At 43.4% G+C, this 82980-nt stretch carries 66 protein-coding genes and 1 tRNA gene (1 of these 67 only partly in view); 33 read left to right on the top strand and 34 right to left on the bottom strand.

The features are described 5' to 3' along the window. Positions 1–1035 precede the first annotated feature (1035 nt). The 4 genes from thrS (at position 1036) to rnr (ending at position 7507) form a co-directional block, all read left to right on the top strand. On the top strand, positions 1036–2970 hold the full coding sequence (thrS, locus tag NJD71_RS05165) for a threonine--tRNA ligase (protein WP_319050868.1): 1935 nt from the start codon (positions 1036–1038) through the stop codon (positions 2968–2970). Between the two features lie 23 nt (positions 2971–2993). Beyond that, entirely contained in the window at positions 2994–3497 is a 504-nt protein-coding gene (gene infC, locus NJD71_RS05160; protein WP_057762155.1) for a translation initiation factor IF-3, read from the top strand. Positions 3498–3847: 350 nt separating this feature from the next. Then, positions 3848–5092, top strand: coding sequence for a toxic anion resistance protein (locus tag NJD71_RS05155; protein WP_319050867.1), 1245 nt, complete (start codon positions 3848–3850; stop codon positions 5090–5092). A 138-nt stretch (positions 5093–5230) separates the two neighbouring features. Continuing rightward, positions 5231–7507, top strand: coding sequence for a ribonuclease R (gene rnr, locus NJD71_RS05150; RefSeq protein ID WP_319050866.1), 2277 nt, complete (start codon positions 5231–5233; stop codon positions 7505–7507). A gap of 97 nt (positions 7508–7604) precedes the next feature. Here rnr and NJD71_RS05145 read toward each other — a convergent pair whose 3' ends face one another. From NJD71_RS05145 to hisA, 3 genes are all read right to left on the bottom strand, one after another. Then, positions 7605–7892: a hypothetical protein gene (locus NJD71_RS05145; protein WP_319050865.1), complete on the bottom strand. Its 288-nt coding sequence runs from the start codon at positions 7890–7892 to the stop codon at positions 7605–7607. A gap of 81 nt (positions 7893–7973) precedes the next feature. Beyond that, positions 7974–9584 (bottom strand): mechanosensitive ion channel family protein, encoded by a 1611-nt coding sequence (locus NJD71_RS05140; RefSeq protein ID WP_319050864.1) that lies wholly within the window; start codon positions 9582–9584, stop codon positions 7974–7976. A gap of 56 nt (positions 9585–9640) precedes the next feature. Continuing rightward, entirely contained in the window at positions 9641–10378 is a 738-nt protein-coding gene (gene hisA / locus NJD71_RS05135) for a 1-(5-phosphoribosyl)-5-[(5-phosphoribosylamino)methylideneamino]imidazole-4-carboxamide isomerase (RefSeq protein WP_319050863.1), read from the bottom strand. Between the two features lie 1080 nt (positions 10379–11458). Between hisA and NJD71_RS05130 the strand changes: the two genes are divergently transcribed. From NJD71_RS05130 to NJD71_RS05070, 13 genes are all read left to right on the top strand, one after another. Then, complete coding sequence (locus NJD71_RS05130; RefSeq protein ID WP_319050862.1) at positions 11459–12811, top strand: Na(+)-translocating NADH-quinone reductase subunit A; 1353 nt, start codon at positions 11459–11461, stop codon at positions 12809–12811. Between the two features lie 5 nt (positions 12812–12816). Further along, positions 12817–14052 (top strand): NADH:ubiquinone reductase (Na(+)-transporting) subunit B, encoded by a 1236-nt coding sequence (locus tag NJD71_RS05125; RefSeq protein ID WP_319050861.1) that lies wholly within the window; start codon positions 12817–12819, stop codon positions 14050–14052. Continuing rightward, positions 14033–14935 (top strand): Na(+)-translocating NADH-quinone reductase subunit C, encoded by a 903-nt coding sequence (locus NJD71_RS05120; protein ID WP_319050860.1) that lies wholly within the window; start codon positions 14033–14035, stop codon positions 14933–14935. The genes NJD71_RS05125 and NJD71_RS05120 overlap by 20 nt, the downstream gene beginning before the upstream one ends. Position 14936: 1 nt before the next feature. After that, the gene (locus tag NJD71_RS05115; protein ID WP_201602231.1) at positions 14937–15608 is read left to right on the top strand and encodes an NADH:ubiquinone reductase (Na(+)-transporting) subunit D; all 672 of its coding nucleotides are present in this window, start codon (positions 14937–14939) and stop codon (positions 15606–15608) included. Next, positions 15608–16216, top strand: coding sequence for an NADH:ubiquinone reductase (Na(+)-transporting) subunit E (gene nqrE / locus NJD71_RS05110; RefSeq protein ID WP_075107228.1), 609 nt, complete (start codon positions 15608–15610; stop codon positions 16214–16216). The genes NJD71_RS05115 and nqrE overlap by 1 nt, the downstream gene beginning before the upstream one ends. A 122-nt stretch (positions 16217–16338) precedes the next feature. Further along, positions 16339–17574 carry an NADH:ubiquinone reductase (Na(+)-transporting) subunit F gene (gene nqrF, locus NJD71_RS05105; RefSeq protein ID WP_319050859.1) on the top strand — a complete coding sequence of 412 codons (1236 nt, stop codon included), beginning with the start codon at positions 16339–16341 and terminating at the stop codon, positions 17572–17574. A 158-nt stretch (positions 17575–17732) separates the two neighbouring features. Then, a complete protein-coding gene (locus NJD71_RS05100; RefSeq protein ID WP_319050858.1) occupies positions 17733–18533 on the top strand; it encodes an SDR family oxidoreductase in 801 nt (266 codons plus the stop codon). Between the two features lie 122 nt (positions 18534–18655). Further along, positions 18656–19822: an FAD:protein FMN transferase gene (locus NJD71_RS05095; protein ID WP_319050875.1), complete on the top strand. Its 1167-nt coding sequence runs from the start codon at positions 18656–18658 to the stop codon at positions 19820–19822. A gap of 182 nt (positions 19823–20004) precedes the next feature. Beyond that, positions 20005–20250 (top strand): (Na+)-NQR maturation NqrM, encoded by a 246-nt coding sequence (nqrM, locus tag NJD71_RS05090; protein WP_319050857.1) that lies wholly within the window; start codon positions 20005–20007, stop codon positions 20248–20250. 391 nt (positions 20251–20641) lie between these two features. Continuing rightward, positions 20642–21856, top strand: coding sequence for an MFS transporter (locus NJD71_RS05085; RefSeq protein ID WP_319050856.1), 1215 nt, complete (start codon positions 20642–20644; stop codon positions 21854–21856). A 150-nt stretch (positions 21857–22006) separates the two neighbouring features. Further along, positions 22007–22852 (top strand): arylesterase, encoded by an 846-nt coding sequence (locus NJD71_RS05080; protein WP_319050854.1) that lies wholly within the window; start codon positions 22007–22009, stop codon positions 22850–22852. Between the two features lie 12 nt (positions 22853–22864). Next, entirely contained in the window at positions 22865–23578 is a 714-nt protein-coding gene (locus tag NJD71_RS05075) for an ABC transporter ATP-binding protein (protein ID WP_319050853.1), read from the top strand. Beyond that, complete coding sequence (locus NJD71_RS05070) at positions 23578–26172, top strand: ABC transporter permease (RefSeq protein WP_319050852.1); 2595 nt, start codon at positions 23578–23580, stop codon at positions 26170–26172. Before NJD71_RS05075 ends, NJD71_RS05070 begins: the two co-directional genes overlap by 1 nt. Before the next feature lie 75 nt (positions 26173–26247). Here the strand turns inward: NJD71_RS05070 and NJD71_RS05065 are convergent, their stop codons facing one another. The 3 genes from NJD71_RS05065 to NJD71_RS05055 are packed head-to-tail and all read right to left on the bottom strand — an operon-like array spanning position 26248 to position 27756. Beyond that, positions 26248–26667, bottom strand: coding sequence for a protein-export chaperone SecB (locus NJD71_RS05065; protein WP_319050851.1), 420 nt, complete (start codon positions 26665–26667; stop codon positions 26248–26250). Between the two features lie 11 nt (positions 26668–26678). After that, positions 26679–27137, bottom strand: coding sequence for a hypothetical protein (locus NJD71_RS05060; protein WP_319050850.1), 459 nt, complete (start codon positions 27135–27137; stop codon positions 26679–26681). A gap of 16 nt (positions 27138–27153) precedes the next feature. Continuing rightward, positions 27154–27756: a hypothetical protein gene (locus NJD71_RS05055; protein WP_319050849.1), complete on the bottom strand. Its 603-nt coding sequence runs from the start codon at positions 27754–27756 to the stop codon at positions 27154–27156. A gap of 491 nt (positions 27757–28247) precedes the next feature. Here NJD71_RS05055 and NJD71_RS05050 point away from each other — a divergent pair, with 491 nt between their 5' ends. Further along, positions 28248–29573, top strand: coding sequence for a valine--pyruvate transaminase (locus NJD71_RS05050; RefSeq protein ID WP_319050848.1), 1326 nt, complete (start codon positions 28248–28250; stop codon positions 29571–29573). A gap of 100 nt (positions 29574–29673) precedes the next feature. Here NJD71_RS05050 and NJD71_RS05045 read toward each other — a convergent pair whose 3' ends face one another. The 4 genes from NJD71_RS05045 to hisB all read right to left on the bottom strand — a co-directional run bounded on the left by NJD71_RS05045 (position 29674) and on the right by hisB (position 32864). Next, a complete protein-coding gene (locus tag NJD71_RS05045; protein ID WP_319050847.1) occupies positions 29674–30579 on the bottom strand; it encodes a DJ-1/PfpI family protein in 906 nt (301 codons plus the stop codon). Between the two features lie 432 nt (positions 30580–31011). After that, positions 31012–31380, bottom strand: a complete 369-nt coding sequence (locus NJD71_RS05040) for a hypothetical protein (RefSeq protein WP_319050846.1) — start codon at positions 31378–31380, stop codon at positions 31012–31014. A 192-nt stretch (positions 31381–31572) separates the two neighbouring features. Further along, positions 31573–32217 (bottom strand): imidazole glycerol phosphate synthase subunit HisH, encoded by a 645-nt coding sequence (gene hisH, locus NJD71_RS05035; RefSeq protein ID WP_319050845.1) that lies wholly within the window; start codon positions 32215–32217, stop codon positions 31573–31575. Beyond that, positions 32217–32864 carry an imidazoleglycerol-phosphate dehydratase HisB gene (hisB, locus tag NJD71_RS05030; protein WP_319050844.1) on the bottom strand — a complete coding sequence of 216 codons (648 nt, stop codon included), beginning with the start codon at positions 32862–32864 and terminating at the stop codon, positions 32217–32219. The genes hisH and hisB overlap by 1 nt, the downstream gene beginning before the upstream one ends. A gap of 415 nt (positions 32865–33279) precedes the next feature. Between hisB and NJD71_RS05025 the strand changes: the two genes are divergently transcribed. The 4 genes from NJD71_RS05025 to NJD71_RS05010 all read left to right on the top strand — a co-directional run bounded on the left by NJD71_RS05025 (position 33280) and on the right by NJD71_RS05010 (position 35344). After that, positions 33280–33702, top strand: a complete 423-nt coding sequence (locus NJD71_RS05025; RefSeq protein ID WP_319050843.1) for a hypothetical protein — start codon at positions 33280–33282, stop codon at positions 33700–33702. A 123-nt stretch (positions 33703–33825) separates the two neighbouring features. After that, positions 33826–33901 (top strand) — tRNA-Phe (locus NJD71_RS05020). A 192-nt stretch (positions 33902–34093) separates the two neighbouring features. Further along, on the top strand, positions 34094–34594 hold the full coding sequence (locus NJD71_RS05015; protein WP_319050842.1) for a DUF4385 domain-containing protein: 501 nt from the start codon (positions 34094–34096) through the stop codon (positions 34592–34594). A 42-nt stretch (positions 34595–34636) separates the two neighbouring features. Beyond that, positions 34637–35344, top strand: a complete 708-nt coding sequence (locus tag NJD71_RS05010; RefSeq protein WP_319050841.1) for a phosphoglycolate phosphatase — start codon at positions 34637–34639, stop codon at positions 35342–35344. Positions 35345–35405: 61 nt separating this feature from the next. On the opposite strand, the gene NJD71_RS05005 is transcribed toward NJD71_RS05010, so the two are convergent. Then, complete coding sequence (locus NJD71_RS05005; RefSeq protein ID WP_319050840.1) at positions 35406–36935, bottom strand: YifB family Mg chelatase-like AAA ATPase; 1530 nt, start codon at positions 36933–36935, stop codon at positions 35406–35408. Positions 36936–37250: 315 nt separating this feature from the next. Between NJD71_RS05005 and NJD71_RS05000 the strand changes: the two genes are divergently transcribed. Together NJD71_RS05000 and hemN are read left to right on the top strand one after the other, a co-directional pair. Next, a complete protein-coding gene (locus NJD71_RS05000) occupies positions 37251–39701 on the top strand; it encodes a penicillin acylase family protein (protein WP_319050839.1) in 2451 nt (816 codons plus the stop codon). 396 nt (positions 39702–40097) lie between these two features. Then, positions 40098–41576, top strand: a complete 1479-nt coding sequence (gene hemN, locus NJD71_RS04995) for an oxygen-independent coproporphyrinogen III oxidase (protein WP_442967651.1) — start codon at positions 40098–40100, stop codon at positions 41574–41576. A gap of 82 nt (positions 41577–41658) precedes the next feature. Here hemN and NJD71_RS04990 read toward each other — a convergent pair whose 3' ends face one another. The 4 genes from NJD71_RS04990 to NJD71_RS04975 all read right to left on the bottom strand — a co-directional run bounded on the left by NJD71_RS04990 (position 41659) and on the right by NJD71_RS04975 (position 44731). Next, positions 41659–42540: an SPFH domain-containing protein gene (locus tag NJD71_RS04990; protein ID WP_319050837.1), complete on the bottom strand. Its 882-nt coding sequence runs from the start codon at positions 42538–42540 to the stop codon at positions 41659–41661. Between the two features lie 90 nt (positions 42541–42630). Then, positions 42631–43227, bottom strand: a complete 597-nt coding sequence (locus NJD71_RS04985; protein WP_319050836.1) for an NfeD family protein — start codon at positions 43225–43227, stop codon at positions 42631–42633. 196 nt (positions 43228–43423) lie between these two features. Further along, positions 43424–43975 (bottom strand): outer membrane protein, encoded by a 552-nt coding sequence (locus NJD71_RS04980; RefSeq protein WP_319050835.1) that lies wholly within the window; start codon positions 43973–43975, stop codon positions 43424–43426. A 219-nt stretch (positions 43976–44194) separates the two neighbouring features. Further along, complete coding sequence (locus tag NJD71_RS04975) at positions 44195–44731, bottom strand: porin family protein (protein ID WP_319050834.1); 537 nt, start codon at positions 44729–44731, stop codon at positions 44195–44197. A gap of 304 nt (positions 44732–45035) precedes the next feature. Between NJD71_RS04975 and NJD71_RS04970 the strand changes: the two genes are divergently transcribed. Both NJD71_RS04970 and NJD71_RS04965 read left to right on the top strand, forming a co-directional pair. Beyond that, positions 45036–46283, top strand: a complete 1248-nt coding sequence (locus NJD71_RS04970; RefSeq protein WP_319050833.1) for an 8-amino-7-oxononanoate synthase — start codon at positions 45036–45038, stop codon at positions 46281–46283. 72 nt (positions 46284–46355) lie between these two features. Beyond that, the gene (locus NJD71_RS04965) at positions 46356–47165 is read left to right on the top strand and encodes a methyltransferase domain-containing protein (RefSeq protein WP_319050832.1); all 810 of its coding nucleotides are present in this window, start codon (positions 46356–46358) and stop codon (positions 47163–47165) included. 227 nt (positions 47166–47392) lie between these two features. Here the strand turns inward: NJD71_RS04965 and dnaK are convergent, their stop codons facing one another. Both dnaK and grpE read right to left on the bottom strand, forming a co-directional pair. Beyond that, a complete protein-coding gene (dnaK, locus tag NJD71_RS04960; RefSeq protein WP_319050831.1) occupies positions 47393–49336 on the bottom strand; it encodes a molecular chaperone DnaK in 1944 nt (647 codons plus the stop codon). 184 nt (positions 49337–49520) lie between these two features. Further along, a complete protein-coding gene (gene grpE / locus NJD71_RS04955) occupies positions 49521–50120 on the bottom strand; it encodes a nucleotide exchange factor GrpE (protein ID WP_319050830.1) in 600 nt (199 codons plus the stop codon). Positions 50121–50585: 465 nt separating this feature from the next. Here grpE and NJD71_RS04950 point away from each other — a divergent pair, with 465 nt between their 5' ends. Next, the gene (locus NJD71_RS04950) at positions 50586–51980 is read left to right on the top strand and encodes an alpha/beta hydrolase (RefSeq protein WP_319050829.1); all 1395 of its coding nucleotides are present in this window, start codon (positions 50586–50588) and stop codon (positions 51978–51980) included. Between the two features lie 176 nt (positions 51981–52156). Here NJD71_RS04950 and NJD71_RS04945 read toward each other — a convergent pair whose 3' ends face one another. Then, positions 52157–53290 (bottom strand): metallophosphoesterase, encoded by a 1134-nt coding sequence (locus NJD71_RS04945; RefSeq protein WP_319050828.1) that lies wholly within the window; start codon positions 53288–53290, stop codon positions 52157–52159. A gap of 98 nt (positions 53291–53388) precedes the next feature. Next, positions 53389–54444: a TIGR01777 family oxidoreductase gene (locus NJD71_RS04940; RefSeq protein WP_319050827.1), complete on the bottom strand. Its 1056-nt coding sequence runs from the start codon at positions 54442–54444 to the stop codon at positions 53389–53391. 848 nt (positions 54445–55292) lie between these two features. On the opposite strand from NJD71_RS04940, the gene NJD71_RS04935 reads away from it, so the two are divergent. Continuing rightward, positions 55293–56458, top strand: a protein-coding gene (locus tag NJD71_RS04935) for an IS3 family transposase (protein ID WP_201608321.1) whose coding sequence is annotated in 2 segments (ribosomal slippage) — positions 55293–55551 and positions 55551–56458 — 1167 coding nt in all. Because the reading frame shifts where the segments join, the coding sequence is not laid out codon by codon here. Positions 56459–56525: 67 nt separating this feature from the next. On the opposite strand, the gene NJD71_RS04930 is transcribed toward NJD71_RS04935, so the two are convergent. The 7 genes from NJD71_RS04930 to fmt all read right to left on the bottom strand — a co-directional run bounded on the left by NJD71_RS04930 (position 56526) and on the right by fmt (position 64883). Continuing rightward, complete coding sequence (locus tag NJD71_RS04930) at positions 56526–56987, bottom strand: hypothetical protein (protein WP_319050826.1); 462 nt, start codon at positions 56985–56987, stop codon at positions 56526–56528. 150 nt (positions 56988–57137) lie between these two features. Continuing rightward, positions 57138–57767 (bottom strand): L-threonylcarbamoyladenylate synthase, encoded by a 630-nt coding sequence (locus NJD71_RS04925; protein ID WP_319050825.1) that lies wholly within the window; start codon positions 57765–57767, stop codon positions 57138–57140. A 124-nt stretch (positions 57768–57891) separates the two neighbouring features. Further along, the gene (gene dprA, locus NJD71_RS04920; RefSeq protein WP_319050824.1) at positions 57892–59169 is read right to left on the bottom strand and encodes a DNA-processing protein DprA; all 1278 of its coding nucleotides are present in this window, start codon (positions 59167–59169) and stop codon (positions 57892–57894) included. A 51-nt stretch (positions 59170–59220) separates the two neighbouring features. Beyond that, positions 59221–60330, bottom strand: a complete 1110-nt coding sequence (locus tag NJD71_RS04915) for a LysM peptidoglycan-binding domain-containing protein (protein ID WP_319050823.1) — start codon at positions 60328–60330, stop codon at positions 59221–59223. A 335-nt stretch (positions 60331–60665) separates the two neighbouring features. Then, positions 60666–62087 carry a threonine synthase gene (gene thrC / locus NJD71_RS04910; protein ID WP_319050822.1) on the bottom strand — a complete coding sequence of 474 codons (1422 nt, stop codon included), beginning with the start codon at positions 62085–62087 and terminating at the stop codon, positions 60666–60668. 46 nt (positions 62088–62133) lie between these two features. Then, on the bottom strand, positions 62134–63723 hold the full coding sequence (locus NJD71_RS04905) for a transcription antitermination factor NusB (protein ID WP_319050821.1): 1590 nt from the start codon (positions 63721–63723) through the stop codon (positions 62134–62136). A gap of 65 nt (positions 63724–63788) precedes the next feature. Beyond that, positions 63789–64883, bottom strand: coding sequence for a methionyl-tRNA formyltransferase (gene fmt, locus NJD71_RS04900; RefSeq protein WP_319050820.1), 1095 nt, complete (start codon positions 64881–64883; stop codon positions 63789–63791). A 343-nt stretch (positions 64884–65226) separates the two neighbouring features. On the opposite strand from fmt, the gene NJD71_RS04895 reads away from it, so the two are divergent. After that, the gene (locus NJD71_RS04895) at positions 65227–68091 is read left to right on the top strand and encodes a response regulator (protein ID WP_319050819.1); all 2865 of its coding nucleotides are present in this window, start codon (positions 65227–65229) and stop codon (positions 68089–68091) included. A 107-nt stretch (positions 68092–68198) separates the two neighbouring features. On the opposite strand, the gene NJD71_RS04890 is transcribed toward NJD71_RS04895, so the two are convergent. The 8 genes from NJD71_RS04890 to rpmH form a co-directional block, all read right to left on the bottom strand. After that, positions 68199–68873: a riboflavin synthase gene (locus NJD71_RS04890; RefSeq protein WP_319050818.1), complete on the bottom strand. Its 675-nt coding sequence runs from the start codon at positions 68871–68873 to the stop codon at positions 68199–68201. A 424-nt stretch (positions 68874–69297) separates the two neighbouring features. Beyond that, complete coding sequence (ribD, locus tag NJD71_RS04885; RefSeq protein ID WP_319050817.1) at positions 69298–70353, bottom strand: bifunctional diaminohydroxyphosphoribosylaminopyrimidine deaminase/5-amino-6-(5-phosphoribosylamino)uracil reductase RibD; 1056 nt, start codon at positions 70351–70353, stop codon at positions 69298–69300. A gap of 80 nt (positions 70354–70433) precedes the next feature. Then, positions 70434–70892 (bottom strand): transcriptional regulator NrdR, encoded by a 459-nt coding sequence (gene nrdR / locus NJD71_RS04880; RefSeq protein WP_319050816.1) that lies wholly within the window; start codon positions 70890–70892, stop codon positions 70434–70436. Between the two features lie 87 nt (positions 70893–70979). Beyond that, positions 70980–72416, bottom strand: coding sequence for a tRNA uridine-5-carboxymethylaminomethyl(34) synthesis GTPase MnmE (gene mnmE, locus NJD71_RS04875; RefSeq protein WP_319050815.1), 1437 nt, complete (start codon positions 72414–72416; stop codon positions 70980–70982). 196 nt (positions 72417–72612) lie between these two features. Then, positions 72613–74295, bottom strand: coding sequence for a membrane protein insertase YidC (gene yidC / locus NJD71_RS04870; protein WP_319050814.1), 1683 nt, complete (start codon positions 74293–74295; stop codon positions 72613–72615). A 217-nt stretch (positions 74296–74512) separates the two neighbouring features. Continuing rightward, a complete protein-coding gene (yidD, locus tag NJD71_RS04865) occupies positions 74513–74887 on the bottom strand; it encodes a membrane protein insertion efficiency factor YidD (RefSeq protein WP_319050813.1) in 375 nt (124 codons plus the stop codon). Position 74888: 1 nt separating this feature from the next. After that, positions 74889–75260 (bottom strand): ribonuclease P protein component, encoded by a 372-nt coding sequence (rnpA, locus tag NJD71_RS04860; RefSeq protein ID WP_319050812.1) that lies wholly within the window; start codon positions 75258–75260, stop codon positions 74889–74891. A gap of 185 nt (positions 75261–75445) precedes the next feature. Next, positions 75446–75580, bottom strand: coding sequence for a 50S ribosomal protein L34 (gene rpmH / locus NJD71_RS04855; protein ID WP_007394757.1), 135 nt, complete (start codon positions 75578–75580; stop codon positions 75446–75448). A 589-nt stretch (positions 75581–76169) separates the two neighbouring features. On the opposite strand from rpmH, the gene dnaA reads away from it, so the two are divergent. From dnaA to gyrB, 4 genes are all read left to right on the top strand, one after another. Continuing rightward, positions 76170–77615: a chromosomal replication initiator protein DnaA gene (dnaA, locus tag NJD71_RS04850; RefSeq protein ID WP_319050811.1), complete on the top strand. Its 1446-nt coding sequence runs from the start codon at positions 76170–76172 to the stop codon at positions 77613–77615. Positions 77616–77775: 160 nt separating this feature from the next. Next, a complete protein-coding gene (gene dnaN / locus NJD71_RS04845; RefSeq protein WP_319050810.1) occupies positions 77776–78951 on the top strand; it encodes a DNA polymerase III subunit beta in 1176 nt (391 codons plus the stop codon). 128 nt (positions 78952–79079) lie between these two features. Next, positions 79080–80291, top strand: coding sequence for a DNA replication/repair protein RecF (gene recF, locus NJD71_RS04840; RefSeq protein WP_319050809.1), 1212 nt, complete (start codon positions 79080–79082; stop codon positions 80289–80291). A 574-nt stretch (positions 80292–80865) separates the two neighbouring features. Continuing rightward, a protein-coding gene (gene gyrB / locus NJD71_RS04835; RefSeq protein ID WP_319050874.1) for a DNA topoisomerase (ATP-hydrolyzing) subunit B crosses the window boundary here: on the top strand, positions 80866–82980 show its 5' portion. Its footprint extends 438 nt past the window's final position; 2115 of the gene's 2553 nt are visible here — the first part of the coding sequence; it begins with the start codon at positions 80866–80868; its stop codon lies off the right edge, out of view.

Below are 82980 nucleotides of genomic sequence, written 5' to 3'. Positions count from 1 at the left end.
ATAGTTAATAATCTTTCCGAAAAGAAAAGACAGTCAACTTTATTTTTTAGCATTCTGAATCAGCAAAAATCCACACAAGTTGTTCTTTAGTTATGCTTTTAAATAGTCTCAATCACTGTCGTCCAGTAACTGATATATAGGGTATTTCTCTTTGCTAGTTCGTTTAAGTTAAGAACTTATCCTATCTAGCGAGCCGACTATCATATCATAATGATTTGGTTTGTCAAGACTTTTTATAATTTGTTTCAATGGGTTAGCCAGGTTTGTTATATGTAATTGACATATAAGTTATTCCGGTTCTCCCTAATGAGGTGCGTATTATAGAGGGTTTAACTTTTGTGTCAACCAATTTTATACATGTTTTTAAACTTATTTTACAGCTATCGAAAATAATAAATAGTTTCAATAGGTTATGAATTGGTCGATTGGTTGATGTAGCAGAGGAATAGGTACGTTCCCCAATAAGCGAGCTTTTATGGCTACTTTTGGCTTTTATTAGTATAGATAATATTTGGGTTTTCTACCTTTCTAATATTCGCTCTACTTAAGCACTTTATCGATTCTACCTTTTATCTTGATATTTTCACAAATGATACTATATAGGAGAACCACGATAATCATTCATAGAGTACTAGCGATACTTTGACCTACAAAACTGGATTTATAGAATTGCGTGTTCAAAACCGTTTTTTCTTATCTATTAGCTTTCATACCTCTTTCCAACTGCCTCTCTATCCTTTGATATCTAGTGTTGTTAGAGGGTTTTTGCTATAATCGTCGGTCTATTGCATTATTTGTTTTTGCGCTGCACTAGCATTGCTCTGACAACGAAGTATTACTTACTGTATTAATAATCGTGAATCTCCTTGAAGAATAATTGAGCTTCGCAATATGCAGTATTGGACAGCTTATAGAATAATGTATACCTCCCACTACATATCACAATGATTGGATATAATTGATGCGGTCTCACGGTTAAATGATTGATGGTTGCAGTCATCACTGCCAACGGACCCAATAACAGGCGAATAGATTATGGTAGCGATTACTTTACCCGATGGTAGCGTAAAAGATTTCGAGGGTAATACAACAGTCATGGAAGTGGCACAGAGTATTGGGACGGGACTCGCTAAAGCGACGGTTGCTGGACGTGTAAATGGTCAATTAGTCGATGCGCACGACCCTATAATCGCTGACGCCAATGTCGAAATCGTAACGCCAAAAGACGATGATGGTGTCGATATTATTCGTCATTCATGTGCTCATCTATTAGGGCATGCGGTTAAGCAGCTTTATCCTGACGTCAAAATGGTCATTGGTCCTGTTATTGACGACGGCTTTTATTACGACATCTTTAGTGAGACACCGTTCACACCTGAGCATATGGAAGCAATTGAAAAGCGCATGATGGCGCTGATCAAGCAGGACTATGACGTTATCAAAAAGATGACGCCACGTGCTGAAGCGATTGAGATATTCGAGTCACGCAATGAAGACTATAAGTTAAAGCTGATCAATGATATGCCAGGTGAAGAAGCGTTTGGCTTGTATCATCACCAAGAATACGTCGATATGTGCCGTGGTCCGCATGTGCCAAACACGCGCTTTTTGAAAGTATTTAAACTGACCAAAATGTCAGGTGCTTATTGGCGCGGTGATGCCAAAAACGAGCAGTTGCAGCGTATCTATGGTACTGCGTGGGCTGATAAGAAACAGTTGAAAGCTTATATCCAGCGTATTGAAGAAGCAGAAAAACGTGACCATCGCAAAATTGGTAAAGCGCTGAACCTATTTCATATGCAAGAGCAAGCGCCAGGTATGGTGTTCTGGCATGCTAATGGTTGGACGATTTATCAAGTACTTGAGCAGTATATGCGCAAAGTACAATATGATAACGGCTACGAAGAGATTAAAACACCTCAAATCGTTGATCGCAGTTTGTGGGAGCGCTCAGGACATTGGGGCAACTACGCAACCAATATGTTCACGACTGCTAGTGAAAACCGTGATTATGCAGTAAAACCGATGAACTGTCCTTGTCATGTGCAAGTATTCAATCAAGGCCTAAAGTCTTACCGTGACTTGCCACTGCGTATGGCTGAGTTTGGTTCTTGTCATCGTAACGAGCCATCAGGGTCATTACATGGTTTGATGCGCGTACGCGGTTTTACGCAAGATGATGCACATATTTTCTGTACTCAGGCACAGATTCAGCAAGAAGTGGCTGACTTTATTAAGCTAACGCTCGCTGTTTATGAAGATTTCGGCTTTGATAATATCATTATGAAGCTCTCTACCCGTCCTGAAAAACGTGTTGGTAGCGATGAGTCATGGGACTTTGCAGAAAAAGCGCTAGCAGATGCGCTTGATAGCTCAGGGCTAGACTGGGATTACTTACCTGGCGAAGGTGCATTCTATGGTCCAAAGATTGAGTTCAGTCTAAAGGATTCTTTAGGACGTATTTGGCAGTGCGGCACCATTCAGGTTGATCCAAACATGCCTGAGCGTCTCGATGCAGAGTTCGTCAATGAGCAAAACGATCGTGAAGTACCTATTATGTTGCACCGTGCAATCTTAGGTTCATTTGAGCGTTTCATTGGTATTTTGATCGAAAACTATGCAGGTTGGATGCCAGTATGGCTAGCACCGCAGCAAGTTGTGGTCATGAATATCACTGATAAACAAGCTGATGCTTGTGAAAACGTGGTTAGCGAGCTCAAAAACGCAGGTTTGCGTGCTATTAGCGACTTGCGTAACGAAAAGATTGGATTTAAGATACGAGAGAAAACATTAGAACGTATTCCCTATATGCTAGTATTAGGGGATAAAGAAGTCGAATCGGGCAGCGTCAACGTCCGAACTCGCGAAGGTGAGAACCTTGGCGTCATGAGTATTTCTGAATTTATTACATTAGTACAGACCGCTGTCAGTAAAAAAGGCCGACAGACCCCAAAAACAGATGAGGAGTAATACCTATTAAACAGTCAAACCGTTTGAACATCAACGAAGATATCAACGTCAAAGAAGTCCGTCTCGTCAAAGAAGATGGCGAGCAAATGGGCGTGGTTGATATCGCAACCGCGATGAAAGCGGCACGTGATGAAAACCTAGATTTGGTTGAGTTAGTTCCTGAAGCTAAGCCACCAGTATGTAAGATCATGGATTATAAACATTTCCTCTATGATCAGAAGCAAAAGGCTAAAGAAGCTAAGAAAAACCAAAAGCAGACTCAGCTCAAAGAGATGAAGCTACGTCCTAGTACCGAAGAAGCCGATTATCAGGTTAAACTGAGAAAAATCGTGAGCTTCTTGGAAGATCAAGACAAAGTCAAAATTAGCATCCGTTTCCGCGGACGTGAAATGGCGCACCAAGATATTGGTCGCAAACAACTTGATCGTATCATTGAAGATACTGCTGATATCTCAAACGTCGAACAATACCCTAAGATGGAAGGTCGTCAAATGGGTATGCTGCTCGGACCTACTAAGAAAAAGTAACCTGTTAATGAGATTACTTTGAGTAGTGGCTGTTAGTCGATATAGCTATTTATAACTCTGACCATCAATATGCTGCGGGATATTGATGGTTTTTTATTACCTATGCTGATGCAGACCTCCTTGAAATGATGGCAGGGAAATGTGTGTAGCCAGATATAATTGGCTGACGCTATTTTACAAAACCCACCTTCTCAACTATTTGATTACGCGGTAATCTAAAGGTCTGTTTTATATTTGCTAATCAGCATTTATTCGAACGTTTTAGGTAAGTGTATAAAAATAACGTACATCATGACCATCAGAGTCATTGACAACAAACACTACTTTTATCAGACATCAAAGGAAATTTCATGCAAGAATTGACCCCACCAGAAAACGCCGCAACTCCTACTATATCTCTCACAGCGCCTGAGCCTGTCAAAGAAATACAGAAAAGTGAAGCCGATCAGATGGTCAAGTTGGATGAAAGCCAAATTCCAGAACTCGATGCCAAAGTTGATGCATTTGTCGATCATGTGATTACCAATTCAGTGCATAGTCCAGAGTTTCAGCAAAACGTTCAATCTATCCATAATCTAGGGACAAAAGAGATTCGTGAATCGGCACAAGTCTCTAATCGCATGCTGGATCTACCAGCAAAAAGTCTTAATGACAGTTTGTTTGATAACTCCCCTATTGCAAAGTCTTTAACTGAGCTACGCGGTATTGTGGAAGATTTAGACCCAAGTAAAAAAGAGTTGACTAACTCACGTAAGCTATTCGGTCTGATTCCATTCGGTAATAAAGTACAGGACTATTTCCGTCAGTATGAGTCCGCCCAGTCGCACATTAATGCTGTTGTGACCAGTCTATACAATGGCAAAGATGAGCTGCTCAAAGATAATGCGATGATTGAGCAAGAAAAAGTCAATATGTGGGAGCTGATGCAATCTATTCGCCAGTATGTCTATGTTGGCAAAAAAATTGATGAACAGTTGGAGCAAAAGGTCTACGCGATAGAAGCAACAGATCCAGAAAAAGCGCGCATCATCAAAGAAGAAATGCTGTTTTATGTCCGTCAAAAAAACACCGACTTTTTGACCCAGTTAGCAGTGAATGTACAAGGCTATCTGGCACTGGATACCATTCGCCGTAATAATCTAGAACTAATTAAAGGCGTTGATCGTGCAACCACGACCACCGTTTCAGCGCTGCGTACGGCTGTTGTCGTTGCCCAAGCAATGACCAATCAAAAACTGGTACTAGATCAAATCACAGCATTGAACAAGACCACCAGTAGCTTGATTGAGTCAACCTCGGCAATGCTCAAGCGTCAGTCAGGCGAGATCCATGAGCAAGCGACCAGCAGTAGTATTGAACTTGATAAACTGCAAAACGCCTTCAACAATGTCTATGACACTATGGATATGATCAGTAATTACAAAGTTGAAGCGCTAGAAAATATGAAGCAAACGGTCAATACCTTGACCACTGAAGTAGATAAAGCACAAAAATATTTGGATAAATCAAATCAAACTACGGTGCTCGAAGTTTCAAAAGAGCTGGATAGCAAAAAAATCACTAACCAATCAAGCAGTGTCGATATTGATATTTGATTTATCTATATAGCAGTAACTAAAAGTTGGCTGCTTCCTGCTATCGAATACACATAAGAAAATTGACGCAAGATATTGCGCCGTTGTTCGTGTTAAGATAGCCCCTATTAATAGTCTTAAAAATAGATACGGTAATTTATGAGTTGGAATGATCCAAACGCCTCGAGTGAGGCAAAAAAATATGACAACCCGATTCCTAGTCGCGAACTGATACTCAGTACGATTAATGAACATGGGGAAGTCACACATCAACAATTGGCAAAAGCCTTTAATATTGATGATCCTGACCAATTTGATGCTCTAGGCAATCGCCTGAAAGCAATGGTACGTGATGGACAAGTAAACCGTGAAGGCCATCCTTATCGCTATCGCACAGTCACTAAGCAAGATATCGTCACAGGTATGGTGTCTGCACATCCAAAGGGTTTTGGGTTTGTGGTATTGAGTGATATGCCAGATTTGTTTTTGCATGAAAAGCAAATGCGCTGGGTATTCAATGGCGATACGGTAGAAGCTGTCGGTACATCAACAGACAACCGTGGTCGCACTGAAGGTCGCATCGTCGATGTGGTTGAACGTCGCCAAAACAACTTCATTGGGACGCTTGCACGTGATGAAGACGGCTACTGCGTGGAGCTTGGTAGTCCAAACAACCATCAGCCAATTACCGTTACTGATGAAAACGTACAAGCGCTAAATGCTAAGCAAGGCGCACCTGTCAAAGTCGATATCATTGACTGGCCAAACCAGCATGAGTTTGGTACAGGTAAGATCACTGAAGTCCTATCTGACGATAATGATCGTGAACTGATCATCGAAACAACCCTTCTTAACTATGATATTCCATCAGAGTTTAGTGAGGCGGCTCTCAAGCAAGCTAGTGACTATCAAGAACCAACTGAAAATGATATCAAAGGTCGTAAAGATTTGCGCCATCTACCGCTTGTCACTATCGATGGCGAAGATGCTCGTGATTTCGATGATGCTGTATTTGCCGAGAAACGCTCAGGTGGTAACTACCGTGTGGTGGTTGCAATTGCTGATGTTAGCTACTATGTCACGCCAAATTCACCACTAGACCAAGATGCTTATGAGCGCGGTACGTCCGTATACTTCCCGCATCGCGTGATTCCGATGCTACCTGAAGTGCTCTCTAATGGTCTGTGCTCACTGAATCCTAATCTAGACCGTCTATGTATGGTCGCTGATATCAAGATATCACGCGCTGGTAAAGTGACTGGATATGAGTTCTATCCGTCAGTGATGCACTCACAAGCACGTCTCACTTATAATCAAGTAAATGATTATCTGGTGAACCCGAATGACAAGCGACTACCTAAATCGTTAACGGGTAATAAAGACGTTAAAAAGTCTGTTGATACCCTACATCAGTTGTATGAACTACTGCTCAAAAAGCGTGAAGAACGTCATGCAATGGAATTTGAAACGGTTGAAACGTACATCAAGTTCAACGAAAAAGGTGGCATCGAAGCGATTTTGCCACGCACTCGTGGTGACTCTCAAAAGCTAATCGAAGAGTGTATGCTCCTTGCTAACACCTGTGCGGCTAACTTTGCGCTTAAACACGAGTTACCAGTCTTATATCGTAACCATGATAAGCCTGATAACGAGAAGTCGATGCGTATCCATGAATATGCAAAAAACTTTGGCTTGCCGTTCCCAGAAGAGAACCCAACGCAAGCGGATTATCAGCGGATTATTGAAGCGACCAAAGACAGACCAGATGCAATCAGTATTCATAGCATGCTACTACGTTCGATGATGCAAGCAAACTATGCACCTGACAATATTGGTCACTTTGGCTTAGCTTATGACGAATATAGCCACTTTACCTCGCCTATTCGCCGTTACCCAGATCTGATGCTGCATCGTAGTATCAAGGCGCAAGTAACGAACAGCAAGCAGCCTGCTATGGACTTCTCGCTTGAGGGTGCTGGTACGCAGACCTCAGACACAGAACGCCGTGCAGAAAAAGCATCGCGCTTTGTAGAGTCATGGCTCAAGTGTCATTACATGACTAACCATGTTGGTGAAGAGTTTGAAGGTGTGGTGACTACGGTAACGAGCTTTGGTCTGTTTGTCACATTGACTGACTTATACATCGATGGTTTGGTACATATCTCAAATGTCGGTGATGACTTCTTTGTCTATGATGAGCAGCAACAACAGCTGATCGGTAAAGACAAAGGTACATTATTTGGGCTTGGTGACTCAGTCAAAGTACAAGTTGCTGGCGTAAATATGGACCTACTGCAAATTGATTTTGATTTAAAAGAAAAATTGCAGTCGAGTGCCATGAACCAGACAAAGAAACAGCCTGCTAAAAAAGATCAGCCTAAAAAGAGTCCTGCGAAAAGAAGTAATAATCGCAGAGGGTCTAGCAAAAAAAGCTAATCCGTAACTGAGACTGCAATACTATAAATAAAAAGGGCTAACGTTATCGTTGGCCCTTTTTATTTATATGCACTTCAACTATAAGATAAGTCGATGATTACTGTGTATTATTCATTTGATCAAAGCGATCTTGCTCAGATTGCTGCGCTTGATTGATTTTATTAGTGGCATCGTCTAGCATAGCTTTTGGCTGTTCGCCAAGTGGCTTACTAGTAATAGCTGCCGCGTTGTCCTGAGTACTATCTGCATCAGTAGCTGAATCAGTAGCGACCGTACTAACGGCAACCCCCCTATTCTGCTCGCGGCTGTTACCGTTTATGATATTAAAGCCCAACAGTGCGACTATGCCAATCACTGCAAATATAATGACATGTTTCATTTCCATAAAAAACCCCGTGTTTGACTCACCATCAAATACGGGTTTTGCTGCACTTTTTATGCCCAGTTTAATATTTACTGTTTAGCACTACTCTTGCGGACTATTATTGTTCAGTAGATCCGTCTCATCTGAGCTTTCGGCAATCTCCTGCTCAACTTTTTCCATTAGCTTGTCATCAGGGCGAGCATCGAGAACATCATCAGCATTTTGACCTTGTAAGATAACTTTGGCTCTAGCTTTTGCCTGCTTCTTATCTGTGTCATCAACATGACGCTCATCATTTTCTGGTTCATCAGGCATGGTTGGCGTAACTGTCATATCAGATTTGTCACTACTCGCACCACTCTGCATATGTTCAAAGGCTTTTTCTAATTTGTTGTTAAACCTCAGACGATAAATAGGTTCAGGCAAGCTAAAACCTTGATTTTCTAACGCATGTTTGGTTTCGCGAATGGCAATACTACGTGCTTTTAAAAAGTCCGTTTCGGATTGATCAACCCATACTTGGAATTCAAGCACAATATTAGAGTCACCTACATTGGTAATAATCGCAATTGCTTTTGGTTCCTCTAACACAAATGCTAATGTATGTATTGCATCCAGTCCTACTTTAATCGCTGCTAATGGATCATCATTGGCATCTACGCCCAGCTCAAAGGTGAAGCGACGCTCAGGATTTTTGGTATAGTTTAGAATCGTACCTTTAAAAACTTCAGCATTCGGAATACGTAGTTGATTGCCATCTAGCGTCATTAATATCGTCGCACGTGAAGTCAGACGAACCACAATACCCTCTTGACCATTAATCACCACTTGATCACGTGCACGAAAAGGTTGACGGATACTGAGCATTAAGGAAGCAATATAATTTTCAATAGTGTCTTTGACCGCAAAACCGACCGCGATACCAATGACACCAGCACCGCCAAGCAACGTGCCCAATACCGTTTCTGCACCGATCAAGCTCAATGCTAGAATCAGACCAAAAATAATAAAAATAACCTTGATGGTCTGCGACAATAGCTCAGCGACAAAAGGATTGGGCGTGAGGCGCTGCCACATTTTTTTGCGTCTAGATAACCAACTACCAAACCATGTCACGAGTGCAAATATGACGATACCAACCAGCAATAAAGGCAGCGCCTTCACTAGGTTTTCTAATTGCGCTTTTAGACCCTGATAAACTGTCGAGACGTTTTCTTGGACGTCTAATGTGCGGTTGATATTGTCATCAACCGTCACGACGTCTGTCAAACGGTTGGTCAAATTGATAGCTTGTTGTGCCTTTTTTTCGTTGGCAGTTTCTCCCGCTAAGGTGACGACACCTTGAGTAACATTAACAGTGACGGCTTGTAATCCTTCTATTTCAGAAAAGATTCCATTGATTCGCTGACGGATGTCGTTGTCTTTTTGGAGGGTGGGTGTGGTTTCAATTTGACCATTGTTGGTACTTTCGCCATTGATTGCGGGTGGCGGGGCAGGAGTCGGTGTGGAAATATTGGTTTCTAACGTGTCGTCATCTGCTGTCGTTGTACTGTCAGGTGTTGCACCCTCTACACCCAATGCCGCTGCGATACCAGAAACCTCTTCACCAGCAGCATAGGCTGGCAACGTACAAAAGATGCTTAGTAGCAACACCATTTGACCCCACGCTCTTAGAAGATGACGTATCCTTGGGCGGTCAAGATAAGTGTCCATAAGCATCCTTTGCTGTTATAGAGTTTGTACCATTACGTTTTTACTAACTTTGAGCTTTAGCTGTCTAGATAGCGCTGCGCCTCACTCAAGTTCAATGTGCCTTCGTAGATAGCACGGCCAGTGATAATACCTTCGATACAGTCGCCATAAGGCTTCAATAGCTCAATGTCTTTCATATCAGTAACGCCACCTGAGGCAATCACTGGTAATCCGCCTTCACGTGCCAAATTGACGGTTTGCTCTACGTTGACGCCTTGCATCATGCCATCACGGGCAATATCAGTATATACAATAGAGGAGACACCTACATCAGCAAAACGCTTAGCAAGCTCAGTTGCCTTGGTATCGGTAACATTGGCCCAGCCATGTGTAGCCACCATACCGTCTTTGGCATCGATACCAACGATAATATGTCCTGCAAACTCACGGCAAGCTTCTGCGACAAAATTGGGATCTTCGACAGCTTTTGTCCCAATGATAATATAAGTCAAACCTGCAGTGATGTACTGCTCAATAGTATTCATATTACGCACACCGCCGCCCAACTGAATAGGCAGGTTCGGATATGCTTTGGTGATATCATTGACCACTTGTCTATGCACGGGTACGCCATCAAAAGCACCATTCAAATCGACCAAATGCAGACGGCGTGCGCCCTCATCTACCCAACGTGCAGCCATAGCGACTGGGTCATCAGAAAACACCGTATCATCTTCCATACGGCCTTGTTTTAAACGTACACATTTACCATCTTTTAAATCAATAGCCGGGATAATGACAGGCACAGCACACATATAGCATTCCTTATAAAGCACAGTATTGGTAATAAATTTAGACAATCATATTTTTGGGAATCAAACGATATCGGAGCATTAAACAACGATAGAAAACACCACTTAACAGCGATATAAATTACAGACAAATTATAAACCAAATAAAAAAGGTCAAAATCTGCTCAGATAGAAATAGGAAATGATTGAAAACAAACAATCATAACCATAAGTTTTCGTATTTGGAATCACCACCAACATTCGTTAAATTCCATTACTGACTGGCAATTTTAGGTCAATTTAGCGTATAATCCTAGGTAAATTTTTATTTGTTTCTATGTGATGGTAACCAGGTGTTACGCTTTTTGTTGAGTCATTATTATTTAGTCGTAATTCAAGAAGACTCAGACGCAAAGAGCAATAGCTGAATGTATCCGTATGATATTGACTGATATATTGTCCAAAAAGGTTATAATAGAAATCTAATCTGGTAGTCTGTATACCACCGATTCTGCAGTATTAAGCCCCATTGGATACCTTTTAAATTCCTGTCACTAGCCAACAATATCAGAACCGTTAAACCTAGCGTTGTAGCAGCTCATCACAACGATGTGATCCTGCTGAGCTAGGTTGTCTTTTAGCCAGTTTATCATCTACCTCAATAGATCGTTATGTGGTCACACTTCTAACAAATCAGGTATGTTTGACTGATACTGATTGGATAAAGGTGGTCCCCTATACTGGTGTTACAAGTTTTAAATTTCAATGAAACGTGTGATAGGGCTTTTATTTTTAAAATAGTTTCTTTTAGCAATGTGCTTTAGGTGATTAATTTAACTTAATAGTTTTAGCATACACCTTGGTAGCCAGTCGCCACTTTGGTAATTCGAATAAGACATTAACGTGTTGTTAAGGAGTCTAAGGTCAGCGTTAATACTCTTAATAGTAGTTATGATTATGTATTGTCCCAACAGAGCTTTCATCCCTATTTCGATATAGAAATAGACGATTGAAGGCTCTATTGAGTGATACAGGTTTTCATACTACCGATGTGCCAAACAGGATGTCTGGTATCGTTTTAGACTATGGACTAAGTTTTCGCTTATGATTACCATCAAAAAAGGTTTGGATTTGCCCATTACCGGTGAACCCTCCCGCGAGATATCTGAGCACCAACCGACACATGTAGCACTTGTCGGCTATGACTATGTGGGTATGAAACCTACAATGAATGTCAAAGAAGGTGACATTGTAGCCAAAGGTCAGCCCGTTTTTGAAGATAAAAAACGTGTCGGCGTCATCTACACTGCCCCTGCTGCCGGTAAGGTCGTCGCTGTTAAACGTGGCGAGCGTCGAGTGTTTGAGAGTCTTGTGATTGCGGTCGACCCAAATGGTGAAGAAGTAGACTTTGAGCGCTATGACTCACAGCAGCTTGCTGACCTAGACTCTGAAGTCGTTGAAACCCAACTGATTGCCTCTGGCGAATGGACAGCGTTTCGCACGCGTCCCTATAGCCGCGCACCAGAAATCGGTGCTCGTCCACACGCTATCTTTGTCACAGCGACAGATACCAACCCATTAGCGCTTGACCCAATGCTGGTGATCAATGAACAGTTACAAGCGTTCAATGATGGCCTTGCTGTACTGTCTACGCTCACGCCAAAGACCTTTGTCTGTCATCATGGTGATGCCAAACTGACGCCAGTTGCAAAAACTGCTGCGGATAATGTCACTGAGTATCATGGTTTTGCTGGAAAACATCCAGCTGGTCTTGCTGGTACGCACATTCACTTTTTGCATCCGATTATGCGCGGTGTGACCGTGTGGACAGTTGGCTATCAAGACGTGATCGCGATTGGTAAGCTGTTTACGACAGGTCGTCTATATACTCGCCGTATGCTGAGCCTAGCTGGTCCTGCGGTTACCAACCCGCATTTGGTTGCAACCGAGCGCGGTGCTGATATTACGGCATTAACCAAAGGCAAGCTTGCTGCTGGTGAGAACCGAATTATTTCAGGTTCAGTGTTGTCCGGTCGCAAAGTGTTTGACAATGTGGCTTATCTGGGTCGTTTTCACAACCAGATCAGTGTACTGACTGAAGGTCATGAGCGCCCAGCGTTTCATTTCTTTAGCCCAGGTAAAAACCGCTTTTCAAAGCTGCCTATCTATATCTCGCAGTTCTTTGGTGGCAAAAAATACAACTTCACCACGACCAGCAATGGCTCACCACGAGCGATGGTACCAATCGGTGTCTATGAAGAAGTCATGCCACAAGATTACCTACCCACTCAGTTACTACGTGCATTGATTGTCGAAGACATTATTAGTGCTGTAGATTTGGGCGTTCTTGAATTGGATGAAGAAGACTTGGCACTATGCACCTTTGTATCTCCTGGCAAATATGAGTTTGGTGATATTTTGCGTGATAATTTAACGCGCATTGAGCTGGAGGGCTAACCACGATGAAATTTTTACACAATATGTTCGATCGTATGGAGCCATCTTTCACCAAAGGCGGCAAACACGAAAAGTACTATGCCATTTTTGAGATGTTTGATACGTTTCTACGTCAACCAGGTACAACGACATTTGCCTCATCACATGTACGCGACGGGATCGACCTAAAGCGTATTATGATTACGGTATGGCTATGTACGTTCCCAGCGATGTTTTGGGGTATGTACAACATCGGTCATCAAGCACTGACGGCTATCGCCCAGCTTGGTCTGCAGCCTGAAGGCTGGCGTACTGTCATCACTAGCATGGCAGGCTATAACCCAGACAGTATCTGGGCAAGCTTCGTTTACGGGGCCATGCAGTTTTTGCCTATTTATATCGTCACTTTTGCTGTTGGTATTCTCTGTGAGATTATCTTCGCGGTCGTACGCGGGCATGAGGTTAACGAAGGTTTCTTTGTGACCTCAGTTCTGTTTGCGCTATGCCTACCACCAGATATTCCTTTATGGCAAGTTGCCTTGGGTATTATCTTTGGTGTAGTCGTCGCAAAAGAAGTGTTCGGTGGTACCGGTAAAAACTTCTTAAACCCTGCCCTATCAGGCCGTGCCTTCCTATACTTTGCTTATCCAGCCTATATGTCTGGTGACTCAGTATGGACAGCTGTAGATGGATTCTCAGGTGCGACCCCTCTCGGTCTTGCCGCGCTTGGTGTGGTTCCTCAAGACTTCGTTGATGTCTATGGCAATGCGATCACGTGGAGTGATGCATTCTTAGGCAACATGCAAGGCAGTATCGGTGAAGTATCGACATTGGCTATCTTGTTGGGTGCTGCCGTACTGCTATGGACACGTATTGCCTCTTGGCGCATCATGGCAGGTTGTGTGGTTGGTCTGATTGCGACCTCTCTTGTATTCAACATGATCGGCTCTGATGACAATATGATGATGAGCTTGCCATTCTACTGGCATCTGGTCATTGGTGGCTTTGCATTCGGTGCGGTCTTTATGGCGACCGACCCTGTTTCAGCTGCACATACCAATAAAGGCCGCTGGGCTTATGGTATTTTGATTGGTTTTATGACCGTATTGATTCGTGTCATCAACCCAGCTTTCCCAGAAGGCATCATGCTGGCCATCTTATTTGCCAACTTATTTGCCCCATTGTTTGATTATTTTGTGACTCAAGCAAACATCAAACGCCAAACTGCTCGGAGGGTTCGTTATGTCCAAGCCCAAAAGTAATAACGCAAAAACCATCAGCGTGGCGTTGACGCTATGCTTGGTGTGCTCAGTATTGGTTTCAGCAGTCGCTGTTGGTCTAAAGCCTGCACAAGTCGAAAACGCGCGCTTAGACCGCAACAAAAACATATTGGTTGCTGCTGATCTATATGATGCTGAATCTGATACCGCCGATGATGTTGCTGAACGTTTTAAAGACTTTGATGTCAAAATCATTGATCTAAACGAAGGCACTTATCTCGATGACGATGCGCTAAAAACTGCTGGTATTCCTGATCGTAATGCCTATGACGCCAGTCAAGCGACAAAGAATCAAGCCTTGAGCGAAGACTTGGGTGACAACGATCCTGCTGGTATCGGCCGTAAGCCAAAGTATGCCAAAGTCTATGTCAAAGAAGACGATTCCGGTCAGCCAGAGGCGATTGTACTACCTATTCAAGGCTACGGTCTGTGGGGTACGATTTATGGTTTCTTAACGCTTGAGAGCGACATGAATACCATCAAAGGTATCAGCTTTTATGAGCATAAAGAAACCCCAGGTCTGGGCGCTCGTATCGAAGAGCCAGCATGGCGTGCAAAGTGGAGCGGTATCGAGTCTTATGACGAAAATGGTGACGTCGCTACTGGTGTAACCAAAGCGGGTAATCCAAAAGAAAACTGGGTTGATGGCATCAGCGGTGCAACACTGACTAGCCGCGGCGTGAGTAACATGATTCAGTTTTGGTTAGGCGAGCAAGGCTATAAGCCTTATCTAGATATGCTACGTGAAGAGAGCGGTCAAACGATTGATGATGCAGAAGCGCAAGCCAATCAATCAAAACCGGTCGCTCAACCTAAAACCGAATTGGCAGCCAAGCTACCAGTAGCAAACGGCAAGGAGGCATAACATGGCTGATACTAAAAGTATTTTAACCACGCCTATTTTTGACAATAACCCCATTGGCCTACAGATCCTCGGTATCTGTTCGGCGCTGGCGGTCACCACAAGTATGGCAAACGCCATGGTTATGTGTGTGGCATTGACATTGGTGACGGCGTTCTCAAGCTTTTTTATCTCCGTGATTCGTAAAAAGATTCCATCAAGTATACGTATTATTGTACAGATGACGATTATTGCATCATTGGTTATCTTAGTTGATCAGGTGCTAAAAGCTGTCGCCTATGATGTGAGTAAAGGTCTGTCGGTTTTCGTTGGTCTGATCATCACCAACTGTATCGTTATGGGCCGTGCTGAAGCGTTTGCCATGAGCAACCCACCAATTCCAAGCTTTTTAGATGGTATTGGTAACGGTCTTGGTTACTCTGCGGTACTGCTGTTCGTTGCCACTATCCGTGAGCTATTAGGCGCGGGCACTTGGTTTGGTATCACGATCCTACAGCCAGTTACTGATGGCGGTTGGTATATACCGAATGGGCTGTTGCTGTTGCCACCATCAGCGTTCTTTATTATTGCTTTGTTTATCGCGATTGTGCGTATCTGGAAACCAGAACAAGTGGAAGAAGCTGAGTTTGTAATGAAGCCGCAGTCTAAAGGCATGGCACATGGAGGCGGTCACTAATGGGACATTATATTAGTTTATTTATAACCTCAGTCTTTATTGAGAATATGGCACTTGCCTACTTCTTAGGCATGTGTACTTTTTTGGCCGTATCCAAAAAAGTCTCAACTGCTATCGGACTTGGTGTTGCCGTTATCGTCGTTATGGCCATCACGGTTCCGCTAAACAACTTGCTATTCCAGTTCATCCTAAAAGACGGTGCACTGGCATGGGCAGGCTTCCCTGATATCGATTTGAGCTTCCTAGGATTGCTCAGTTATATCGGTTTGATTGCGGCCACCGTACAGATTCTAGAGATGTTCTTGGACAAGTTTGTACCCAGTCTTTACAACGCGCTTGGGGTATTCTTACCATTAATCACTGTAAACTGTGCCATCTTAGGTGGTGTACTATTTATGGTAGAGCGTGATTATAACTTTGGTGAGTCTGTTGTCTATGGTGTGGGTGCAGGCTTCGGTTGGGCACTTGCTATTACTGCATTGGCAGGTATTCGTGAAAAGCTTAAATACTCAGACATTCCAGCGCCATTGCGCGGTCTTGGTATTACCTTTCTCACAGTTGGTCTGATGTCGCTCGGCTTTATGTCGTTCGGTGGTATGTCCATCTAAACTGCTAAGCTCAAAGCTCTCATTAGCTGTTTGACTTATTTAATTCATTTATTCGGTAAGGGTTCGGATACAGCATAAAACATGCCTCCGCTCCCCTACCCCATAGATTAAGGATACCTACCATGGATTACGCTACGGCGATTGGTGGCGTTGCTATGTTTACCTTGATCATCATGGGCCTTGTCGCTATTATTTTGGCGGCACGCTCAAGACTGGTCAGTTCAGGCGATGTTACTATCCATATCAATGATAATCCCGATAATGACGTGGTGACACCAGCAGGCGGTAAACTACTGCAAACCCTAGCAGGCGAAGGTATATTTCTGTCTTCAGCATGTGGTGGTGGTGGTACTTGTGCGCAGTGCCGTTGCCGCGTTATTGAAGGTGGTGGTTCTATTTTGCCCACCGAAGAAGGCTATTTTACTCAAGGCGAAATCCGCAATCACATGCGCTTGGCCTGTCAGGTAGCTGTTAAGCAAGACATGAAGATTGAGATCGATCCTGAGTTCTTTGATGTACAAAAGTGGGAATGTGAAGTTATCTCTAATGATAACGTGGCTACTTTCATCAAAGAGTTGGTACTAAAAATCCCAGAAGGCGAAGAAGTAAACTTCCGCGCTGGTGGTTATGTACAGCTTGAAGCGCCACCGCATGAAGTACATTACAAAGACTTTGCGATTGATGAAGAATATAGAGAAGATTGGGAAAAATTTGGTATCTTCGACTATGTGTCAAAAGTTGATGAGCCTGTTATCCGTGCTTACTCGATGGCCAACTATCCTGAAGAGAAAGGCCTGATCAAGTTCAACATTCGTATCGCAAGTCCACCGCCACGTGGCGGTGAAGGTATCCCACCAGGCAAAATGTCTTCATGGGTATTTAGTCTCGTCCCTGGTGACAAAGTGACGGTTTCAGGTCCTTATGGTGAATTCTTTGCCAAAAAGACTGAAGCTGAAATGATCTTTGTTGGTGGTGGTGCTGGTATGGCTCCGATGCGCTCGCATATTTTTGATCAGTTGAAACGCTTAGACACTGATCGTAAAATTAGTTTCTGGTATGGTGCTCGCTCTATTCGTGAAATGTTCTATGTTGAAGATTATGATCAACTAGAAGAAGAGTTTGATAACTTTGAGTGGCACGTTGCACTGTCTGACCCATTACCAGAAGATAACTGGGAAGGTCCAACAGGGTTTATCCATAATGTGTTGCTCGAAAACTATCTGAAAGATCATCCAAACCCAGAAGATTGTGAGTACTACATGTGTGGGCCACCTATGATGAACGCTGCCGTAATCGACATGCTACATAGCATGGGCGTAGAAGACGAAAACATCATGCTTGATGACTTCGGTGGTTAAACCAGCCAAAAAAATCTAAAACGCATATAAAAAGAGCCTCAATTGAGGCTCTTTTTTTGTTTGTAAAATCATCACGATATTTTAACTACAAATCTAATTGGTAGAATAGCTTTGCTATCCTATATCATGGATGCTCTACAGACTAAGAAAGGACTCTTATGAAAACAAAGTACAAGGATCTGACCATCTGGATCACGGGTGCCTCTAGTGGCATAGGTGAAGCCCTCGCTATTGCCTTTGCCAAACGTGGCGCTCGAATCGTTCTAAGTGGACGCGATAGTGAAAAACTAGAAACCGTCAAAAAAAGCTGCAAACGTGCTGGCAAACATATCGTTGTGCCATTTGACATCAGTGATGCCAATCAAACAAAAGCTGCTTATGATACTGCCAAAGCTCAAGCAGGAAAGATCGACTGGCTCATCAACAATGCTGGTATTAGCCAACGCTCGCTCATCATGGAAACAGATGAGGACGTCGAGCGTCAAATTATGGAGATAGACTACTTTGCCCAAACGCGTCTAACGAGACTGATATTGCCTGACATGATTGCACAAGGCGACGGTAAGATCGTCATGGTATCAAGTGTGGCAGGGTTACTAGGCACGCAATATCGCGGTGCGTACGGGGCAGCCAAAGCGGCACTCCATATGTGGGCAAACAGCTTACGTGCCGAGCTGTATGACCAAGGCATAGAAGTGGCAACGATATTCCCAGGGTTTATTCAGACCAACATCTCTATCAATGCCTTAACTGGTGATGGTAGTGCTCAAGGCACTATGGATGAGGCAACCAGTAACGGTCTGACTGCAACTGAGTTTGCCAAACAAGTTGTGAAGGCGCTCACAAAGGGCGAAGAATATATCATTGTCGCTGGCAGTAAAGAAAAGCTGGCAACCAGAGTCAATCGAGTATCGCCGCCAAAGCTGTATAAGCTGATACGTGAGTCACAAGTAAAATAATCGAGCAGCCAAACAAACGATCATTGAGTATTACCATCGTTAGTATTTTGGGGCTTAAGGGGTGTAAAATGAGCATGACTTGTTTTACACCCTATTTATTTGTGCATCATACCGAAGATATTATGAAAAATAACACGTACCGCCCAGCTTCCAGAAACCTTTTGAACAACACGCTACTTAGCATCGTCGGTCTTGGTAGTATTATAAGCCTCAGCGCCTGCCAGCAGACACCAGATTATAACTATCTGACTGGTGAAACTATGGGGACAAGCTATCATATCAGTTATCAGCTGCCTGACAATGTAGACAGTGCAGACGAAGCTGCCATACAAGCATCGATTGATGAGCGATTAAAACAAATCAATGACAGCATGTCGACCTACCAGAGTGACTCGACCATATCTAAGTTCAATCAGTTGGGTGCAGATACCCCTATTGTCATTGACGCTGATTTTAGTCGGGTGCTAGATATCTCACAAGTTGTTTACGGACAATCTGGCGGCGCGTTTGATCCTACTGTGATGCCATTAGTAGAAATTTGGGGCTTTGGCAGTACCATGACCGTTGAGCGTTTGCAGAGTCCTCCAACAGCGCTTGAGATTGCTCAAGCAAAAGCGCTGGTAGACTTTGAAAGCATTATAAAAAAAGACCAAACCCTCTATAAGACGAAAGACGGTGTCGAGCTTGATTTTTCTGCGGTTGCTAAAGGATATGGCGTTGATGTGATTGCTGACGTACTCAGAGATGAGTATCAGATTCGTAATTATATGGTTGAGATTGGTGGTGAGATTGCCACTTCTGGTGTGAATAGCCAACAGCAGCCATGGCAGATTGCGATTGACGCGCCTATCGAAGGCAGTACTGTCAGCGAACGCCAAACCATATCTGCCATTCGCCAACCAACTACTACGGCCACCCAAATGCACTTGGCAACCTCGGGCAACTATCGCAATTCTGTCATATTCGATGGTAAACGCTATAGTCATACCATTGATCCAACAACAGGCGAACCCATTGCAGGTGGCGCGCCTTCAGTGACGGTCGCCGCTGACTCTGTTGCACTAGCTGATGCATGGGCGACTGCTCTTACGGCAATGCCTTATCAAAAAGCACTAGATGTGGCTACCACGCAAGACTTAGCCGCCATGTTTGTAATATTGGCTGATGATGTAGAGGTAGGTGGCGCTGATAGTAATACTTTGGATGACGCTACCAACGACAGTATCGACAACTGGCAAGTGGTGCAGACTCCGGCGATGCAAGCATTACGTACAGACAAAAAACGCTAAACCTATGCTGAGCTCAGGGTCATGCAGTAGATGTATAGATGTGAAACAAGAGAATACGTTAATGCAAAACGAGCAGCGCCAAAATTTGCTATAATATAGCTATAGTTGCGAGCAAAGTTATTTATGAAAATCATTCATTAATATTTAATGCGACTGCCCTATTTTAAAACGAGGTTACCTCTATGCTTAGCCAATTGCTTCCGATGCTTGCCATTACCTTTACTGTCTTTGTCCTATTCTTTATTTTTATGGGTATTGGCTATATGGTCAAGAAAAAACCGCTCAAAGGATCTTGTGGTGGTGTTGCTAAGCTCATGGGTGATGAGCAGTGCTCATTCTGTGGTGATGATCCCAATAAATGTGACTCATTAATGGCTGAACAACAAGAGAATGCATTAAGAGCAGCTCAACTGGGTAAGTCGGTATAAGATTCTTCTATTACCACATGCAGGTAGCATTTACCTGACATCTGTTCGTATAATAGCGTCAAGTCTTCTATAGGAGGCTTGACGCTATTTTTATTGCGCAATGCTATCTTCTGGCTACTGCCATTATTTATTGCCTTTATTTAGACGCTCTCTATCTAGATACTGTTTATATAGATGCCTTTATACTTTCTATATAGAAATATTGGTTAGCAAATTTTTCTATCTTGCTTCCTGCAAAATTTTCGAACGCTGATCGATACTACCAATGATCGTCTCGGTCTGTTTCTAGGTATCAGTTTCTAGATAAATGCTCTCTGGTGTTGTTTTGCGGATGACGATATGTCGTCTCTGTCTTACAACAGTTCTTTTCTATTATCATCGTTGTATTGCTATGTCCACCTCCTCCCATCTACCGTCACCGCGTTTCACATTTTGGCTAGTCCTATGTGCCATGGTCTTGCTGGCGACCAATATGCGCGCGCCTATCGTTGCACTCGGCGCTATCGCTCCTGTGGTACAAGAGGCATTAGATATCTCCGAGTTTCAGATTGGTTGGCTAGGCGCTGTCCCTATGCTGAGTTTCGCCGTTGGGGCGCTGATCTCGCCAGCAATTGCTAAGCGCTTCGGGCTTGAGAATACGCTGATTGCGATGATTGGGCTACTGACCACAGGTATGATGATTCGTACCGTTATCCCAACGTGGACAGGATTTTTGGTAGGTACGTTGTTGCTAACACTAGCTATTGGCTTTGCCAACACGCTGGCCGCGCCTGTCATTAAGCAACGTACGCCTAAGCATATCCCGCTGATTACAGGTTTGTTCAGTTTAATCATGACCGTGACCGCGGGGATAGTCTCAGGAGTAGTTCTGCCTTTATCTGAGCGAGTAGGCTGGCAATGGGCGCTAGGCGGTTGGACGATTTTAGGGGTTTTTGCCTTATTGATTTGGCTACTTTTGCGTGTGCGTCTTGGCTCATCAAACCATCAACCCATAGTCTCAACAGACCCAGACGCCTCTGATATTTCGATGTGGCGCACGGCCTTTGCGTGGCAGATTGCTATTTTTATGGGGCTACAATCATTATTGTTTTACACTGTTGCCAGTTTTTTACCGTCCATTTGGGTCAGTAAAGGATTATCTGCTGTGAGCGCTGGACAAATGGGTTCTGTGTTTCAGTTTATGGCGCCCATCTCTATTTTGAGTCTCACCTGGCTAATCAATCGTGGTCGTCCTATTCAGGCGCTCGCTGTGTTTGCCGCGGTGCTCAATGTCATTGGGGTGCTGGGCGTCAGCTATCTATCCACGGAGTTGGCGTGGCTCTGGTCAGCCCTGATGGGGATTGGGTGCTCAGCGATTTTTACCTTGAGTATGATGCTGTTCTCCCTACGAACCTATACCACCAATCAATCAAGTGAGCTGTCTGGTATGGCGCAAGCCGTCGGTTATTTGATTGCATTTTTTGGTCCGCTAGGTACAGGTTGGCTCCATGAAGCGACTGGTAGCTGGAGTGTACCGCTTTTTATTATGCTGATATTGATGATTACAAACGTGGTGATTGCATGGCTCGTGAGTCGTCCAGTGATGGTCGATGGCAAATATATTTGATTATAAAATTTTAAATACTCTAAATAGCACTCTCTACAAGTCTTTGATTTCTAAAGCGCAATAAACCTGTCTCTAAATTAACCTTAGGGCAATATTGGTTGCTGTCTTATTTTGCTACACTGGTTCGATTGCTTATAGGACACAACTCCCATGATGAACTCTCCCCTACGTTTCTTGCCTGCTATCGTCACGCTCGCGGCTGTCATGGCTATCAGTGGCTGTCAAAAAGAGACGGAAACTACTGAATCTACCAACACCACTGAGACACAGAGCACAAGTACTGAGACGACTAATAGTCAAGCCAATACGACATCTGTAGACACTAATGCCGATGTATCCACCGATATCCAAGTCAACGACGCGCCCCTGACTATTTTGGCGCTTGGTGATTCGTTGACAGAGGGTCTTGGGGTGGATAAAGATGATAACTACCCTGCGCAGTTAGAAGATCGTTTGCAAGCCATGGGGTATAAGAATACCGAGGTCATCAACTCAGGGCTGAGTGGTGAAACCAGTACTGGACTGGTCAATCGTCTTGACTGGGTGCTACAAACCAAACCTGATGTGACGATTTTGACCATTGGTGCGAACGATGCCATACGTGGTATCGATGTAGCAACGATTGAAGCCAATATCCGCACGGCGGTTAAACGTCTACAAGACAACGGCAGTGTGGTCATCTTGGGCGGGATGTCAATCTATGACAACTTAGGCGATGACTATGTTGCCGCGTTCTCAGATATCTATCCTCGCGTAGCAAAAGACATGAACGTCACCCTTATTCCGTTTTTCTTAGAAGGTGTGGGCGGTGAACGCGCGCTCAATCAAGCGGATGCGATTCATCCAACTAAAGAGGGCTACACCATCATCGTCAATGACAATATCTTGCCTGTCTTAGAGCCCACGCTAAAAGGGCTAACAACAACTGATAGTATCAACGCAACTGAAGCCGCTCAGAACGACATGACCGACAAAAAGACAAACGAGACCACTTAACGAGACACTGTAATGACATCACCTTCGACTTCCACATCAACACCGCCAGTAGATACTAAAAAAGCCGCCCTACTCACCGCCTCCCAGTTAAACAAAACCGTGCAAGTCGGCGAGCAAAGCCTGTCTATCATCAAAGACGTCGATATCCACGTCAACGCTGGCGAGTTTGTGGTCATCATGGGCAAATCAGGCTCAGGCAAATCGACCTTGCTAGGACTACTTGCCGCATTGGACTACCCCGATAGCGGTACGGTGTCGCTGGCAGGTCAAACGCTCAGCAGTTTGGACGAAGACGCGCTTGCCGTTATCCGCCAACAGGATATGGGCTTTGTCTTTCAGTCATTTCATCTACTGCCCACCCTAACCGTCGCCGAAAACATTGCCTTCCCATTGGATATTGCACGGCGCTCAAACCCAGCGCGAGTGGACGAGCTGATTGACGCCGTCGATTTAGGTCATCGCCGTCACAGCCTACCCAATCAGTTATCAGGTGGTGAGCAGCAGCGTACGGCGGTGGCAAGGGCACTCGTCTCACACCCAAAGATTGTCTTCGCCGATGAGCCAACGGGTAACCTAGATGAGCAAAATGCCGATCAGGTCATGCAGTTGTTATTGGACTTACGCCAGCAAGTTGGCTCGGCACTGGTGGTGGTGACTCACGATCCTGCGCTTGCCGAGATGGCAGATCGTGTCATTACCATGCATGATGGGCGGATTGTAACCTAATGAATCAACGCACAGACAACCAATCAACTGATGTTAAAAATACTGATACCAGCATGCTCAATCAGCTGTTTACCAAGACGCTAGGCTCGCAAGCACTCAGCCGTAGCTGGTGGCAGCGCTGGGTCTATCCTGTCTTATTTCTGCTGACACTGACCCTATCGCTTGCCACCTATCTGACCCTCGACTCGGTGCAGCAATCTGTTGATCGCTATATCAATGACAATCAGCGTGCACTCGTTGGTGGTGATTTGATTTTGAACGGCAAGCAGGACTGGTCAAGCGATGTATTGACACAAGTAGACACCATCCCTGACACGCAGGTCGTATACGATTATCAGTTTAGCGCTATGCTGGTCACTGATGAGCAAACCTTGCTTGCCCGCGTCAAAGCGGTGTCACCGTCCTATCCTTTATACGGCGAGGTTGAGCTGGCCTCAGGGCAGCCGCTATGGGATCAGCTGACCGCTGATAATGTCGTCGTCGCACCAGAAGTACTGAGCAGCCTGAATGCCAGTGTCGGCGATCGTATTGCTATTGGTGATGCGCAGTTTACCATCAGTGATGTGCTGACCAAAGAACCTGATCGACCTTTGACCGCATTTGGTTTTGGTGGGCGGGTGTTAATGAAACAAGACGCCTTGGCAGCCACCAACCTACTCGGTCAGCGTAGCCGGGTCAATTACCGTATTGAGATAGCAGGTGATCCTGAGCTGATAACGACGCAGCGTGATGCGTTTACAGATATTCTGAACAATTATCCTGATATCGAGCTCTCTGAAGCCGAGTCCGAAGACACCTCTGTGTCCCGTATCTCTGACAATGTATTGATGTTCTTAAAACTACTGGTCATCGCCGTATTGCTACTCTCGGCCGTCGCCATGTATGGCGTCATTAGCGCCTTTGTCACCAAGCAGCAATCCAACAATGCGATTCGTTTGGCATTAGGTGAACCGCTTAGCTCACTCAAGCGCAGCTACTATCAACTGCTTATCGTTACCACCGCCATTGCTTGTGTCGCCGCGATTGTCCTGAGTTTAGGTTTGCTTAAAATCGGTCAGCCGTATCTCGTGGCTATCTTGCCTGCTGACGTGGGTCTCGCCATCAATCCAATCAGTGCGATCAAGACCATATTCATTGCATTAGCTCTGACCCTACTGATAGCGCAGCGTGGATTAAGTACGTTAAATACCACCAAACCCGCCACCCTACTCAATCAAGGGGCGAGTACGCAGGCGCAAAACCTACCGTGGTATCGACGCACGCCGTTACTATGGTATGGCATCGTGCTGGCAGGACTCTATGCCTTCTTCGCTTATGAAGTTGGCTCGCTGTCATTAGGCGCGCAGTTATTGGGCGGATTGATCGGCTTTGTAGCGATATTTTGGCTACTGGCGCGTGGGTGGCTATGGCTGCTTAATAAGTTAGCGAGTAATACCAAAGTCAGCTGGATGCAGCGTATCGCCATTCATAATCTGGCGCGTAAGGGCAATCAATCCGCATTGTTCTTTGTCACCTTATCGCTATCGGTCGCAGTGCTGACGCTCATTACCACCCTCAATCACAGTATCAATGCGCAGTTTATCAATGCCTATCCTGAAGACGCGCCCAATCTGTTTTTGCTCGATGTGCAAAGCGATCAACACGATGAGATTGATACCATCATTGACGCACCTGTCACTTATTATCCCGTCATTCGCGCGCGTGTGGAGACGGCGAACGATGTACCGGCAAAAGATATCGAGCCTGAGGATGGCTTTGATGACCCTACCCGTGTCTTTAACTTAAGCTACGCAGATACGGTGATGGATACTGAGTATATCGTTGACTCGCTCACAGACGATGCGCTGTATACGCCTATCGATGATGCCGATCAGCAAGTCAAACCCTTATCTATCTTGGACACTGCTGCCAGTATGCTCAATGTCGGCATGGGTGATCAGGTGCGCTTTAACATTCAAGGTATCGAAATCGTCGGGCAGATTACCAGTATTCGCACGCGCTATGAGCGTGGCCCAAGCCCGTATTTCTACTTCTTGTTTGAGCCGTCGGTGCTGTCCGCTGCCCCGCAGATTCAATTTGCTACCGCGCACGTATCAGAGAGTGACATTCCAGATCTACAAGGCAAACTGGTACGCCAGTTCCCTGCGGTCACCACTATTGATGGCACGGCTATCGCGAAGCAAATCCAAGAGCTGGTGGTACAAATGAGCCGCTTGGTCTATGTGTTTACCTTGCTTGCCCTACTCACTGGCGTCATGGTGCTGATCAGCTCGCTACTGTCTACCTCGCAAGATCGTATGAAAGACAGCGCATCATTTAGACTGCTCGGTATGCAAAAGCGTGACCTATATATGCTCAATATCTTAGAGCTGGGCGTGCTTGGTATTAGTGCGGCGACCTTTGCCGTGGTTATCGCCAGCGTTGGCGCATGGGCGGCCATCACGCAGTGGTTTAATCTACAGTTTAGTGTGCCGTGGACGAGCTTGGCAATTGGCGGTGCGGCGTTAGTTGTATTGTTGTTTGCTATTGCCATTATTTATGTGAGACTGGTAATTGGGCGCGGGATTATGGCAAGAGTACGGGCGATGATTTAGAGCAAGGCAAGATATAGGTACTGATGTAAGAAGAAGATTTAAGTGAATTCAACTCTCTTTCTTACATCACCTTAACTACTTTCTTTCGTTTTTTACCTTAGTAAAATTATAGGTTGGTAATAAAACTGAGCTATAACCTGAACTAGTAAAAAAGTTATTAACTGAAGCTCTTAGGAATGGATAAGCAATTGCAGGTGCGTTTACTTTAGGAAAATGTGATGATTTAAATTTCTCAGTAATTCCCTCATCATTAGAAAAACGTGCAGCAAATTCAACTTCAAACTCTCCTAAATCTTGTTCATTATCAATTTTACTAACTTTCAATGCAAAATGAACAAAAAAGATGTTTTCTTCATCTTCTAGGAAAATAGGACTGAAACTTAAAGGTAGGTCTATATCTCCGTTATCTCCTATTTCATATAAATAGTCGATAAGACAGTTACTTGGGGTAAATGCTAATTTCAGTATTCTATAGTCAAGAAATTTTATACCCATCGAATATTACCTCAGGCTGCTTTAGAATATTTGTTGTTGTTGGGGTTGCAGTTTGTATAAGAATGGCTAGTAGCTGGACGAGACTTCTTATTATTAAGAACTCCTTGAAAAATTCCTCTATATTGATTTCTATCATTTTCTTTTTTTAAATAGCCATTGAACACTACTTTTGAGATATCAGAAATCTCGTCTCTGGTAGTATTATTGGCTAAATGACTTTCGTCTATAGCTGTAACACACTTAGCGATAAGTCGATGATAAAACTCACCACTATTATCAGCTTTTCTAGGTTTAGAGACTAATGTAAAATCAGTTGAGAAACTATAAAATTCTTCAATTTTAAAATCTTCGAGTAAAATACTATCTGAATTATGGCTCAAGGATTCATACTGAAACTTAAATGTCTCACTATCAATATTTTTAGATAATTCTGCTAAATGTTGTTTAGCCCTTTCAATATAACTTGACATTTTAATATCCTTTGATTTAACTAGCTATATATTCACAATAATCATCAGGGAAGATAGGGAACTTATCTTTTATACACGCTACATTCTCATGAAACACGCATAACTGTATTCTTGGAATTCCTTCAAAAAACTCTTTTGAATCACTTGTCATATATATACTTTTGAAACTCTTGTCATAAAAGTTATGGTGAATTTTAATAGCATTAAATTCGAACATTTCACTTTTATAGAATTTCCGAAAATATTCAACTAGTCCAGAAATAGTAGGCTCAGGAACCTCCTGATTTGGGTAATTTTTATTATAATTATCTAAAAAAAATGCTTTTAATTGATACAAATACTCCATATGTTCAGCATTTCCACTTAGATCCAATAAAAGTTCACTATTTATTTTGATAAAATATTCGGTAATGCAGTAAGGAGCCTTTAATCTCCTCTTTCCCCACCATTCCGCATTTCTAATGGAGTCAGTCCAGAAGTAGTAGCCTTCTCCTAACCACTGTTTTTTTTCACTTGAATATTCACTTGCAAAATGTGGGAAGTTGCTAAATATTGTATTCCAGTCGGAAGCGTCAATTTTACAAGTTTGGTAACATTTAAGTTTCATCTCGTACAACACACATACCCCTATTCTTACTATAAGAAGAATATTCTAGAGTAAATTAGCATCGTAATAATTAGTGTGATTTTTAGAATTACGATAAGCTATACTGTATATAGACTATTCTAGATAACAGAATCATAACATTTGTAGGTTATATTATCTATAGCATACTTTTTTTACCTTACCTAAACTATACCTACCCGAAATATAAGTAATTCTAATCTCATTAGTTTTTTTATATGAGCGCGCTGTGCACTACTGGCTACAAGTTCCTGATAAAACTTTTTTAAAGAGCTTGTACTTGCAAGTGCTTAGTCTCTAAGACCTCAAACCAAAATGCCTTCTACTCATGTATAGGGCATTTTTTACTTCACAAACTGTATAGACATATAAGTCAATATCCACTCCGCACTTTGCTTATTTTATAGCCCTCATTTGCTATACTAGCCCCACTTTATCGGTTAAATACCCACTTATAACATCCTTCCAAACAGCATGGTAGCCTTATGAAATTCTCAAAGTTCGGTCAAAAATTTACCCAACCTACTGGCATCTCACAATTGATGGATGATCTTGGCGATGCGCTAAAAAGCGATCAGCCCGTCAATATGCTGGGCGGTGGTAACCCTGCCAAAATTGATGCCGTCAATGAGCTGTTTTTGGAGACCTATAAGGCACTAGGCGTTGATAACGATGCAGGCGTGCCCAATAGTAGCGCGATTATCAGCATGGCGAACTACTCCAATCCGCAAGGGGATGCAGGCTTTATCGATGCCTTGGTTGGCTTCTTTAACCGTCACTATGATTGGAATCTCACGGCGGACAACATCGCCCTGACCAATGGTTCGCAGAATGCGTTTTTCTATTTGTTTAATCTGTTTGGCGGGGCGTTCACTGATGAGCAGAGCGAATCTGTCGACAAGTCCATTCTACTGCCATTGACCCCTGAGTATATCGGCTATAGCGATGTGCATGTCGAAGGTCAGCATTTCGCAGCCGTATTACCACACATCGATGAAGTAACGCATGATGGCGAGGAAGGCTTCTTTAAATATCGTGTCGATTTTGAGGCGTTAGAAAACTTGCCAGCGCTCAAGGAAGGTCGTATCGGGGCGATTTGCTGCTCACGCCCAACCAACCCGACAGGCAACGTGCTGACTGATGACGAAATGGCGCATCTATCCGAGATTGCGGGGCGCTATGGCATACCACTGATCATCGATAACGCTTACGGTATGCCCTTCCCGAATATCATCTATTCTGATGTCACTTTAAATTGGGATAATAATACAATCCTTTGCTTTAGCCTATCGAAGATTGGCTTGCCCGGTATGCGTACGGGTATTATCGTCGCCGATGCCGAAGTGATCAAGGCGGTCAGCGCGATGAATGCCGTGGTCAATCTAGCACCGACACGCTTTGGTGCAGCGATAGCCACGCCATTGGTCGAAAACGACCGTATCAAGCAGTTATCTGACAATGAGATTAAGCCGTTTTATCAAAAGCAGGCAAAACTCGCGGTGAGGCTGTTAAAAGAATCCTTGGGCGATTATCCGCTCATGATTCATAAGCCTGAAGGAGCGATATTCTTTTGGTTATGGTTTAAGGATTTGCCGATTAGCACGCTTGATCTATACGAGCGTCTAAAAGAAAAAGGCACGCTTATTGTGCCAAGCGAATACTTCTTCCCCGGTGTCGATGTCAGCGATTATCAGCATGCCCATGAGTGTATTCGTATGAGTATCGCCGCCGATGAGCAGACGCTGACGGATGGTATTAGAGCGATTGGTGAAGTGATAAGAGAGCTTTACGATGAGGCACAGAACAAGTAACCCTATCTGCAACTCGCAAAATAAAAAAAACGGACTGATTAATAGTCCGTTTTTTTATGCTATAAAATGATTTATTTTAAGTGAATGGTTTGTCACCCTTTTAGCTAAGCGCTTTTAGTAATTCATTAGCGCTTAGTTTACCAAACTCATTGGCAGCTAATGGTCCATCTCCTGAGATCAGTTTTCTATCTTGATGAGTGCTACCGGTGGCCAGTTTATTGCTAATAGTGACGCCTAGGTCTTCAAGCTTATCCCCAAAGTACCATGGCATCGTACCAGGCAGATAGCCAATTTTTGGCATTTGCTTATCCATACCAGTGGGGAACGCTACCATCTCATAGCCTTTAAAGATAAAGTCGCGCTCGGACTTATCATCTGCCTTATCAGAACCGTTTAGATTGGCGGACAATAAAGTGGCAGGTCCATGGCAAATCGCTAAGGTAAATAAGTCATTTTCATGGCCCCAGCGTAGTAATTCGCCAAGGTTCTTGTCCTCAGGCAAGTCTAGCATCGCGCCATGGCCACCTGGAATAAAAATCGCTGCATAGTCGTCGCTATCGGCCATGTCATTTTTAACAAAGTCAGCAATACTGTTCGGACTCTCAAGCTTTGACCGATACTCAGCGTATAATTGTTTAACGTCGTCATCATCTTCTGGCATCGCCCATTGCTCAACTTTGACAGACGCTCCTGTTGGCGTAAAAACGTCCACGTCAAAACCCGCTTTTTTAAAATGCAATAAGGGCACCATCATCTCAACAGGGTGATTGCCAGTATCAAATTTTTTACCATTTTCCATAGTCATGTATTGCTGCTCGGTACAGACCATGAGGATTTTTTTATTGCCCGTATACGGCGTGTCATACTCTGTATTGTCATAATTAGTTTTACTTGGGGCCGCCAATTTCAAAGACGACTTGGAAGGAATATATACCCCCGCTTCGGTTTCTTGTGCTTGCAACCCTAACGTTTCTTTTGTATTGTCTAGTATTTTTTGGATATTCATAGTGCTTCCTAGTTATTATTAATTATGGAGGGTCGATACCGAGTCAGGCGATATCTAAAGGCAGTATCTAAAGACAGTATCTAAAGACAGTATCTAAAGACAATGTGCTTAGGATATACGCCGATACCGCTACCCTTTTATCTTAAGATAACAAACTGAGAAAGGGTTAAATAGACAAGACTTTTTATATTTCGTAAGCTTTGTAAAGAGAGCGTGTTTGATCTGTCAAATCACAACCACTGCAATAGCGACCGATTTAGGTAAAAGCTATTTTAGAAGTCATTTGTGTGATGTTCTTATAGGAGTGCTGCTCTTGACGAACAAATGCAAAAGCATGCTGTTAAAGCGATTGGCGGAAGTGTTTCGTGAGCTTTATAATTAAGCGCAAAGCAAATAGTCGTAAGTTCAAACGAACAAATAAAAACGGACTGATTAATAGTCCGTTTTTTTATGGCGTTTGGTGATTGAAGTAGATCTATTGGTCGGGTGAAAGACCGTCGTCCATTTATTGAGCGCAAAGAGCACATAAGATAGCAGACAGGTATTAATCAAATCACGGATACTCGCGATAATTTGAACACGGCTTAGACCTGCCATACCTAGCGTTTCAAGAGTCTTTTGATTGTCTAAATACTCGCCCAACAGCGCAATGCCAGTCACAACAATCAAAGCGATAAATGCTCTGATATTTTGGCTTTTGATGATAGGACGCAGCACAAATAAGCAAAGTAGATAGACCCCGATACCGACATAGATGTGCAAGGCATCTTTGGCAAGGTCAGTTGTTTCCACAACATTCATTTTAAAGGCATTAAAATCCACTGAGGTATTCCAAATATAAGCGAGCAAGAAGTAATTGAGCGTATCATCAAACAATAATAACTGAGAATCGACAACTAAGAATGACAACAGCAGAAAATAAAAAAGGTAGATTATACAATTGATAATCTACCCTTTGCTAAATTAAATATTCACTTTATATTTATCGTTTATCTATATATTCCACTCTACAAAATTCTTGAGCAGTTGCAAGCCTGCAGTATGGCTTTTTTCTGGATGGAACTGGGTGGCGAATAGATTGTCTTTGATGACACTGGCACAGAACGGTTGACCATAGTCACATACCGCTGCGACTTGCGCACTATCAGCAGGCTCGCAGTAATAGCTATGTACAAAATAAAAATGCGCGTTGTCCTCAATGCCGTGCCACAGCGGATGATCGGTATCCATCTCATTGATGGTATTCCAGCCCATATGCGGTACCTTTATCGTAGCGCCTTGCTGGTCAGTCCACGTCGGATCGAATGCTTCTACCGTGCCGTTTAAGATACCAAGGCAATCTGTGCCGCCATTCTCAGCGGATTGCTCAAACAGCGCCTGCATACCCACACAGATAGCCATGACGGGCTTGTTGAACACTGCTTGGCGTATGACATCATCGATACCTGCATCGTGCATACCAGCGATACAGTCACGCATCGCGCCGACACCAGGGAAGACGATCTTATCTGCTGCCGCCACGATTTTTGGGTCATTGGTGATAGAGACGTCTGCGCCAACGACTGACAACGCTTTGCCAGCCGAGTGCAAATTGCCCATGCCATAATCTAGTAATGCTACTTTGGTCACTTTAGCCATTAAAACGCCTCTTTGGTCGATGGCAAGGTGTTCAATGCACGCTCATCATATTCACAGGCCATACGTAATGCACGCGCAAAGGCTTTGAAGGTTGATTCGATCTGATGATGGCTGTTTTTACCTTTGAGATTATCCAAATGTACGGTCATCCATGAGTGATTGACGAATCCATAGAAGAACTCACTGAACAGATCAACATCGAAGCGGCCAACGTGCGAGCGAGTGAATGGAATATCCATGTGCAACCCCGGACGCCCTGATAGATCAACCACTGCGCGGGTCAATGCTTCGTCTAGCGGCGCATAGAAATGCCCGTAGCGACGGATGCCTTTTTTGTCGCCCAATGCTTTGTTGAATGCTTGACCCAGCGTAATACCCGTATCTTCGACACTATGGTGGTCATCGATAAAGGTGTCGCCAACACATTTGATGTCTAGGTCAAACAAACCGTGACGTTTGATTTGATCAATCATATGATCCAAAAATGGTACACCCGTGTCTACCACACCTTTACCAGTCCCATCGAGGTTGACGGTACAGGTGATTTGCGTTTCGGCGGTAATGCGCTCGACAGTCGCAATACGCTCAGGGCGACCATGTAGATTTAGGTTTGTTGTTCGATTTTGCTCAGTTGCATTGGCTGTCATGGCTACTCTCTATCGGTTCTTTATCAGTGAAAAGCGGTCAATAAGTAGGGCAAAAAACACCCGTTACTTTATATTATGTTTTCTGCTAGCACTCTAATCAGCACTAGCATTACAGGTATTAAAAAATGATATATACAAAAGATATCAATATATTAGGGTTTATACGTACTTAATATTATGTAGCCTCATCATAGCAAACCCTAACATTTACTGCCACGCTCAAGGGCCAAACCACGCACAAAATCACCTCATTCTGCTAAAATAGTGTGTTGAGTATTATCAATCATGACTTGCACCAATTTTTAGATACTCTATTCTGTAGCCTACTCTTTATAACGTTGTACCATGTTATGACTTTGTGCTGTGCCGTACTATACCCTTATACTATAAAAACCCTCTATTTATAGGAACCACTATGCCTTTAGAAGCGATTGCCATCAATAGTTTGGATGCACCACTCATCAAAAAACCATCTCGTGACAATGAGCTAGCAGAGCGTTTGCAGGCATTGTACGATAGCGATGACACGCAGCCTAATGGTACTGAGGTGTTAAATATCGTTGAGCAAGGGTTTAAACGTGGACAGACCCTATATGTTGGTATGTTCAATGACAAACCTATCGCTGCGGTTGGGTGTTTTGATGATGGACAGACCGATGCCAAACGTTTGCAGTATCTCACCGTGCATCCGGAGAATCGCAAACGCGCCATCGATGCCAAATTTATTAAATTGGTCTATGATGCGGAGGTCAAAAAAGGCGTCCGTGAGTTTGTCCCTGCTGATACTGATATTCACCGTATTATGAGCGAGTATGAACTGCTGCGCGTAAAAGACTAAACCGAGCGCTAAAACGGTTAATTTTGCCCATATCTGATTATTTATCGTCTTTTATTAGATATAATTCAAAAACAGCTTGACAGCGACGCGTATATTTAGTTTAATAGCGACCTCAACGAAGACGGCTCGATAGCTCAGTCGGTAGAGCAACGGATTGAAAATCCGTGTGTCGGCAGTTCGAACCTGCCTCGAGCCACCATTCGTTAATAGAATTCTAAAAAGCCCCGAACAGTGATGTTCGGGGCTTTTTTTATGCCTGTTATTTATGCTTGTCGCACACCGTCACTATTGCATAACATTTCTATCCTGTTTTCTAAACAGCTTGGCTCAGTATACTCAATAACCATATGTGAGTAGATACCAATTATAATAAAGAGCAAGGGTAGCCATTATGAGAGAATTTGATTACGACTTAGATTACAAAAACTTAGATTTGCGTGCGCAGCCTGAGTTGTATCGTGTGGGCCGCGGTGAGCAAGGAGTATTACTCGTAGAACCTTATAAGTCTGAAATACTACCGCACTGGCGCTTTGCCACGCCTGATATCGCCACCGAGAGTAGTGAGGCCATTTATCAGATGTTTTTGGACTACTTGGCCGACGATGATTTTGTTGGTGCGGATATGGCGCGTAAGTTTATACAAATGGGCTATACCCGCGCTCGTCGCTATGCCAATCACAAAGGCGGCAAAAAGTACAAAGGCGCGGTCCCTGATGATAAAAAAGGTCAAAGCGGTGCTCATGGTCGCGAAGAATTGCCAAGGCAAATCGAGGATCCTATCAAAGCAGAGTCTGCGCGAATCTTTAAGGTCAAATGGGACGAGTGCCGAGAGAATGAAGATTATCTAAGAATGAAAAAAGAGCATCGCGAACGCTATAAAGATGTCGAGTAACCATAAGAGAAAACGCAAACCCATTAACCAATAGGCAAAGCAATGAGTAAAAAAGAAATGAACAATAACGACAAGCAGCTTTTGATCTTTGATTTTGATGGCACACTCATTGATAGCGTGCCAGACTTGGCCGATGCGACCAACGCTATGCTGACCACCCTTGGTAAGGAAACCTACCCTATCGAAACCATACGCAATTGGATAGGCAATGGTTCACGGTTGCTGGTAGAGCGCGCGCTGGTGGGTAAAGTAGAAGTGGCAGACAGCGAGTTAACGGTTGAGGAAGCCGATCACGCAGAACGCGTATTTCTTGATGCGTATAACAAGCTAAGCGGTAGCAAAACTGTCGCCTATCCAGATGTGGACGAAGGACTCAAAAAACTCCATGGCGCTGGCTATACGCTTGCTCTGGTGACTAACAAACCCATTCGTTTTGTCCCAAAAATACTACAGTCATTTGGCTGGCAGGATTTATTTAGTGAGGTGATGGGCGGTGATAGTTTACCTGTCAAAAAACCAGACCCAGCGCCCCTACTACACGTCTGTAAAAGTCTTGATATTAGTGCTGAGCAAGCAATAATGATTGGGGATTCTAGAAACGATATGTTAGCGGGTCAAAACGCCAATATGGATACGCTTGGACTGTCTTATGGCTATAACTACGGACAAGATATTCGTGAGCTAAACCCGACCGCAGCATTTGATAATTTTGCCGACTTGGTTGCTTGGATTATGGCAGATAGCATTTAATCTATAATAATATCTGTCCAGTGCTCAGAAGGAATTGCCAAAAAATCTGCTAAAACCAAGGTTACGCTTTGCTGCGATAGCTCAGCGCCTCAGACACATGAGCACTATTAATATCAGTACTATTGGCCAAGTCAGCGATGGTACGAGCAACTCGCAGTACCCGATGGTAACCACGAGCAGAGAGGTTCAAGCGCTGCTGGGCAAGCTGCAATAGTTGCTTTTCACTATCACCCAGCTCAATGTACTGATCAATCTCACTAGGGCTCAGCTCGTTATTGACTTTTTGTTGCCGTTTTAACTGCTGCTGATGCGCAGTCGCTACTCGAGTACGCACTTGTTTAGACGTCTCACCTGCCTGCGCGTTTTGCAAGTCAGCAATAGGCAGCGCTGGTACGGTGATATGCAGATCAATACGATCTAATAGCGGCCCTGATAATTTGTCTTGGTAGCGTTTTATTTGCTCAGGTCGACAACGACAACGCCCTGAGGTATCACCATCATAACCGCACGGGCAAGGGTTCATAGCAGCGACCAGCTGAAAGTTCGCCGGAAAGGTCATTTGAGAATTGGCACGGCTAATGGTAATTTGCTTGGCCTCTAACGGCTGACGCAGCACCTCAAGTACGCTGCGATCGAACTCTGGTAACTCATCGAGAAACAAAACGCCCTTGTTCGCCAAAGTAATCTCACCTGGTTTGGGCCGTGAGCCACCACCAACCAATGCGACGGCCGATATCGTATGATGAACCTGCCTGAACGGCCTTGTCCCATAGTCATAATCGCTGTCTGCCACTGAGTACGTACTGGCAACTTCTAGCGCATCTTCATCGCTCAGATCAGGCAGTATCGTCGGCAACCGTGATGCCATAAGCGTCTTCCCCGAACCTGGCGGTCCAGTAAACAACAACGAATGACCACCAGCTGCTGCAATCTCTAGCGCGCGTCTGGCATGATGCTGTCCCTTAACATCCGCTAAATCTACTTGATACCCGACATGCTGCGGTGCTGGACGGGGCTGCACTACTTCCAAGCAGTCATAAATTGCACTTGGGTCAGTCAAGGATTGTAGATGGTCGCAAACTGCCTTTAGACTCTGCGCGGCCAGTACCGTCACGCCATCGACGCGACTGGCCTCACCCCCATTATCAACTGGTACGATAAGTTGCGGTGTCTGCGATAGTTTTGATGCTAGCCCTTCCGCTTTGATCGCGCGAGCAACTGCTAAACTGCCAGTGACCTGCCGCAGTTCACCGTTAAGTGCCAGCTCTCCTATAAACTCAAACTTCGATAGCACCTCTGGCTCAAGCTGTCCGCTTGCCGCCAATATACCTATGGCTATTGGTAAATCTAAACGTGCACCATCTTTAGGTAGATCAGCCGGAGCTAAATTAATCGTGAGACGCCGATTGGGAAACTGAAATCCTGAATTAAGAATAGCAGAGCGCACTCTGTCTTTGCTCTCGCGTACAGCCGCTTCAGGCAGACCGACGATGGTCAACGCAGGTAACCCTTGCGACAGATGAACTTCAATGATGACTTTGGGAGCATGCAAACCGACGACTGATCGGGTATAGACTTGAGCAAACGACATCAGTGTTTTCCTAATATTAGGGAGTAATTGATGATAGAGTATTATTTATCAGTGCGCAAATGTCGTGTTTTATCACTGGTATAGTGAGTAAATAGTATTATATGATGAGCAAATGTTCGTTTTAATTTTGATCCTACTGGCTAAAGACTGAGGCGTGTTTGATACCACTCTTGTTTGCTGCTCAGCAAACATCAAGTCACTACTAGCGTTCAAAATCAATCAGAGCATTGGCAATAAAAGGATTTTATTGTCTATATAAAGCGGCTTCTTGCTATCCGCTTTATACACACCAACTAACCATGGATGGATAAGCTTATGAGCATCGATATGCTTCCTCAGCGTGTGCCTAGGCTCGCGCTACTCACAGTGGCTGTTTCTGTAGGACTGTCTGGTTGTTTCACAGATGGCGATGACGATCCCTTTGATTCTGAGACTACCTACGCTGCAGATATTCAGCGTACTGAATTTGGCATTCCACATATTACCGCACAGGATTATAAAGGGCTCGGTTACGGCGTAGGTTACGCATTTGCGGAGGACAACATTTGCTCACTAGCACGTGAGGTCGTCGTAGCCAGCGGACAGAGCATGCGCTACCTCGGTGACGACGGTGACGTAGATAGCGACGTCTTTTATACTTGGTATAACTCTCCAGAGAGACGCGCTAGTTTCTTGGCCGCTCAGGATCCCGAGACTATTGATGCTGTCACAGGTTACGCTGCTGGCTATAGCCGGTATCTACGTGATACAGGGGTTGATAACATCAATCCTGACTGCGCTGGCGCCGAATGGGTACGTGAGATTACGATTGATGATTTGCTGACTGTCTACGGCAAAGCAAACTTGCGCGGCGGCTTGTCTAACTTTGTCAGATCTATCGTCGCAGCAGCACCGCCTGATCAAGATATGACTATGGACAGCAGTAGAATGCGTACTGTCAGCCCAGAGCCAGTAGCTGATTTTGATAATTCAACAATCAATGCAATGAAAGGTGGTAGTAACGCCTACGCATTTGGCAGCGAAGTAACGGGTACTGATAGCGGTATCTTGTACGGCAACCCACATGAGCCATGGGAGGGCGTACAGCGCTTCTATGAGTTTCATTTGACCTTGCCAGGTGAGCTCGATGTGATGGGCGCCGCTCAACAAGGCCAGCCCTTTATCAATATCGGTTTTAATAAAGATGTGGCATGGAGTCATACAGTCTCTACCGCCAAACGCTTTACCCTTTATCAGCTTAGCTTGGTAAATGGTGACCCTATGAAATACAATTATCAAAATAGTGACGGTGTGTTTGAGCAGCGTGATATCGAAGAAGTCGAGGTAACGATTCAGTTGCCAGATGGCGGGGAGCGCGTTGAGTCTTTATATCTATCTCAATATGGGCCAATGTTGAATGTAAAAGCACTAAACGATCAGCTGCCTAACTGGGGTGATAACAATCTCGCTTATACCATTCGCGATGCGGCATCTGAGAATCCGCGTGCCCTCAATCAATGGCGTAGTATGAATAAAGCCACGAGCGTCGAAGACCTAGTCGATAGAATGCAAGATACCCTTGGTCTTGGGTTCGTTAATACCATTGCTACTGACCGCTACGGCAAGGCCTTGTACGCCGATATTTCAACCGTACCCCATGTCACCAAGCAACAGCTAGAATCCTGTAGTGCCAATGCTGGTCCATTCCTTGGCGCGTTGATTGCAGCAGACTTGCCAGCACTAAACGGAGCCACAGCTGCCTGTGAATGGGGCAATGATGCTGACTCACCGCAAGCAGGTATTTTTGGACGCTCAAACCTACCGTTTTTGATTCGTGATGATTATGTTGCCAACTCAAACGACAGCTACTGGTTGAGCAATCCACAGCAGCCACTGACTGGGTTCTCACCGCTCCTACGTCGTCGTCTAACGCCATTCTTAGGACCCAATGCAGTAGAAGGCGTACCGTTACTGATGCGTTCGCGTATGGGGCTGACACAGATCTCAGATCGACTGAGCAATACAGACCAACTTGGTGGCACCACCTTTAATCTAGATAATATGCAAGACGTGGTCTATGGCAACCGCAGCTATGTTGCTGAGCTCGTACTCGATGATGTATTGGCAGACTGTACAACCAACCCTATGATGCCACTGACTAGCGGTGGTACTATCGATGCCACTCAAGCTTGTAATATTCTGAGCAATTGGGATCGCCGTAACAACCTAGATAGCAAAGGTGCTCATGTATTTAGAGAGTTTTGGCGCAGCGTCGACTTTACTGAAACTACAGATGACGCCTTCAATGTGAAGTTCGATATCAATGACCCTGTCAATACGCCACGTGACCTGATTATCAATGATAATACGCGTCAGGCATTGGGAGATGCCATTAGCTACTTCAATGACAAAAATATCGCCCTTGATGCCTCTTTGGCAGACTTACAGTACGTCATCGATGCAGGTAGTAATAACGAAAAAATCTCTATGCATGGCGGACTTGGACGCGAAGGTATCTTTAACGTCGCTCAAGGCCCAGGACTCAATGAAGATGGTACTTATAAGCCAATTACCAACGGTCCTACCTATATGCAGACCGTAACTTTTGATAGCAACGGCCCTGTCGTAGAAGCGTTACTGGCATATTCACAAGCCTCAGACAGCACGCGCCCGTACCACCGTGATCAGACACGCCGTTACTCAGCCAAAGACTGGATACGCTTGCCTTTTAGTAAAACTGAAGTCAATGACCAAGCGATTGGTGGTACCATTCAACTGAGAGAGTAGCATTGGCAAAGTGAAGTAGATAAGTAAAGTGTAAATATAAAAGCCTCAGCCCGGTGCTGGGGTTTTTTTTATCCAAAGTGCTGGGGATTTTTGTGTCAAAGTAACCGCTGTATTTTGATAGCTGAGTACACTGACCAAGAACCCCACTGGCAATAAGGATTTGTTATACTAGTCATCATAAATTCGGTGATAGATACAGCTACCAATAACCTGCTCAAATTTTTTTATCAGCTTTCTAAAAATAAGGCTAGCATTCACTTACTGAACGACTAACCATATAAGAATCCGTATGTTCGGCGTCAAAACGAGGAATATCGCATGACAGACTACTCAGAACAAAACACTCAACAGCCTTACAACCGTGCGGACGACTCGCCCACCACGGTGCGCCCTGTTATGCAACCAGACAACCCTTATGCCAGTACACGCGGTAGCATCACCAGTAAGCAATTACCACCGTTCGATGAGACCATCATCAACAAGTATAATCGTTCAGGCCCACGTTATACCTCATACCCAACGGCGTTAGAGTTCACACCGATACCAGACAGACTTGAGACGACTGCTCTTGAGACAAAAATTCTCCAAAATCGTGAGTCTCGTGCACCACTATCTTTGTATTTTCATATTCCGTTTTGTCGTCACCTTTGCTATTACTGTGCCTGCAATAAAATCATTACCAAAAAAAACAGCGACTCTGGTGACTATCTACAATACCTGATCGCTGAGATTGCTTTGAAACGTCGCTTACTATCTGCGCCAGATGGCAGCGAAAAACCACTGGTCAAGCAGCTCCATCTAGGCGGTGGTACACCAACGTTTTTGCGTGATGAGGAAATAGTAAAACTGTGGGCGTTCTTGCACACTCAGTTTGAGTTTTTACCTGAAGATGAAGGTGATTACTCTATCGAGATTGATCCCCGTGAACTGGGTGACAATACCCTACAAACGCTGCGCAACCTGGGTTTTAATCGTATCAGCTTGGGCGTACAAGATTTAGATGAAACGGTACAAATCGCCGTCAATCGCGTGCACTCAGCAGAAATGATTGAAAATGTGTTAAATGAAGCGCGTAAGCTTGGTTTTGGCTCTATTAATATTGACCTCATTTACGGTTTACCGCATCAAACGCCTGATACTTTGGGCAACACTGTACAGCGTATTATCGAGATGTCACCAGATCGTCTGTCAGTCTTTAACTATGCTCACCTGCCCGAGCGGTTTAAAGCTCAGCGTCAGATCAAAGATGAAGACCTACCAACTCCAGCTGACAAACTTGCCATGCTCGGCAATACTGTCAATACACTGACCGAAGCTGGTTATCAATACATTGGCATCGATCACTTTGCCAAGCCTGATGACGAGTTGGCTGTTGCCCAGCGCCAAGGTAAATTACATCGCAACTTTCAAGGCTATACCATCATGGGCGACTGTGATTTATTGGGCTTTGGTGTCTCATCTATCAGTCAGATTGCCAATAGCAACACCCGCTATATATTGCAAAACGATACCGATCTACACACCTATCAAGCTAGAATAGACAAAGCAAAACCTAATCCTCTGATTATGCCTGCTGTAAAATATATCAAGACATCTATCAGAGATCGATTGCGTGAATATGTCATTATGAATCTGCTCTGCCACGATTATCTCGACTTTAAAGATGTGAATCAAAAGTTTGGTATCGATGCCATTACTTACTTTATTGATGAAATTCAACAATTAGGGACGATGCAAAATAACAGACTAATCGATATGGATGCAGCAGGTATTCGTGTCCTACCAAGAGGACGCCTGCTTGGTCGCAATGTCGCCATGGTGTTTGATGAGTACTTGAAAGATAAACACAACGGTCACTTCTCAAAAGTGATCTGAGCTTACGACTCAAAAACCAATTATCAGTCATAAAAAAAGACCTCATGTGAGGTCTTTTTTTATGACTGGCTAACTACACTTTCTACACTTTTAATTTATCACCGACCATACCTTTTACAGTGCTCAAGATATCTGCTGGTAGTACCACCATTTTTGAGTTATCAGACTCTGCCAGTTGACGAATAGACTTGATGTACTGCTCACCAAGTAAGTAGACAATCGGCATCTCTTCATCCCCCATCGCCGCTGTGATAAGACGAATCGACTCCTCTGAACCTCTGGCCAGTACCACTTGCGCTTCAGCATCGCGACGTGACGCTTCAAGACGTCCATCTGCTTCCAATATAGCCGCTTGTTTTTGGCCGTCAGCACGGGTGACTGTCGCTCGGCGTAAACGCTCTGCTGCTGCCTGCTCTTCCATAGAGGCTTGCATGGTTTGCGAAGGATTAATGTCTTGAATTTCTACGGTTTTGAGCGTAATACCCCAATCAGCGATGTCTTCTGAAATCGCTTGTTTGAGCAATGCCTTGATCTCATCACGACTCGATAAAGCATTATCAAGATCCATCTCACCAATGATTGAGCGCAATGATGTCTGTACTAAATTACGGATACCATGCTCATAATCTTCAATACCATAGACCGCTTTGTCTGGGCGTAGGATATTGATATAAGCGACCGCATTAGCGATGATGACCACGTTATCGCGGGTGATAACCTCTTGCGATGGGATATCTAGTACGATGTCTTTGGTAGTAACTTTATAGGCGATTCTATCCACAAAAGGAATAATAAGGCTAAAGCCAGGCTCTAAGGTCTGCTGATATTTACCCAGCCGCTGCACGACCCACTTGTACCCCTGCGGGACAATACAGACACTCTTAAAGACAGTAAAAACCACCAAGGCTGCTAATACCAACATCACGATACCGCCGCCATTTAAAATACTTAAGATGCTACTCATACGATTCTCCTTGATCCTCGCCTTGTTTGCCAGCGACGTGATTTATGTCCTTTTTATCTTGATTTAAAAATATTCGGTATATCATGCGCGTCATTTGCTAGTGCCTGTCTCTGTGGGGTCAGGTTTGTGCAAGCTCAGTCTATTTCCGTTAGGTTTTTTGGTAGACACTTGAGTATTTGCAGGTACTTGGCTATTGAGTGTCGGTGTAATATTTGGGCGTATCGTTTTGGGTGCTTGGAGGCGCTGTGTGGGAGCAACCACCAGCTCATCGCCAACCACTTTTAAGACCACCACGCGATCGCCCATCTCCACCCTCGCACCTGCTGTGCGGCATGGCCACTCATCCGCTCCCCAAACAGGTACGTTAAAGCGAACCATACCAGGGATACCTTTTTGCGGTTTGACCACGATCATACCGGTCTCACCAATCACTAAATTACTGCTTTGCGCCGCCTTTTTGCGACTCATGGATAGGGGCTTGATGTATTTGACCCAAGCCAGCATAAAAAAAACCGAAAGCGTAAGCCAGATCAGCACCTGAAATAATAAAGGAATAGGGAGCAACCATGCTAAGGCCGCAATGATCACAGCGGCTACGCCAAACCACAAGCTGGCAAACGTCGGCACAAACATCTCAACGATCAATAGTAAGAAGCCCAATACCAGCCAATGCCAAGGTTCAATCATCAAAAACATCTCCATCCTTGCCACCATTCCTATCTTTATCATTCCAGTTTTTAATGTATCATATTTTTAAGGATAACAATGCTTTAACCGTATTCCTGATACACGTTTACATACTGTGCTCCCAAAATATCTGTTGCCAATTTTAGGCAAAAAAAACGACCACCTAAGTGATCGTTTTTTAGCTAAGGTTTGAGACTTAGAATTTGTAATGTGCACCAAGAGTTAATAGCGTAAGGTCTTCAGCAACATAGTCATATTCAGCTTCAACACTCATGTTAGGGTTGAAGTTATACCCTAAACCGATACCACCAGCGACACCACTATCACTACCACTGTTATTTTCAAAGTTGCCAAAGTCGTCGCTTATAGAAGCATCAATCTCAGCTTTAGCATAGCCTAGTTTACCCTTGGCATATAGACCAGTGTTAGGGAATGCATAACGGTAAGTACCATAAGCACCATAGGTTTTAAGGTCATACTCAGCGTCAACACCACTATTGCCTGTATCAACATCAGTATCACTAGAACCTACGTATTCAATCTCGGCACCAAAGTTAGAATCAAAATTATAACCAGCATATACACCGTACGCCGTTGGATCATCTAGATCATCAACATCTACCATGAACTTACCAGCTTTAATACCAACATACGATTGACCAGCACCATAAGAGATTGCTGCTTGCGCACTCATTGTCATTACTGAACCGACGATTGCTGCGAGTAACGCTTTTTGTAGATTTTTCATAGACTATTCTCAACCTTGGATTTAATAAACAAATGATTTGTTTAACCTTGAATACTACTCAACTATATTTCACTTGTTTTTAGTAGTGCAACATCATACCAAATTATCTAATAAAGTAAACATATGTTTTATATAATTTTAGACGAAAAAAAACGACCACTTAAAGTGGTCGTTTTTTATTGCAGTACTTAAGCTAAATGCTTAGTCTAGGCTAAATGTTTAGAATTTTAGCTGTGCACCAACAGTCATAAGATCTACATCATCACCTAACATGTCGTATTCAGCTTCAACACTGAAGTCAGAGTTTACTGCGTAACCAAGACCTACACCACCAGCAAGATTGGTATCGTCTCTTGAACCATCAGACAAACCTAGATTAGTATTAGATGCTTCTACTTCAGTTTTCGCTACACCTAGCTTACCTTTCGCATATAAGCCAGTATTTGGGAATGCATAACGATAGGTACCATAAGCGCCATATGTTTTGGCATCGATGTCGCCGCCTCTGTAGTCAGCGTCATCTGAACCAACATACTCAGCTTCTACACCGAAGTTAGGATCAAAGTTGTAACCAGCATACACACCATAGGCAGTTGGATCATCAGCATTATCGATATCTAAATCGAATTGACCGACTTTAGCACCAACATACGGCTGACCTGTATAGCCATTACCATAGTTAACAGCGGCTTGTGCGCTAACAGTAAGTAAAGAACCAGTTGCTAGTGCAAGTAACGTTTTTTGTAGAGTTTTCATTATTAGCTCCTTCAAGTAAATTTGGACAAACAAGTTATTTAGTTGTATTGACCATTTGGCCGTATCGCCTTGTTTGCTAACGATGGGTACATAGTAACAAACTATTTCAGACACTCTGTCAGTGTTTAATGGTATGAGAGTTAAGATTTGAAAGCATTTGTCAGTCCACTAGTTACAAAGGCTTAGATATGAAACCTTTTGTTACAACCGCTCCGTTTGTGCAATAATTCCTACTCATTTCGCAGAATTTTTGCCAAATATTTGGTCAAATACGACTTAAATAATAGAAAAATAAAGAGAAAAGATGAAAAAAGCCATCACCGATCATTTGCAAGTCGCGCTTGCAGACCTCAAAGCAAAACAGCAATACCGCCAACTGCCCGAGCTGCAACATCATGGTCGCTACATTATCAAAGAAGGCGAAGCATTACTCAATATCGCCAGTAATGACTATCTAGGCTTGGGCGGTGATACCGAGTTGCAGGCTGAATTCTTCGATCAGTTAGAGCAATCATCCGATACGCTGCCTCCCAAAATGAGCGCTACTTCATCGCGGCTATTAACGGGCAATGACACCCAGCTACAAACATTAGAGTCTGAACTGCAAAATTGGTACGAGAGCGCAGTAGAAAAACAAAACGTTCCTAAACAAAATATCCTTAATTCAAAAACAGCACTGGTATTGAATAGTGGCTATCATGCTAACCTTGGTATTTTGCCCGCGTTGACCGCTCTGCCAGTCAAGACGCTGATATTAGCTGACAAGCTAGTACATGCGAGTATCATCGATGGTATGCGCTTGAGTCAAAGCAAACTGGTCACCTATCGTCGCTACCGTCACAACGATTACGAACATTTGACTCGGTTTATTGAGCAGGCAGATGAGAGCGTTGAGCGCATCATCATTGTTACTGAAAGTATTTTTAGTATGGATGGTGACCGTGCTGACTTGCTTCAACTAGTACAACTAAAAGCAAAAGATACTCGTATTGAGTTATATGTCGATGAAGCACATGCTGTTGGCGTACTTGGCAAAACAGGTTTGGGCCTAGCAGAAGAAACACATACTTTAGTAGATATTGATTACTTAGTAGGGACGTTTGGTAAAGCCTTTGCATCAATTGGTGCTTACATCATGTGTGACGATATCACAAAGCAGTGGTTGATAAACGCCATGCGTCCACTGATATTTAGCACTGCACTCCCCCCTATCAATCATGCATGGACGCGCTTTATTTTAGGAAAAATGCCAGCGCTCACTGATCAACGCGTACACTTAGCACAAATTTCAAGACAACTGAGCCAAGCCATCAGTCCTGAATATCGTGTCCCATCATCAGCACAAACTCCTACCTATGAATCGCCTATTGTGCCTTATATTTTGGGTGACAATGCGCGTACCATGGCAAAGGCAAAACAGCTCCAAGCCGCTGGATTTTACGCCTTGCCTATCAGGCCGCCTACTGTTCCTGCAAACACCGCTCGCATTCGACTCGTTATGAATGCCAAATTGACCATCGCAGACTGCGAGCAACTGATAGCGCAGTTATGACATAGTCGTTTAGTACAAACGTTTGCGCTCACTATCAGCTGATTAGTGACTCACTTGGATAGAATAAAGCACATGACAATACTTAGCGCCCCTAATACCTTTAGTGTCCGAAAACAAACCATTGCTCGTCACTTTGCTAGTGCCAGTGACTATGATCAGCACGCCAGTATTCAACAAGAAGTCTGTCAGTATTTGCTCGCAAATATCGCTCATACGAAGCAACCAAGTGTGTTAGAAGTCGGCGCAGGTACCGGTCAGATGACGCGCCTGCTTGCTGAACATATTCATAGCCAACACTGGCTCATTAATGAGTTGTGTACTGAGCAAGCTGCGACATTGCAGTCGATACTACCAACGGCTGAGATAGCCATCGGCGATGCTGAAACCATAGATTTAGCAGCAAATCACAGCCTAATCATCAGTGCCAATGCCGTGCAATGGTTTGACAATCCGCTCAGCTTTATTGCGCAATCAGCACAGCGCCTACAATCTGGAGGACAGCTGGTCTTTAGCACCTTTACGCCAAATAATTTTCTGCAAATCAAGACGCTCACTGGTCAAGGGCTGAGTTATCCAGACATTGATGCATGGCAATCAGCATTAGACTGTGCTGGTTTTAAAAATACTGAGCTTTCGGTTCAGCGCTATGATTTACCATTTCTATCTCCCTATGCTGTCTTAAAACATATGAAACTCACTGGCGTATCGACCAATCAAACACAACAGTCAGCCCATGACACTCAGACTTTTAGATGGACAAAGTCACGTCTACAGCAATTTGAGTCAGACTACTGGCGGTATTTTTCCGCAGAAAATGAAACAGGGCAACCTGTTGTGAATTTAACCTATGAAGTACTGGCAGTGAGCGCCTTTATACCATAGGCGCGCAGCACGCTATGAAAGCAGTAGCTAGGGCATATCATAAATAGAAAAAGTAACAGCCATAAAAAAACGCATCTCGAAAGATGCGTTTTTTAATTTAACTGCTTGTCGATTTGTATCGACTATACCATTTTCAAAAACTTGAGTAGCCGAGAAAACGAGCGTAAGTACTACATTGAGTAGACTAGGCGAGTTTGACGCAGCTCATCGCGTTTTTGGAGTTGATATTATTTTTTGTCTTCGTCTACTTCAGTAAACTCAGCATCAACGACGTCGTCATCAGCCTGGTTGCTTTCTGCTGCGCCTTCAGCACCTTGTTGGAACTGGCTTGGATCCATACCTTCTGCGCCAGCACCGCTATCAGCGTAGATTTTTTGGCTGATTGGCAAGAAAGCATTGTCTAATGCTTCAAGCTTTGCTTTAATTTCGTCATGATCGTCTTCTTTCGCTGCCGCTTCAAGCTCAGTGATCGCAGTTTCTACTGTTGATTTTTCTTCATCAGTAACTTTATCTTCTGCTTCTTTCAGTGCTTTTTGTACCGCATGGATACGACCATCTGCTTCGTTACGAACTTGCGCTAGGTTAGCGAATTTCTCATCTTCAGCAGCGTTGGCTTCTGCATCACGAACCATTTGTTCAACTTCTTCATCCGACAAACCAGAATCTGCTTTGATTTGGATGCTTTGTGCTTTACCAGTACCTTTATCGGTTGCTGAGATGTTCATGATACCATCAGCGTTGATGTCAAAAGACACTTCGATTTGCGGTAGGCCACGTGGTGCTGGTGGGATATCCGTCAAGTCAAAACGACCAAGCATTTTGTTTTGGTTAGCGATTTTACGCTCACCTTGATATACCTGAATCGTTACTGCTGGCTGGTTGTCTTCAGCCGTTGAGAATACCTGTGATTTCTTGGTAGGAATCATGGTGTTTTTCTCGATAACTGGCGTCATCACACCGCCCATGGTTTCGATACCTAGGGTCAATGGCGTCACATCAAGTAGCAATACGTCAGTTTTGTCACCAGACAATACCGCACCTTGAATCGCTGCACCAGCTGCAACTGCTTCATCAGGGTTCACGTCTTTACGTGGCTCTTGACCAAAGAACTGCTGTACGTTTTGCTGTACTAGTGGCATACGAGTCTGACCACCAACGAGGATAACGTCATCGATATCGCCAATTTTTAGACCAGCATCTTCAAGTGCAGTCTTACATGGACCGATTGTACGCTGTACTAGGTCTTCAGTTAGGCTCTCAAGTTTTGAGCGGCTGATAGTAACAACCAAATGCTTAGGACCACTGCTATCAGCGGTGATGTATGGCAAGTTGACTTCGGTGCTTTGCGCGCTTGATAGTTCAATCTTCGCTTTTTCAGCGGCTTCTTTTAGACGCTGCATCGCAAGAGAGTCACCTTTTAGGTTCACATCTTGCTCTTTTTTAAATTCAGCAACTAAGAAATCAATCAACGCTGAGTCAAAATCTTCACCACCAAGGAAAGTGTCACCGTTGGTCGCTAGTACTTCAAACTGTTGCTCGCCATCAACGTCTGCGATTTCGATGATTGAGATATCAAAAGTACCACCGCCCAAGTCATATACAGCAACCGTGCTATCGCCTTGCTTCTTATCCATACCATAAGCAAGTGCCGCAGCAGTTGGCTCATTGATGATACGTTTTACATCAAGACCAGCGATTTTACCCGCATCTTTAGTTGCTTGACGCTGTGAATCATTGAAATAAGCAGGTACAGTTACGACCGCTTCAGTTACGCTCTCACCAAGATAGTCTTCTGCTGTTTTTTTCATTTTCTTCAAGATTTCAGCAGAAACCTGTGGTGGCGCAAGCTTTTTACCGTTGATTTCTACCCATGCATCGCCGTTGTCTGCTTTAGCGATTTTGTAAGGTACCATGCCGATATCTTTTTGCACGACTTTGTCATCAAAACGACGACCAATCAAACGTTTGATCGCAAATAACGTGTTGCTTGGGTTGGTTACTGCTTGACGCTTAGCTGACTGACCAACAAGCGTTTCGTCGTCTTTATAAGCGACGATTGATGGTGTGGTACGCGTACCTTCAGCATTCTCGATGACTTTAACTTTGTCACCTTCCATCACTGCTACACACGAGTTAGTTGTACCTAAATCAATACCAATTACTTTACCCATAATCAATTGCTCCTAATTTGTTTTTAACTATAAATACTTATTTATCCAGACCGTAGTCGGTCACTTGTTGCTATATATCGGTTTGCCTGTCGTATTTTTCAAGGCAATAAATACGTAAAAACTGTCTTTCCTGTGGTTTTTTGTGAAAAACCTTCATATTAGTAGGGTTTAGCCTCTAAAAATACTACTGACCAACACGTACCATTGCCGGACGCAATAGACGACCGTTTAGGCTATAGCCTTTTTGTAAGACCGTACCAACTGTATCCGCTTCTGCTTCTGGGTCAATACCAACAGCTTCATGGAAGTCAGCGTTGAACCTTTCGCCTTGTGGGTCGACGGTCTCTACGCCATTTTTGGTCAATACAGCGACCAGCGCTTTATGGGTCAATTGAACCCCTTCGGCTACTGGATCGTTTGCATTTGCATTTTCCATAGCGCGCTCTAAGTTATCAACGATGTCGAGTAACTCTTTAGCGAATTTTTGCAGGGCGAATTTTTTGCTCTTATCTGCTTCTTGCTCAGCACGCTTTTGCGCATTGTAAGCTTCAGCATTAGCGCGCGCAGTACCTTCTTTGGCTTGTTTTACTTCGCCTTCTAGCTCAGCAATACGTGCTTTGAATGTATCGAGGTTGATTTCGTTTTCGATAGTCGCCTCTTCACCTGAGTTGTTCTGCGGATCAAACTCTTTCATGGTTTCTTCTAAGATACTGTTTTGATGCTCAACATTATCGTGTACCACAGTCTGGTCAAGCGTTTCTTTATTTGGGGTTTGCTCGCTCATGATAGCTCCTTGGAATTTCAATAATAATGATTACGACAATAATAGTTACGACAAGACGCAACGACTCAGCCAATTGTTGGCTGTATTGCGCCTTTATCAGATGCCTAACGATTCTTACTCATTGTTTTTATTAATGCGCTCTAATAGCTGATTGATAAAGGTGATACGTATAAATTTCAAGCCTAAAATGCAGGATTTTTTCGTATTTACGACAAATATAGTCAAAATACTCTTTAGCAGCGTTGCACAGTATTTTTCCGTTGTGTCAACGAATCTCCATATTTACTCACAAAACGTACAAAAAAACGTCAATTAGTCAAAACACTTTACTATTGCTATTCACGCCATTACTAAACAACACCCTCCTTTACGCACTACTGCCTTATTATTGCTACAAATATTATGACTTACATCAAAATATACATCGATGTAACCGTAAACACCCAAACCGTTATGAGAGATGTTATGTCTAATCCCACAGTATCATCAATCAACACCTTACTTAACAAAACCTTGATGGCGATGCATCTAGCATCGAATGATGAAACAGCCAATGGAAAAAGAGAAAGTAGCACACATGAGAAGCGTCTGAGCGTCAGAGAAAAAGTACTCAGCTACAACCCAGTTTCACAGTACCAACCACATACTTTGCATTATGCGATGAAAGGCTTTGGTTATTTGCCAACGCCGATATTAGAGGGCTTAATTGCCTATCTAAAAGGTCCGAACTCAAAACAATATCTTCATGCCAATGCACATTTACGCTTGATCCTCGCTGTAAACAGTCATCTCAAGACGCCTTTAGAGCTGACGCCCATGCATGAGCTTCGCGAAAGGTTCACTACCGATGCGGTGGCAATGCAGGCACCAAGAGTCTGGCAGCAAGCTAGCGACAACATCCTGAACAATATCAAACCCTTTACCAAAAAGGGCGAAAAGCTTGTCAATTGGGAAGACAAGACGATAGCCAATGCTGATGACGGTAATATGACCGTTCGCTGCTACCAAACGAAGGCCAATAAAAAACGTTCTAAGAAAGGGTCTGTCCACAATCCTGACGAGACAGTGATGCTGTTTTTCCACGGCGGTGGATTCTGTATTGGCGATGTCGATACGCATCATGAGTTCTGCCACGCAGTCTGCGAGCAAACTGGCTGGCCCGTCGTTAGTGTCGATTATCGATTGGCCCCTGAGTGTCCTGCACCAGCCGCGCTCAAAGACTGTATCACAGCGTATGCTTGGTTGGCTGAACACTGTCATACACTAGGCGCGTTACCATCACGTATCGTACTTGCAGGTGATAGTGCAGGCGGTGGTTTATCTACTTTGATCGCGCAGCAGCTGACTGCACCAACCGAGAGCGCTTGGTCAGACTTGGGCGCTCAAGGTCAGAAGATGTACAAGCTACTAGAGAGCCTACCAAAGCCATTAGCACAAATGCCGCTGTATCCTGTTACCGATATCGAAACAGACTATCCAAGCTGGGAGTTATACGGCGAGGGATTATTGTTAGATCATGCTGACGTAGCAGTGTTTGATGCAGCCTGCCTAAAAGACAGTCCCCTACCACGCCTACACATACTAAACTCACCCATGCTCGGTGATAACAGCAAAGTGTGTCCGACTTATATCGTAGCCTCTGAGCTTGATGTGCTGCGTGATGAAGCGTTTGCTTATGCAAAGCAGTTGAAAGGCTACAATGTGCCCGTTGAGACTCATACTGTCCTAGGTGCACCGCATGGTTTTATTCATTTTATGAGCGTGCATCAAGGTCTCGGGCAAGAGACAAAAGATATTATCAATGGGTTTTGTAGTTTTGTACGCGATGTCATTAGTACTCGATCACAGCTGGCAGCATAGTGGTTTTTTGAAGGTATTTGGCTTAAAGGTGCTGCTATTTAAAGATGCCGTTATTTAAGAGCGCTATTACTTAGAGGTACTACTCAAAGACACTTTTTATAAATGCTATTGTACGAATACATCAGTATGTTGAAGGTACAGGTCAATCAAAGGTACTGATCAATTAGAAACATCTATCAATCAGCATTACCAGACACGTTGATCAACCAGACCTCAGAGCGTGAACCCAATCTAAAGGGAATGCCCCAAAATCCATAGCCAGAGGAGACTACAAAATGTCCTTGGCCGATTGCTTCATAGCCATAACCTAGTCTATTGATAGCACTGACAATAAAGTTGGCGGGGAATACCTGACCATTGTGGGTATGACCTGATACTTGCAGATCGATTGGTAACTGGCTATGCTCGTCGATATCACTCGGTCTATGATCTAGTAGAATCACTGGCTGTGAAGTATCTACTTTCGCTAACAGATCTATCGTGGCGACACGCTGACGTTTATGATTATCAAAACGTCCGACCAACCATACCTTTTGCCCTTGATGTTCTATACAAAACACATCATCATTTAATAGATGCACACCTGCATCACGTAACGCTTGGCTAATTGGTCGCTCATGACCGTACAAATCATGGTTACCCAACGTCGCATAGACGCCATATGACAAATTGGCACACAGTTCGGCTAGATTATTATCCATGCTATAATCATTAAATGCGTCTGTATTATCATCCATGATATCCCCTGGCATTAGCAGCATATCTGCACGTATACTGTTCATCAGACGGGTGAGTCTATCTATTGCTGTAACCCCGAATAACCGTCCTAAATGTAAGTCACTTGCAACTGCGATGCGTAGTGGTTTGGCTAAAGGTTTATCAATACTGATAGACAGATGACGTACGATAGGGACATAAGCACTGTATAGCGAAAAAATAAACAGTCCTAAGAACACGACTACTGCCAGTACTCGCAGCCTAAGAGAAAGCGTATTTGATCCGTACCCTGTCTCACCTATTAGCGATACTACTAGCCAATAACCACCATACAAAAAGCTTACTACCAAAGCGGTTAATAGTATGAAATGCATGATCAGCATCCAGCCACTGACCCAGCGATAACTGTTCGCAAAGACTCGTTTTACACTAAGTACTAATAAGCTATTGGTGATAATAAACACGGCAGACCATACGATAGTTTGCAGTGTTTGGGTGATCCAAGGTTGTAGCCACCACTGTATACTCAACGCCGCACCTGCACTGAACAGCTGCAATAGCACAAAGATAGTAATAAAGAACGCATAGCGCATGATAGATCCTTGAGCATGATTAACTACAATATATGATGCTCAGAGCAAATAAAGCTATATAGAATAGATTACTATGTTTCACATGAAACAATCGAAACTTATTGGTTTTGCTTTTCTAATGCTTGTTTGAGTGTAGTGTGTTCAAATGAATAACCTGCTTCCAACAATGCTTTTGGCAGTACTTTTTGTCCATCGATGAGTAATGTCGACATTTCACCAAACATGAGCTTGAGCAAGAATTCTGGTAAAGTAAACACTGTCGGACGATGTAGCCACGAGCCAAGTGCCTTAGTAAAAGTGTGATTGGTCACAGGCTCAGGTGCTGTAAGATTATAGACGACTGCTGCTGTATTATTTTGCGTCTTTAAGCTATTGTTATTTGAGGTGCGGTCGCTTAAAACTCGGTCATTTGAAACATTACTACCTAAAGCCTGTTCGTTAAGACTCATAGCATCAGTAACTGGCTCACTGATATATTTGGCAGCTTTTGCATTAGCAAGATGCTGTTCGATAATAAAAATCACCGCACTTACCCAATCATTTCGGCTAATCCAGCTCATAATTTGTTGTCCATCACCCAGTTGCCCACCAACACCAAACTTAAATGGTAGCAGTAACTTGGCCACCATACCGCCGTTGGGATGAATAACCACACCTGTTCGCACGATTGCTACAGGGACATCATACTCAGTTGCTCTGAGTGCCATATCCTCCCATTCCTGACACATTGCATGCGCAAAATCTTCTTTGTAGTCGCTGTTTTCCGTTAGTGGTTTGTCGCCTTGTGTACCATACCAGCCAATGGCTGAGCCACTTACTAATAGCTTGGGTTTCGTGCTAGTACGGGCGATGAAATCGAGTATTGATTGCGTAGGTTTGATACGACTGGCAAGCAATTGCTCTTTACGCTCATCGCTCCAGCGTTTATCCGCAATACCTGCGCCCGCCAAATTTAATATGACATCAAAGCTCACATCAGAGGTTGCAAGCTCATCGTAAGTCATCATATTGATTTCATCAGGATGCGCCTGACTACTATCGCGAGTCAACCAAGTCACACTCATATCTTTATCTTGTTTACGATACCGTGCCAGAATCTCTCGACTGAACGCATTGCCCAAAAACCCTGAACCACCACTGATCAAAACATGCATACCCTACTCCCTATATGCCTCAAATATCACCACTATGACTTATCTTTGAGTTACTTATTGCTGAAGTACTTATCGTGCAATAAAAACTAGACTGTTATAACCATCGTCTGCTTTTTTGTGGTTTTTATCAAAACGACTTTTACATGCTTTTGGTAAAGGAAGGTGAGGAATGAAAGGTTTACGAGGTCAAACATTGCACTTTGATAATTACTGTCAAAAATAGAAGTTTTTTATTAAAAAAGTATTTTAATTTTTTGGCTAATATTGCAGACTTTGTTTAGGTTTAGGTAATGCGGACATACCCACAATCAAAGCACTTATACCTCCTACTAAGCTAATAGCCAACCATGTACGAGCATCTTGACCAATAAAAAATGTGGCATTAATAGAAAAACCAACAAAAAAAACTCTTACCCACCATCTTTTGGACTTACTATGTTTGTTTGGAAGCAAGCCATATACCGCACAATAATGTAGGCATTCCAATAAGAAATACACCTGCAATAAGGTAAAAAGGTATGGCTACAGCGTATGCCAGACCTACATCCTTATTCCACATTATCAGTGATACTAAAATAGGGAATAAGATCAACTGATATAGCGTACCTAAAGTTAAAAATAAAAATATCACCATTTTTTTTGGATAGTGGCTGTTGCTATCTAACATTAGTTTTAACTCATAAGTTGGTCAATTTGTGAATAGAAATAATATAGCTGTTATAACCCGTTTCGAACTTTCTTGACCATCCAAACGCATCATAATATTTCAGAAATAGTTTGATTTGAGCTATGCTGAAAAAACTGTAGAACCAAACTTGGTAAACTAACGACTCAATGAGGAGTTTATCATGACTAAGAAAATCAGAACCTATAGTGCAGCATTCAAAGCTGAAGCCGTTAAAAAGATAGCAGATAATAAGGGCAATGTTTCAGCGACTGCAAAGCAGCTTGGCATCGCCATGCAGACATTATCTAACTGGCAAAACAAAGCTGATAAAGGCCAGCTTATTGGTACTAAAGAATATGATCCTGAGCTCATGGCTATACTAGAAGAGAATAAACGTCTTAAACGTGATCTAAAAGTTGCTCAGGAAGAGCGAGATATTCTAAAAAAGGCCACGGCGTACTTCGCGAAGCACAGTTGATGAGGTACGTCTTTATCAAGGATAACCAGAAAATATTTAGCATCACTTGTATGTGTCACGTATTAGATGTCAAGCCATCAAGCTATTATAACTGGATAAATCGTGGTGTTAGTAATCAGCAGATCCACCGCAACCAGTGTGAGCTGCTGGTTCGCGTGGCTCATGATGAAACTAAGCAGCGCTATGGCTGTGAGCGATTGCATGCTCATCTTGCAGAGCAAGGCCATCATATCAGTCAATACATGGTAAGACGCATTAAAGAAGAATACGGCATTGTTTGCCGTCGTCACAAGCGTTTTAAAGTTACCACCAACTCAAACCATAACAAGTTTATTTATCCAAACCTGCTCGATCAAAAATTTGATACCAGTCGTCCTAACGAAGCTTGGGTTAGTGACATCACTTACATATGGACAGATGAGGGTTGGCTATACTTAGCAGGTGTTAAAGACCTCTACACTAAAGAGCTGGTCGGCTATGCTATCCACAAGCGTATGACAGCAGATTTAGTTTGCCGTGCACTCAATATGGCCATCAAGAACAAACGACCCAACCAACGGCTGATTGTGCATTCTGATAGAGGCAGTCAGTACTGTAGTTATGACTATCATAAGATCATTAAGAAGCATAAATTTAAGGGTTCAATGTCCAGACGTGGTAATTGCTTTGATAATGCTCCGATAGAGAGTTTCTGGGGCATATTGAAAAATGAGTTAGTGTATCATCAGGATTATAAAATGAGATTCGAAGCTATCAATGACATCATTAAATATATTGAGCTTGAGTATAACCAGACTAGAATCCAAAAGGGTTTGGGTTATAAAACGCCAAGACAGGTGTGGTTTGATTTTTATCGTCAAGCTGCGTAACTAAAATCTCCCAAGTCAATGTCTACAGATTTGACAGCATAGGTCAACAAGCTCTTTATTTAATGGCTCAGCCTACGTCTTCAATATTTTCTTTTAATACTGGCAAAGCTGACATACCTGCTAATACGGCACTTACTCCTCCAGTTAAACTGATAGAGAACCATATCACCAAACCGAATTTAGAAAATATAAACCAAACAAAAAATAAAGCATTAATAAGAACTCCCATAAAAAAAGTTCTTATCCACCACCCATCTTGTATGTATATTTCTTTATACGAATGCCACTTTCCCATCATTAATGTAGTTGGCATCGCAAACAAACCACCTGCAATAAGATAAACTGGAAAAAACAGTATGAACAATAGACTTATGCTGTCATCTGGGCTAAGAAGTGTCGCTATCCATGGAAAGATAATGAGCTCATACAGCGCACCTACGAATAAAAATAACTTAGTAACCCTCATCTTTGGATATTCAGCCAAACTTTCGTTCAAACTATGACTTGGCTGATTTAATTTATTTTTCATATGACTGCCTAAATCCTATCCAGGGCTACCGTCAGTATGTGATAAACAGTATTTGTGCCAGCACTACTGTAAAAATGTAGCTCATACAATAGAAAACATGTTGAGTAAGGCAAGCAGGTAGCAAAAAAACGTCTACATCTTTCTTGTCCACTAACGAATAACCAAGCCTGTCGTTGCGTCACGAATTTGGCTAGGTAATGTATAACCTAATGTATCGCCCTGCAAATAACCAATTTGCTCATCAAAATACGCATAAGCAGCATCGAAAGTACTGGCAGGTGATTGACCTGACGGGTTGCAGCTTGTAGAAACCAATAGACCAAATGGGTTCTCTTCACTGACCATCTGTTGGCAAAGCTGACGAACTGTAGGATGCGAGATAACTCGAACAGCAATAGTCTGATGCTGACCGGTAATCCAAGTGGGCACAGTGCTCGCAAGCGGCTGAGGAATCGGTAATAACCAAGTATGAGCTTGGCGACTGTTCTGTTCATCTCTACTATCGTCTGTCTGCCAGCTGTCAATGACTTGTTTTCGCTGCTCACCGTTTAACGCAACCAATAACGGTGTCAAGCGAGCTGCACTGTCAGTGATAACAATCATACCTTTGGCTTGTGGACGCTGCTTAATGTCCAAAATGCGCTGTACAGCCGCTTGGTTATAAGGATCACAGCCAATGCCCCAGACGCTCTCTGTTGGATACGCGAGCAGCTGTCCTTCTTTTAGCCACTGTGCAGCTTGAACGGTAGAATCAGTAACAAAGGATGTAGAGTGGCTCATAGCTGAAATGTTTCATACTGGGATGGAGGTAGATGCTCATAATAGCATAACAAAAAGAGCAACTCAGAGCGCTACCATTATAGATGAGCCTTCTTTATATGTAGAAGCAAACATGTGTAACACTTTAAACACGTAGGTACCGTCCGCCCTGAACGCTAATAATACCCATTAGCTCAAGCTCCATCAACTGTCCGATGAGCTGTGATGGCTCAAGCTTGGTTGCGACAATAAGCGCATCTAAATCCTGCCCATGCCAATCGAGCTGCTCATAGATTGCTGTCAAATGCTCAGGTATAACAAGCGCGCTACGAGTAGGTCTGACATTAGAAGGCTTTTTCTGGTTATTCGCTGTGCTAAGCGATCTACTAGGCGATTTTTCGACATCTGAGCCCTCAGAGAGCATTTTTGGAGAATGACTGGTTTCTGGTTGATCGCGACTTAGGTCAGTAGTAGCGCTTGGTGCATTATACGAGCGACTGTCGTAGTCGAGCTGAGCATTCACATCTTCTAGTACTTGCTCAGGATGATAGATCAACGTTGCGCCTTCACGTATCAAGTGATGGCAGCCTTCGGCATTGCTATTATCAATATGACTTGGAATCGCAAAGACTTGTTTGCCCTGCTCGGACGTTAGACGGGCGGTAATCAGCGAGCCACTTTTGATTGTGGCTTCGGTCACGATAGTGGCTAGACTGAGCCCAGCTACCAGACGATTACGACGCGGGAAAGTATGCTTGTGCGGCTGAGTATGCGGTAGCAGCTCACTGATAATACAGCCACCTTGATCGACAATTTGAGCAAATAACTGGTCACGATGATTGGGATAGTTCACATCAATCCCTGTACCCATCACGCCAATAGTACGGCCTTGATAGTCCTGATTTGTCTGCGCCAAGGCTCCTAAATGCGCTCGTTTATCCACCCCTATCGCCAGACCACTAGTGATAATATATCCTGACTGCGCAAGATATTGCGCCATATCGAAGGTGATTTTTTGTGCGTGTGCAGTGGGTTTGCGGCTACCCACAATAGCAATTTGAGCCTGATGCAGGCGCGCACTATTCCCCCGAAAAAACAATAGTGGCGGTGGATCGTAAATCTGTAGGAGCTGGGTAGGATAATCAGGTTGATCAGCAAACAGTAAGTTATAACGACGATCAACGAGTGCTTGCTGGATTTTATCGATACTAGCGCGCGTTTGATCTGGCTGCTCGTGGCGTTTGAGATGAGTATGATGCAGACCCAGCTGCTTCCACGCCTCTACTGTGGCTTGCCAAGCGAGCTGCGCGTTACCATAAGAGGTGACTAGCTTGTGGTAGGCAGACAATGACGCATTCACCTCGTACCATAGCGACAATATAGCACGCTGATCGTCGGATAAAGAAGCGGTGACTGCCGTCATTTTATCTGTCTCTTATAAGCAAATTTAGTATGGCTGTTTTATCACTCGTATTTATAGATAAGGTGGTGGTAATAACTGGTCACCAACGTTGAGTGGTAGCTCAGAATCAAGTACATAAGCATAGCTGATGTGGTCAAAGGTGTTAAACACCATTACCATTCCACTTGGCTCATTTGGCAAACGTACAGGCATATCGTTGTCTTTGGTGTCACGTACTAAAGGACCTTTTTGATAGACAGTCAACACATCACCTGGCTTGGCACCATGTAGGCTACCCAAGTTGATAGCGACTACGCTACCTTTAGCAGCAGCACTAATGGAATCCATCACCCGTACAATCATACCGCCACGGCTAACGCTGGCAGGTGTTGGGTAAAAGACTGGGGGAATAGCATTATCAAGCTCAACAAACACGCGATCGCCTTCGCGCACTTCTTTATCATAACTTTCGGTCAGCTGTAAGCTGGTAATGCCATTGGTTTCTGTCGATGTGACAAGACCAGTCGCTACCTGTGTAACCTCTAATCCGATAACCTCTTGAGTTTTGGGATCGACATACAGATCACCCTCGCGGTATACGCCATAACGCTGACCGACGATAAGTGGCACACCTTTGGCATAGACCTTGTCACCGCTTGCAGTAATGAGGTTGCGGTTTTTTGACGCCAAAATATAAGGAGTAGTATTGAAATCTTCTAGATTTACAATAAGGGTTTTATCCAACCAGTGTTGGATGGCAGACCATGGAATAGGCGGGACACTATTGGCGGTTGAAGTAACAGTGACTGTACTCGCAACCACATTACCCATCATTTGTTTTTCGATACCTGCACAGCCTTCACCCGTATCGACTCCGATCAAGGTTTTGCCTTGAATAACACAAAGGATCAGAATGTCATTGGGATAAATAAGGTTTGGGTTTTTGATTTGTTTGTTGGTGGCCCAGATCTCTTTCCAGCGCCAGGGACTGTCGAGGTAGCGACCTGAGATATCCCACAACGTATCGCCTTTTTTGACAGTATAGCGGTTGGGAGCATCAGCTTTGATAGTAGGTGGTGGATTGTTTGCGTGTGCTGTAGTCATCAACATAGCACTGCTAAATGTCGTAACTATTAATCCTTTTGCCAGTGCTTTTGCTGTCTTTTTTAAGCTCATCTTCATGGTTATATCCACAATATGTACCACTGTTTTGATCATAACAAACTGCACTAGCACCATTGATCTAAAGATATTTTACTTTATTAAAAAATAGCAAAAATCATTTAATATCAGCAATCTACAAGCAATTCAGTCATGACAACTATAGGGCGGCTGTTCAGTATAATTGGCTGGAACGATTCCTAAAAAAGCGTCTAGCATAATGATGACTTGCCGACGCTGTTTCTAATACTACAATTATCTATACCATAACACAATCATAAACACTTTATTACAATGGTGTAACCTTTGGATCGCCCTACTGGTTCATTGAAGATAGGCTTAAACTATCTTGTTGTCTAAGCTGGGTTTGGGGCCACATGCTGACGAATTTGCTCAGCGACCAGATCAGCACTATTTTCTAGAACCACAACATGCTGCGGTAGGCTCTCTAAACCTTCCGTGTGAGCTGGGCGCTCGATGTCGATTTGACCCACTGCTTCGATGATAGTGTCAGCAAACTTAACAGGCAATGCGGTCTCTGCACAGATAATGATTTCACCCTCACGTTGTAGCTCTTTAGCGACCTTGATACCGTCAGCCGTATGCGGATCGACAAGCTCACCATGCTGCTCATACAACGCTTTGATCGTATTTAAACGATCGCTATGGGTTGATTTGCCCGCAGCAAAGCCATAACGCGTATTGACCGCTTCCATCAAATCAGATAAATCAAAACCTTGCCCTGATTTTACGCCTTCAAACAGCTCATGAACACGCGCACTATCTTTTTCTAATAATAGATAAACAAAACGCTCAAAGTTGGAAGCTTTAGAGATATCCATCGACGGACTTGAGGTGACGTAAGTTTTGTCCGTGGTGCGCGGCTGATACGCGCCTTGGTTAAAGAAGTCGTTGAGCACGTCGTTTTCATTGGTGGCTACTATCAAACGCTCCACAGGCAGACCCATTTCACGTGCGATGTGACCGGCGCAGATGTTGCCAAAGTTGCCTGATGGCACGCTAAAACTGACTTTTTCGTCGTTACTCGTCGTCACCGCAAAATACGCTTTAAAGTAATAAACGATCTGCGCGAGGATGCGTCCCCAGTTGATAGAGTTGACCGTGCCCAAGTCATACTGAGCTTTGAAGTCAGCATCTTGCTGTAGCGCTTTCACGATATCCTGACAGTCATCAAACATACCATCGATCGCGATATTATGAATATTATCATCGGTCAGGCTATACATTTGCGCCCGCTGAAACTCACTCATTTTACCATGCGGTGATAGCATAAAGACTTCGACGTTTTCTTTACCGCGCAATGCGTACTCTGCCGCACTGCCCGTATCGCCGCTGGTTGCGCCAATAATCGTGATACGTGCCTCTTTTCTTTTGAGGACATACTCGAAGGCATTGCCCAAGAACTGCATAGCAACGTCTTTAAATGCCAGCGTTGGGCCGTTTGACAATCCTAAAATATATATGTTGTCTTTGAGCTTGCGGACAGGGACAATATCATCGGAGCCAAACACATCGGTCGTATAAGTACGCTCGATAATGTCCTGCAAATCAACCGCAGGAATATCAGTGGCAAAGCGCTGCATAATCGCCATCGCAAGCTCTGGATAGCTGAGTGTGCGCCACTCATCGAGTACAGCGTTATCAACGGTTGGGTAATGCTCAGGCAGCATCAAACCACCGTCTGGCGCAAGTCCCATTAATAGCACATCACTAAAGTCCATCGGTGCTGTCTGACCACGAGTACTGATATATTTCATTAGATAGTCCTGTCTACAATAATATTATTCAATAGTTAAAAACGGTTTATTCAGCAGTCTTTTGCAATAACGCATAATAAAAACCATCGCCACTCTCGCTATCAATTGGCAAGCACTGGCGACCAATCTCTTGGGCAATACCCCAATTGCAATCCTCGGTAAACTCAATCGCTACCGCATCGTTGTGATAGCTGATGAAGTCTTGCATTTGCAGCACATTTTCTTGCTTTAGAATAGAGCACGTAACATACAACAGATAACCGCCCGCTTTGAGCTGTGGCCATAGATTATGCAAAATATCAGCTTGCAGCAGGACAGTTTGTTCGATGTCTTCTTCGGTACGCAAAATACTGATATCAGGATGGCGGCGAATCACGCCCGTCGCGGTACAAGGAGAGTCCAATAATATCGCATCAAATACTGGCTCATTGGTCGCGGCCTTTTTATTTTTGCCATGCTGCCATCTGGTGGCATCAGCGCAGACAACGTTAAGGGCGATATTTTTCTCAGCTTGCTCTAAATCCTGCTGTTTTAGATTAAGACGCTGCAAATTATCATAAATGCGTTCGATGCGCGGAGCTTCATTATCGATAGCGGTTAGCTTTACTTTAGAAGCTAACGGTTTCGCTTCCTCATCGTCTTGTTTCACGTGAAACAATAATGAAGAATCGTTTGAGCTCAGCAGCTCTAACCAATGTGCAAGCTTACCACCGGGCGCGGCGCAGGCATCTAGAATATGTATCTCGTTATTGGTATTTTCCGTATCAGACTTTTCAGCGCTGAGCTTCGCCATTAACACTTTGTTGACAATAGGTGCCGCAAGCTGAGCATGCATGTCTTGCACGCTAGCAATGCCTTCAGCAAAATGAGGCAAAGCATTGACAGCGGTAGTCTGATGCAGTCTTAAGCCTTTGGTCGACAACGTCGTCGTTGTCGCTGCCTCTGATGAACCAGTCAATTGTAAACCACTGGTAAGCTCAACGATATCGGCATCAATTTCTGCACCACACAGCGACTGTTGATAATCCTCTACTGAAGTAACTGCCGAGTTGACTCGCAAAAACATTGGCGCCGCTTGGCGTAAGCCTTGGGTCAGCTCATCGTACTGCTCACTCCAATCTTGCTTAAGCTGATAGGCAAGCCAGTTGGGCAAGCTGTGTTTTTTATCGCACTTCTTACGGAATTTACTCGGATTCTTAGCAACTTTACGCAAGATAGCATTGATCAAACCTGTCGCATGCGCAAATTCAATCTCCTTTGCCGACTCTACTGTCTCGTGGATCGCAGCATGATCTGCCACTTCTAAATACAACAATTGTGCTAAACCCACCTGAATTGTGGTACGAACTTCGACCTCATCTATAGGGTTGTCAGCTAGCGTATCAAGCAATCGTGCCAGAGCATGCCATTGGCGTAGTGTTGTCAGCAATAGCGCATGAGCAAAGCCTTTGTCACCATCGTGCAAGCTGTTTAATAACGGATCAAGCACGCTTGAGAGCGACTGACCGTTTTGAATAGCCAGTAAAGTACGAATCACACGTACGCGTACGCTACCGTTCATAATCAGATTACTTGACGGTTTTAGCTTGTTGTTTCTAGGTGCATTGTTTCTAGAGCCAGTGCTGGTTTGTCTCATTGAGTTGTATTTCCTTGACGTCGTATCGATCGCGTCTTGTGCAAGTAAAAGGGAGTGTAGTGAAACTATTTTGATTCTACTGTGAATTTATCACCATCGTTTAACTGGTTGCCATGACAAAGTTGTTCCGCCGTCATCGGCTTACCACCAGCGAACTGTAACTTAGTTATGGCCAGTGTATTACTCAGCTGTATGTTATGAGCGGTATTATTGTTTGACGTCTCTACCTCTTTGCCGCAAGCGACCAAAACTGCTTTGCGCCCGACACTTACGACCGTACCTGCAGGCTTATCTGATGTTTGTGTGGTGTTAATGGGCAGTGCCGTCAGTATTTTGACGCGCTGGCCTTCTAAGAAAGTGTATGCGCCTGGCCACGGGGTCAATCCACGAATTTGACGCTCAATGGTAGCAGCTGGCTGTGTCCAGTCAATTTCACCTTCGGCTTTGACCAGCTTTTCCGCATAGTTTGCTTGACTATCATCTTGGGGAACGGCGTTCGCTTGATACTGTGACAAATCACCAAGCACCGTAGTGATCGCGGTCGCACCAAGAGTGGCCATCTTATCATGTAGGCTGGCAGCAGTATCATCCGGCGCGATATTGGCGCTAATCTTGTAAATCATATCACCCGTATCTAGTCCTTTGTCCATCTGCATAATGGTAATACCTGTCTCGTCATCGCCTGCCAAAAGTGCACGATGGATAGGAGCAGCACCGCGCCAGCGTGGTAATAATGAGGCATGAATGTTCAAACAGCCATGAGTAGGCGTGTCTAATACTCCAATAGGTAAAATCAAACCATAAGCAGCAACAATCATAAGATCTGGCTGATACGTACGCAGTATTTGACGAGCATCCACTCCTTCTGTGCTCGATTTCTTAAAAGTAACTGGCTGCTCTACCGTGATATTATTGGCTAATGCCACTTCTTTCACAGCAGATGCTGATAGTTTCTGACCACGTCCCGCTTTGCGATCAGGCTGAGTGTATACCGCAACAATATCTATATTGAGTGCTTCTTGCTGACGTATCAACGCCTCTAGACTCACCGCAGCAAACTCAGGCGTCCCTGCAAATACCACCCTTAATCGCTGGACAGATGGGTTATCATGGTTAAAAGACGAATCAGATGGAGCAGAAGTGGAAGCAGTGTTAGTCATAATCATGCATTATATAAAGTTAATTCGCTCATTATAGGTGAGTTTGCGACGTAGTGCCATGACCGTGCTAGTGACAAAACCTGTAGAACCTTTGATACTGTTTACCTTTATAATATAAAAACGATAAGTATTTTATTGATAAACATTCTATTTATCGTCTTTATGCGTAACATAAAACCGTATCAATCGTGACGTGCTACAAACAGCGCCCCATTATTCTGTTATAAATAATAGGTACAGGGATTCAGTATCAAGTCAGTGCCAAGTTTTTGAGAAGATTAATTATTAAAAAATTACTATGATTTCACTATATTTCTTTGTGTCGATATAGGGCCATGCTCTTATGCAACAGTTTCAGTCCTTACAGCGCTTATTGATTTTTTATGCATTGACTCTGTTAGTAATGCTACTGCTGTATTACGTCACAATGTTCGATGGGATAAGACAACATAGCGAACAACATAGCATAGATACTTTTTACTCATTACAGCACAGTATCATTGAGCATGCTGACCCTATTGATGAAGATATAGAAACTATTTTAGATCAACCTACCCTTCACCATGTCAGTTATCAGCTTATTTTAATGATGCCATCTGGGCAAACCTATATCTATCGTAGGACTCGTCCTAACGAATCAGCGTTTGCTAACGTAACATTCCCTGCTATCAGTACAACTGCCTCTGATAATAGTCAGCAGAGTGCGTATAGGGTTGGCAGTAGCGAGCTCACAGGAACTATAAACCTCAAAAGTGGCCATCAGGTCTATGTTATTTTGCGGCATGAGCCTTTTACGATTGACTGGACGTCTTATCGTTATTGGTTGCCTTTGATGGTCGCAATCATACTATTTTTTATGGCTATGCTTTACATGCTCAATCGTCGAACCAACTGGGAACAACTACTGGTTTATACCGACAACTTGAGCAGCCGGGCAAAAGAAGCCTACACACCGCCGCCCTTCTCACAAAAAAAATCTACCACTGAATTTTTGCTTTTAGGTAATGCGCTGAGCCGTGTCAGCTATCAGCTTCATAATGACTATCGACGCGTCAAAACACTAAAACATCGTTTGGAGCGCTTGGTTGATCAAGCACCGCTGCCCATGCTGATGAGTGTACGTCATGGTCAGATTAGCTTTTACAATCAACGCTTTGAGCAAATATTTTCGCCATCTGCCCAAAATAGTGGCAGGCATGAGCTTACTGATTTTTTTGTAGGTAAGGATGAATCGACCCAGCAACTATTACAGACTTTAGCCAACTTACGAGTTACACGCATTCTGACAGCTTACAGTATAGAAAATAAGCAAGCCTACCAGTTACATATCACACCGTGGTTTGGTGAACATGGACAGGTTCATGGTTTTACTGTCATTATAAATAATATCCATGAACTCATTAGCCAAAACGAACAATTGCAGCAGCAAAACACACAACTACAGCGCAAGCTTGATGAGTTTAATACGCTTAAATTTGCCATCGGTCACAAGCTACGCATACCGCTAGAGGCTATGATCGATACCCTTGAGCCAATCGACCCCAACACGTTAGATGCTAGGCAAAATAAAACGTTAGATATTTTGATTACCACCAGCCAAGATATGCTAACAGCGCTGAATGATACTCTACATATAGGAAATATCGAGGCAAGGAAGACTCGTCTCAGTGTTGAGCCTGTCGATGTATACAAACTGGGTCAAGAAGTTAACGACCTAATCTTAAATGATGCGCGGTACAAAGGGCTTGAGTTAATATACTTCTTTTCGCCAGACGCTCCACGCTCCATCGCTACTGACGATATTCGTCTCCGGCAGATCTTGCTTAACTTATTGCACAATGCGGTGAAATTTACCCCTTCTGGTCACGTCGCGCTGACTATCAACTCGATAACTCAGGAGCAAATGTCAGAGGTCAGTAGAGAGACGTTACGTCTTATTAGTAAAAACACAGTCACAAATGAAGTTGATTGCTGGATACAGGTTAGCGTGCAAGATACTGGTATCGGTATCACCTCTGCAAAACAGCAACAGCTATTGGCGTACTTCAATAAACCTCGCGGTCAGGATAATAACGAGATAGAGAAAAATGTAATCGACACAGGGCTTGGTCTAAAAAACGTCAATAGTTTTGCACGGTTATTAGGCGGATTTATTGAACTGACAAGTACGGTCAACGAAGGCAGCATATTTAACCTTTATCTACCTTGTAGACGCCCAAGTTATCAGCCGGTATATCATCATAGTCAGCATTTGAGTCAGATTTATCTTATTGCAGTTGTCCATCAACCACTTGTTGCAGCACACTTACAGCAACTGTGTGACCACCTGTCTATATCGACAACGATTTATACCTCTGTGGACCTAGCGACTATAGAGCAGCTGACAGACCGACTCAAACAGGATAAGCAAACCCTAGCACCTTTGCTGTTACTGGACTACGAGTACTATGATACCAGTACTATAGTAGTGGGCAGTAACTCTAGTTCTGATAGTCTGGACACCTATCCGCAGCAGTTGAAACAGGCACAAACTGAATCGGCAACAGCCATACTAAGCAATAGCCCTAAGATAGCCACTAGCATCGATAGACGACAAGCGCTAGACAGCCTACTCGCTAATACCATACTCCCTAAGATATTGTTCAGCATGAAACCTGAGCGCCGTATACCGTCTGTGCTGCTCGATCAATGTGATGGTTTCTTAGCAAAACCTCTAGACAGTGCGCTGTTACTATCTGAGCTGATGCGTCTGACGTTACCAGTCAGACAAACATTGACGCAGGTACAAAACGTCAAAGACAATGTCAGTCAGATAAATACCTCAGATAGCGCTGAACAAGAAATACAGCCGCTTGTTTTAGTGGTAGAAGACAGCCCAACCAATCAAAAGATAGCTTGCAAGATGCTGAGTAAGATTGGCTATCGCAGTATCGTGGCAGAGGATGGACAGCAAGCGCTGAATGTACTGCAAACCCAACGTGAAGAGATTTCGCTGATCTTAATGGACTGCCGTATGCCTGTCATGGATGGGCTAGAAGCCACCCAAGTAATCCGTGCACAAGGGGACAACATACCTATCGTGGCATTAACTGCAAACAACACAGAAGAGGATCGCGAGGCCTGTATGCAAGTCGGTATGGATGAGTTTTTAGCTAAGCCAATCAGTAAGAAAGAGCTAGAAACTGTTTTGCAGAGCTTTATACCCTAAGGAATAAATAAAAAACACTCTTACAATATCACTAAATTACAGCAATATTGTAAGAGTGAGTTATTTGATAAAGAGACTGAGATGGTGGCAGATTAAGGACTTAAACGTTATTTCATAAAACCATTATCTGCCAAAAAACCTTCCGTAATTTGGCTTTGAGGGTTTGACGTATTCATGCCACTAGGTTGCGACTTATTTAATAAACGCTCTAAATAACGTGCAACGATATCCACTTCGATATTAACCTTGTTACCAACCAACCAATGCTTAGCGATATTGGTCACTTGAGCCGTATGCGGAATAATGTTCAAACAAACGATGTTGTCACGTACAAGATTGGTAGTAAGGCTAATACCATCTACTGTAATAGACCCTTTAGTCGCTGTATAGTGCGCCAGCTCTTGTGGTATTTCAATTTCAATATAGATAGAACGCGCATCTTGTTGCAGCTTACTAACAACACCCACCCCATCTACGTGACCAGCAACGATATGACCACCAAAACGAGTCGTTGGCAGCATTGCTTTCTCTAGGTTAACTATATGGCCTGCTTTCAACTCTTCTAACGCTGTACGAGCAATAGTTTCACGTGAGACATCGACAGCATAGTAGTTGCTACCGAACTCTACCACAGTCAAGCAAATACCATTTGATGCAATAGAATCGCCTAACTTTACATCACCAAAATCCAAATCATCAGACTCTACGGTCAAGCGTATATCGCCGCCTGTGGGCTGCATGGATTTGACTTTACCAACGCTTTCTATAATTCCAGTAAACATATTACCCTCATCTCATTATTGTATTGTCTTTAGCAGCGATATTTCGTGGTATACCAAACCATCAGTATTGTTTAATCAGATCTATGTGTATGGTGAGTTATATACTCAATGTAGACGTTCATAAGATAGATTGTGGATAAGTAATATTAAATCAACGGTCATTCACCAAAAAAAATTGATAATTATAGAGTTATCCACAACTCTTATAAATTCATTTTTTAGCATAAACAGTAAAAGTGTTTATCATAAGTTACTGATTTACAATATATTAATTTTTTCTCAACATAAAAATTCGTATTTTACGTTTCATGTGAAACAGAGTTATACACAGTTTCATGTGAAACCCAATATATTCTAGCTTACTTATCCACATATAATGCACACAATGGGAAACTTATAAAGCGCAAGACGGAAAGTAGGCAGTTTACAAAGGTAACAAGGTTAACTTGAGGTCAGAACCGAGTTGCTCGTGGCTCTGAATATCAAAGCGTAACTGCTGTGCCAGTGAAATAGGGTTAAAGTTAACCATCGGCCTTGCTTGATCACCGAGTAGACAAGGGGCTTGATAGACAATTAATTCGTCTACAAGCTGTTGACTCAAAAAACTACCGGCAACGCTAGCACCCGCCTCCACTAAGATGTCATAACATTGATACTTACTTACTAGCTCCGCGAGTAACCCTGTAAGATTATCTGTATGCCAATAAATTGTGTCTGTATGGCGACACAATTGATAATCAGACTGCAGGCTGTGTGCTAAACGCTGACGCCTATCAAGTACAATTACTTTAGGTCTTGGTATCTCATCAGCTGATACGCCTAACTGTGTTGAGCGTACATTAAGTTTTGGATCGTCCATTATTACTGTTTCACTACCTGTGATAATCGCGCCACTTATTGCTCTTAGTTTTTGCACATCTTCGCGAGCAGCAGCTGAGGTAATCCATTTAGATTCACCAGAAGCCATAGCTGTACGACCATCTAAACTGGTTGCTATCTTTAGTCTGACGTAAGGCATCTGTGTACGCATGGCTTTCAAAAACCCACGATTCAACGTCTCTGCCTGCTCTGTTAGCACACCAATTTTCACGTCAATACCTGCTTGCTCCAGCAGCTTTACACCACGGCCTGCGACCTGCGGGTTCGGATCTAGACCTGCGATTACAACGCGCTGCACACTGGCTGCAACCAGTGCAAGCGCGCATGGTGGCGTACGACCTGTATGACTACATGGTTCTAATGTCACATAAGCAGTTGCACCTACTGCGCGCGCGCCTGCTTCTTTGAGCGCAAATATCTCAGCGTGTGGCTCACCAGCTTTGGGATGAAACCCTTGACCAACTATTTCTTCTTTTTGGACAATCACACAGCCGACCGCTGGGTTGGGTCTGGTGGTATATAAACCGCGTTTGGCTTGTTCGATAGCAAGCATCATGAAGTAGCGATCTTGCATATCTTGAGCGTGGTTTTCGGTTGGCATAGCAGTAGACTTAATGAATGATTAATAGTAATTAAGGAACAATGAGTGATTAGGAAACTATGTGCCGATAAGCTGCGAGCTTATTTATCATTTGGGCGGATATTGGCAATTTCTTGATGGAACGCATCAATATCTTGGAAGTCGCGGTAAACACTAGCAAAGCGTACATAAGCAACATCGTCCAATGATTTTAGCTCACTCATGATAATTTCGCCCAATACCTTACTGCTGATTTCACGCTCACCCATCTGTCTGACACGTTTTTCGATGCGACTGATCATCGCTTCTTGCTCGTCGATAGTGATCGGGCGCTTTTGCAACGGCAGTAAAATAGAACGGCGCAGCTTTTCGTTGTCATAAGGCTCAATTTTATTGCTTGATTTGATAATTCTGGGCATAACGACTTCTACCATCTCAAAAGTCGTAAAACGCTCTTGGCAGCTATTACATGAACGGCGGCGACGTACTTGTGCACCTTCTGCAGCGAGACGTGAGTCAATAACCTTTGTCTCTGATGCATTACAATACGGGCAGTGCATAGCATTTCCTTGTTTTACGATTGAGAATAAGATCGATGTTCCATAAGTAGCTAATACAAGTAATTCATAGAAGCTATTGCTGGGTCATTACTTGCCGATACAAAAGCTACCAAATATCTTACCCAGTAGGTCATCAGCGCTAAACTCACCTGTAATCTCACCCAAGCTCTGCTGGGCTTGACGCAAGCTTTCAGCCACCAATTCACCTGCTTGAAATACGGTTAGTTGCTCATGTGCCTCTGCTAAAAAGTTAGCAGTTCGTCTAAGGGCATCTATATGTCTTGTACGAGCGATTAGACTATTTTCTGGTGGGTGAAAACCTACCTTTGCGCATAGTGCTTCGACTAGACTATCAATACCAATGCCTGTTTCACATGAAACATTGACTTGTTCGTAGCCTCTGTCTCTTATTTCAGCTTGTGTCATAGAAGCAGATTCTTCACTGCTATAATCATTCAATAAGTCGCTTTTATTGGCAATGATTAGTAAGCGTTTGGCTTCTGGTAGCTCACCAAACAACTGCTCGGCGAGTTGCAATGGTGTGCTCGCCTCTTCGACATCGCGAGTCACATCGTAGACCATCAACAGCATATCAGCTTGAGTGATCGCTGTACGGGCACGTTCAATACCAATACGCTCTACGGTATCCTCTGTGTCACGTAGACCTGCCGTATCGGTAAGATGTAGGGTCAAGCCATTGAGTACCACTGTCTCTTGTAGCGTATCACGTGTGGTACCCGCGACATCTGTAACGATAGCACGTTCCTGTCCCGCTAAACGATTGAGCAAGCTTGATTTACCCGCATTTGGTCTACCTGCTAAAACAACGTGAATGCCATCACGCAAGAGCTGCCCTTGTTTTGCAGTTGATAAGACTTGCTGTATTTTATCTTGCGTTTGCTCAAGCTTGCTTTGTATCACACCATCAGATAAAAAATCGACATCCTCTTCATCAGGGAAGTCAATCGCCGCTTCAACATGCAAGCGCAAATGGATCAGCTGTTCTAATAACTGATTGATTTTTTGTGAAAATTCACCGCTCAAAGAACGAATCGCACTACTGGCTGCAGCAGCACTGGTTGCATCAATCGCATCGGCAATCGCTTCTGCCTGTACCAAATCTAACTTATCATTATCAAAAGCGCGGTAAGAAAACTCTCCGGCACTCGCTTGTTTAGCACCTAATTCGAACACGCGCGCGAGCAATTGATTTTGCAAAATAACGCCGCCATGCCCTTGCAGCTCAATCACGTCCTCACCCGTGAACGAATGCGGACCTTTAAAATACAGTACCAACCCTTCATCGATCACCGTACCATCCGCCTGATAAAAACGGCAAAAACTGGCCATACGCGGTGTAAATGCAGATTTGCCAGTGAGGGCGCAGGCCATGGCATAGGCACGGCTACCTGATAAACGTATAACGCCCACACCCCCACGTCCAAGCGGCGTTGCAATTGCAGCAATCGTGGCGAGTCCTGCTGTATTAGATTTTTCAGAAGAATTAGGTGTGGCTAGGGCCATCTCTAAGGAATCCACAATTACTCTCAATAACTTAAAACCCTATTATAGACGCCTCAACTCATACTGACAAAACAAACTTTGAAAGGTAGTCCTTTCTTTACTGTGTTGATAAGTTGTGGATAACTAACCTACCATCTATAAAAAAACCACCGCTTGCGCGATGGTCTTTATTATTGGGTATTTAATAGTGTATCAGTTAATCAACTACTTTTACCGTACGGCGCTTTTGCTCTTCTTCAACCTTTCTATTAACAATATATTGCTGAGTCATACTAAACAAGTTATTCACTGTCCAATATAGAACCAGACCTGCTGGGAAGAACAACATGAACGCTGTAAAGATAATCGGTAAGAACTTCATAACTTTTGCTTGCATTGGGTCAGCTGGCTGAGGGTTCAGCTGCTGCTGTACAAACATTGAAGCGCCCATTAGCAATGGTAAAATAAACCATGGGTCCATTGCTGAAAGATCTTGAATCCACAAAACCCAAGGGGCATGACGCAATTCGACACTCTCTACCAACACCCAATATAGCGCTAAGAAAATTGGCATCTGCATCAAAATAGGCAAACAACCCGCCATTGGATTGACTTTCTCCTCTTTGTATATCGCCATCATTTCTTGCGACATTTTCATGCGATCATCGCCGTGCTCTTCTTTGAGCACCTTAAGTCTTGGAGCGATAGCGCGCATTTTTGCCATAGAGTAGTAGCTCTTATTAGAGAACCACATTAGAGCAATTTTGACCAAGATAGTCAGTATAATAATCGACCAACCCCAGTTTCCTACTACTTTATGCACACCATCCAAGATAGCGAATAGGACCTTAGATATCGGCCATAATAAACCGTAATCAACTGTCTGATTAAGACCTTCCGCCACATCTTTGAGCTCAGACTGTACTTTTGGACCTGAATATAGCGTCGCATTCAAAGTCACTTGCTTGTTCGGTGCTACATTTACTGGCTGACTATTAAAGCCAATAAAGTAATCATCGCCAGTTTCACGACTAAAGAACTTACCCGTAAAGTTTTGAGGCGTCCATGCAGAAACGAAATAATGCTGGACAATGCCGACCCAACCTTTATCACTGGTCGTAGTCAACTCGCCATCACTAAAGTCACCAAATTTCAGCTTGTTATAAGGATCGTCTGGTGTACCCCAAGCACCGCCTAAATAGGTCGCCATGCTCAGCGCGCCTTTATCAGACATGCCAGGATCTTTACTATCGTCACGCTTTAGCTGCGCAAACATTTGGCCTTGCCAAGCGTTGGTAGAAGCGTTTTGAATTTTGTAACTGATATCGATTGGATATTTGTTTTCGGTAAAGGTAAAGGTCTTAGTAACTGTTACACCATCTTTTTTGTACGTAAGCGGTACTGACAGTGTTTGTTGACCATTTTCCATGACATAGTTATTAGCAGTGTGCGTATATATCGCTCGACCTTCTGCTGTATCGATACCATTTTGACCAATCAGACCAGACTGAGCGACATATACACGGTTGCTATTATTTTCTAGCAATACGAAAGGCTTATCGCTATCGAGCGTTGCGTCATACTGCTTGAGTGCAGCATAGACAATATCACCACCTTCTGGGTTGATTTTAATATCATAGCGATCGGTCGTTACTGTGATTAAGCCTGTATCTTTCGCAGGCGCAGCTGTCACAGCTCCGTTATCGACAGGTACTGTCTGTACCGGAATATCACCTGCTGCACCAGTGGTAGAGGGAATGTCAGCACCTACTGAACTTGTAGTTTCTGGCACCGCATCGACAGCTGGCGCATCGGCATAATCATCTCGCCATGCCAAAATCAGCAGATAAGCGGTAATTAACATCGCAATGATGATCATCACCCGAAATATCTTTTGCATAAACCTTTCCTAGATTAAAAAATTAGGGAATGAAAAATTAGGGCATGTGTCATGACTGTACATCACAGGTGCTGGCTAACATGACAACTGCATTGATAGTCATTTACATAAAATGTGCATCATTTTACTAAAAATCTACTCTAAATGATACCAAGAGTGTGGATAACTTGTGGGTAACTCATTAGTTATCCACATTCAAGTTTTGACACCCTATTTTCTACATTAGTTTCATCAAATGGTTGAGACGTGAAACGTAGCTCTGACTGTCTCGGTAAACGCTCCATCCTTGAACACTATTAACTGATATGACAGTAGAGGATAAGTAATGATAGTGATAAGAGGATAGAGGAAGGGGTACAAAATCAATGCCATGTCCACCAAGTGGATGGCACTTACTAAGGCGTTTCAAAAGCAACCAACTACCTGCACGTGTTCCATGCCAAGCTAAAGCTTGTTTGCCATAGCTTGAGCAAGTTGGGTAATAACGACAGCGAGCAGGTAGTATGGGGCTAATTATTTTTTGATAAATAACAATTAAATTAAATAAGATTTTATAAATTATTTTATTTAATATATTTAATGAAAAATTCATTTTATTTTTTTTCTATTTTTTTAAAAATATTACTTATTTGATTTTTTATTTCTTCAGAATTTACATCTTTCAAAGATTTTTTTACAATAAAAACAATATCCTTGTTTTCTATTTTAAAAGCCTTTGTCCGAAACTGTTCACGTATATGTCGTTTGATCAAATTTCGAGCCACCGCAGTAGGGACTTTACGCTTAGTGATCGCCATGCCAATACGTGGTTTTCCGTACGCACTGGGCTTCACAAAAGCCATAAGGTGGGTCTGATGTAGTTTACGCTCAGGTGCGTCAAATACTTCACGGAAAGCTGCAGGCGTAAGCAGACGCTGCTCTTTAGTGAAACTGGCTGCATGTATAGCTGAAACAGATTTTGGCATGATATAACCTAGTATAAGAGCGAATGACGTGTGACAGATAATAGCAAACTATAGAAACAAAAAAAGCGCCGATGCGGGCGCTTTTAATATGTGGCTAAGTGTTAGTTGTGATGACTGCCTATAGCAATCCATAAACAATAAGAACACAACAAGCACTATTAGCCATGCTTATCGCAATCTAATGATTACACAGTAAGACGATGACGTCCTTTAGCACGGCGACGGGCTAAGACTTGACGGCCTTTTTTAGTTGCCATACGAGCACGGAAACCGTGAGTACGTTTACGCTTGATCACGCTTGGTTGGAATGTACGTTTCATAACTCACCTATCAAAATAATGGACTAAATTCATAATAACGGAAGATTATACCATTCAGCATAGTATTAGTCAATAAACTAGTTTTGCTAACTGTTAACTAGTCAATCTCTACTATCAAGTTAATAGTAATTCTCCAATGAATTCGTCATTTAATATCAGCTAATTTGGATCTTTGTTTACTTGTACATTTTGAAGTTATCCACAGCTTTGCTTGAACTCTATAATAATAATTAATTAATATATATAAGTATTGTTGTTATTGGGAGCTTATTTTTCTGTGGTTAACTTGTATTTCTTCTTTACTATCAAAATACTAGGCTATGGGTAAACCTGTGGATAACCTGTGGGCTAAATATGGATAACTCTCTATTTAAACTTATCCACAAAACTGTCCACAGTCTTATCCCCAAAAAACAAGGTTTTATCCACAGGGTATCTGTGTTAGATTAGCGCCTACCTCAAAATCGCTTTCACATACTGTGCTAGTCTGGTTTTTGAGGTAAACAAAAATTAGTGATATTGATAACTAAGCAACGAGCTAAACGGCTAAAAGTAGCTATTATTTCAAATTATAGGGTCAGTACTTTTCATGATAGACACAGCAAATATTTGGGATAGATGTCTGAACGATTTGCGTTATAACGTCAAAGATAACGTATTCACGATGTGGCTGAGACCTTTGTCAGCTTATCAAGAAGCACAAACGCTTATCATTCTTGCTCCTAATGACTACTTTGTAACGTATATCAAAAAAAATCACTTGCAGGATATTCAGCAATTGGTAGCTAAGCACAGTCAAGGAGGTATTGAAGAAGTTGTCGTACGTGTTGATAATGCTGGTCGTGACGTAGAAAGTAGTAACCAAGATCAATCAGGCTCGTTGTTTGTAAAAGATAACCCCTCCCCTACCCCATCTGAGCACAAATTTGAATCTATTCATCATAATAATTCAAAAGCAGATATAGACGCTAATATGCGTCATTCAGAATTGATAGATTCCGTCGACGCCAAGTCACTAAGTTATCTTAATCCTGATTTTACTTTTGAGACGTTTGTCACTGGTAAGTCTAATAACCTAGCTTACAAGGCCTGCTATGAGCTTGGTAAGAAACAATCAAAAAATCGACACAATCCTTTATTTATATATGGTCCTTCTGGATTAGGAAAAACACATTTAATGCATTCTGTAGCGCATCGCTATTTAAAAAATAATCAAAGTTTTTATTATTTCACTTCTGAAAAATTTATAAACCAATTGGTTTATTCATTGAGAAACAATAAAATAGAAGATTTTAAAAAGAAAATAAAAAAAGTAGATTTATTGATTGTAGATGATATTCATGTATTGGCTGGAAAGACAAAAAGTAGTAATGAATTTTTGACATTATTTGCTGATTTCACCAGTGGTGATAAGCAGTTGATCTTGGCCTCTGATCGTCATCCCTCACAAATGACAGAGTTTGATGAACGTTTTAGATCACGTTTTTCTTGGGGACTAACAGTTGCTGTTGACCCTCCCGAGATTGATACTCGTGTGCAAATTCTGCAGAAAAAAGCAGCCTCCTATGGCATGGCACTACCTAAAGAATGTGCTCTGTTTATTGCTCAGAATGTCGTATCCAATGTCAGACGTTTAGAAGGCGCCTTAAATCAGGTATTTGCAAATGCTAACTTAACAGGCGCACAAATTACGCTTGAAATGGTGCAATACGCACTAAAAGATATCGTTGCAATGCGTGTGCAAGCCGTCAACATGGATAATATCCGTAAAATAGTCGCCGAATACTACGATGTAACTGTCAAAGATATTATGGGACGTAAACGTACACGTAGTATTGCAAGACCTCGCCAAATAGCGATGGCCCTATCACGTGAACTAACAGGTGATAGCTTCCCTGAAATCGGTCAATCATTTGGTGGACGTGACCACACCACAGTGATGCACGCCTGTGATAAGGTAAATGAGTTAAGAGCAGCAGATCCTTCATTTGACAAAGACTACAAGACATTGGCTTTAATGCTACAAGCAGGTTAGACGCTGCAAATATCATTGTGTTTTAGCAGATGAAGATGGTCTATAATAGTGAAGATATAAGCGTACAGATGCTTTGTGGATTATCGTTAGTAGACAAGGTATTATTAGACCATTACGTCAGGTCATCACAAAAGAATCATTCAAATAAGAGTAACTAAGCATGCAATTATCGATCAATCGAGAATCGTTACTAAAAGCTATCAATTTGATCGCCAAAGCCGCTGATAAACGACACAATATGGTGATATTGGGTAATATTAAGCTTCAGTTATCAGAGTCTGAGCTTGTCTTGACAGCCTCAGATTTAGAGGTGGAGCTGACATCGACATTGAAATTGCCTGCTGGTGCTTGTATTGAAGCGGGTAACACCACTTTGCCTGCGACAAAGTTAAAAGATATTTGTAAATCGTTACCTGCACAGGCACAAATCAATCTAGCCACGCAAGCAAATGAGCGTTGCTTGCTCACCAGTGGTAAGAGTCGTTTTACACTAGGCACATTGCCAAGTGAAGACTACCCAAGCTTGGGTAATCCTGAAAATATCACACCATTGAACATCAGCCGCAGCCGTCTAACAGACTTGATCCACAAGACTCAGTTTGCAATGGCGATCCAAGATGTACGCTACTATCTAACTGGTATGCTGTTTGATGTTTCACAGCAGCAATTGACGACAGTAGCAACTGATGGGCATAGATTGGCTCTAGCACGTAGCGTTATTGATGTGAATGCTGATCTAAATATGCAGGCTATCTTACCACGTAAGGCAGTAATCGAGCTTGAGCGTTTGGCGACTGAGCTGGGTAAAATGCTGGGTGATCAAGACAATGCGGTTACCTTGAGTTTTGGTCGTGAGTTTCTGCAAGTAAGCTTACCATTCGGTGATGTAGATAGTGCAGGGCAAGTGAGCCAAAATCTAATGGTAACCTTTACTGCTCGTCTGATTGATGGAAAATTTCCTGATTATCGCCGTGTCATGCCAAGTAATACCGATAAACTTGCGTTATTTAGTCAAGAGAAGATGACTGATGTATTACGCCGCGTTGCTATTTTGAGTAACGAGAAGTCTCGCGGTGTGGTCTTTAATTTTGCCAGTGATGGTATGGTAGAAGTACGTGCTAATAATGCTGAGCAAGACGAAGCCGTTGAGATGATACAAGCAAAATATCAAGGTGAGCCAATGGAGTTGTCATTTAATGTCGCTTATCTGCAAGACGTGCTAGGGGTGATACAAGGTGATTTGCAGATGCATATGAGTCAGTCAAATGCCTCTGTACTAGTAAATCAGCTCAATGATGAGTTCCATCAATACGTTATTATGCCGATGCGTATATAGTTTGATTTTTTACGATCTATACAGCATTTAACCACGTTAGTATTTTCAGAAATCTATGTGAATGAATTGAATTTAAATAAACTTTTGCCTAGTTTGGTGTCTAGAAATAATAGGCGGCTATCGATAATATGATTGAACGTCTACAAATATCAAATCTGAGAAACCTTACTCAAGTCAATTTACAGCCAACCGTTTGTAATGTCATGATTGGTGCAAACGGTAGTGGAAAAACTTCTTTACTCGAAGCTATATTTTTACTATCAAGAGGTAAAAGCTTTCGCCATCACCAGCCTAAACGCTATATTCAGCATTATCAAGATAATACCGTCGTATACGCCAAACTCAATGACAGCCGTACATTGGCTATTCAAAAGCAGGCAGACGCCACAACTATTCTACGTCTCGATCAAACCACTGTCTATAACCAAAGCATATTAACAGAGCAGCTGCCCACGCTACTGATAGATCCTTCTACGATGGACATGTTAGAGCAGGGTAGTGCCAGTCGTCGACAGCTGTTAGATTGGCTAGTGTTTCACATGAAACATGGGTTTCATGCGCAGTGGGTAGCCTATCAACGTCTTCTAAAACAGCGCAATAGTTTGCTAAAGAGCACACGTCAGTTGACTACAGTTCAGTTGGCTGAACTCAAATCGTGGGATAAAGGACTAAGCAATCATGCTGCATTGATCCATCATTATCGTGAACGTGTCTTTACAGAGTGGCAGCCTTACTTTGCTGAAAGTGTCCTCAAACTACTGCCAACCTACGCTGAACAATTGACTCTAACGTATCAAGCTGGCTACGATACTAGTATTGCGCTGGACATACAACTTAACGAGCGATTGGAGCAGGACTTACAACTAGGGTATACCCGTATAGGCAATCATCGCTCTGATGTTCATGTGCATTGGCGCTCTGATAGCGACACAGGCAAGCATGCTGAAAGTCTCAAAACGGCATCATCATATCATGAGATGAGTGCTAAATTGCCAGCTCTAAAAGAGCAAGCAGCCAACGTCTTGTCTCGTGGTGAGAAAAAACTGCTTATTACCGCACTGCGTTTGTCTCAATTACCACTGCTACTCAACAGTACTGACAACAACACTTCAATTGATACTGGTTCGGCATTAGGATTTACTCCTGTTGTATTGTTAGATGATATCACTGCAGAGCTAGATGGCAGAGCGATAAAGATTCTTTTATCAGCCTTGGCTAAGCTGCCTTGTCAGGTTTTTATGACCAGTTTGACGGATGATATTGTTCCTTTAGTTAATGAGTTATGGGCAGAGCCTAAACTGTTTCACGTGAAACGTGGGCAGATATTTCCTGTTGATTAGTCTCTTATCTATCCTTGCCTATGACTTTTTCTAGTCTATTCTCAATTCTTTTATGTGATATCTACTTACCGTCATAGGGCAGATTATGGCGCAGATAATCTATCGGGTCAAAACACTAACTCTCTAGCAGTAAAACTCCCAGTAAACAGTGACTTAGAGACAAAAAAATGCTAAAATAGCACTTTATTTTTGTCCTGTTCTCAGCAAGTTATTTGATTGCATCATGCAGTTAGCTTTTATCGTTTCTTGATTTTTAACATATTGATATATATACGTTTTATTTTTTATATGGCTTTTATTGTGTCTAAAACAACAAAGGTCATCGTTAATAAATAGTTCGATAATTTCAATATTGTGCGCCCCTCCAAATGATCATGGTTGATAGTATATTCACCATCTATGTGCACTCAAGGTTTTGACGATAAAAGTTAATTTTAAAATGCCATCATAAAGCTTAGCCGTATAGGCGAGCTGGTAAAGAAACAGCTGATAATGGCTAGATTAAGGAATGTACATGAGTGATTCATTACCTATTGACCACGAACAACTGACGTCAGATAGTGCTACCGAAACGATGGCCCCTGTGGTAGCGCCAGAAGGGTTGCCTTCTGATTATAGCTCTAAAGATATCCGTGTACTGCGCGGGTTAGAAGCGGTACGCGTGCGCCCTGGTATGTATATCGGCGACACTGACGATGGCACAGGCTTGCATCACATGGTCTTTGAGGTCGTGGATAACTCTATCGATGAAGCACTGGCCGGCCACTGTGATCAAATTGATATCATTATCCATGAAGATGAGTCTGTCAGCGTGATGGACAACGGTCGCGGCGTACCCGTTGATATTCATCCAGAAGAAGGGGTATCAGCGGCACAGGTCATCATGACGGTCCTGCATGCAGGCGGTAAGTTCGATGATAATAGCTATAAAGTATCGGGTGGCCTGCACGGGGTTGGGGTATCGGTCGTTAATGCGTTGTCCAAAAAGCTTGAGATGAATATCTGGCGTGAAGGCTATCACTACCATCAGACTTATACTGATGGAGTGCCTAACGCTGATATTCAGCAAATGGAAGCAACGGATCAAACGGGTACACAAATCCGCTTTTATCCAAGTAGTGAGGTGTTTACTGGTACGATTTTTGAGTATGATATTTTGGCAAAGCGCCTACGCGAGCTATCATTCTTGAACTCTGGTGTGCGTATCGTTCTGACCGATGAGCGCATTGACAAGCGTCACGAGTTTGAGCACAAAGGCGGCTTGTTAGAGTTTGTCAGCTATATTAACGCAGGCAAAGATGGTATTAACGAAGTATTCCATTTTACCAGTCAACAAGACGATGGTATCAGTGTCGAAGTTGCACTGCAGTGGACGGATACTTATAACGAAAAAGTATTGTGCTTTACTAACAACATTCCGCAAAAAGATGGTGGTACGCATCTATCAGGTTTCCGCTCAGCGCTCACACGTGGTTTGAACAGCTATATGGATCGCGAAAACTTGTTTAAGAAAGAGAAGGTTGCGGCGACTGGTGATGATGCTCGTGAAGGGTTGACGGCCATTGTCTCGGTGAAAGTGCCAGATCCTAAGTTTTCAAGTCAGACTAAAGATAAGCTGGTATCGAGTGAAGTGAAGTCTGCTGTCGAATCAGCGATGCATGATAAGTTCAATGATTATCTACTAGAGAACCCAAGCGCGGGTAAGGCCATTGCCAATAAAATTATGGAAGCAGCACGTGCGCGTGATGCGGCTCGTAAAGCGCGTGAAATGACCCGTCGTAAAACGACTTTAGATATTGCAGGTCTGCCTGGTAAGTTGGCTGATTGCCAAGAAAAAGATCCTGTACTATCAGAGCTGTACATTGTGGAGGGTGACTCTGCAGGTGGTTCAGCTAAGCAAGGTCGTAGCCGTAAAACCCAAGCAATCTTGCCATTAAAAGGTAAGATTCTAAACGTCGAACGTGCACGTTTTGACAAGATGCTATCTTCTGCTGAAGTGGGTAATCTGATTACTGCACTAGGCTGCGGTATTGGTCCTGATGAGTACAATCCGGACAAAGTGCGCTATCACAAAATCATCATCATGACCGATGCCGATGTGGATGGCTCACACATTCGTACGCTGCTACTGACGTTCTTCTTCCGTCAAACGCCTGAGCTGATCGAGCGAGGTTATGTATATATCGCTCAGCCACCGCTATATAAAGTTAAGAAAGGTCGCCAAGAGCTATATCTAAAAGATGATGAAGCGCTAAAAGCGTATCTATTGTCGTCAACGATTGATAATACTAAGCTTCATATCAGTGCTGATGCACCTGCGATTACTGGTCAAGCGCTTGAGACATTGCTGAATGATTATAACCAAACGCAGCTTATCAAAGCGCGTTTGCAGATTCGTTTTCCAGCGGTGATTTTGGACGCGTTGACCCACACGCCAAAGCTCAGCACTGATATGACTTATGATAAGTCTGCAATGCAGGACTGGAAAGCAGCGATGCAGACGAAGCTCGATCATTTCGGTAGCGATTTAAACCCTGAGATTGAATTGGTCAATATTCATGCGCCTCAGCCAGAAAATATGGACGCAGCAGCAGCCGATTTACTAGGTATGGCACCAGTACTAGGCGCTGAAGAAGGTGAAGTATCAGATAGTGAGGCGTTGTCTACTAAGGCTCAGTGGCTACCACGC

The organism is Psychrobacter sp. PP-21, from assembly GCF_033790785.1.
In the GTDB taxonomy this organism is placed as follows: domain Bacteria; phylum Pseudomonadota; class Gammaproteobacteria; order Pseudomonadales; family Moraxellaceae; genus Psychrobacter.
This window is presented reverse-complemented; position numbering and strand designations above follow the sequence as displayed.

Excerpts from the sequence above, each read along its gene's own strand:
- thrS (WP_319050868.1), top strand. The coding sequence starts at position 1,036 with ATGGTAGCGATTACTTTACCCGATGGTAGCGTAAAAGATTTCGAGGGT.
- NJD71_RS05155 (WP_319050867.1), top strand. The coding sequence starts at position 3,848 with ATGCAAGAATTGACCCCACCAGAAAACGCCGCAACTCCTACTATATCT.
- rnr (WP_319050866.1), top strand. The coding sequence starts at position 5,231 with ATGAGTTGGAATGATCCAAACGCCTCGAGTGAGGCAAAAAAATATGAC.
- NJD71_RS05145 (WP_319050865.1), bottom strand. The coding sequence starts at position 7,892 with ATGGAAATGAAACATGTCATTATATTTGCAGTGATTGGCATAGTCGCA.
- NJD71_RS05140 (WP_319050864.1), bottom strand. The coding sequence starts at position 9,584 with ATGGACACTTATCTTGACCGCCCAAGGATACGTCATCTTCTAAGAGCG.
- hisA (WP_319050863.1), bottom strand. The coding sequence starts at position 10,378 with ATGTGTGCTGTGCCTGTCATTATCCCGGCTATTGATTTAAAAGATGGT.
- NJD71_RS05130 (WP_319050862.1), top strand. The coding sequence starts at position 11,459 with ATGATTACCATCAAAAAAGGTTTGGATTTGCCCATTACCGGTGAACCC.
- NJD71_RS05125 (WP_319050861.1), top strand. The coding sequence starts at position 12,817 with ATGAAATTTTTACACAATATGTTCGATCGTATGGAGCCATCTTTCACC.
- NJD71_RS05120 (WP_319050860.1), top strand. The coding sequence starts at position 14,033 with ATGTCCAAGCCCAAAAGTAATAACGCAAAAACCATCAGCGTGGCGTTG.
- NJD71_RS05115 (WP_201602231.1), top strand. The coding sequence starts at position 14,937 with ATGGCTGATACTAAAAGTATTTTAACCACGCCTATTTTTGACAATAAC.
- nqrE (WP_075107228.1), top strand. The coding sequence starts at position 15,608 with ATGGGACATTATATTAGTTTATTTATAACCTCAGTCTTTATTGAGAAT.
- nqrF (WP_319050859.1), top strand. The coding sequence starts at position 16,339 with ATGGATTACGCTACGGCGATTGGTGGCGTTGCTATGTTTACCTTGATC.
- NJD71_RS05100 (WP_319050858.1), top strand. The coding sequence starts at position 17,733 with ATGAAAACAAAGTACAAGGATCTGACCATCTGGATCACGGGTGCCTCT.
- NJD71_RS05095 (WP_319050875.1), top strand. The coding sequence starts at position 18,656 with ATGAAAAATAACACGTACCGCCCAGCTTCCAGAAACCTTTTGAACAAC.
- nqrM (WP_319050857.1), top strand. The coding sequence starts at position 20,005 with ATGCTTAGCCAATTGCTTCCGATGCTTGCCATTACCTTTACTGTCTTT.
- NJD71_RS05085 (WP_319050856.1), top strand. The coding sequence starts at position 20,642 with ATGTCCACCTCCTCCCATCTACCGTCACCGCGTTTCACATTTTGGCTA.
- NJD71_RS05080 (WP_319050854.1), top strand. The coding sequence starts at position 22,007 with ATGATGAACTCTCCCCTACGTTTCTTGCCTGCTATCGTCACGCTCGCG.
- NJD71_RS05075 (WP_319050853.1), top strand. The coding sequence starts at position 22,865 with ATGACATCACCTTCGACTTCCACATCAACACCGCCAGTAGATACTAAA.
- NJD71_RS05070 (WP_319050852.1), top strand. The coding sequence starts at position 23,578 with ATGAATCAACGCACAGACAACCAATCAACTGATGTTAAAAATACTGAT.
- NJD71_RS05065 (WP_319050851.1), bottom strand. The coding sequence starts at position 26,667 with ATGGGTATAAAATTTCTTGACTATAGAATACTGAAATTAGCATTTACC.
- NJD71_RS05060 (WP_319050850.1), bottom strand. The coding sequence starts at position 27,137 with ATGTCAAGTTATATTGAAAGGGCTAAACAACATTTAGCAGAATTATCT.
- NJD71_RS05050 (WP_319050848.1), top strand. The coding sequence starts at position 28,248 with ATGAAATTCTCAAAGTTCGGTCAAAAATTTACCCAACCTACTGGCATC.
- NJD71_RS05045 (WP_319050847.1), bottom strand. The coding sequence starts at position 30,579 with ATGAATATCCAAAAAATACTAGACAATACAAAAGAAACGTTAGGGTTG.
- NJD71_RS05040 (WP_319050846.1), bottom strand. The coding sequence starts at position 31,380 with ATGAATGTTGTGGAAACAACTGACCTTGCCAAAGATGCCTTGCACATC.
- hisH (WP_319050845.1), bottom strand. The coding sequence starts at position 32,217 with ATGGCTAAAGTGACCAAAGTAGCATTACTAGATTATGGCATGGGCAAT.
- hisB (WP_319050844.1), bottom strand. The coding sequence starts at position 32,864 with ATGACAGCCAATGCAACTGAGCAAAATCGAACAACAAACCTAAATCTA.
- NJD71_RS05025 (WP_319050843.1), top strand. The coding sequence starts at position 33,280 with ATGCCTTTAGAAGCGATTGCCATCAATAGTTTGGATGCACCACTCATC.
- NJD71_RS05015 (WP_319050842.1), top strand. The coding sequence starts at position 34,094 with ATGAGAGAATTTGATTACGACTTAGATTACAAAAACTTAGATTTGCGT.
- NJD71_RS05010 (WP_319050841.1), top strand. The coding sequence starts at position 34,637 with ATGAGTAAAAAAGAAATGAACAATAACGACAAGCAGCTTTTGATCTTT.
- NJD71_RS05005 (WP_319050840.1), bottom strand. The coding sequence starts at position 36,935 with ATGTCGTTTGCTCAAGTCTATACCCGATCAGTCGTCGGTTTGCATGCT.
- NJD71_RS05000 (WP_319050839.1), top strand. The coding sequence starts at position 37,251 with ATGAGCATCGATATGCTTCCTCAGCGTGTGCCTAGGCTCGCGCTACTC.
- hemN (WP_442967651.1), top strand. The coding sequence starts at position 40,098 with ATGCAACCAGACAACCCTTATGCCAGTACACGCGGTAGCATCACCAGT.
- NJD71_RS04990 (WP_319050837.1), bottom strand. The coding sequence starts at position 42,540 with ATGAGTAGCATCTTAAGTATTTTAAATGGCGGCGGTATCGTGATGTTG.
- NJD71_RS04985 (WP_319050836.1), bottom strand. The coding sequence starts at position 43,227 with ATGATTGAACCTTGGCATTGGCTGGTATTGGGCTTCTTACTATTGATC.
- NJD71_RS04980 (WP_319050835.1), bottom strand. The coding sequence starts at position 43,975 with ATGAAAAATCTACAAAAAGCGTTACTCGCAGCAATCGTCGGTTCAGTA.
- NJD71_RS04975 (WP_319050834.1), bottom strand. The coding sequence starts at position 44,731 with ATGAAAACTCTACAAAAAACGTTACTTGCACTAGCAACTGGTTCTTTA.
- NJD71_RS04970 (WP_319050833.1), top strand. The coding sequence starts at position 45,036 with ATGAAAAAAGCCATCACCGATCATTTGCAAGTCGCGCTTGCAGACCTC.
- NJD71_RS04965 (WP_319050832.1), top strand. The coding sequence starts at position 46,356 with ATGACAATACTTAGCGCCCCTAATACCTTTAGTGTCCGAAAACAAACC.
- dnaK (WP_319050831.1), bottom strand. The coding sequence starts at position 49,336 with ATGGGTAAAGTAATTGGTATTGATTTAGGTACAACTAACTCGTGTGTA.
- grpE (WP_319050830.1), bottom strand. The coding sequence starts at position 50,120 with ATGAGCGAGCAAACCCCAAATAAAGAAACGCTTGACCAGACTGTGGTA.
- NJD71_RS04950 (WP_319050829.1), top strand. The coding sequence starts at position 50,586 with ATGTCTAATCCCACAGTATCATCAATCAACACCTTACTTAACAAAACC.
- NJD71_RS04945 (WP_319050828.1), bottom strand. The coding sequence starts at position 53,290 with ATGCGCTATGCGTTCTTTATTACTATCTTTGTGCTATTGCAGCTGTTC.
- NJD71_RS04940 (WP_319050827.1), bottom strand. The coding sequence starts at position 54,444 with ATGCATGTTTTGATCAGTGGTGGTTCAGGGTTTTTGGGCAATGCGTTC.
- NJD71_RS04930 (WP_319050826.1), bottom strand. The coding sequence starts at position 56,987 with ATGAAAAATAAATTAAATCAGCCAAGTCATAGTTTGAACGAAAGTTTG.
- NJD71_RS04925 (WP_319050825.1), bottom strand. The coding sequence starts at position 57,767 with ATGAGCCACTCTACATCCTTTGTTACTGATTCTACCGTTCAAGCTGCA.
- dprA (WP_319050824.1), bottom strand. The coding sequence starts at position 59,169 with ATGACGGCAGTCACCGCTTCTTTATCCGACGATCAGCGTGCTATATTG.
- NJD71_RS04915 (WP_319050823.1), bottom strand. The coding sequence starts at position 60,330 with ATGAAGATGAGCTTAAAAAAGACAGCAAAAGCACTGGCAAAAGGATTA.
- thrC (WP_319050822.1), bottom strand. The coding sequence starts at position 62,087 with ATGAAATATATCAGTACTCGTGGTCAGACAGCACCGATGGACTTTAGT.
- NJD71_RS04905 (WP_319050821.1), bottom strand. The coding sequence starts at position 63,723 with ATGAGACAAACCAGCACTGGCTCTAGAAACAATGCACCTAGAAACAAC.
- fmt (WP_319050820.1), bottom strand. The coding sequence starts at position 64,883 with ATGACTAACACTGCTTCCACTTCTGCTCCATCTGATTCGTCTTTTAAC.
- NJD71_RS04895 (WP_319050819.1), top strand. The coding sequence starts at position 65,227 with ATGCAACAGTTTCAGTCCTTACAGCGCTTATTGATTTTTTATGCATTG.
- NJD71_RS04890 (WP_319050818.1), bottom strand. The coding sequence starts at position 68,873 with ATGTTTACTGGAATTATAGAAAGCGTTGGTAAAGTCAAATCCATGCAG.
- ribD (WP_319050817.1), bottom strand. The coding sequence starts at position 70,353 with ATGCCAACCGAAAACCACGCTCAAGATATGCAAGATCGCTACTTCATG.
- nrdR (WP_319050816.1), bottom strand. The coding sequence starts at position 70,892 with ATGCACTGCCCGTATTGTAATGCATCAGAGACAAAGGTTATTGACTCA.
- mnmE (WP_319050815.1), bottom strand. The coding sequence starts at position 72,416 with ATGGCCCTAGCCACACCTAATTCTTCTGAAAAATCTAATACAGCAGGA.
- yidC (WP_319050814.1), bottom strand. The coding sequence starts at position 74,295 with ATGCAAAAGATATTTCGGGTGATGATCATCATTGCGATGTTAATTACC.
- yidD (WP_319050813.1), bottom strand. The coding sequence starts at position 74,887 with ATGAATTTTTCATTAAATATATTAAATAAAATAATTTATAAAATCTTA.
- rnpA (WP_319050812.1), bottom strand. The coding sequence starts at position 75,260 with ATGCCAAAATCTGTTTCAGCTATACATGCAGCCAGTTTCACTAAAGAG.
- rpmH (WP_007394757.1), bottom strand. The coding sequence starts at position 75,580 with ATGAAACGTACATTCCAACCAAGCGTGATCAAGCGTAAACGTACTCAC.
- dnaA (WP_319050811.1), top strand. The coding sequence starts at position 76,170 with ATGATAGACACAGCAAATATTTGGGATAGATGTCTGAACGATTTGCGT.
- dnaN (WP_319050810.1), top strand. The coding sequence starts at position 77,776 with ATGCAATTATCGATCAATCGAGAATCGTTACTAAAAGCTATCAATTTG.
- recF (WP_319050809.1), top strand. The coding sequence starts at position 79,080 with ATGATTGAACGTCTACAAATATCAAATCTGAGAAACCTTACTCAAGTC.